At 49.0% G+C, this 115,343-nt stretch carries 108 protein-coding genes, 3 pseudogenes and 2 riboswitches; of the genes and pseudogenes, 73 read left to right on the top strand and 38 right to left on the bottom strand.

Translation table 11 applies throughout. The features are described 5' to 3' along the window. Positions 1-19: 19 nt before the first annotated feature. The gene (locus ACQ76X_RS12060; protein ID WP_438494051.1) at positions 20-553 is read left to right on the top strand and encodes a sigma-70 family RNA polymerase sigma factor; all 534 of its coding nucleotides are present in this window, start codon (positions 20-22) and stop codon (positions 551-553) included. Next, entirely contained in the window at positions 550-1,695 is a 1,146-nt protein-coding gene (locus ACQ76X_RS12055) for a DUF4179 domain-containing protein (RefSeq protein WP_438494049.1), read from the top strand. Before ACQ76X_RS12060 ends, ACQ76X_RS12055 begins: the two co-directional genes overlap by 4 nt. 124 nt (positions 1,696-1,819) lie before the next feature. Here ACQ76X_RS12055 and ACQ76X_RS12050 read toward each other — a convergent pair whose 3' ends face one another. Then, entirely contained in the window at positions 1,820-2,491 is a 672-nt protein-coding gene (locus ACQ76X_RS12050) for a tetratricopeptide repeat protein (protein ID WP_438494048.1), read from the bottom strand. Positions 2,492-2,667: 176 nt separating this feature from the next. Between ACQ76X_RS12050 and ACQ76X_RS12045 the strand changes: the two genes are divergently transcribed. Further along, a complete protein-coding gene (locus tag ACQ76X_RS12045; RefSeq protein WP_438494046.1) occupies positions 2,668-3,663 on the top strand; it encodes an aldo/keto reductase in 996 nt (331 codons plus the stop codon). Positions 3,664-3,839: 176 nt separating this feature from the next. Beyond that, on the top strand, positions 3,840-4,001 hold the full coding sequence (locus ACQ76X_RS12040) for a hypothetical protein (protein WP_179091770.1): 162 nt from the start codon (positions 3,840-3,842) through the stop codon (positions 3,999-4,001). Between the two features lie 85 nt (positions 4,002-4,086). On the opposite strand, the pseudogene ACQ76X_RS12035 reads toward ACQ76X_RS12040, so the two are convergent. Together ACQ76X_RS12035 and ACQ76X_RS12030 are read right to left on the bottom strand one after the other, a co-directional pair. Next, a pseudogene (locus ACQ76X_RS12035) lies at positions 4,087-4,837 on the bottom strand (manganese catalase family protein). Positions 4,838-5,019: 182 nt separating this feature from the next. Then, entirely contained in the window at positions 5,020-5,232 is a 213-nt protein-coding gene (locus ACQ76X_RS12030; RefSeq protein ID WP_076111351.1) for a hypothetical protein, read from the bottom strand. A 169-nt stretch (positions 5,233-5,401) separates the two neighbouring features. On the opposite strand from ACQ76X_RS12030, the gene psiE reads away from it, so the two are divergent. From psiE to ACQ76X_RS11930, 20 genes are all read left to right on the top strand, one after another. Beyond that, positions 5,402-5,800 (top strand): phosphate-starvation-inducible protein PsiE, encoded by a 399-nt coding sequence (gene psiE / locus ACQ76X_RS12025; protein WP_438494179.1) that lies wholly within the window; start codon positions 5,402-5,404, stop codon positions 5,798-5,800. 194 nt (positions 5,801-5,994) lie between these two features. Beyond that, positions 5,995-7,356, top strand: coding sequence for an ABC transporter substrate-binding protein (locus tag ACQ76X_RS12020; protein ID WP_438494043.1), 1,362 nt, complete (start codon positions 5,995-5,997; stop codon positions 7,354-7,356). A gap of 145 nt (positions 7,357-7,501) precedes the next feature. Next, positions 7,502-8,455: a carbohydrate ABC transporter permease gene (locus ACQ76X_RS12015; RefSeq protein ID WP_438494041.1), complete on the top strand. Its 954-nt coding sequence runs from the start codon at positions 7,502-7,504 to the stop codon at positions 8,453-8,455. Beyond that, entirely contained in the window at positions 8,452-9,315 is an 864-nt protein-coding gene (locus ACQ76X_RS12010; protein ID WP_438494039.1) for a carbohydrate ABC transporter permease, read from the top strand. The genes ACQ76X_RS12015 and ACQ76X_RS12010 overlap by 4 nt, the downstream gene beginning before the upstream one ends. A gap of 85 nt (positions 9,316-9,400) precedes the next feature. Then, positions 9,401-11,125, top strand: coding sequence for a cache domain-containing sensor histidine kinase (locus ACQ76X_RS12005; protein WP_438494038.1), 1,725 nt, complete (start codon positions 9,401-9,403; stop codon positions 11,123-11,125). Positions 11,126-11,163: 38 nt separating this feature from the next. Then, complete coding sequence (locus tag ACQ76X_RS12000) at positions 11,164-12,510, top strand: ABC transporter substrate-binding protein (protein WP_438494036.1); 1,347 nt, start codon at positions 11,164-11,166, stop codon at positions 12,508-12,510. Positions 12,511-12,527: 17 nt separating this feature from the next. Beyond that, positions 12,528-14,123 carry a response regulator gene (locus ACQ76X_RS11995; RefSeq protein WP_438494034.1) on the top strand — a complete coding sequence of 532 codons (1,596 nt, stop codon included), beginning with the start codon at positions 12,528-12,530 and terminating at the stop codon, positions 14,121-14,123. 227 nt (positions 14,124-14,350) lie between these two features. Further along, complete coding sequence (locus ACQ76X_RS11990; RefSeq protein WP_438494033.1) at positions 14,351-15,538, top strand: MFS transporter; 1,188 nt, start codon at positions 14,351-14,353, stop codon at positions 15,536-15,538. Positions 15,539-15,671: 133 nt separating this feature from the next. Next, the gene (locus tag ACQ76X_RS11985) at positions 15,672-16,736 is read left to right on the top strand and encodes a fatty acid desaturase (RefSeq protein WP_438494031.1); all 1,065 of its coding nucleotides are present in this window, start codon (positions 15,672-15,674) and stop codon (positions 16,734-16,736) included. A gap of 162 nt (positions 16,737-16,898) precedes the next feature. Then, complete coding sequence (locus ACQ76X_RS11980) at positions 16,899-18,038, top strand: sensor histidine kinase (RefSeq protein ID WP_438494177.1); 1,140 nt, start codon at positions 16,899-16,901, stop codon at positions 18,036-18,038. Beyond that, the gene (locus ACQ76X_RS11975; RefSeq protein WP_076111358.1) at positions 18,035-18,637 is read left to right on the top strand and encodes a response regulator transcription factor; all 603 of its coding nucleotides are present in this window, start codon (positions 18,035-18,037) and stop codon (positions 18,635-18,637) included. The genes ACQ76X_RS11980 and ACQ76X_RS11975 overlap by 4 nt, the downstream gene beginning before the upstream one ends. A gap of 251 nt (positions 18,638-18,888) precedes the next feature. Further along, on the top strand, positions 18,889-20,328 hold the full coding sequence (locus ACQ76X_RS11970) for an SWIM zinc finger family protein (RefSeq protein WP_438494030.1): 1,440 nt from the start codon (positions 18,889-18,891) through the stop codon (positions 20,326-20,328). Positions 20,329-20,379: 51 nt separating this feature from the next. Further along, entirely contained in the window at positions 20,380-22,218 is a 1,839-nt protein-coding gene (locus ACQ76X_RS11965; protein WP_438494028.1) for a HEAT repeat domain-containing protein, read from the top strand. A 23-nt stretch (positions 22,219-22,241) separates the two neighbouring features. Further along, complete coding sequence (locus tag ACQ76X_RS11960; protein WP_438494026.1) at positions 22,242-23,345, top strand: AAA family ATPase; 1,104 nt, start codon at positions 22,242-22,244, stop codon at positions 23,343-23,345. A 62-nt stretch (positions 23,346-23,407) separates the two neighbouring features. Next, positions 23,408-25,687: a DUF5682 family protein gene (locus ACQ76X_RS11955; protein WP_438494175.1), complete on the top strand. Its 2,280-nt coding sequence runs from the start codon at positions 23,408-23,410 to the stop codon at positions 25,685-25,687. Next, entirely contained in the window at positions 25,688-26,899 is a 1,212-nt protein-coding gene (locus ACQ76X_RS11950) for a VWA domain-containing protein (RefSeq protein WP_438494024.1), read from the top strand. A gap of 67 nt (positions 26,900-26,966) precedes the next feature. Beyond that, the gene (locus tag ACQ76X_RS11945) at positions 26,967-27,734 is read left to right on the top strand and encodes an alpha/beta hydrolase (RefSeq protein ID WP_438494023.1); all 768 of its coding nucleotides are present in this window, start codon (positions 26,967-26,969) and stop codon (positions 27,732-27,734) included. A gap of 143 nt (positions 27,735-27,877) precedes the next feature. Then, on the top strand, positions 27,878-28,963 hold the full coding sequence (asd, locus tag ACQ76X_RS11940) for an aspartate-semialdehyde dehydrogenase (protein ID WP_438494022.1): 1,086 nt from the start codon (positions 27,878-27,880) through the stop codon (positions 28,961-28,963). A gap of 147 nt (positions 28,964-29,110) precedes the next feature. Next, positions 29,111-29,290 carry a DUF3934 family protein gene (locus ACQ76X_RS11935; protein WP_076111364.1) on the top strand — a complete coding sequence of 60 codons (180 nt, stop codon included), beginning with the start codon at positions 29,111-29,113 and terminating at the stop codon, positions 29,288-29,290. A 96-nt stretch (positions 29,291-29,386) separates the two neighbouring features. Continuing rightward, positions 29,387-30,082, top strand: a complete 696-nt coding sequence (locus ACQ76X_RS11930) for a pseudouridine synthase (RefSeq protein WP_438494020.1) — start codon at positions 29,387-29,389, stop codon at positions 30,080-30,082. 179 nt (positions 30,083-30,261) lie between these two features. Here the strand turns inward: ACQ76X_RS11930 and ACQ76X_RS11925 are convergent, their stop codons facing one another. Together ACQ76X_RS11925 and ACQ76X_RS11920 are read right to left on the bottom strand one after the other, a co-directional pair. Next, on the bottom strand, positions 30,262-32,094 hold the full coding sequence (locus ACQ76X_RS11925; RefSeq protein ID WP_438494018.1) for an ABC transporter ATP-binding protein: 1,833 nt from the start codon (positions 32,092-32,094) through the stop codon (positions 30,262-30,264). A 33-nt stretch (positions 32,095-32,127) separates the two neighbouring features. After that, positions 32,128-32,583 (bottom strand): MarR family winged helix-turn-helix transcriptional regulator, encoded by a 456-nt coding sequence (locus ACQ76X_RS11920; protein ID WP_076111367.1) that lies wholly within the window; start codon positions 32,581-32,583, stop codon positions 32,128-32,130. Between the two features lie 127 nt (positions 32,584-32,710). Here ACQ76X_RS11920 and ACQ76X_RS11915 point away from each other — a divergent pair, with 127 nt between their 5' ends. Then, entirely contained in the window at positions 32,711-33,256 is a 546-nt protein-coding gene (locus tag ACQ76X_RS11915) for a GNAT family N-acetyltransferase (protein WP_438494017.1), read from the top strand. Between the two features lie 107 nt (positions 33,257-33,363). On the opposite strand, the gene thiE is transcribed toward ACQ76X_RS11915, so the two are convergent. The 6 genes from thiE to ACQ76X_RS11885 form a co-directional block, all read right to left on the bottom strand. Beyond that, complete coding sequence (gene thiE / locus ACQ76X_RS11910) at positions 33,364-34,023, bottom strand: thiamine phosphate synthase (RefSeq protein WP_438494015.1); 660 nt, start codon at positions 34,021-34,023, stop codon at positions 33,364-33,366. Then, complete coding sequence (gene thiD, locus ACQ76X_RS11905; protein ID WP_438494013.1) at positions 34,020-34,838, bottom strand: bifunctional hydroxymethylpyrimidine kinase/phosphomethylpyrimidine kinase; 819 nt, start codon at positions 34,836-34,838, stop codon at positions 34,020-34,022. Before thiD ends, thiE begins: the two co-directional genes overlap by 4 nt. Before the next feature lie 25 nt (positions 34,839-34,863). Further along, positions 34,864-35,661 (bottom strand): hydroxyethylthiazole kinase, encoded by a 798-nt coding sequence (gene thiM, locus ACQ76X_RS11900; protein WP_438494012.1) that lies wholly within the window; start codon positions 35,659-35,661, stop codon positions 34,864-34,866. Positions 35,662-36,288: 627 nt separating this feature from the next. Beyond that, entirely contained in the window at positions 36,289-37,347 is a 1,059-nt protein-coding gene (locus tag ACQ76X_RS11895; protein WP_438494010.1) for an ABC transporter substrate-binding protein, read from the bottom strand. Continuing rightward, positions 37,344-38,120: an ABC transporter permease gene (locus tag ACQ76X_RS11890; protein ID WP_438494008.1), complete on the bottom strand. Its 777-nt coding sequence runs from the start codon at positions 38,118-38,120 to the stop codon at positions 37,344-37,346. The genes ACQ76X_RS11895 and ACQ76X_RS11890 overlap by 4 nt, the downstream gene beginning before the upstream one ends. After that, positions 38,101-38,865 (bottom strand): ABC transporter ATP-binding protein, encoded by a 765-nt coding sequence (locus tag ACQ76X_RS11885; protein WP_438494006.1) that lies wholly within the window; start codon positions 38,863-38,865, stop codon positions 38,101-38,103. Before ACQ76X_RS11885 ends, ACQ76X_RS11890 begins: the two co-directional genes overlap by 20 nt. A 151-nt stretch (positions 38,866-39,016) precedes the next feature. Then, positions 39,017-39,120, bottom strand: a riboswitch (TPP riboswitch). A 276-nt stretch (positions 39,121-39,396) separates the two neighbouring features. Between ACQ76X_RS11885 and ACQ76X_RS11880 the strand changes: the two genes are divergently transcribed. The 3 genes from ACQ76X_RS11880 to ACQ76X_RS11870 are packed head-to-tail and all read left to right on the top strand — an operon-like array spanning position 39,397 to position 41,718. Then, a complete protein-coding gene (locus tag ACQ76X_RS11880; RefSeq protein WP_438494004.1) occupies positions 39,397-40,230 on the top strand; it encodes an amino acid ABC transporter substrate-binding protein in 834 nt (277 codons plus the stop codon). Positions 40,231-40,284: 54 nt separating this feature from the next. Then, entirely contained in the window at positions 40,285-40,953 is a 669-nt protein-coding gene (locus ACQ76X_RS11875) for an amino acid ABC transporter permease (RefSeq protein ID WP_038590815.1), read from the top strand. A 12-nt stretch (positions 40,954-40,965) separates the two neighbouring features. Continuing rightward, complete coding sequence (locus ACQ76X_RS11870; RefSeq protein WP_438494002.1) at positions 40,966-41,718, top strand: amino acid ABC transporter ATP-binding protein; 753 nt, start codon at positions 40,966-40,968, stop codon at positions 41,716-41,718. Between the two features lie 126 nt (positions 41,719-41,844). On the opposite strand, the gene ACQ76X_RS11865 is transcribed toward ACQ76X_RS11870, so the two are convergent. From ACQ76X_RS11865 to ACQ76X_RS11855, 3 genes are all read right to left on the bottom strand, one after another. Further along, the gene (locus tag ACQ76X_RS11865; protein WP_438494000.1) at positions 41,845-42,519 is read right to left on the bottom strand and encodes an S-layer homology domain-containing protein; all 675 of its coding nucleotides are present in this window, start codon (positions 42,517-42,519) and stop codon (positions 41,845-41,847) included. A 114-nt stretch (positions 42,520-42,633) separates the two neighbouring features. Continuing rightward, positions 42,634-43,209: a hypothetical protein gene (locus tag ACQ76X_RS11860; protein ID WP_438493998.1), complete on the bottom strand. Its 576-nt coding sequence runs from the start codon at positions 43,207-43,209 to the stop codon at positions 42,634-42,636. Positions 43,210-43,288: 79 nt separating this feature from the next. Beyond that, positions 43,289-43,429 carry an effector binding domain-containing protein gene (locus tag ACQ76X_RS11855; protein WP_438493997.1) on the bottom strand — a complete coding sequence of 47 codons (141 nt, stop codon included), beginning with the start codon at positions 43,427-43,429 and terminating at the stop codon, positions 43,289-43,291. Positions 43,430-43,570: 141 nt separating this feature from the next. On the opposite strand from ACQ76X_RS11855, the gene ACQ76X_RS11850 reads away from it, so the two are divergent. Then, entirely contained in the window at positions 43,571-44,041 is a 471-nt protein-coding gene (locus tag ACQ76X_RS11850; RefSeq protein ID WP_038590839.1) for a Fur family transcriptional regulator, read from the top strand. 99 nt (positions 44,042-44,140) lie between these two features. Here the strand turns inward: ACQ76X_RS11850 and ACQ76X_RS11845 are convergent, their stop codons facing one another. Continuing rightward, a complete protein-coding gene (locus tag ACQ76X_RS11845) occupies positions 44,141-44,686 on the bottom strand; it encodes a hypothetical protein (RefSeq protein ID WP_038590853.1) in 546 nt (181 codons plus the stop codon). Between the two features lie 98 nt (positions 44,687-44,784). Between ACQ76X_RS11845 and ACQ76X_RS11840 the strand changes: the two genes are divergently transcribed. Further along, positions 44,785-45,375 carry a TetR/AcrR family transcriptional regulator gene (locus tag ACQ76X_RS11840; protein ID WP_438493994.1) on the top strand — a complete coding sequence of 197 codons (591 nt, stop codon included), beginning with the start codon at positions 44,785-44,787 and terminating at the stop codon, positions 45,373-45,375. 56 nt (positions 45,376-45,431) lie between these two features. On the opposite strand, the gene ACQ76X_RS11835 is transcribed toward ACQ76X_RS11840, so the two are convergent. Then, positions 45,432-46,112, bottom strand: coding sequence for a TIGR00266 family protein (locus ACQ76X_RS11835; protein ID WP_076112698.1), 681 nt, complete (start codon positions 46,110-46,112; stop codon positions 45,432-45,434). A 217-nt stretch (positions 46,113-46,329) separates the two neighbouring features. On the opposite strand from ACQ76X_RS11835, the gene ACQ76X_RS11830 reads away from it, so the two are divergent. Continuing rightward, positions 46,330-46,542, top strand: a complete 213-nt coding sequence (locus ACQ76X_RS11830) for a hypothetical protein (protein ID WP_438493992.1) — start codon at positions 46,330-46,332, stop codon at positions 46,540-46,542. Position 46,543: 1 nt separating this feature from the next. Here ACQ76X_RS11830 and ACQ76X_RS11825 read toward each other — a convergent pair whose 3' ends face one another. Beyond that, entirely contained in the window at positions 46,544-47,362 is an 819-nt protein-coding gene (locus tag ACQ76X_RS11825; RefSeq protein ID WP_438493990.1) for a helix-turn-helix domain-containing protein, read from the bottom strand. A gap of 308 nt (positions 47,363-47,670) precedes the next feature. On the opposite strand from ACQ76X_RS11825, the gene ACQ76X_RS11820 reads away from it, so the two are divergent. The 8 genes from ACQ76X_RS11820 to ACQ76X_RS11785 all read left to right on the top strand — a co-directional run bounded on the left by ACQ76X_RS11820 (position 47,671) and on the right by ACQ76X_RS11785 (position 56,098). Next, positions 47,671-48,438: a sugar phosphate isomerase/epimerase family protein gene (locus ACQ76X_RS11820; protein WP_438493988.1), complete on the top strand. Its 768-nt coding sequence runs from the start codon at positions 47,671-47,673 to the stop codon at positions 48,436-48,438. Then, positions 48,431-49,528 carry a Gfo/Idh/MocA family protein gene (locus ACQ76X_RS11815; protein WP_438493986.1) on the top strand — a complete coding sequence of 366 codons (1,098 nt, stop codon included), beginning with the start codon at positions 48,431-48,433 and terminating at the stop codon, positions 49,526-49,528. Before ACQ76X_RS11820 ends, ACQ76X_RS11815 begins: the two co-directional genes overlap by 8 nt. 44 nt (positions 49,529-49,572) lie before the next feature. Next, positions 49,573-50,643, top strand: coding sequence for a Gfo/Idh/MocA family protein (locus ACQ76X_RS11810; protein ID WP_438493984.1), 1,071 nt, complete (start codon positions 49,573-49,575; stop codon positions 50,641-50,643). A gap of 39 nt (positions 50,644-50,682) precedes the next feature. Beyond that, entirely contained in the window at positions 50,683-51,651 is a 969-nt protein-coding gene (locus tag ACQ76X_RS11805; RefSeq protein ID WP_341118661.1) for a sugar phosphate isomerase/epimerase family protein, read from the top strand. Positions 51,652-51,656: 5 nt separating this feature from the next. Then, entirely contained in the window at positions 51,657-52,637 is a 981-nt protein-coding gene (locus ACQ76X_RS11800) for a phosphotransferase family protein (RefSeq protein WP_438493982.1), read from the top strand. A 91-nt stretch (positions 52,638-52,728) separates the two neighbouring features. Continuing rightward, positions 52,729-53,268: an HXXEE domain-containing protein gene (locus ACQ76X_RS11795; RefSeq protein WP_438493980.1), complete on the top strand. Its 540-nt coding sequence runs from the start codon at positions 52,729-52,731 to the stop codon at positions 53,266-53,268. 138 nt (positions 53,269-53,406) lie between these two features. After that, positions 53,407-54,477 (top strand): ABC transporter ATP-binding protein, encoded by a 1,071-nt coding sequence (locus ACQ76X_RS11790; protein ID WP_038590915.1) that lies wholly within the window; start codon positions 53,407-53,409, stop codon positions 54,475-54,477. Between the two features lie 187 nt (positions 54,478-54,664). After that, positions 54,665-56,098 carry a glycoside hydrolase family 43 protein gene (locus ACQ76X_RS11785; protein ID WP_438493978.1) on the top strand — a complete coding sequence of 478 codons (1,434 nt, stop codon included), beginning with the start codon at positions 54,665-54,667 and terminating at the stop codon, positions 56,096-56,098. Positions 56,099-56,272: 174 nt separating this feature from the next. On the opposite strand, the gene ACQ76X_RS11780 is transcribed toward ACQ76X_RS11785, so the two are convergent. Next, positions 56,273-56,560, bottom strand: coding sequence for a helix-turn-helix transcriptional regulator (locus tag ACQ76X_RS11780; RefSeq protein WP_438493976.1), 288 nt, complete (start codon positions 56,558-56,560; stop codon positions 56,273-56,275). 167 nt (positions 56,561-56,727) lie between these two features. On the opposite strand from ACQ76X_RS11780, the gene ACQ76X_RS11775 reads away from it, so the two are divergent. Both ACQ76X_RS11775 and ACQ76X_RS11770 read left to right on the top strand, forming a co-directional pair. Continuing rightward, positions 56,728-57,651, top strand: coding sequence for a beta-galactosidase (locus ACQ76X_RS11775; RefSeq protein ID WP_438493974.1), 924 nt, complete (start codon positions 56,728-56,730; stop codon positions 57,649-57,651). Then, a complete protein-coding gene (locus ACQ76X_RS11770) occupies positions 57,623-58,768 on the top strand; it encodes a hypothetical protein (RefSeq protein WP_438493972.1) in 1,146 nt (381 codons plus the stop codon). The genes ACQ76X_RS11775 and ACQ76X_RS11770 overlap by 29 nt, the downstream gene beginning before the upstream one ends. A gap of 330 nt (positions 58,769-59,098) precedes the next feature. On the opposite strand, the gene fabF is transcribed toward ACQ76X_RS11770, so the two are convergent. Further along, positions 59,099-60,340, bottom strand: coding sequence for a beta-ketoacyl-ACP synthase II (gene fabF / locus ACQ76X_RS11765; RefSeq protein WP_438493970.1), 1,242 nt, complete (start codon positions 60,338-60,340; stop codon positions 59,099-59,101). A gap of 136 nt (positions 60,341-60,476) precedes the next feature. Between fabF and ACQ76X_RS11760 the strand changes: the two genes are divergently transcribed. Further along, complete coding sequence (locus tag ACQ76X_RS11760; protein ID WP_438493968.1) at positions 60,477-61,328, top strand: helix-turn-helix transcriptional regulator; 852 nt, start codon at positions 60,477-60,479, stop codon at positions 61,326-61,328. 118 nt (positions 61,329-61,446) lie between these two features. After that, entirely contained in the window at positions 61,447-62,550 is a 1,104-nt protein-coding gene (locus ACQ76X_RS11755; RefSeq protein ID WP_438493966.1) for a citrate synthase, read from the top strand. A 307-nt stretch (positions 62,551-62,857) separates the two neighbouring features. Here ACQ76X_RS11755 and ACQ76X_RS11750 read toward each other — a convergent pair whose 3' ends face one another. Next, positions 62,858-64,027, bottom strand: coding sequence for an MFS transporter (locus tag ACQ76X_RS11750; protein ID WP_438493964.1), 1,170 nt, complete (start codon positions 64,025-64,027; stop codon positions 62,858-62,860). Between the two features lie 137 nt (positions 64,028-64,164). Between ACQ76X_RS11750 and ACQ76X_RS11745 the strand changes: the two genes are divergently transcribed. Continuing rightward, complete coding sequence (locus ACQ76X_RS11745; RefSeq protein ID WP_438494173.1) at positions 64,165-64,929, top strand: exodeoxyribonuclease III; 765 nt, start codon at positions 64,165-64,167, stop codon at positions 64,927-64,929. 87 nt (positions 64,930-65,016) lie between these two features. On the opposite strand, the gene ACQ76X_RS11740 is transcribed toward ACQ76X_RS11745, so the two are convergent. Next, a complete protein-coding gene (locus tag ACQ76X_RS11740; RefSeq protein WP_438493962.1) occupies positions 65,017-66,153 on the bottom strand; it encodes a VanZ family protein in 1,137 nt (378 codons plus the stop codon). A 186-nt stretch (positions 66,154-66,339) separates the two neighbouring features. Here ACQ76X_RS11740 and ACQ76X_RS11735 point away from each other — a divergent pair, with 186 nt between their 5' ends. From ACQ76X_RS11735 to ACQ76X_RS11710, 6 genes are all read left to right on the top strand, one after another. Further along, positions 66,340-66,690, top strand: a complete 351-nt coding sequence (locus tag ACQ76X_RS11735; RefSeq protein ID WP_438493960.1) for a hypothetical protein — start codon at positions 66,340-66,342, stop codon at positions 66,688-66,690. Between the two features lie 146 nt (positions 66,691-66,836). After that, complete coding sequence (locus ACQ76X_RS11730) at positions 66,837-67,328, top strand: sigma-70 family RNA polymerase sigma factor (protein WP_438493958.1); 492 nt, start codon at positions 66,837-66,839, stop codon at positions 67,326-67,328. Beyond that, positions 67,321-67,971, top strand: a complete 651-nt coding sequence (locus tag ACQ76X_RS11725; protein WP_438493956.1) for a hypothetical protein — start codon at positions 67,321-67,323, stop codon at positions 67,969-67,971. Before ACQ76X_RS11730 ends, ACQ76X_RS11725 begins: the two co-directional genes overlap by 8 nt. A 111-nt stretch (positions 67,972-68,082) precedes the next feature. Continuing rightward, complete coding sequence (locus tag ACQ76X_RS11720) at positions 68,083-69,315, top strand: aminopeptidase (protein ID WP_438493954.1); 1,233 nt, start codon at positions 68,083-68,085, stop codon at positions 69,313-69,315. Positions 69,316-69,482: 167 nt separating this feature from the next. Next, complete coding sequence (locus tag ACQ76X_RS11715; protein ID WP_438493952.1) at positions 69,483-70,019, top strand: sigma-70 family RNA polymerase sigma factor; 537 nt, start codon at positions 69,483-69,485, stop codon at positions 70,017-70,019. Beyond that, complete coding sequence (locus ACQ76X_RS11710; RefSeq protein WP_438493950.1) at positions 70,009-71,157, top strand: DUF4179 domain-containing protein; 1,149 nt, start codon at positions 70,009-70,011, stop codon at positions 71,155-71,157. Before ACQ76X_RS11715 ends, ACQ76X_RS11710 begins: the two co-directional genes overlap by 11 nt. A gap of 68 nt (positions 71,158-71,225) precedes the next feature. On the opposite strand, the gene ACQ76X_RS11705 is transcribed toward ACQ76X_RS11710, so the two are convergent. The 4 genes from ACQ76X_RS11705 to ACQ76X_RS11690 form a co-directional block, all read right to left on the bottom strand. Continuing rightward, a complete protein-coding gene (locus ACQ76X_RS11705; protein WP_438493948.1) occupies positions 71,226-71,846 on the bottom strand; it encodes a histidine phosphatase family protein in 621 nt (206 codons plus the stop codon). Positions 71,847-71,880: 34 nt separating this feature from the next. Continuing rightward, positions 71,881-72,543 carry a dienelactone hydrolase family protein gene (locus ACQ76X_RS11700; protein ID WP_438493946.1) on the bottom strand — a complete coding sequence of 221 codons (663 nt, stop codon included), beginning with the start codon at positions 72,541-72,543 and terminating at the stop codon, positions 71,881-71,883. 183 nt (positions 72,544-72,726) lie between these two features. Further along, the gene (locus ACQ76X_RS11695; protein ID WP_438493944.1) at positions 72,727-73,272 is read right to left on the bottom strand and encodes a GNAT family N-acetyltransferase; all 546 of its coding nucleotides are present in this window, start codon (positions 73,270-73,272) and stop codon (positions 72,727-72,729) included. Positions 73,273-73,275: 3 nt separating this feature from the next. Beyond that, the gene (locus ACQ76X_RS11690; protein ID WP_438493942.1) at positions 73,276-73,836 is read right to left on the bottom strand and encodes a GNAT family N-acetyltransferase; all 561 of its coding nucleotides are present in this window, start codon (positions 73,834-73,836) and stop codon (positions 73,276-73,278) included. 253 nt (positions 73,837-74,089) lie between these two features. On the opposite strand from ACQ76X_RS11690, the gene ACQ76X_RS11685 reads away from it, so the two are divergent. The 10 genes from ACQ76X_RS11685 (at position 74,090) to ACQ76X_RS11640 (ending at position 89,932) form a co-directional block, all read left to right on the top strand. Further along, positions 74,090-74,425, top strand: coding sequence for an antibiotic biosynthesis monooxygenase (locus tag ACQ76X_RS11685; RefSeq protein WP_438493940.1), 336 nt, complete (start codon positions 74,090-74,092; stop codon positions 74,423-74,425). A 159-nt stretch (positions 74,426-74,584) separates the two neighbouring features. Then, entirely contained in the window at positions 74,585-75,727 is a 1,143-nt protein-coding gene (locus tag ACQ76X_RS11680) for an amidohydrolase family protein (protein WP_438493938.1), read from the top strand. A 13-nt stretch (positions 75,728-75,740) separates the two neighbouring features. After that, positions 75,741-76,757, top strand: coding sequence for a LacI family DNA-binding transcriptional regulator (locus ACQ76X_RS11675; protein ID WP_438494171.1), 1,017 nt, complete (start codon positions 75,741-75,743; stop codon positions 76,755-76,757). 252 nt (positions 76,758-77,009) lie between these two features. Beyond that, positions 77,010-79,094 (top strand): serine hydrolase domain-containing protein, encoded by a 2,085-nt coding sequence (locus ACQ76X_RS11670; protein WP_438494169.1) that lies wholly within the window; start codon positions 77,010-77,012, stop codon positions 79,092-79,094. A gap of 812 nt (positions 79,095-79,906) precedes the next feature. Continuing rightward, positions 79,907-81,151: an extracellular solute-binding protein gene (locus ACQ76X_RS11665; protein ID WP_438493936.1), complete on the top strand. Its 1,245-nt coding sequence runs from the start codon at positions 79,907-79,909 to the stop codon at positions 81,149-81,151. A 119-nt stretch (positions 81,152-81,270) separates the two neighbouring features. Further along, positions 81,271-82,170 (top strand): carbohydrate ABC transporter permease, encoded by a 900-nt coding sequence (locus ACQ76X_RS11660; RefSeq protein WP_038590956.1) that lies wholly within the window; start codon positions 81,271-81,273, stop codon positions 82,168-82,170. A 42-nt stretch (positions 82,171-82,212) separates the two neighbouring features. Continuing rightward, positions 82,213-83,037: a carbohydrate ABC transporter permease gene (locus ACQ76X_RS11655; protein ID WP_038590959.1), complete on the top strand. Its 825-nt coding sequence runs from the start codon at positions 82,213-82,215 to the stop codon at positions 83,035-83,037. A gap of 42 nt (positions 83,038-83,079) precedes the next feature. Then, positions 83,080-84,072, top strand: coding sequence for a LacI family DNA-binding transcriptional regulator (locus tag ACQ76X_RS11650; protein WP_438493933.1), 993 nt, complete (start codon positions 83,080-83,082; stop codon positions 84,070-84,072). A 231-nt stretch (positions 84,073-84,303) separates the two neighbouring features. Next, positions 84,304-86,472, top strand: coding sequence for a glycoside hydrolase family 3 N-terminal domain-containing protein (locus tag ACQ76X_RS11645; protein WP_438493931.1), 2,169 nt, complete (start codon positions 84,304-84,306; stop codon positions 86,470-86,472). A gap of 70 nt (positions 86,473-86,542) precedes the next feature. Beyond that, complete coding sequence (locus ACQ76X_RS11640) at positions 86,543-89,932, top strand: GH36-type glycosyl hydrolase domain-containing protein (RefSeq protein ID WP_438493929.1); 3,390 nt, start codon at positions 86,543-86,545, stop codon at positions 89,930-89,932. Between the two features lie 99 nt (positions 89,933-90,031). Here ACQ76X_RS11640 and trpS read toward each other — a convergent pair whose 3' ends face one another. Together trpS and ACQ76X_RS11630 are read right to left on the bottom strand one after the other, a co-directional pair. Beyond that, on the bottom strand, positions 90,032-91,021 hold the full coding sequence (gene trpS, locus ACQ76X_RS11635) for a tryptophan--tRNA ligase (protein ID WP_438493927.1): 990 nt from the start codon (positions 91,019-91,021) through the stop codon (positions 90,032-90,034). A gap of 158 nt (positions 91,022-91,179) precedes the next feature. Next, positions 91,180-91,335 carry a hypothetical protein gene (locus tag ACQ76X_RS11630; RefSeq protein ID WP_438493925.1) on the bottom strand — a complete coding sequence of 52 codons (156 nt, stop codon included), beginning with the start codon at positions 91,333-91,335 and terminating at the stop codon, positions 91,180-91,182. A 302-nt stretch (positions 91,336-91,637) separates the two neighbouring features. Here ACQ76X_RS11630 and tnpB point away from each other — a divergent pair. After that, positions 91,638-92,727: pseudogene (tnpB, locus tag ACQ76X_RS11625) on the top strand (IS200/IS605 family element RNA-guided endonuclease TnpB). A gap of 171 nt (positions 92,728-92,898) precedes the next feature. Further along, positions 92,899-93,215, top strand: a pseudogene (locus ACQ76X_RS11620) (GNAT family N-acetyltransferase); the annotation flags it as partial. Between the two features lie 13 nt (positions 93,216-93,228). On the opposite strand, the gene ACQ76X_RS11615 reads toward ACQ76X_RS11620, so the two are convergent. Both ACQ76X_RS11615 and ACQ76X_RS11610 read right to left on the bottom strand, forming a co-directional pair. Continuing rightward, a complete protein-coding gene (locus tag ACQ76X_RS11615; RefSeq protein WP_438493923.1) occupies positions 93,229-94,830 on the bottom strand; it encodes a DUF4179 domain-containing protein in 1,602 nt (533 codons plus the stop codon). Further along, positions 94,799-95,380, bottom strand: coding sequence for an RNA polymerase sigma factor (locus tag ACQ76X_RS11610; protein ID WP_438493921.1), 582 nt, complete (start codon positions 95,378-95,380; stop codon positions 94,799-94,801). The genes ACQ76X_RS11615 and ACQ76X_RS11610 overlap by 32 nt, the downstream gene beginning before the upstream one ends. Before the next feature lie 121 nt (positions 95,381-95,501). Between ACQ76X_RS11610 and ACQ76X_RS11605 the strand changes: the two genes are divergently transcribed. The 4 genes from ACQ76X_RS11605 to ACQ76X_RS11590 all read left to right on the top strand — a co-directional run bounded on the left by ACQ76X_RS11605 (position 95,502) and on the right by ACQ76X_RS11590 (position 99,121). Next, a complete protein-coding gene (locus ACQ76X_RS11605; RefSeq protein ID WP_438493919.1) occupies positions 95,502-96,269 on the top strand; it encodes a hypothetical protein in 768 nt (255 codons plus the stop codon). Between the two features lie 126 nt (positions 96,270-96,395). Further along, a riboswitch (cyclic di-GMP riboswitch) is annotated at positions 96,396-96,487 on the top strand. Positions 96,488-96,537: 50 nt separating this feature from the next. Continuing rightward, the gene (locus tag ACQ76X_RS11600) at positions 96,538-97,593 is read left to right on the top strand and encodes a hypothetical protein (RefSeq protein ID WP_438493917.1); all 1,056 of its coding nucleotides are present in this window, start codon (positions 96,538-96,540) and stop codon (positions 97,591-97,593) included. 138 nt (positions 97,594-97,731) lie between these two features. After that, the gene (locus tag ACQ76X_RS11595; protein WP_038590982.1) at positions 97,732-98,091 is read left to right on the top strand and encodes a hypothetical protein; all 360 of its coding nucleotides are present in this window, start codon (positions 97,732-97,734) and stop codon (positions 98,089-98,091) included. Between the two features lie 31 nt (positions 98,092-98,122). Then, complete coding sequence (locus ACQ76X_RS11590) at positions 98,123-99,121, top strand: ketoacyl-ACP synthase III (RefSeq protein WP_438493914.1); 999 nt, start codon at positions 98,123-98,125, stop codon at positions 99,119-99,121. Positions 99,122-99,460: 339 nt separating this feature from the next. Here ACQ76X_RS11590 and ACQ76X_RS11585 read toward each other — a convergent pair whose 3' ends face one another. The 7 genes from ACQ76X_RS11585 to ACQ76X_RS11555 form a co-directional block, all read right to left on the bottom strand. After that, complete coding sequence (locus ACQ76X_RS11585) at positions 99,461-100,267, bottom strand: alpha/beta fold hydrolase (protein WP_438493912.1); 807 nt, start codon at positions 100,265-100,267, stop codon at positions 99,461-99,463. Positions 100,268-100,283: 16 nt separating this feature from the next. Beyond that, positions 100,284-100,829, bottom strand: a complete 546-nt coding sequence (locus tag ACQ76X_RS11580) for a PadR family transcriptional regulator (RefSeq protein WP_438493910.1) — start codon at positions 100,827-100,829, stop codon at positions 100,284-100,286. Positions 100,830-101,065: 236 nt separating this feature from the next. Continuing rightward, entirely contained in the window at positions 101,066-101,989 is a 924-nt protein-coding gene (locus ACQ76X_RS11575) for a sensor histidine kinase (RefSeq protein ID WP_438493908.1), read from the bottom strand. A gap of 14 nt (positions 101,990-102,003) precedes the next feature. Next, complete coding sequence (locus ACQ76X_RS11570) at positions 102,004-102,801, bottom strand: ABC transporter permease subunit (protein ID WP_438493906.1); 798 nt, start codon at positions 102,799-102,801, stop codon at positions 102,004-102,006. Continuing rightward, entirely contained in the window at positions 102,794-103,720 is a 927-nt protein-coding gene (locus ACQ76X_RS11565) for an ABC transporter ATP-binding protein (RefSeq protein WP_438493904.1), read from the bottom strand. The genes ACQ76X_RS11570 and ACQ76X_RS11565 overlap by 8 nt, the downstream gene beginning before the upstream one ends. A gap of 103 nt (positions 103,721-103,823) precedes the next feature. Continuing rightward, positions 103,824-104,498: a response regulator transcription factor gene (locus ACQ76X_RS11560; protein ID WP_438493902.1), complete on the bottom strand. Its 675-nt coding sequence runs from the start codon at positions 104,496-104,498 to the stop codon at positions 103,824-103,826. Between the two features lie 36 nt (positions 104,499-104,534). After that, a complete protein-coding gene (locus ACQ76X_RS11555; protein ID WP_438493900.1) occupies positions 104,535-105,422 on the bottom strand; it encodes an alpha/beta fold hydrolase in 888 nt (295 codons plus the stop codon). Positions 105,423-105,659: 237 nt separating this feature from the next. On the opposite strand from ACQ76X_RS11555, the gene ACQ76X_RS11550 reads away from it, so the two are divergent. Continuing rightward, positions 105,660-106,508 carry an alpha/beta fold hydrolase gene (locus tag ACQ76X_RS11550; RefSeq protein WP_438493898.1) on the top strand — a complete coding sequence of 283 codons (849 nt, stop codon included), beginning with the start codon at positions 105,660-105,662 and terminating at the stop codon, positions 106,506-106,508. Between the two features lie 314 nt (positions 106,509-106,822). Here ACQ76X_RS11550 and ACQ76X_RS11545 read toward each other — a convergent pair whose 3' ends face one another. Together ACQ76X_RS11545 and ACQ76X_RS11540 are read right to left on the bottom strand one after the other, a co-directional pair. After that, the gene (locus ACQ76X_RS11545) at positions 106,823-107,683 is read right to left on the bottom strand and encodes an alpha/beta fold hydrolase (protein ID WP_438493896.1); all 861 of its coding nucleotides are present in this window, start codon (positions 107,681-107,683) and stop codon (positions 106,823-106,825) included. Between the two features lie 89 nt (positions 107,684-107,772). Beyond that, positions 107,773-108,741: a phosphotransferase gene (locus ACQ76X_RS11540; RefSeq protein ID WP_438494168.1), complete on the bottom strand. Its 969-nt coding sequence runs from the start codon at positions 108,739-108,741 to the stop codon at positions 107,773-107,775. 213 nt (positions 108,742-108,954) lie between these two features. On the opposite strand from ACQ76X_RS11540, the gene ACQ76X_RS11535 reads away from it, so the two are divergent. The 6 genes from ACQ76X_RS11535 to ACQ76X_RS11510 all read left to right on the top strand — a co-directional run bounded on the left by ACQ76X_RS11535 (position 108,955) and on the right by ACQ76X_RS11510 (position 115,202). After that, complete coding sequence (locus ACQ76X_RS11535) at positions 108,955-109,317, top strand: BlaI/MecI/CopY family transcriptional regulator (RefSeq protein ID WP_438493894.1); 363 nt, start codon at positions 108,955-108,957, stop codon at positions 109,315-109,317. Between the two features lie 2 nt (positions 109,318-109,319). Then, positions 109,320-111,383, top strand: coding sequence for a M56 family metallopeptidase (locus ACQ76X_RS11530; protein WP_438493892.1), 2,064 nt, complete (start codon positions 109,320-109,322; stop codon positions 111,381-111,383). A gap of 182 nt (positions 111,384-111,565) precedes the next feature. Continuing rightward, positions 111,566-112,369: a MerR family transcriptional regulator gene (locus tag ACQ76X_RS11525; RefSeq protein WP_438493891.1), complete on the top strand. Its 804-nt coding sequence runs from the start codon at positions 111,566-111,568 to the stop codon at positions 112,367-112,369. Next, positions 112,344-112,988, top strand: a complete 645-nt coding sequence (locus tag ACQ76X_RS11520; RefSeq protein ID WP_438493889.1) for a GNAT family N-acetyltransferase — start codon at positions 112,344-112,346, stop codon at positions 112,986-112,988. The genes ACQ76X_RS11525 and ACQ76X_RS11520 overlap by 26 nt, the downstream gene beginning before the upstream one ends. A gap of 7 nt (positions 112,989-112,995) precedes the next feature. Continuing rightward, on the top strand, positions 112,996-114,009 hold the full coding sequence (locus ACQ76X_RS11515) for an alpha/beta hydrolase family protein (protein ID WP_438493887.1): 1,014 nt from the start codon (positions 112,996-112,998) through the stop codon (positions 114,007-114,009). A gap of 125 nt (positions 114,010-114,134) precedes the next feature. After that, positions 114,135-115,202, top strand: a complete 1,068-nt coding sequence (locus tag ACQ76X_RS11510; protein WP_438493885.1) for a GNAT family N-acetyltransferase — start codon at positions 114,135-114,137, stop codon at positions 115,200-115,202. Positions 115,203-115,343: the final 141 nt, after the last annotated feature.

Here is a 115,343-nt window from a genome sequence, read left to right as displayed (position 1 = left end):
AACGAAAGGAGGGGATCGATTGAATAACGGACAAGAGGATCAGATTAGACGTGCGCAAGCAGGGGACAGTGAAGCTTTTATTCAACTGGTTAAGGGGCTGGAACGGCAAATGTACAGTATGGCCAAATCCATTGTAAGGAATGACGAAGACAGTGCGGATGTTATGCAGGAGACGGTCATGAAAGCATACAAAGCATTATCAGGGTTGAAAGAGCCTGCTTTCTTCAACACTTGGCTATTTCGTATTCTGATTAATGAATGCAATATGATTCTGCGCAGACGGGATCGGGTAGTCGTCATGTCCGAACCTCCAGAGCACCTGCTGGTATCGTCTTCGTTTGGGGAGGATATGGATCTCCGTAATGCCGTCAGCAGTCTTGAGGAGATTTCACGGACCATTGTCATTCTTCATTATTATCAGGGGGTGACGCTGCAGGAAATCGCCGGGCTGCTGGAGCTGTCGGAGAGTGCGGTTAAAACCAGATTGCACAGGGCCAGGAAAACCTTATATGAATCTCTGGCGGAGCCCGCGGAAAGGAAGATGAACGGATGAATCAGCAGCAATTTGAGAGCAGGCTGGCAGGATTGAGGGAAGAGCCTCTTCCAGAGCTGCCGGAGCTCGTACAAGCCCGTATGAACGATACCTACCGGGTAATCGGTGAAATGGAAGAAACAGATCCCAAGGTTCCAGAAACAGCGAAGACCTCAAGGATCCGGAGAAAACGCACTTGGCTTACCCGGGTTATGATCAGTGCTGCCTCTGTGGCTGCAGGGATGGTGTTGATTATCAGCCTGGGGTTCGTGTCACCGGCAATGGCTGAGACCTTGAAGCAACTGCCGTTCCTGGAAAGTGTGTTCAAACTGGCAGGCGACGCCGGGCTTAAGAAAGCAAATGAGACTGGTGTAACGGGGGACATTCAGCAGAGCGTTACGCACGGCGGCTTGACATTCAGCGTGTCGGAACAGATGTATGATGGAAGCCGGTTGTCCCTGGTGCTTACCAGAAAGCAAGCGGGTAAGGTTGGAGAGGAAGGTCCCTTGTCTGATTTGTGGACTGTTCCCGATCCTGAGACCGGCATGTTGAATAGGATCGATTCTTATGTCAATGGAGCTGAGGTCATCACCGGAGGGGGGATCGCTCCAGGAGGGCCGGATGCGCCTGACTCCGTTATCGTTACAGCCTTTAATAATACAGAGAATCAGCGGCTACCGGATGAGTTTGATTTCAAAATGTCATTTACCGTTCCGGGAATCGGGCAGCCTTTCGAGTTTGAATTTCCGGTCAGCAAGAATACAGTGGGAGGCTACATTCTGACTCCTGAGGAAACAAAAATCCATGATCATATTCATTTGCGGTTCAAGCGGCTGGAAGTTAGCGAAACCACGACCCTGCTGCTGGCAGAGTTTAAGGGAGAACCGGGAGAGGATGTAAGGGCCTTTCAAGAAGCGATACCGGAAAAATATAAGAATCATGGGGTGTTGTCAATCTTCTTTGATTTACTGGATGAACAAGGACGGGAGGTTGCGATGCTAAGTGTCAGCGGTGGCTCCGGTGAAGATGATACTTTATTTTCCAGCAATGTGTATGAGCCGTTTGCAACCATCCCGGAGAGTACTGTAATCAAGTCCTACGTCTGGAAGGATGGACAGAAGTTTTACATTCCTGAGCTTGAAATGACCGTTCCTGTAAAATAGCATAAAAAAACCTCCTGCATGCACAGGGAGTGCAGAAGCCGGAGGTTTTTGCGTTTTGCGTTAATGATTGCAGGAAGGAATAGGCGTATAATGGAGCCATCCCGGTTATTTATGTACCGCTGAGTCAGCGCAGCTTTGCGAAATAACTGCGCAGCGCCCAGCCGCGTTCCTGCCGCTTCTTGTACTTTGGCAGTGAGCGGTAAATGGCCGTAGATTCGGCAAAAGCGCGTTTGGCGTCTTCATTTCTGCCCAGCGCCTTGTACATAGAGCCGGCCAAATAGTAGGCTTCACTGGAAGAGGACTGAATTTCCTGAAATTGTCCTACATAATAAAGAGCTTTGTCATGGTCGATATTGCGGAAAGTCTCGGCGAGACGGAGATAAGGCTGGCCATATTGCGCTCTGCGGTTGATTTCCAGTCCTTGAAGCATCTGCGCTTCCCCTTCAGGAAGCTGTCCCAGCTTGAGATTCACATAACCAAGCTCCACCCAATATTCGGCGGATTGCTCGTACCGGTCAGCGATCTGCACAAGCAGCTCTTTGGATTCGCTGAAACGCTTGCGTTCGGTCAGCAGCCGGGCCAGTTCGAACTTGGCGGAGACATCATTGGGATTCAGCGAGATGGTTGTACGCAGCTTGGAAATTTGCCGGCTCCGGCGGAACGGCTTCGTGATGCTTGGAAAGATGCCGACATATCGGCGGTCGAGGAAATACAGAATGACCAGCAGGATGATTAGGGCAAGAAAAGGATTGCCGACTAGATTTAGCAGCATGAAAAAACCGAAGATTTTTAACATGAATTCCCTCCATTAATGATTGTGTTTCCATTCTGCAACACGGTTTGTTTGTAGTATGGCGTTGCAGAGCAGGGTAATTATACCATATTTGCTGGTGGATCTGAGCTCTATTTTGGAGTAGTTTTGATTCTGGAAAGATTTTTATTATCTTGGTTCTGAAAGAAGGATGAAACTTGGTGACAGAGACAACAGCAGTAACTTTACGCCCCTTAGGCCAATCATCGTTATCCGTTTCACCGCTCGGGCTGGGCTGCTGGCAGTTCAGCCGGGGAAGCGGAATCGTAGGAAGGTACTGGAGTAATCTTAAGGATGCAGATATCCTGGATATCGTGCGTGTTAGTCTGGAAGGCGGCATGAACTGGGTCGATACCGCAGAGATCTACGGCGGCGGCAAATCAGAAGAGGCGCTTGCCCATGCGCTGGATCAATTACAGCAGGACGGCAGTCTCCATGCCAAGCCGCTGATCGCCACCAAATGGTGGCCGATGCTCCGCACAGCGAAATCTATTTCATCAACAATTGATGAACGGCTCACCTGTCTGGGCGGGCGAAGCATCGATCTGTACCAGATTCACCAGCCGTTTTCCCTGTCCTCAATTGCCAGTGAAATGAAAGCGATGGCCGGTCTGGTCAAGGATGGCAAAATCCGTTATGCAGGGGTCAGCAACTATTCGGCCCAACAGATGGTGGAGGCGCACAGGATATTGCAGCAGTATGGTCTGACTCTGGTCTCGAACCAGGTGAAATATAATTTGCTGCACCGGAAGATTGACGAGAATGGAACAATGGAAGCGGCGAAGGAGCTGGGCATCTCCATCATTGCATACTCTCCGCTGCAGCAAGGGATTCTGACCGGACGTTTCCATAAGGATCCTTCACAGATCCGTGCAGTTTCGAGGATGCGGCGGATGCAATCCGGACTGGATGAGAAAAGCCTGGCCCGCAGCAAGCCGCTGATTGATCTATTATCTGTTTTGGCCGAGAAATACGGAGTGACACCGGGCCAGATTGCCCTGAACTGGCTTATACATGTTCACGGGGATACAGTGGTAGCCATTCCGGGCGCTTCCAAGGTCCGGCATGCAGAAGAGAACATCGGGGCCATGAGTTTCCAGCTTGTTAGAGATGAGCTGGAGCAGCTGAATGAAGCTTCATGGGCAGCCTTGAAATAAACATTCGATACGAAAAAGATTATAGCCTCCGGCCGGATTATCGGCGCGGAGGTTATTTTTTTCCTGAAAGTGCAAAAAAAAATGTTTAGGGATGGAAATGATGGGTTAAATAAGAGATAAGAAAATGCGCAACCACGCAAATTTAGGTGCAGATTACGGAAGGAGGTTGAACATTAATGAATATGACAGTACATAATCTTATGGCTTTCAATCATCAGTATTTTAGACCTCAACCCGTGGTCGAAGCCAAATCTTCCAACTCCGATGACAAGACTCGCAGCTTTCAGGATATTCTGAACGAGAAGCTGAAGACATCAACGAATGAGATGAAGAGATAATTAGGAAGTTTAAGACACAGTGATGACAATGAGAGAAGCCGGACAAAGATCCCCCTGCGGGGGTCTTTGTCCGGCTTCTTTGAATTTAGCGGATATTGGCCGCCTGCTGCAGGCGTGCTGCAATGGCGAGGAAATCCTCCTCTGAAAAGCCCGGAGCGAATTCTTCCGGCACTTCCGGAGCTTCGGCAATCGGAAATCCTTTAGGGGAGCCTTCAATGACCTCTAAGGGTTGGCCGTCTTCAGGGTGCGGCCCCTTCCAGATTTGTTTGATCTCTGCGAAATCTCCCTCGCTGTTCGTGTACAGCTTCGTATGAATCCCTTTGGACTCATATTTACGCGTTTCATTAAATGCTTTATTGCTGAGGGAAGGGATTGGAATGAGCTTGCTGACATCTACACCTGTAGTCATTTCCAGCGCTTTGGCGTAAGCCACCACATGCACTCCGCCGCGTACCAGCAAATACCCGACCACCTCACGGGCAGCCGGATGGTCTGTCATTTCATAAACCTTCATCTTATGGGTACGGGCGCCGCATTCCAGAAAGAAGTTATGCAGCAAGTCTAGAATCAGATTACCGCTGTTAAAGACATATTCTCCGCTCCATGGGCGTCCCATGGAATGGCCCAGCTCTTCTGCGGTGATGCTCATGAGCAGATCATAGAACGGCTTGAGCTTTTTTTGCTGCGGAAATTGAAAGACTGGAACAGTAATTGTTCAGTGTGGACATCTCCCCGTATTTCCCGCCAAGCAGTTCCTGAACAGCAGCAGCAGCATTGGGGTCGGGGCGTTCAACCTCGGGAATCTCAATAGCAATCTCGTCAAATCTTTTGAACATGGGGGCACCTCACTATGGATTGTTGTTGGCTGACAGCCATTCCTCGCTCTATAGTGTCTCCCTGCCTGTCAATCTATACTCAATACTATTGTTAATTTCCGTCGTAATGTTGGTTGCCCCAAAGCTGTCGCCTGATGTGTCTCTACGAGATACAGTTCCTCTCCATTCTCAAAATATTTGAGCTAGGGTCTGACCTCAAAAAATTGGCAGCTCCGCCGGGAATAGTAGGTTAAATCGCTGACCCGCGACTGGATGACAACATCCGAATCTGTAAAGCGGACAACCGTCGCTCCGGAATTCACCAGATGATCGTCTTGAAAGACGCGCACAGGCAGCTTGCGGTCAACGGCTTCCTGTAAATCACTATCTGTCAGTAAAGGGCGGTTGATGGGCATGAAAGGTACTCTCCTTTGATGGGTGAATAATTGCTTGAAATAAAACCAGTATACCTGTGCAGAGGATAGAAATCCAATGGTTCCAATCGGAAGAGAATGCCGCTTGCAGTGAAAACGCAGTCACACCTATACTGTGGAAAACCAAGAGGACGGAGTGGATTCCAACAAAATGAACAATAAGTTCAGTTATGCAGCTGTGATTCTGCAATGGGTACTAAATCTGTCCTTGATTGTGCTGGCCCTGATTCTAGTCATATTTCTCGGCAAGGAAACGATCTACATTTTCAGCTTTATTAATGATGGAGGGGAATTGTCAAAGCTGGAGCTGCTGGAGGGAATCCTCGTGTACTTCTTATATTTTGAGTTTATTGCGCTGATTATCAAGTATTTCGAAGCCAATTATCATTTTCCGCTTCGCTATTTCATCTATATTGGCATAACGGCAATTATCCGGCTGATTATTATCGATCATGAGAGCCCGGCGGATACCTTAATCTATTCCGGTGCCATACTTGTGCTCGTTATCACTTTGTACATTGCCAACACCAAGCAACTGAAAAGAGAATGAGCCGGATCTCTGTAGCCGAGTACCTTCGTGCTTGAAAACCACGGAGGCGGCTGTGGAAATGGGTGTATTAGAACCGGAATTTACCATATCGTAAATATTTCCACCTCAAATCGGAAGTTTGCCTCCTCAAAAAAAGATTTCTCCTACTGTACACTAAGACTTGTAAGAGAAACCTTTGAGAGGGGTACAGAGGAATGAAAAAAGCAAAGAATCTGGCGTTAACGCTTGCTTCAATCATGCTCGTTGGTTCACTGGCAGCATGCGGAGGTAACAACAACGCTGAAAACAACACTGCGAAAAATAATGCAGGTAACAACGTTAAAAGTACAAATGCGCCGGCAACTGAAGGAGATAAAACGGAACCGGCTGAGAAGGTTGAGCTGTCATTCTGGACACTTGGCAGTGTTAACTATGAAGAGCTGGCGAAAGAATACACCAAGGAACATCCGAACGTTACAATCAAAATTCAGAACACCGGTGACCAGACTGCCCATCACAACAATCTGACAACTGCGTTGTCGGCGAATTCGGGAGCCCCTGATATTTTCCAACTTGAAATCGGTTTCATGGAACGTTTCCTGGGTGCTCAGGATAAATTCTACAACCTGAATGATCTGGGAGCAAAAGATATTCAAGCCAATTATCTCGACTGGAAATGGAAGCAAGCCTCCTCTGTTGACGGCAGCTTCCAGCTCGGACTTCCAACGGATATCGGTCCTACAGTTGTCTACTACCGCACGGATTTGGCTGAAGCAGCGGGATTGCCAAGCGATCCGGAAGGTTTCGGTGCTGCTATTGACTCATGGGATAAGCTCGCTACTGTGGCGAAAACCTTCAAGGACAAAACCGGTAAATACTTCTCTGACTTAACAGATCTGACGTATAACGCACTCCGCGACCAATCTCCTGATGAAATCTACTTCAGCAAAGCTGACGGCAAATTCATCGGAGATACCAATCCGCAAGTGAAAAAAGCTTACGATTTCACCGTTAAAGGCATTCAGGAAGGCTGGGTCAGCAATATGCTGCTGTGGTCTCCTGAGTGGGGCCAAGGCATGACCGACGGATCGTTCGCCGTAGTTATGGGTCCTGCATGGATGGCCGGCTATATTAAGACCAACGCTCCTGATTCTGCCGGTAAATGGAAAATTGCTCAGCTGCCCGAAGGTGCCGGAAACTGGGGCGGTTCGTTCATCACCCTTCCTAAGGAAGGCAAGCATCCGAAGGAAGCTTATGATTTCATTCAATGGCTCGTCAACAAGGATAATCAGCTCGAATCGTTCAAAGCTAAGGGCCTGATGCCTTCCATTCCTGCACTGTATGAAGATCCGGCATTCGTAGATTTCAAAGATGACTTCTTCGGCGGCCAACAAATCGCAGTTGAATTTGGTAAGGCGGCTAACCGTGTTAAACCGGTATACTACGGACCGCTGCATGACCAAACCGATACCTTCTTCAAGAACGCGCTGAAGAACGTAATTGAGAAAAAAGCCGACCCTGCCAAAGAGTGGGATGAAGCAGTTAAACAAGCGAAAACCCTGGAGGAACGCAGTTAAGCATTTCAATAAGGAAATGATGCCTGTAATGCCGGATTCATGGAGAGCCGCACTCTCTGTGAGTCCGGTTTTAGTGAAATAGGAAGACTTAATCATCGATCAAGACTCCTATCGGAGTTTTTGCTATATTCCCTGGAGGTGTGACATGGCTGAACCCGTAATTGCGAGTCCACATGCCGAGAGCAAACGCCCTTTTTTAACTGAACAAAGACGGAGCCGCATCACTGCTTATACATTTATTTCTCCGTTCTTTATTCTGTTCTCGATATTTGGACTGTACCCGATCTTCTTTACGTTTTATTTATCTTTCTTTAAGTGGGATGCGCTCAATCCGATGAAATTCGTCGGGATGAAGAACTACGATCTGGTCACAAGTGACCCGACCTTTTGGATTTCCTTCACCAATACGCTGATTATGGGCCTGATGGGCACGCTGCCGCAGGTGTTTCTAGCGCTGCTGCTCGCAGTGCTGCTGCATTCAGGAATGACGCGGTTTAAGAAAACCTTCCGTATTCTGTATTTCATGCCCAATATTACGTCGATTGTGGCTGTTACGCTTGTATTCAGCACCTTGTTCGGCAACAACGGGATGATCAACTGGATGCTGAACGGGCTTGGACTGGACAGCATGGCATTCAACTCCGGCTGGTGGGGCGTAAAGATTGCCATCTCCACCATGGTTATGTGGCGCTGGACGGGCTATAACGCGATCATCTTCCTGTCTGGCCTGCAGAGCATACCGATGGATCTGTACGAGTCCGCGCGGATTGACGGTGCGAACAGAAGACAGCAGCTATTTTCCATCACGCTGCCGCTCCTCAAGCCGTTTATTATTTTCGTATCCCTTCAATCCACGATTGGTGCACTGCAGCTCTTCACAGAGCCATATGTATTCTTGGGCCAATCCGGTACCGGATCAACCCGCCAGGAAGGGATTACAATGGTTACTTATTTATACAGCGAAGCATTCCGCAACGGATTCTTCGGTACGGCGGCGGCTACGGCGGTTATGCTGTTCCTCGTCACAATTCTATTCTCCATCCTTAATATGCTGATTTCCAGAGGCACAGGCGGAGAGTCTAGGAGGAGAAAAGCGTGAGCACATTGCGAATTTTCAGAAAAAAACCGGATGACCTCGGTTTCTTCGGCAAGTTGGGGTTTTATTTCCTGCTCATTCTCGGAGCATTAATCTCTGTCTTTCCGTTCTATTGGATGTTTGTTGTAGGAACCAATGACAAGGGTGCCGTGTTCCATAAGCCACCTTTGTTAACCATTGGTGACCAGTTCTTCGACAACTTCAGCAGAGTGCTGGAACGGTCGGATATCTTCCTGGCACTCGGGAACTCGCTGTTCGTCTCGTCCATGGTCACGATTTCGGTTGTGTTCTTCTGTACCCTGGCCGGCTATGCATTTGCCAAATATGAGTTTCCGCTCAAGAACATGCTGTTTGTGTTCGTCATCGCCACGCTGATTGTTCCACAGCAGCTGGGTGTGATTCCGACTTATGTTATTATGGCCAAACTGCACTGGATCGACAGCTTTAAGGCGCTTATTGTGCCTGCGATGGTCAATGCCTTCGGGATCTTCTGGATGCGCCAGTATATCTCCTCGGCGGTGCCTACCGAACTGATCGAAGCGGGACGGATTGACGGAGGCGGACATTTCCGGATCTTCTGGAAGATTGCTATTCCCGTCATTACTCCGGCAATGGCTACACTTGGCATACTTAACTTTATGACGGTATGGAACGACTTCTTCTGGCCGCTCGTCGTCCTGAAGAATAAAGAGCATTTTACCATTCAGATCGCGCTGCAGCAGTTGTTCAGTGCACGTGATGGTCTTGACTATGGGATGATTATGTCAGCCACCTTTACGGCCACGCTTCCGCTGCTCGTAGTCTTCCTGTTCTTCAGCCGTTGGGTAATTGCCGGTCTGACCTCAGGCGCAATCAAAAGCTAAACTGGTTTTTAATGTTAAACAAGGAAATAGGGAGTACCGTGAAGAATAATAATGGGCAGAGACAGCAGGAGGAAGGGAAAGGCATATGAAGCTCCGCCGCAAAATCTTGTTCGCTATTATTCTTCTCGTGTTCATTCCCGTGATCGTGATGGGGATTGTTACGTATGCGAATTTTTCCAGTGCCATGGAGAAGAAATCAAGCAATTTTTACTGGATCTCACTTCTGGAGACAGACCGCAAGCTTAAGTTTGCACTCAGTGAAATCTCATACATTACAAATTCGGCTATTATTTCGCCAAAAATTCAGGAAACGCTCAAACAGCCGAATTTTGTACTGACCTACGACATTAAGCAGGACATTAACAACCTGCTGATCAATCATCCGATGATCACTTCTTTCAGTCTTTACGGCAAGGATCGCCTGATCTATCAGTACAACGCCCCGATGTCCTTCAATGAGATGCGCCATCAGAACTGGTACCGCGCGATGGAGGAAGCGGAGGGCCGACCGGTATGGTCGGGACCCGGAGAGAATGGTTCGGAAGCTACCGGCAATCCGGTACTGGTGCAGTCCAGAATTATCAAGGATTCTTATTCTCTGGAGGATATCGGTTATCTGGTCGTTTACGTTAAGCCGGATTTGCTTGACCAAATTTTCTGGGAAGCTGCAACACTGAAGAAAGGGGATATTCTGCTGGTCAACAAGCAGGGGAATATCGTCTTTAACAAATCCGGTGAGCATATCGGGCAACAAACCCATTTTCCTTTTCTGCAGGAAGGTTACGCCCAGGCTCAGGATTATTACATTGACAATTATCAAGGAGAGAAATCACTGATTACTTTCCTTCCTTCTCATAATTTGGACTGGAATTTGGTGGCCATCACTCCCATGAATCTGATATCCTCGGAATCGGACTCTATTCGCAATCTTGCCATCATTCTATCCACAGTATCGCTGCTGTCCGCCTTTTTGTTTGACCGCTATTTCATCCGAAGGCTTGTGCGCAGCATTAACAGCGCGGTCAACGGTATGAAGCGGGTCAAGCAAGGAATCTTTACTCCGATTACGACACCTTTGCGCTCAGATGATGAAAGCGATCTCTTGATTGACGGCTTTAACCGGATGAGCTCGCAGATCAGCGAACTCATTGAGCAGGTGCAAACCGAGCAGGGCCGCAAAAAGGAAGCGGAAATGCAGGCATTGATGGCGCAGATTAACCCGCATTTTATTTATAATTCACTGGAATCCATCAACTCTATGGCGGTGCTGGCGGGGAACAGGGATATCAGCAAAATGGTCATCTCTCTCGGCAGGCTGCTGCGGATCAGCATCAGCCAGAATCAGGAGCTGATTCCGCTGCAAATGGAGTTTGAGCATGTCCGCCACTATCTGGATATTCAGAAATTCCGTTTTGAAGACAAATTCTCTTACGCCATTGACTTGCCCGATACCCTCAGAAATGTGATGACCCAGAAGCTGATTGTTCAGCCGATAGTGGAAAACGCGCTATATCATGCCATTGAGCAGATGGAAGAGCATGGGGTGATCACCATCGGTGCACAAGAGACAGGTAAAGATATTATTATCATCGTCAAGGATAATGGTCCGGGCTTCGATCTGGCCACACTGATGAGCCTATGGAATACAGAACACAGCAATCCGAAGAAGTACAGCGACAGCGGCGTAGGCCTGAAGAATGTGCATGAGCGCCTGAACATCCGTTTCGGCAATCCTTATGGTATCCTCGTTTGTTCGTCCCCTGGATTCGGTTCGACAATCTGTATCCGTATTCCCAAAATCCAGCCATGAAAATAAGCGAAAACGGGATGAAAGAGGGGCGAGGAGCTGTGAGATGGGTGATGAAATGGGGCTGGATACTGCTCTATATCCTGCTTATGGCCGGAGCGGTATTATTTATAAATTTTGGCAACAGGGAGCCGATTGAAGATAACTCTCCAGAGAAGATTACGCTGACCTTCCGCCATTTCTGGATAAAGGAGCATGACAAGCCGTTGCTCGCGATATATGAAGAGGTTGTTCAGGAATATCAGAAGGAACATCCCAACGTCAAAGTGAATTTCGAGGGACTCGACCAGACGATTCACCGTGAGCAAAAGCTGAAAAACGAGATGGTCACGGGTACACCGCCGGATATGTTCGTGCTGTTCGGCGGTGCGGAGATTGAGCCGTATGTCCGCTCCAACCGGTTGATGGATCTGACTGATTTTGTGCAGGAGAACGGGCTGAAGGACCAATTCAGTGATCTGCATCTATGGACCTTCAACCAGCATATCTACGGATTGCCGATTGAGGGAAATGCCGAGCCGCTTTATTTCAACAAAACGCTGTTCAGCAAGCTGGGCATCAAAATTCCCGGGACGGTTGCTGAACTGGATGTTGCGATTAAGACGCTGAAGAAAGCAGGGTACATCCCGTTTGCCCTCGGCAATGAAGACCGCTGGCCTGCCGGGATATTCGCCCATTATTTAATGGAACGGTATGCCGGACCGGAGCTGATTCAGAAGCTGGTTATCGGGGAGGACGGGAGTACCTTTCAGAATAATTCGTATTCCCAGGCTTTTCAGCATCTGGAGCAGTGGATTGAGGAGGAGGCATTCAGCGCCAAATCCAATGATTTATCCACGGAGAATGCGGTTCGTTTATTTACAAGCGGCAAGGCAGCGATGTATTTGAACGGTAACTGGGATATTAATCTCTTCTCGGGAGACACGGCTCCGGCAGATTTTCAGAATCAGGTAGGAGTGATTCCTTTTCCCGCTCTGAACCAAGGGACAGAACCGTCCATCGCGGGAGGTTATACGATAGGAATTGGTCTCTCCTCCAGCCTGAGCGGAAGTAAGCGGGAAGCAGCGCTGGAGCTGATGAAAGCATTCTATACAAAAGAGATTCAGACACAGATTGTGTATGAGGGATTAAGAATACCTTCGATGCGGATCACCATTGATCCGGATAAGACAGGACCGGTATTCGCTCAGGTAATGGCTATGATGGAGGATAATCACCAGAGCTTTGTTCCGTACGACAACCTGCTGTCTCCTGAAGTGAAGAAGACCTTCCTCAGTGTCATCGAGGAGATGATCGGCGGAGGAATGCAGGCAGACGAGGCGCTCGCGCAGCTGCAATCCGCTTCGGAACAATACTGGAATCTGATACAAAGTTCTACAGTTCAATAAACCTGGGGGTGCCGGTAATGACTGCACGGCAAGAGAAATACAAAGTGCTGCTAGTGGATGATGAGCCGATTATTCTGCGAAGCTTGAAGGTGGCGATTCCCTGGGATGAGCTGGGACTTGAGATTGCGGGAGAGGCCAGGAATGGTGAAGTGGCACTGCGGCTGATTGAAGAGAAAGCGCCGCAGATCATCATCAGTGATATACGCATGCCTGTCATCGATGGTATTGCCCTGATGAAAGAGGTGCTGCCCCGCAGCTCCAAGCTGATCTTTATTTTTATCAGCGGCTATGGGGAGTTCGAATATGCGCGTGATGCGCTGCGGCTCGGGGCATTTGATTATTTGCTGAAGCCGATTGACCATGACGAATTGACGGAGATGCTGACCCGGGCGAAGGTGAAACTGGATAAGCAGAAGGAAAACGAGCAGTTGATGCTCTCTGTACAAATGCTGTCGACGCTCGCAAGGGAGCGGATGTTTGCGGAGTTCACACTCGGCAATCCGCGGCCTTTGCAGCATTTAAAATGGCTGGAGAACAGCGAGTTGGAGGGCGAGTATTTCATGGCTGTCGTCAGGCTTGACGACTATGCGGCCCTTGCTGCAAGATGGAGCGCGGAGGAGAAGCATCTCTGGCTGTTCGCAATCCGCAATATCCTTGAAGAGTGGTCAATGGACAATGGCGCGCTTTCTGTGTTCCCGTTCTACAATGGAGAATGGGTGCTGCTCTTTCCGGGAAGGCTCGGGGAAGGCAAAAGAGAGCTTGGCGAGAAGTTGGTTGCTGATATTAAAAGGTACTCTAAGCTGGCCTGCTCGGTAGGGATTAGCCGCAGCACGCAGGGGATTGATCAATTGAGCACTGTGTATCCGCTTGCGGCCAAAGCGCTGTTCCAGCGCTTCTATTCCGGCCAGGCAGGCGTGTTTATTGAAGAGGAGACACCGGACACAAGCGGCAGGGATGTGAAATATCCGAAGGAGCTTGAGGTTTCACTGATCGAAAGCATCCGTACGCTGAACATGGAGCGGATGCTGGTGCTGTTCGATGAAATGGCCATCTTTATTGAAGCCCAAGCGCTGTCCAAGGAGCTGGCCGAACGGATCATCATCGAGATGGTTGTTGTGCTGTACAGGCAATTTGAGAACCTGAACATGCAGCCGGACTGGTCGCTGGAGGGGTTGCTTGGCAAGCTGCACGGCCTGGGTACCCTGACGGCAATGATTAACGTGCTGAAGCAGGAATTCCGTGAGTGGATGCTGGAGAGCAACAAAGTGATGGCCCGTGAAGATGGACGCAGCGTTGTTGAGAAAGCCAAACGTTATATTGAAGACAATTATCATAAAGATCTCAGTATTGAAGAGCTGTCGGAGGTAGCCGGTTTGAGCATTAGCCATTTCTGCACGTTATTTAAGCAAATATCCGGTTACACCTTTCTTGAATTCGTTACCAACTGCCGGATGGAAAAGGCCAAATATATTTTGCAGAACAGCAATGTGAAGGTCTACCAGGTAGCTCCGCTCGTCGGTTATCAGGACCCCCGTTATTTTACGCAGGTGTTCAAGAAAGCGACCGGCAAGACGCCGACAGAGTACCGCGAGGAATATACGAAGCAGGCATAGTAGCTTGGGGTCAATTTCCGGAACACTTGGTAAAGCGCAGCAACGATTTGAATTCTATTTGATGAAGTGCACAGATCTCTCTGTGCGCTTTTTTTTTGCGCTTACAATAGATAGATTAGATAAATATCTAATTATATATAGACAAAATAATAAAACGTCTATATATTAATAAACGAGAGCTCTCGATGTTTATAATTTGATGTTTATTTTTTATGGAGGGGAACCTAGTGTTAGGTAATAAGGTTGTACGAACAATTATTGCATCCAGAGTGCTGCTTCAGCTTGGAGTATGGGTGCGCAATTTCGCGATACTCTTGTATGTGACGGAGATAACGGGCAATGATCCGTTTTACGTATCGCTGATTTCTGTAGCTGAATTTGCACCGATTTTTTTATTTGCTTTGATCGGTGGCACGTTTGCGGACCGGTGGCGTCCGAAGAAAACGATGATTCTAAGCGACGGGTTATCCGCATTATCGGTGTTTGCAGTGCTTCTTGTAGTCTTAACGGGATCATGGAGAGCCTTGCTGCTGGCTACCTTTGTCTCGGCGGTGCTGTCGCAATTCTCACAGCCTTCCGCAATGAAGCTGTTTAAGCAGCATGTTCCCGAAGATCAGCTACAGGGTGTTATGGCCGTTTCCCAGTCGCTGACCGCTTTTTTTATGGTGATTGGCCCGATGATCGGTGCTTTTATATATGAACACTATGGTATCGAAACTTCACTTGCGATCATGGGGGGCATGTTTATCGGTTCGGCGCTGATTCTGGGGCTACTGCCTAAGGATGTGCCGGATGAGACAGCCGGGGAGCGTAAGGGGATTGCCACGGAAATAAAAGCAGGACTGCTTTATGTGCACTCCAGCGCGATTTTGAGAAATATGGGAATTTCGTTTGCATTTGCCGGGTTGGGAGCAGGGCTTATTCAGCCTCTGGGAGTATTTGTGATGATTGAGAATCTGGGCAAGGACAGCAGCTTCCTGCAATGGATGATGGTGGTTAACGGAGCCGCAATGATGCTGGGCGGGACGCTTGTTATAGGAATCGGTAAAAAGGTGAAGCCGCAAATACTGCTGGCCGCAGGGCTGCTCATGAGTGCCGCAGGGACCATCGGTATGGGATCGGCGCATAATGTGCTGCTCGCGATTTTGCTTCAAGCGTTGACTGGCTTCTTTTATCCTTGTGTGCATATCGGCATCAACACACTGATTCTGCAAAATACGGAGACTGCCTATATGGGCCGGGTGGGCGGAATTATGGGACCGATGTTTATGGGATTTATGGTGATCGGCATGTCCATGGCCGGATATCTGAAGGGAGTATTCTCGCTGTTCGCTGTTTTCACAGGGAGCGGTGTGCTGTTATTGATGGGTACGCTGATTTTGCTCCCGCTGCTACGGAGTAGAAAGTTAGCTTAATTTGTGAGGAGTATGACATTTGTCATACTCCCTCCTTGATATTTATGACTTACGGGTATGACACTTCCTTCTCTATAATGAAGTTAGATGAATGTGACCGGAACCGGACACATCCGAGGAGGAAACAAACACGATGAATACGAAACAGACATCCCAGCTTTCCAGTTTGAAAAAAAGTGTGGCTCCCTATGAGAAAACAGACCGTAAAACAAGCGTAAGGCAGCTTATTAATACACTTGGACCGCTTGTCCTGTTATGGGCGGCTGCTTATTTCAGCCTGTCTGTCTCCTACTGGCTTACCCTCCTGTTTGCGATTCCGGCAGCGGGGTTTGTGATCCGGACCTTTATTATTTTTCATGACTGCTGCCACGGTTCGTTCTTCAAAAGCCGTAAAGCCAACGATATCATAGGCACGATCACGGGAGTATTAACCTTGGTGCCTTATCGCCAGTGGAAACACAGTCATTCCATCCACCACGCCGGAAGCAGCAATCTTGAGAAAAGAGGCATCGGCGATATCTGGATTATGACAGTTGAAGAATATGAGGCTGCCAAGCCTTTGAAACGTTTATATTACCGGATTTACCGCAACCCGTTGGTGATGTTTGTAGCTGGACCTATCGTCGTTTTCCTGATCCAATACCGTTTTAATGCCAAAGGGGCAAGACGCAAGGAACGGATGAATACTTATCTGACTAACATTTTAATCGCAGCGCTTTATAGTGGTTTGATTTTGGCTATCGGCTGGCAGGCATTTCTGCTGGTACAGCTGCCGATCGTATTTGTCTCCGGCTTTCTCGGCATCTGGTTGTTTTATGTACAGCATCAGTTCGAGGATTCGTACTTTGAGCATGAAGACGAATGGAGTTATGTGAGTGCCGCTGTAGAAGGCAGCTCTTATTACAAACTGCCGAGACTTTTACAGTGGATCACCGGGAATATCGGGTTTCACCATGTCCATCATTTAAGTCCGAAGGTACCGAATTATAATCTGGAGCTGGCCCATAATGCCACTCCGCCGCTGCAAAAGGCGACAACGATCACGATTGGCAGCAGCTTGAAGGCCCTTCATTTCCGCCTGTGGGATGAAGAGAATAGAAGATTTGTAGGCTTTAAGGAGATCAAAGCAAGACTGCGGCAGCCAAAGCCGGCAGTGGAAGCGTTAAAGGTACGCAAACACGGACTTCAAGGCGAATAGAGCCATGCATATCTTTAAAATGACACTGTAACAGGAGAGGAAGCCAGAACCGCTGAACGCTGACCGGTGCTGAGCTTTCTCTTTTTTGTTGTGGGTTGCCGGTTGCTGCAAGGTTTATGCTAAAATGGAGGTACAATATTGCTGGCAAAAAGGATGGCTAACATGCAGAAGTGGCACCATATATTCCATAAAAGTACAGGTCTGAGCCCTTATGTATGGGTCATTTTTTACATTCTTCCCTTCTATTTTATCTTCCGTTCGTCCTCGATGGACCGGTGGGTATACGGAATTCTCATGATCATTGTATTTTTTGCCTGTTATGTCCTAGCCTTCAAATCAACGGGCTGGGTGGTCTACTTCTGGACAAGTGTGCAGATTATTGTTTCTATAACGATGACCTTGCTGTTCGGGTATATGTATTTTGCGTTGTTCCTGGCTTTTTTTATCGGGAATATCCAGAAGCGGGCCGGATTCTTTACGCTGTATTCAATTCACCTGCTGACCACGATTACCGCCATCAACTACGAACTGATTACAGGCAATCCGGTATTCCTCTCCCAGCTCCCTTTTGTGCTTGTGAGTATGATTGCGGTGGTCCTGCTGCCTGCTACAACGTATAACCGCAACAATCAGGATAAGCTGGAGGTCCAACTGGAGGATGCCAATAAACGGATCTCAGAACTCGTCATCATGGAGGAACGCCAGCGGATCTCCCGTGATCTGCATGATACACTGGGACAAAAGCTGTCGCTTATCGGACTCAAGAGCGATCTGGCCGGTAAGCTGATCAACAAAAATCCGGCGCAGGCTATCCTCGAAATCAACGATGTACGTCAGACAGCGCGAACAGCGCTCAAAGAAGTCCGTGAGATGATTACACAGATGAGGGGCATCCGGCTTGAAGACGAGCTGGTGCGGATCAGGCAGCTCCTGCAGGCTGCGGAAATCGAGTTCGAGCTGGAAGGCAGTCCCAAGCTGAAGAATACTTCGCTAATTACAGAAAATGTGCTGAGCATGTGTATTAAGGAAGCGGTGACGAATGTGGTAAAGCACAGCGGTGCCACGGTCTGTAAAATTCTCATTGAACCCTCGCGCGTAGATTTGGTTATTAAGATACAGGATAACGGTAAGGGAATTGAGGGGACTTCTCTATTTTATAAGGGCCATGGAATGCAGGGGATGCAGGAGAGGCTGGAATTTGTAAACGGTTTGTTGGACGTTGTGAAGGACGGGGGGACAACAATTGTCATTAAAGTGCCCACAGTCACCCAGCAGACGGAACGGGAGGCGAATCATTCATGATCAAAATTGTAATTGCTGAAGATCAGCGTATGCTGCTTGGCGCCCTGGCTTCATTGCTCGACCTGGAAGAGGATATGAAAGTGGTAGGCCGGGCAGCTAATGGCGAAGAGGCTGTAAAGCTGGTCCAGCAGCTCAAACCGGATATCTGCATCATGGATATCGAAATGCCGGCAATGACCGGACTTGAGGCGGCGGAGGCGCTGAAGCAATCCGGCTGCAAAATCATGATCCTGACCACTTTTGCACGGGCCGGATATTTCGAGCGCGCCGTTAAATCTGGCGTAAATGCCTATTTGCTGAAAGACAGCCCCAGTGAAGAGCTGGCTCTCTCGATCCGCAGCGTTATGGCTGGCAAACGGATGTATGCACCGGAGCTTATGGACGAAGCTTACAGCAACGAGGCCAATCCGCTGACCCAACGGGAGAAGGAAGTGCTGGGGCTGATTGCCGACGGCAAAAATACGAAGGAAATCGCGAGCCAGCTGTACATTACGACCGGTACGGTCCGCAATTATATTTCGGTTATTCTCGACAAGCTCGATGTGGGCAACCGGATTGAAGCGATTACTAGGTTCAAGGAAAAAGGCTGGTTCAAATGAAGATCACTGGGGGACTTTCGGAGTCACCCTATTTTTTTGCTCATTTTCCGGGATTTCATCTGCAGAGGTGGGACGATTTTACTATTTTTGCCACGGAAGAGGGATTGCCATTGGAACAGCAAACCATTTTTGTTAAGATAAATGCAAACATGTGATCTTATCCGTGTTAATTGGTTAATAGAAGATACATCCAATTGTTTGCTTGATATCTTTCGATTTATTACGCTATCTCATTTGGGGAGGAAACTGATTTGCCTGAACTGACATCATCGTATGTAGATTCGCTCGCACCCAACGCCGCTGCCATGAAGAATGGTCAGGGGCTGGTGAAGAAGAAAAGCTTCGTGCAGTTGAACCGTTCGGAGAACGGGGAATTGCTGTTCGGGCAGTGCTCGGGAAGCGGCAAAACGCCTTATGAGTGCTCTGCGGACTTCGTTGTGCCGGATAAGCCGGTGTTTCGCTGCACCTGCCCCAGCCGGCAGTTCCCCTGCAAGCATGCGCTGGGCCTGCTGTATGCCTATGCCGAGGGTCAGCCTTTCACAATAGCTGATGTACCCGAGGACATCTCTGCCAAACGCGAGAAGGCCGAGAAACGTGAAGAGAACAAGGTGAAGCAAGCTGCCGAAGGCGGGGAAGCTAAGCCTAAGAAAGTTAATAAATCTGCGCTGAAGAAAAAGATCAACGCTCAGCTTGAAGGGCTTGATCTGCTGGAGAAGCTGGTCCTGTCGCTTATCCGCAGCGGATTGTCGACCATTGACAGCAAAACGCTGAAGACGATTAAAGAACATGTGAAGCAGCTTGGCAATTATTATTTGTCAGGAGCACAGATTGAGCTGCGCCGGTTCGCGTTGCTGCTGGATGAAGGCCGTGACCGTGAAGAGAGTTATACATATGCGATGGAGCAGTTGACACGGCTTCATGCTTTTATTAAGAAAGGCCGGGCTTATCTGACCGCAAGGAGTGAGGATCCCGAGCTTGCCCTGGATCATGAATCCACTATTGATGAATGGCTCGGACATGCCTGGCAGTTGTCTGAACTAAAGGATTACGGGCTGGTGAAGGAAGAGGTCGAGCTTCTGCAATTAGCCTTCTACAGCTACGATGATCTTGCCCGTCAGGAATATGTCGATCTCGGCTACTGGCTGGAAACGAACAGCGGAGAGATTCACCGGACGGTATATTATCGTCCTTACAAGGCAGCCAAACTGATGCGGGAAGAAGACAGCTTCTTTGAAGTTGGCCGGATTCCCTTGCTCTACAAATACCCCGGAGAGATGAATGCCCGGGTCCGATATGAAGAAATAACAGCGAGACCTGTTACTGAGGCTGATTTGAAGCAAGTTTACAGCAAGGCTCACCGCTCTTACGCGGAGGTGCTCAAGCAAGTAAAGAATCAGCTCAAGAATCCGCTGAGTGATAAATCGCCTGTGCTGCTTCTGCATGCAGCAAGTCTTGGGGTAACCGAAAGCGGCCAGTATGTCATCACAGATGAATCCGGCAGCAGACTAGTGCTGGAGGATATCCCTTCGCTTCCTCAGGGGACGGTGGATTTACTGCCGTTTCTGCCAGCTTCCTTGCTGACGGACTGTGCCATACTTGTGATGTTCGAGCATCATTTGGATTCAGGACGGCTGACTGCCCAACCGCTGACGATAATCAAGGATGAGGCGGTAACCCGGCTCTTGTACTGACCAATCATTGAGATCATAAACATGATTTATATACCTATAGGGGGACAGCCCATGAGTACAGCATTATTGCAAGAGCTTCACCAAGAGGTGAGAAGACTTTATATCGCCGGAAGTGATCTGGCAGCCGGAGATTTCCGGCTGAAGCGTCTGCTTCCGCAGTTTCAGCAACTCGGTGAGCGTGCTCCAGTCTTCAAGAGGCTGGGTGAGGGTATAACGGCTCTGATAGAGCCCGGCAGTACAGCGGAACCAGTATCCGCTGCAAAGCTGCAGGAGCTGACGCTGCTGCTGGAATCGGTGCTCTACACCCAGGGGGTTACGGCACCCGACGGAACTCCGGGTCCTTTGCGGGTGTTTTATTTCCCGGCGGAGACCCGGCTGCCTTACCGCAAGCTGGCCGCTGTGAGACAGGCATTGACCACGACTGGAAGCGGCAGATATGAGATCGTAATCGAAGCTTTTAAGGAAGGCGTATTTCAGGATATGCGCCTGCTTCCGCTGGCTATTGCCGCTTTGAAAGATCCTTATGCGGAGCTTGCGGAGTTTGCGGCGGCAGAGATACTTCCGTCTTACGGCCCGGCTATCGCCGAATATTTGATGGAGCACTTTAATCCGGCCGGCGGCAGAGGCGAGGTCCGTAAGCTGCAGGTGATTGGCAAAGTGGGGGGAGCCGGCGTGCTCGAGCAGATCTACGCAGCCGCTGAGAGCGGCAGCGACGATGTCCGGGTGGCGGCGATCGGATGTCTTGCCGGGCATGAGGCCTATATCCCGGCACTGCTGGAATGGACGGCGGACAAGAAGAAGACCATCCGGGAAGCTGCGTTTGCCGCTTTGGCCGCAGGCGGTTCCCTGCAGGGCGGGGAACGTCTGCTGGAAGCATTTTCGCTGAAGAAGGACCGGGCGCTGGTGGCGGAGGCGCTCTCCAAGTGGCCTTCTGCACGGGTTGCAGACCAGCTGTCGGTTCGATTTATGGAGGAGCTGCGTGAAGCTCCCCGGGACAACGAAGATAAGAAGAAGACGGAAACATACTGGAATGGAATAGAACCCTATCTAACCGCTCTCCATAGCGAGCGGAATCCGCAGCTCGATGAAGCATACAGCTATGTGATCGGAGAATATCCCCGGTTTATCTCATTTGGCTGGCTGCCGCTTATCGATCAGGCGGCCTGGTACACAGAAAAGTCGGATACTGCGGAATCGCTGGAGCTGCTGAAGGGGCTGGCGAAACAAAACATGCGCTATCTGCCGAATGTTTTCCGTGCGGCTCAGCAGCAGTTGAACCCCAAGGAACTGTATAACCAGTTCGGCGGCACAATGGTGAACAAGTTGAAATCAATCGTCTCGAAGGAGGCGGCGCAGCGTGACCAGCAGCTTCTGGAAACGCTGGAGCGGCAGATTATGAATGTGGAACGGGTGGCTTACGAAACACCTTGGAGTTCTTCCAGAGACAGGCTCCAATACTCGAGAGAGATGATGCCTGCAGAGAGAATTGCCGCAGAGTGGGACCCGCGCTGGCTGGACTGGTTCATTGACCGTGACGCACTGGAGCTGGTATGTGCCTTTGCCCAGCCGGGGCATGAGCGTGCCCGCAGCTACCTCCTGGAGAAGCTCCAGGGGCAGAAGAAACGCAGAATGCAAGAATTTATCACGAATATCTTTATTGGTCTGGAGCGTACGGATATGCAAGAGGAGGAGCGCCAGGAGCTCCTAATGTCTGTGCTGGAGAACGATCGGCTTTATAATCCTTATATCTTTGATTATTACGTGTTCCAAGTGATGCTTCGTTTTCCGGTCAGCTATATCAGCCGTATTGAAGCTATTGTTCCGGTATACAGATACGAATGCGCACAGCAGCTTGAGTATTTGCTTAACCATTTGCGGAGCCAAGAGTAAAGTCATTAGAGGGAGATGAGTATATGTCAACGGAACAAGAGCAGCTTCAGGATTACATGCGGCTGCCTGCGGAGGTATTATATCGTGAGGAGCTGGAAGCGCTGCGCAAGGAGGACAAAGGGAAGATTCCTGCCGGCTGGCAGATGTCTCCCCGGGCGGTGCTGACCTTCATAACTGGCGGCAAAGCCGGGAAAACGATCATTACACCGAAATATATCGGCAACTCAAGGTTGATTGAAATGGCGGTTGCCACCCTGGTCACTGACCGGGCATTGCTTCTGATCGGTGAGCCGGGAACAGCCAAATCCTGGCTGTCTGAGAATCTGGCGGCGGCGATCTACGGCAACTCGGGGCTTGTTGTGCAAGGGACCGCCGGAACCAGTGAAGAGCATGTGCGTTATTCCTGGAATTATGCGATGCTCCTGGCGAACGGTCCTACTCCGGAAGCGCTGGTCAAGAGTCCGATCATGCGCGCCATGGAGGACGGCGGAATCGCCCGCTTCGAGGAAATCTCCCGCTGTGCTTCCGAGGTGCAGGATGCGCTGATCTCCATTCTGTCGGAGAAGACGATCTCTGTGCCGGAACTGGGCAAGGAGGCGGGCGCCCGCAAGGGCTTCTCCATTATTGCCACAGCCAACACGCGGGACCGCGGAGTCAACGAAATGTCCGCCGCACTCAAACGGCGGTTCAATATTATTGTGCTGCCGGCGCCTTCCGATCTTGAGACGGAGCTGGCCATCGTGAAGAAGCGGGTTGCGGAAATTGCTTCTTCGTATGAGCTGCAAGCTTCCGTTCCGGCGGATGAGGCGCTTCTGAAGGTGGTTACCATCTTCCGGGAGCTGCGCAGCGGCATGACGTTAGACAAGAAGGAGAAGGTGAAGTCACCGGCTGGGGTTATCTCTACGGCAGAAGCCATTTCTCTGCTGACCAACAGTATGGCGCTGGCCGCAAGCTTCGGCAGCGGTGAGCTGACTGACGATGATCTGGCCGCCGGACTACAAGGAGCGATTGTCAAGGATGATGACAAGGATAAACTGGTCTGGAAGGAATACCTGGACAATGTGATGAAGAAAAAAGGAGCAGAGTGGCGCGGCCTGTACCAGGCTTGTAAGGAGATGAACGAGTGATTAAGGCTGCTGAAGCTGGAGTGCATATTTTCGGGGTGCGGCATCTGTCACCGGGCGGCGCAATGCATCTGCTGGAATACCTGGATCAGCTTCAGCCGACAGCGGTGCTGATCGAAGGGCCCAGCGATGCTTCCGGTGAAATCCGCCATCTGACACATAAAGTTACGAAACCCCCGGTGGCGATTTTAGCCTTTACCGATGAGCTGCCGGTGCGTACCGTTCTCTGGCCTTTTGCCGTCTATTCTCCGGAATATCAGGGCATGAAGTGGGCTAAGGAGAATGGAGCGGAGGCGTTATTTATTGATTTGCCTTCTTCGGTAACGCTGGGCTTGCAGGATATGAAGAGACAGCAGCAGGGCAGCGGGCAGGAAACTAAGCCCGCTGCTGTTGAAGCCGAAGAACCTTCTGCAGCAGAAATGCAGGACGAAGAATCGCTCTACAGCCGGATTGCCCGGCTGGCAGGTGAGTATGATTATGACATGTACTGGGAGCGGAATTACGAGCATAATGCGAATGCCGGGGCATACCGTGCAGCGGTCCTATCCTTCTCCGCGCAAATGCGTGAACTGGCGGAAGATAAGGAGCTGCGGGAGCAGCCGTCCGAATATGCCTACAATGCGCTGCGTGAGTCTTATATGAGGCGGCAGATCAAGAAGATGATTGCCGCCGGGCATGAGCCGCAGAAGATCGTCGTCATCTGTGGTGCCTACCATGCTTCAGCTCTGGCCGATCTTACGGAGAGCATGAGTGATGAAGAACTGGCTGCGCTGCCTTCCCGCAGCACGAAGCTGACGCTGATGCCATATTCGTATTACAAGCTGTCCACGATGTCCGGTTATGGCGCGGGGAACGGGGCTCCCCATTATTTCCAAATGATGTGGGAAGCCATGGCGGCCGGGCGGCCGGAGGAGCTGCCGCATCTGTACCTGTCTTCGGTGGCACGCCGTGTGCGCGGCTCTGGCACACACCGCTCAACCGCAGAGGTTATTGAAGCGGTCCGGCTGGCGGAGTCGCTGGCGTCGCTGCACGGCGGCAGTGCACCCACGCTGCGGGATCTGCGCGATGCCGCACAGACGCTTCTCGGCCACGGCGAGCTGTCGGTTGTGGCCGAAGCTCTGGCCAGAGTAGATGTTGGCACAGCCATTGGCAGCCTTGCCGAAGGGGTCAGTCAGACTCCGATTCAGGATGATCTGAACAGGCTGCTCAAACGTTATAAACTGGAGAAATATAAATCGACGGTAGCCAGTGAACTGTCGCTTGATCTCAGGGAGAACCGCAGGGTGTCAAGCGTTGAGGCAGCCTATCTGGACCTGCACCGTTCTGTGCTGTTCCACCGGCTCACTCTGCTCGGCATTTCATTTGCCAAGAACCGGCCAAGCGGTCAGGAGGGAGCTACCTGGGCTGAGCACTGGGTGATCCAGTGGTCGCCGGAGGTGGAGATACAGGTTGTAGAATCCACCTTGCTGGGAGAGACGGTGGAAGTGGCCGGAGCCTATGTGCTGCGTGAACGGCTGCAGGAATGCCGCTCCATCGCCGAAGCTTCGGCACTCATCAGGATTGCCTGCCAATGCGGCATGACTGCCCAGATGGAGGAGGCCAGCAGAGTGCTGCAGAATCTGGCTGCCCTCAGCCGGGATGTGGTCGGCATCGCAGCCGCCTCCAGCGAGCTGTCGACGATTATCAGCTTTGGCGACATCCGCAAGGTGGATACCGCGCCGCTGGTACCGCTGATGGAGGAGTTGTTCCGGCGCGGCTGCCTGTTCCTGCTGGATGCCAGCGGCTGCAACGACGAAGCGGCCGGCAGTATGCTGACTGCCATCAATGAGCTGAACGGGATTTCACTTGAGCATGGCGAAACGCTGGATGAAGGTTTATGGCTGCAGGAGCTGCAGCAGCTAGCAGAGCGGGATGACCGCAATCCTCGGCTGTCCGGCTTCGCCTGCGCCATTCTGATGGAGCGGGCTGCAATTTCTGCGGAGGAAGTTGCAGCGGAAGTATCGCGCAGATTATCTCCGGGGATACCGGCCGATCTTGGAGCCGGCTGGTTTGAAGGGCTCTCCATGCGCAACCGGTACGGACTGCTGTCGCGCATGAGCCTGTGGGAACAGCTGAACAACTATATCAATGCTCTTGCGGATGATGAATTCAAGCGTGCACTCGTCTTTCTGCGCCGGGCATTCAGCACCTTCTCTCCACGGGAGAAGACGATGATCTCCGAGCTGCTAGGCGAGCTGTGGGGTGTGAATGTGGAGCAGGCCGCAGAGATTCTCACCGGGGAGCTGAAGGAGGAAGAGGCCAAAATGCTGGATGAGCTGAATGATTTTGACTTCGGTGACTTTTAGATGACGGCGGAGAACAGGCAGGAGAATACGGTATCCCGCTGGCGGCTGATTCTGGGTCAGGAAGCGGAAGAAGCGTTGTCAGGCTATGGCGAAGGCGGCCGGCTTGCGCTGACAGAAGAGGAATTGATTATGGATGCAGCGCTTGCCGCCATCTATGATGAGACCGGTGCCGGCAGCAGCTCCGGGAATGCCGGCACCGCCAAGGGCAAAGGTGCCGGAACGGGGCGGAGCGCAGTCCACCTCTCGAAATGGCTCGGGGATGTGCGCAATTTTTTCCCGGAAGATGTAGTTTCGATTATCCAGAGCGATGCGATGGAGCGTAAGGGCTGGAAGCAGCTGCTATTCGAGCCGGAGCTGCTGGCTGCCGTGAAGCCGGATATCAAGCTTATTGGTACCCTTCTATCGCTAAAGGGCAAGATCCCGGAGAAGACCAAAGACACAGCAAGAATGCTGGTTCAGGCACTTGTCGACGAACTGGTCAAGCTGCTGGAGACGGATATCCGCCGGGCAGTGACCGGAGCTTTGAACAAGCGTCAGCACTCTCCTCTGCCATCGCTCAGCGGACTGGACTGGAAGCTGACAATACAGCGGAACCTGAAACATTATGATACAGAACGACGGATAATTATCCCCGAGCGGTTTTATTATTTTGACCGGGCGCGCCGCAGCAAAGAGTGGACGGTAATTGTTGACATTGACCAGAGCGGTTCCATGGCCGACTCCATTATCTGGGCTTCGGTCATCGGCTCGATCTTCGCCAGCATCCCGGTGCTTAACACCCGTGTAGTAGCTTTTGATACAGAGGTTGTCGATCTTACCGAACAATGCGCCAATGATCCCGTAGACATGCTGTTCGGCATTCAGCTGGGCGGCGGCACGGATATCCATAAATCGGTGAAGTACTGTGAGCAGTTCATTGAAGAGCCTAAGAAGACACTCTTTATCATCGTCTCGGATCTGTATGAGAACGGCAATCAGGCCGGGCTGGTGCGGCGGATGCGCGAGCTGCGCGAGGCGGGAGTCCGGACGATGACCCTGCTGGCTCTGTCGGATGAAGGGAAACCTTCCTATGATGAACGTCTGGCGGCTCAACTGTCACGGGATGGAACTCCGTGTTTTGCCTGCACGCCTGCGCTGCTGCCGGCACTGGTCGAAGGCGCACTGAAAGGACAGGATTTGGGCGAGCTGGCCAAACGTCTGGGAGCTTCATAGGCTTACAGCGGTTTGTGGGGCAATTGTTAGTTGAAACATGAGTTAATATCAGCGTACCCAGAGGGTGATGAAACTGTTCAAATTCCCGATTAAAGAACTGGTGTATACAAGTAGTGCGGAGTATGGAGAGCTGAAAATGTATGTGTTTGAACCTCCGGCATGTGATGAACTGTGTCCAGCCATTTTGTTTTTTCATGGCGCAGGGTTTTCAGCGGGTAAAGCAAGGCTGGAACAGTTTCAGCATCACGCACATTATTTTTCCGCACTGGGTTTTGTTTCGATCTGCGTGGAATATCGTCCAAGGCACGTTGATGGTTTGTTCTCACCTGTTACGAGTATTAAGCATGCCAAAACAGCGGTAAGGCAGGTTAGAGCACAATCTGATCTTCTCGGGATCGATCCATGCCGTATTATCGTTGCAGGCGCTTCTGCCGGAGGTTACCTGGCCCTTTGCACGGCGATGATTGAAACAGTTACTGATCTTCCCGATGATCTGTCCGGTGATCTGTCAGTCAGTAGTGTTCCAGATGTGCTCATTATCTTCAACGGTGGGGTGGACACAGCAGTACTCATTGAAATGTTTCCGGAACTTTCGGTTGACCTCACAGGCGCGTCCCCTAAAGATCATGTGAGAGGGTTTTTGCCTCCAAGTCTTTTCTTTCATGGAACACAGGACGAGAATATTCCTTATGCAACCGTGGAGGAATTCGTAGATGCCATGAGAAAAGCCGGCAATGATTCGCGTCTGGTTCGGTTTGAAGGGCTAGGTCATGGATTTTTTAATTATGGTAATTATGATAATATTCCGTATTGCGGACTCTACAGGAGATCGTGAAATTCCTGAATGAATTGGGCTATATTTATTAAAGGAAATACTTACTTTTCGTTCACATATTGTGTAAGCTGCGTATATCATTTATAATCGGTTATTAAAAAGCACCTATCAATAGGAGCTGCTTGAAAGGAAATGAATTTCTTATGTCAAGTAAGTTAAGAGCAGGTATCGTCGGCGGTACCGGTATGGTGGGTCAACGGTTTATTGCACTCCTTGAGAATCATCCCTGGTTTCAGGTAACAGCTATTGCTGCCAGTGCTAATTCGGCAGGCAAAACGTATGAACAATCAGTCAAAGGCAGATGGAAGCTGTCTACACCTATGCCTGAAGCCGTGAAGAGCATCATGGTACAGGATGCTTCCAAGGTAGAGGAAGTGGCTGCGGATGTGGATTTGATCTTCTGCGCCGTGGATATGAAGAAGGAAGAGATCAAGGCGCTGGAAGAAGCTTATGCGCGTACCGGCACGCCGGTAATCTCCAACAACTCTGCACACCGCTGGACTCCTGATGTTCCAATGGTGATTCCGGAAATCAATCCGGAGCATCTTGAGGTCATTGCACAGCAGCGCAAACGTCTGGGTACGGAAACCGGGTTCATTGCCGTGAAACCGAACTGTTCGATTCAGAGCTACATGCCCATTCTGCATGCACTGAACGAGTTCAAGCCTTCGAAGGTTGTCGTGACAACTTATCAGGCGATTTCCGGAGCCGGCAAAACGTTTGTTGATTGGCCGGAGATGTTGGATAACGTGATTCCGTTCATCGGCGGCGAAGAAGAGAAGAGCGAGCAGGAGCCGCTGCGGATCTGGGGAACGGTTACTGACGGAGGGATTGTCAAGAGCGAACAGCCGGTGATCACTTCACAATGTATCCGTGTGCCTGTCGCTGACGGCCATATGGCTGCAGTATTTGCCTCCTTTGAGCAGAAGCCGTCCAAGGAAGAAATTCTTGAACGCTGGAACAGCTTTAAAGGACGTCCGCAGGAACTGGAACTGCCAAGTGCGCCAAAACAATTCATCACCTACTTCGAAGAAGAAAACCGTCCTCAGACTCAGCTCGACAGAGATATCGAGAACGGCATGGGCATTTCTGCCGGCAGACTCCGCGAGGATTCGCTGTACGACTATAAATTCGTCGGCCTGTCTCACAACACTGTGAGAGGCGCTGCCGGAGGAGCCGTACTGATTGCCGAACTGCTGAAGGCTGAAGGTTATATTCAGCCGAAATAAATCGCCTGAAGTACTGAATTTCATCCGCTGAATAACAACCCGCCGGACTTGTACCGGCGGGTTGTTTGTGTATTTTCCTGACACATTGCCTATAGTAATGGTAAGATAGAGAAATGCAAGGCGAAAACTGAATACTGACGGAGTGATATTGTGGCAAAAAGCAAAGGCGGCGGCACAGGCAGAGGAACAGGCAGCAAGGGCTGGACGCGCTGGAACAAAACGGCAAAGCCGGTGAAACCGAAAGGCGTAGCTCCCGGTAGCCAAGGAAGCAAAGGAAATGCTGCTGCCAAGAGCAGCGGGGGAACTTCATCCGGTCGCAGCAAATAACAGAGCGTAGTGCTCATAGATTATGTGAACTGAAGCATCTGATTTTGTACGCTGAAATCAGATGTTTTTCATTTCCGGGACGGAAGCGGGATCAGCATGAGAATTAATAAGTATATCAGTGAAACGGGTCTTTATTCGCGCAGAGAAACGAACCGGATGATCACCGCCGGGCGGATTTCTATCAATGGAGAGGTTTGTGAACCGGGTGCCAGCGTAGAGCCGGGGGATGTTGTAGCCATTGACGGACAGACCGTAACCCCCAGCAAGGAGGAACCCGTATATCTGGCGCTCAATAAGCCTGTTGGGATCACTTGTACCGCTGCGCGGCAGGTGGAGGGCAATATTATAGATTTTGTCAGTTATCCCTCACGGATCTTTGCTGTTGGCCGTCTGGACAAACATTCTGAAGGTCTGATCCTGATGACCAATGACGGAGAAATCGTGAACACCATGATGCGTTCGGAGAATGGACACGAGAAGGAATACAGGGTAACTGTGGATAAACCGGTGAGCGAAACCTTCCTGCAGGACATGTCCTCCGGTGTCGCGATTCTGGGAACGGTGACCAAACCCTGTGTGACCTATGCGGTTAGTGAATATGAGTTCGGAATCATTTTGACCCAAGGGCTGAACCTGCAAATTCGCCGCATGTGCAAAGAGCTGGGCTACAGAGTGCTTAGACTGGAGCGGATACGGATTATGAATATTAGTCTGAACGGACTGGAACGGGGACATTGGAGATATTTGGGCGAGGAGGAGCGGGAGGAGCTTTTTTCCCGGTTGAATGGATAAGCAACAGCTGAATGCAGGCAAAAAAATTCGCATCAGAACGCTACTCTCAGCGGACTGTGCGGATTTTTGAAAATATAAGCATTTATACGCTTCACGCTATAAATTATCCTTCAATTTCTCGCTGAAACGGATACCGTCCTTTTGAGGACGGTATCCGTTTCCACTTGTATCAGGGATCCTCACGACAGTATCTTCGGTTCAAATTGCTTGTTATACAAATCCCTGTAGACCCCGTCATTTTTCAGCAGCGAGTTATGTGTGCCTTCTTCGACGATCGCACCGGCCTTAACCACCAGAATCGTATCAGCAGCCATAATCGTGGACAGCCGATGGGCGATGACGAGGCTGGTCTTGTTCAGGAGCAGCACATGCATGGCCTGTTGGATATAGTATTCCGACACCGTATCGAGCGAGGAAGTGGCCTCATCCATGATGATAATCGGCGGATTTTTGAGCAGCACCCGGGCAATGGAGATTCGCTGCTTTTCACCGCCAGACAGTTTGATGCCCCGGTTACCCACAACCGTATCATAACCCTCAGGCAATTCCATAATAAAATCATGAATATAAGCGGATCTGCAGGCACCCATGATCTCTGCTTCGCTGGCCTCTGGATTTGCGTACAGCAAATTTTCCTTGATCGTTCCGTTGAATAGATAGGTATCCTGCGTCACCAGACCAATCTGGGAGCGAAGCGAGTCCAGTGTGAAATCGCGGATATCCTTGCCGCCGATGGTGATCGCACCGGAATCAAGCTCATAGAGGCGCGGGATGAGGTTCGTGATCGTTGTTTTGCCGGCACCGCTGGGCCCGACGAGGGCGGTTAGGGTTCCGGCAGCAGCAGTGAAGGATATATGGCGGAGCGCCGGTTTATCCTGCTGATAAGCGAAGTTTACGTCACGGAATTCGATGTCCTTCCCTGAAGCGTTGATGTGCAGGGCAAGCGGAGAATCAACAATCTGTGGATCCATGTCAAAATAATCAAAGATTCGCTCAAAAAGCGCTGCGGAGCGTTTAATATCGACATACAAATTCGTCATTTGCAAGACCGGCCCGTACAGTCTGCCGAGTAAGGCGACAAAAGTGATGATCGTACCGACTGTTAGCTCACCTTGGATGAACAGATATCCGCCATACAAGTAGATCAACAGCGGTCCAATGCTGGTAAAGGTGGAGAGGACCATCATGAACCAGCGTCCGGCCATTGATTGGCGGATTTGCAGGTGTGTAGCTTCTGCATTAATCGTTTTGAAATTTGTATATTCCGCTTCTTCTTTGGTGAACAGCTTCATTAACAAATAGCCGCTGATACTTAACGTTTCCTCAATAACTTCATTCTGTTCGGAGAATTTCTCTTGTGTTTTTTTAGCCAGCTTCCAGCTCAAATTGCCCATTTTGCGGGTAGGCAGTATGAATAGAGGAATAACAAAAATTCCAAGCAGCGTCAGCTTCCAGTTCATAATAAAGAGCGTCACCGCAGTGGAGACAAGGATAAATAAATTGCTGGCAAAATTAACAATCGTGTTGCTGAACACACCTTGAATTCCCGAGATATCGCTAGTCATCCTGGTGATGACTTCCCCCTGTTTAACACTGGAGTAGAACTGCAGCGGCATCCGCTGGAGATGACTGTACATCTGGTTTTTCATATCATGGACGATATTTTGCGATATAAAAGAATTCAAATAATTTTGCAGCACTCCCAGCAGTCCCGAGACAACGGTTGCGCCTAGTGAAGCCAGGACCAGCAACAGCAGCAGATGCAGATTTTTGTCCGGCAGCGCCTGGTCGATAATATGCTGGATCAGGATGGGCGGCAAAAGCCCCAGAACTGCAGAAACACATAAAACGATCATAACCAGCAGCGTCTGCTTCCAGTAGGGAATAAAATACTTAGAAATCCGCAGCAGAAGCTGCTTGGAAATCTTCGGATGCAACTCATCATCATCAAATTTTAGCTTGCCATGCCCAGGTCCGCCACCAAATCCTGCTGCACCAAAACCTCTTGACATTACACATCACCAGCTTTGTGTGGAATTTTTTTGTTAAGTCTCTTGCTCCTGTGCCTGCGCCAGCTTGTCGAGCAGTTGTCTGTTCATCCGCAGGAGGGTGTCAATCTCTTCCCCGGAAAACTGCTCCAGTGCCGATCCCAGTACTTTATAGGAAAAAGCCTCCTCGTTGTACCGCTTGCACAGCTCTTCTCCGGCAGGAGTAATATACAGTTTGGTTTCTCTGCGGTCCTGTTCCGAAATGACCCGGGTGACCAAATTTTTCTCTGCCAGAGCATCAATGTGAGTACTTACCCGGCTCTTGGCAAAAACCAGCCGTTCGGTAACTTCTTTCTGTGATTGGCCCGGGTTGTCTTGAATGGAGTTCAGGATGCCGATCTGATGCACCGTCAGCCCCAGCTTTGCTGCACTTTGGTGTGCAAGCTTCTTGAGCTGGCGGGACACCGCGAAAAAGGAATGATAAACCTCACTCGTCTGCTGTGGATCAATCATGTGAGCGGACCCCCTTTGCTGAATATAGTTACGTTTGTGAACAGTTTACAAAGTAAACTAATAATACACCTGAAACAGCGGGATGTAAATGCTATAATTTACCTACCACTGTATAAAGGAGTAAAGCATGAACATTGACCAAAAAGGTTTTGAGGTAAAAGGCTTAAGCTACATCATCAGATCCGCCGACCCAGCAGATGCCGCGAAATTATCGCAATTAAGGCTGCAGATTGACGGCGAAACCGAGAACATGGACAGAGTTCAGGGTGAGGGGGTTATCGACACTTCCAGCTTTGAACAATTGATCGCCCGGGATACGGAAGATAACAGAAACTTATTTTTAGTGGCGGAAGCTGAAGGCAAAATTGTGGCATTTTCGAGATGTGAGGGGAATCATCTTACAAGATTCTCACATAAAGTGGAATTCGGAATCTGTGCAGCGCGGGAGTATTGGGGGTTTGGCATCGGGAAACATCTTTTGGAACAGTCGCTTGCTTGGGCGGACGCGAACGGAATCACTAAGATCATATTGTATGTATTGGAAACAAACGAAAAAGCGGTGCAGCTGTATAAAAAGTTCGGATTTGAAATCGAAGGGGTCATCACGAAGGACCGGATTCTTTCTGACGGCAACTACTATAACACGATAGTTATGGGAAGGTTTAAGTTATAAATTTCACCAATAAAAAAACGCAGAACCGTCTGTTACGGTCTCTGCGTTTTTTGTAATGGGCAGCTCTTTAAGTTAGCTTTACTCTATTCGAAAAAAATCGGGTGCAATCATGTATACCGGAGAATCTGCAACAATTTTTTTGCTGCAGCGCTAATGTCATCCGCCCGGGCAATAGCTGAGATGACGGATACTCCATCGGCTCCGGCTCCGATAACCGGCTGGGCATTACCCGGCGTAATTCCGCCAATGCCGACCAGCGGGATGGTAAGACCGCAGCGCCGCAGCTCTTCAATGACCCGGGTGCCTTGCACCGACTCGGCATCGTCTTTGGAGGAAGTCGGGTAGACCGGGCCAACTCCGAGGTAGTCTGCACCATCGGCGATGGCCTGCCGGGCTTCATGCTGTGTATGGGCAGAGACGCCGATGATCTTGTGATCACCGAGCCGCTGACGGATGGAGCGGGCCGGCTCATCCTCTTGTCCCACATGGACACCGTCGGCGTCAAGCGCGATTGCCAGCTCAATATCATCGTTCACGATGAAGGGGATACGATGGTCGCGGCATATCTGCTGAAGTTGTTTGGCCAGATTGAATGCTGCTGTTCCGGTCAGCGCCCCGGGGCCTTTTTCCCGGAACTGGAACAGCGTAATTCCGCCTTCAATGGCCTGTGTCAATGTGCCTGCTGGTGAGATCCGGCAGTTGACACTGCCCATTATAAAGTACAACTTCAGGAGTCTGCGCATGTCTTCGCTGTCGATTCTCTTCATCTCACGTTTCCCCGCATTCTGTTGCCATAGGCAAAATGATTTGTCGGCCCATGCCCTGCACCGATGCCAAGACTGTCTTCGATGGCCGCCTGGATAAAAGCTTTCGCGGTATGGATTGCTTCCTTAACGGTGTTGCCCTGTGCTAATCCGGCCGCCGCTGCCGCAGAGAAGGTGCAGCCCGTTCCATGGGTATGCCGCGTGGAAATGCGCGGGCTTTCCAGATAGATAAACTTGTTCCCTTCATACAACAGATCGAGGACTCCTGTCGTTCCGTCATCATGGCCGCCCTTTAGAACAACAACGCGGGCGCCCATGGAATGGATGAGCACCGCTGCCCGTTCACGGTCTGCCAAGCCGGAAATCTTCATTCCGGTCAAACTTTCCGCTTCCGGTATATTAGGTGTTACCACCAGGGAGAGCGGCAGCAGCTCGGTAATCAGCGCCTGCACGGCTTCCTGCTGCAGCAGCGGTGAGCCGCCTTTGGCAATCATAACCGGGTCAACCACCAGCTTATCCCAGCCATACTGGCGTACCTTCCCGGCAACGATGCGGATGATTTCACCGCTAAAAAGCATGCCGGTCTTGACCGCATCCGGCTGCAGATCGCTTCCGACGGAATCAAGCTGAGCGGTGACAGCTTCTGCTCCGAGCGGGTATACGCCTTGTACTCCGAGAGTATTCTGTGCAGTCACAGCGGTAAGTGCCGACATGCCGTACACACCAAGCTCCTGGAATGTTTTCAGATCGGCCTGGATGCCTGCGCCGCCGCCACTGTCGGAGCCGGCGATTGTCAGCGCTTTGAATACTTTTGTCATGTAGTCCACTCCTTTACCGCAAGCATTATAGTGTGAGCAGCTGTACCCGTGATCTCTCCTTGTAGATGTCCGGAGTGACCAGGGCCAGCTGGTTGAGGAATTCAATTTGGAAGGCGCCGGGGCCTTTAAGAGCTGTCCGTTCGGCTGCGATCTCGGCCGCGACACCATAGAAGGAGAGCGCCTCGGCAGCCGCTTCCAGCCATAACCCGCCGCTGACCGCCAGAAAAGCTCCGACTACGGCGCTGAGCAAGCAGCCTGTACCGGTAACTTTGGTCAGGATGGGATCACCGTTGCTGACGACGTAGGTGCTGATGCCGTCGGTAATTACGTCATCTTTCCCGGTAATGATGACCACACATTCCAGCTTTCGTGCCGCTTTATTCGCCAAAGCGATGACATCGCCATCGCCGGCACCGGCGTCTACGCCCTTGATGGCCCAGCTTTCCCCGGCAACATGGGCCACCTCAGCAACATTGCCGCGCAGGGCGGTAATGTGCAGCTCCTGGACCAGCTTATGCGTGACATCGGTGCGGTAGGCGGTAGCACCGGCTCCAACCGGGTCCAGCACCAGCGGTACCTTATGGCGCCCAGCCGCTTGTCCGGCCAGTACCATTGAGGTGATGGTATGCTCGTTCAGCGTGCCGATGTTAAGCACGACAGCTCCCGACATCGCGGCGATGTCCGCCACCTCCTCATGGGCATCGGCCATGAAGGGCGAAGCGCCCAGAGCCAACAGCCCGTTGGCGGTAAAGTTGGCCACCACAATGTTGGTGATGTTGTGCACAAGCGGATTGGCTTCACGTACTTTAGCTAAATAACTCATTATTAGTCCTCCTCGAAGTTTTGTTTGAATCAGCTTGCTGAAACTGTAAGCAAAACTGCAAATATATCAAATGAACTTGAAATTAGGTATAGTCAGAGCTCCAAAGCTTGGGGTGCTTTACAGCGTATTGCAGCGGATGTCCGTTCTAATCTCTATCATCCCTCTAAGCGGCAGTCCAAGGCACATTCTATTGCACTTTCTACAGCAGACGGCCCCTAAATTAGCCGCAAAACAGCTTCTATTGCACTCTGTACAGCAGAATCTAGCAGAAAGGGGCTTTTGCTCGGAAATGAAGAAATCTACTGCATGAAATACAGCAGAATGCGATTCACCGCACAATAATGAGCAATCTGCTGCAGAAAATACTATCATAAAACAAAAATGCTCTTTAGAAATTAACTAAAACGCTGTGGATTCTAGATTCAGCCTACATACACCTAATAGAACCGCATTCACAGTATCCAGATAACGCTGTTGCGTAAGCTTTTAAACGAAAATACTGCACAAAATCCTGTTCCCGCTAACACTGGATTAGTCCTCATAAAGATGGTCCACGATATAAGTCCCCATACATAAGTCCAGTCCCCATCCATGAATCTCTAAACTTCGGCCCTTAGAACTTAGCTCCTACAGATTAACAAAAGCTTCCTTGCTGACCGTTTCTCCGCTCAACAGTCCGTTCTCGGACAGCCACGTGTGCACGTTCTCCCAAGATTTCTCCTCCTGCTGTCCAAAAGGCAGTTTTCCTGCATCCATCAGCGGCAGAAGGATTTCCAGACTTTTTGTCTCGATTGCTTGGTCGAGCGGGGCGGTAGAGTCTTCGTGTGCAAACAATATTTTAAGTGCCTGCTGAGGCTGCTCCTGTACGAATTGCTGTCCTTTGTGTGCCGCATTCATGAACTTCCGGTAGTCATCCTCCGAATCCAACAATCCCTGTTCACTGGCAACAAGCACAAGCTCATAATAATCCGGCACTCCGTAGTCCGTCGGATCGAATGAAGTGACGGGGTGTCCTTCTTTTTCCAATATCAATGCCTCATGATTAATAAATCCGCCGATAATGCCGTCTACGCGTCCGGTAGAAAGAGCAGGAATAAGATCGAATCCAACATCAATCAGGTTCAGTGAATCTGGATCGCCTCCGTCGTATTTGACCATTGTCCGGAGCATCGCTTCATACAGGGGAATGGAGGAGTATCCGGCATTTTTGCCTGTGAGTTCTTTCGGGCCGGTTATCCCGCTCTCTGCGGGGACCAGAAGATGATTGAGCGGATGCCTTACGAGCGCTGCGACTGATTTTACAGGTATTCCTTCACCCCGAGCCATTAGTACCTGCGGTTGGTAACTGAGAGCCAGATCGACTTTGCCTGCGGCTACAAGCTTCAAAGCATCATTGCTGTCCGCCGGCATTTGAATGTCCACCTCCAGCCCTTCTTCGGCAAAATAGCCATTCTGCTGAGCGGCATACAGGAAGGAATGAACTGCGTTCGGATACCAGTCGAGCATTATAGTCAGCTTGTGCGGTTTGTCGCTGGAAGTCTCTGAAGAAGCGGCGGAGGTATCCGGGTCTTTTGCGCTGGTGCAGCCGCTTAAGAGGGTAAGCAGGCATAACAACAATAAGTATGGAATAAGGCGGTGTGTTTTCTTATGTGTGGAATGATTGCGATACAGCTCAGAATGGGTCATCGGTAAAATCCTCTTTTCTGCAAAATGAGTTTTTCGAGCACAGCGATACTGAGAAACAAGGCTACACCCAAAACGGACAGCAGCAATACGGCGGCGAACATTTCTGCACTTTGCAGATTGCCGGCCATCCGGCGGCTGAAATAACCAAGCCCCCGGCTGCCGCCCAGCCATTCCCCGATCGTAGCTCCGATCACACAGTAAACGATGGACAGCTTAAGTCCGGAGAAAAAGGAGGGCAGTGCCAGCGGAATTTGTGTCTTGCGCAGAATCTGCCAGCGGTTAGCCCCAAGCGTCAGCAGCAGGTCTCTGTACAGGCTGCCGCTTTGCCGCAGACCGTCATAGACGGCTACCACAACCGGAAAAAAGGCAGTCAGAAAGACGACAGCAACCTTGCCCCACAGGGTATAGCCGAACCACATAATAAAAATAGGTGAGAGCGCGATCAGCGGAATGGTCTGGCTGATAATCAGCATGGGATAAAGTGCTTTGGCGAGCGGAGCGAACATATGCATGCCGGTACCCAGCAGTGTTCCGCAAACAACCGAGAGGGCAAACCCGATCAGTGTCTCCTGCAACGTGGCGGGCAAATGCTCTCCGAACAGCAGCCCCCGCTTTTCAATCAGCGCTGTCCAAATTGCACTTGGCCCCGGGAGAATAAATGAAGGGATCATGTTCAGCTGTGCTGTGATCTCCCATGCCGCAATAAGCAGCACCACAAGCAGTAGAAAGGGGCCATAAGTCCGCAGCTGTTTCTTATACCATAGAGCTCTCATGCAATCTACGCTCCAAATCCTCCCGCAGGGCAACAAACTGCGGTTCATAATTCATTTTGTAATGTCTGGGTCTCGGCAAAGTGACGATCAGCTCCTGCAGCCCGCCGCCAGAGCCGCCGGTCATCAAATAAATCCGGTCGCTGAGCAGCAGTGCTTCTTCAAGATCATGGGTGATGAACAGAACGGACTTTTCCAGCCCGCCCCACAGCTCCAGCAGCCAGCGGTGCATCTCCCGTTTGGTGATCGCGTCCAGCGCTCCAAACGGCTCGTCAAGCAGCAGCAGTTCGTTGCCAGCAGCAAGTGTGCGGAGCAGAGCGACCCGCTGGCGCATCCCGCCGGACAGCTCCTGCGGATAAGCTGTTTCCTTGCCGGAGAGGCCAAAGCGGTCCAGCATTCCGCGGATCCGGGCGAGTGCCTCGTGCCTGCTAGAGTCCTGCTTCAGCTCCCAGGGAAGCAGGCAATTGTCCAGCACGGTCCTCCAAGGCAGCAGCAGGTCCTGCTGCGGCATATAAGCGATCTGTCCAAGCCTTGTGCGTGTCGAAGGAGAGCAGCGTCCATGTACGGTTATTTCACCGCCGGACGGCTCGAGCAGGCCGGCAATGATTTTGAACAGTGTGCTTTTCCCGCAGCCGCTGGCTCCAACAACGGAAATGAATTCGCCTTGGCGGACGGTCATTGAAAGACCGGAGAATACCGGATTCCTAGCCGCTGCAAAAGAATAAGTCAGGTTGGTTATAGTGAGCATAGTGGAATGTGGAAACCTCCTGCGGGCGTAGTTTGTTTGACGATACTTGCCGGATCGGCGGCAACAGCAAACACAAGAAAGACCCATTCATTTCCGGAGGAAATAAATGGGTCTGAACGTCACAGTCAGTTAGCTTAGTGCGGCTCCGCTGAACAATTCTGCTCCACTTCCCTCCGCTGGTATGATCCAGATCAGGTTCCAAGGGTCCGGAGCTTAAAGCTCCGTCTCAGTCGGCCGACTCCCCTAGTGAAATAACAGGTCAATATTGAATTTGCAATTGCTAATTAATATACCATATCCCGGCAGTTTGTAAAGAGAAGCAGTCGCTCACTTTCGCTGCAGTCCGGTTATGAACAGCGTGATCATACCGGCGGAAATCGCCTCTTTGCCGGAGCCGTGCCGTTTCGGCTGGTATAAGTAGAGATTCGGACTGAAGATGTAAAAAACTTGATGAGGCAGCGGTACTTTTGGGCAAGATAAGCAAGTGTCCATGCAGTGAAAAATAGAGGGATTTTGAAAGGGGTTCATGTGATGAAGAAGCTTAGTCTGACTATCCTGCTGCTGCTAACTCTGCTGCCGGCAGGGGCATGTGGCAATAATAACAATACAGCGCCTGCGGCTACTGCCGCGCCCACTGAAGGAGCGGCGGCTCCGGCCGGGCAGAACTCACTGGAAGCTGTTAAAGCGAGTGGCAAGCTGCGTATTGGTACGGAAGGGACATATGCTCCGTTTACTTTTCATGATGCAGAGGGCAAGCTTACCGGTTTTGATGTGGAGATTGCGAAGGAGATTACGAAACGGCTGGGGGTGGAACCCGAATTTGTAGAAACCCAATGGGATGGCCTGTTTGCCGGCATGGATGCCAAACGATTTGATACGATATTCAACGAGGTTTCGATCACGGATGAACGCAAGGTGAAATACGATTTCTCTGAGCCGTATATTGTCTCTAAGGGAGTGCTGATCGTGCGCGGGGATAACCAGGATATTACAACCTTCGCGGATCTTAAAGGCAAGAAGGCAGGTCAATCGCTGACCAGCAACCTGTCCGATATCGCCCGGGACAACGGTGCGGAGATCGTCGCTGTGGATGGCTTCAACCAGGCCATAGACCTGCTGACCTCGGGCCGGATTGATGCGACCGTAAATGATGGCTTGTCCTATCTCGACTTAAAGAAGCAAAAACCAGATGCAAAGATCAAACAGGTGGATGAAACGGCTGAGGGATCGCAGAGTGCGGCAGTTTTCCTCAAAGGAAACGAAGAGCTGGTTAATGTCGTCAGCGATGCGCTGGCTGAAATGAAGAGCGATGGAACCTATCTGAAAATATCCGAGAAGTACTTTGGGGCGGATGTGTCCAAATAACAAATGGAGCTGGCGCGAAGATGCAGCCGAGTGTCCAAAAAGGATGTCTGAACGATGGATGACCGGAAAATTGGGATTTTCATGGATTCACTGCTGCCCCTGTTTAAAGCGGGGGTGGCTTATACCCTTCCGCTGGCGCTTGTTTCCTTCGCGCTTGGATTGCTGCTGGCTGTTCTTACCGCGCTGTTCCGTCTCTCCTCATGGAGAATCCCGAAGCTGATCGCCCGGTTCTACGTCTGGGTAATCCGCGGGACACCGCTGCTGGTACAGCTCTTTATTATCTTTTATGGACTTCCGGCGGCAGGGATTGTGCTGGATCCTTTTATTGCCGCTGTAATCGGTTTTACACTCAGTGTTGGAGCCTATTCTTCGGAAATTGTCCGGGCAGCCATCCTGTCCATACATAAAGGCCAATGGGAAGCTGCCTTTTCCGTCGGAATGAGCCGGGGGCAGGCACTGCGGCGGATTATTCTGCCTCAAGCGGCGCGTGTATCGGTTCCGCCCTTGTCGAACTCTTTTATCAGTCTCGTAAAGGATACCTCCTTAGCGGCAAGCATTACGTACGTAGAGATGTTCAAAACAGCGCAGCAGATCACGGCGACCACCTACGAACCGCTGCTGCTCTATAGTGAGGCTGCATTATTCTACCTGCTGTTCTGCTCCGTACTGTCCGCGCTGCAAAATGTCCTGGAACAGCGGTTTGACCGTTATTCGGCGAGATAAGGAGGAAATCACTTGATTGAAATTCGCGGCCTGTATAAATCCTTCGGTTCGTTACAGGTGTTAAAAGGTATCGCCCTCAGCATGGAGCATGGCAAGGTTCTGGTGATTATCGGGCCCTCCGGCTCCGGCAAAACAACGCTGCTTCGCTGTTTTAATCTGCTGGAAATACCGGATCAGGGCAGCCTGTCGCTGGGGGAATTAAGCCTTGAATTTACGCAAAACAGGAAAATTCCGCATAAGACACTGATGGCCCTGCGCCAAAAAACGGGGATGGTCTTTCAGTCCTATAACCTGTTTCCGCATATGACTGCGCTTGGCAATGTAATGGAGGGGCAGGTTACTGTACAGAAACGCAGCAAGGAGGAAGCCAGGAAGCGGGGGATAGAGCTGCTGGCCAAGGTAGGCCTCAGTGATAAAGCGGAGTCTTACCCCCATCAGCTGTCCGGCGGACAGCAGCAGCGTGTGGCCATTGCCCGGGCGATGGCGGTCGATCCCGAAGTGCTGCTGTTCGATGAGCCGACTTCGGCGCTCGATCCTGAGCTGGTGGGCGAGGTGCTGAAGGTCATCAAGCAGCTTGCGGCTGAAGGCATGACAATGGTGATCGTCACCCATGAGATGAAGTTTGCTGCCGATGTAGCCGATCGGATCATCCTGATGGACAACGGTGTGATCCTGGAACAAGGAACTCCGCAGCAGGTGCTGGAGCAGACGGAGAATCCGCGGGCCCTGCAGTTTCTGAACCGGCTGAGCGGCGATGATTTATGAGTCGCAGTGCATCCAAGCTGCGTGGAACAAGTAAAGGCAGTCCAGGGAGAGACCTGGACTGCCTTTGCTTGTATTTAGTTCATCTCATGATGCGCGGGGGAGCGCCTGAGATGCAGTCAATAGTAGTTAGTTCTGCGTGGATGCATCATTGACTGAATTCAGATATTCCAGTGCATTGTACAGCATAACAGCCGCTTCGGCGCGGGTGAGCTCGCTTTTCGGATTAAACTTGCCATTTGCATCAAGCGTGTTGATCTTGTATTTCAGCGAACGCTGTATGCTGCCTTGGTAGGAAGGCTCCAGTGCAGCTTCGTCAGCGATATCTACAGGAACAATATTGATCAGTGGCAGATTGCCAACCTTCTCCACGCCCTGAACGAGCAGGTTGGTGAACATCTCCTTAGTAATTAGCTTGGAAGGATCGATATCTGCAGGAATATCAACGTCGTTGTAATGGGCGTTGACGAAAGCTTCCGCATACCAGGCTTTGTCTTTTACCTTGGAGAATATAGCGCTGGCCAGAGGTGCCTTGTTGAAATCAATGGCAGCCAGACTGAGTTGAAGTCCACCAGTGATAAACTGCACGCCTTGTGCTGTGGTCACTTTAGCACCGGGCAGAAACTGGGTATCGGAGATGCCTTTTATGAGACCTTGTTCCTTCAGGGAGTTGATCTTGGACTTTCCGGATACGTTGTCAATATCTTTAAAGCTGCTGCCAGCAGCAAACATCTGTCCTCCCAGCGAGAAGGAGAGAAGTGATACGGTTGTTATCACTGCAAAAGCACTTTTTTTCAGTTTCATGGAGATTCCACCTCTATAGTAGGGTAGGCCGCTTGGCCATTATCAACTCCTTTGACGTTATTGTTGGGGAGAAAGTTGCAGACAATTTAATTATAAATGGCTGTGTCTGCGTTTTTACATCACTTCCTGAAACATCAGGTTGCGGTAAGGATACTTGCTGAGGCTGCTTTTGAACAATAGAGCGGCACCATACTCCTCTATCGTGACGGATTTCAGTGAACTTGCCTTAACGAATCTGCGAACCAGCTTGTTAACGGCGGTCCTGTCGTTGCGCCGGATTGCGGCGGCAAAGCTTTCGGCATAACTGCGGTTTCTGGCCAGCTTCCGGTAAAAAGGGAGTATAGCTGCGGCAATCCTGCGGTGCATCCCTGCATTAAAAGTAAATTGTACGGTACCCGGCGGGATCGTCGTCCCGTTTGTATAGAAGGATACCGGCAGCGGAAAGGGGAAGGAGATAAAGTAGCCGATGCCGTTTGTGCCGTAATTCTCTACAGAAGCCAGAGTAGGAATCTTTGCGAGCAGTTTGCCCATAAGACTAAGGTCTGCGTTAACGATGGCGCTTGACCATTGCGCGGCAAAGCTGCCGCTTCCGGCTATCTTCCGGTAGAACGGCAGCATGGCCGCAGCAACTTTGCGCAGAATGGAGCCAGTCACAAGGGGTCTTGCTGTAGGTGCGATTGCATTTGCCATCCGGACCCTCCTCATATCAATAAAATAATCCCTCAATATAAGGTATGGAAGCCGGGCCTATTTCGGATTGGGCAGACGTTTAGTCTACAGGAATATAAATAGTTATTCGCATATTATCGGGATACGATGAGTTCAACACATCCGTAATTTCAAAGTCCGGCCCCTCCCGCCGTTCATAATTGGTTTTATGCGTAATCTGCTGAAATGTTTTTTGATTCATTGTGCGGAAATTCGGCGGGTGATGTTATAATCATGTCATAGACTTTTCATTTATGGTCAATTTTGTTATGCTTATATCGTAACGATTACTAATTATAAGTACAAGATATAAGGAAATTCTTGCGGAAAGGCGGGAGAAGCCATGAACCCAATTGCGAATATCAGCCAACAGTTTGCTGCGCAAAACTATAAATTGACGCCCCAGCGTGAGGCTATCGTGAAGGTGCTGCTTGATAATGAGGAAGAGCATTTAAGTGTGGAAGAGGTATACATGCGTGTGAAAACCAGTTATCCTCATTTGGGGCTGGCAACGGTATACCGGACTTTGGAACTGCTATGTGAGCTGCATATTGTAGAAAAGATGAATTTCGGCGATGGCGTGGCCCGTTATGATCTGCGGGATGATCATGCCCACATGCATCATCATCTGATCTGCAACGTGTGCGGAAGGCTGGAAGAAATCAAGGAAGACTGGCTGCTGGAGCTGGAAAGACGGCTGGAAGTGGAGTACGGATTTAAAGTCACCGATCACAGGCTCGATTTCAAAGGCACTTACAAGACATGTAAGCAGAACGGCTGTAAGGCGGACAAGCAAAAACAGGCGGTTTCTTAAGGCTCCTGGAGATTTAATATTGGGCATAAAAAAGACGCAGAGCTCTGGTAGCCTGCGTCTTTAGGTGTATCATACGTTGGAAAGAAAGGCATATAATGTTTATTTCTCTACAGTGCCTTTGGCCTGCTTGGGCCAGAAAGTGTAGCTAAAACTTATAAGTGCATCAATCCCTACAATAATTGCCCAGACTTTTAACGTTTCGAACAGATTCTCTGTTCGAGAAGAATCACCAGTCACAACAATCATACCGTACATCACAAGTGCGCCAATGGCAAAAGCGAGCAGATGAAGCAACCAGCCGATTCTTTCATTGCGTGCATGTGCTGTGCCGTGTTTTGGCTTGGGAGCAGGTTTTGGACCTCCGGCAAAACGGTAAGCAAACCGTTCATCCGCCCATTTGATCATCCGGTGGCCCCATGCGATGGATACGCCGATATAGATGGCGGAAAGGCTATGCATGAATGTGGCTTCCGCGCCATTTCTCAGGTCAATTACCGCAACGGCGATAAGCACCAGATCAATCAATGGAGTGCAGAATAGCAATATGGCTCCTATCTGCTTCTTGCGGAGGATATAACGGAAGGTCAGCCCCGCCAGGACAAACACCCAAAAGGCGATCTCACAGCCAATAATAAATAACGCCATCTTCGTATTTTCCTCCTAAATAGTACAAGTGTATTAAATCAATTGCTGTAAGTTTAGCATGGATGACCTTATAAATTCAACTGTGATATAATTGCCTTATGCCAAAAATAGTGAATCATGAGGAACGGCGCCAACAGTTAGCCGAGGCCGCCTGGCGAATTATCCGCCGGGAAGGGATGGAAGCAGTCTCCGTCAGGAGTGTAGCGAGTGAGGCCGACATGTCTCTGGGATCGCTGCGCCATTATTTTGCCACCCAATCAGAATTGCTTGCTTTCTCCATGAAGATGGTGTCGGATCGGGTCAACGCGCGCATGGAAGCTATGGAATTTACGGATCATCCACTGCAGGACATCGAGCGGTTTATCCGTGAGCTGATGCCGCTGGATGAAGAACGGAGTGTGGAGGCCGAAGTCTGGCTGGCATTTTCCGTAAAGGCTGTTACAGACCCTGAGTTGCAGGTGCTGAAACAGGAGGTACATAACGCTATGTATGATGGCTTTAGCCAAGCCATTGAATATCTCGCGGCCCGGGGATTGCTTAAGGAGGGATTGGACCTGAGGGCCGAAGCCATGGCGCTGCATGCCTTGGTGGACGGGCTGGTGCTGCATCATATCAGCCAGCCGGAGCAAGTAACCCAGAGAGACCTCAGCACGCTTGTAACCTACCATTTGCGGGGGCTGCTTCAATAACACAAACAAGCTGCCTTGGAATTATGGCAGCTTGTTTGTGTTATTATTTCTCAGGCTTAAGGCCGGTTTGGCACGAACGATTTGATCCATGTTCCGAAGCTTCCCGGATTGCGGGTCTGCACCAGCACCACGCCCTCACCGCGGAATCTGCAGACGAGAGCTTCACCGCTGGTCAAGCTGTTCAGCCAGCCGGAGGCGGCTTTTTCCACCTTGTAGTCCATATAATCCGGCCAAGCCACCAGGTGCCCGTTGTCGATAATTACTTCCTCTCCAGGTGCGAGGTTAATCGCATGAATCGCCCCGAAGGAGGAGAGGAACACCGTTCCGCTGCCGCTGATTTCTATGATGAAGAATCCTTCGCCGGAGAACAGGCCGCGGGTCAGGTTCTGCATTTTGGTGTTGACCTGAATACCATGGGTTCCCGCGAGAAAGCCGTCCTTCTGAACATACAGCTTGTACGACCCGTCAAGCTCAATCGCCTGGATATCGCCGATTGCCCCGGGGGAGAGCAGCACTTCGCTTTGACCCCGTGTGGCTGTAAGCTCCTGGAAGAAGAATTTCTCCCCGCTCAGCATCCGGCCAAGTCCGCGCATCAAACCGCCGTCTACCGTACCTCTGATCTCAACATTCGGCGACATGGCGACCATCGCGCCCATTTCCGCCTTGACACTTTCACCCGGGTTCAAATGCACCTTGAGCATGGCAAAAGCGCCATCATACAAAACATCGTATTTCATTGATTTCTCCTCCGATTCTGCCTAGCTTTTATAACGGAATTCCTGTAAAACAAGGATACTGTATTATACCATTTTCTGGTCTGCTAGCTTCTAGATTTAAGCGGGTACCAGATTTTTATAATTAACTGTACCGGGTAATCAGGTTGTGAATATGTTAAAATTAAAGTATCGGCAGACAGCTTGCCGGTCATAACGATACAAAAGGAGTGTTGCTGCAATGGCACGCACGAAAACACAAAAAGCTCTGCTCAAAGCAGAACGCGCCGGAACATGGTGCGCCGCAAGAAACCGGAGATCAAATGATGACTACAGCGCAATCTCCCAGCATGTACGTCTTACACCCAGCAAACAACAGCAATTGAATAAGATTAAACACAAGGAGCAGATCTTTCGGGATGGTGCTCCTTTGCATTTATACGAGGCCTCATAATTTAAGTCTGTGCCCTGCTGTGTATGCGGTACTGTTTTGGCGACATGCCAAACCGGCTGCGGAACACGCGGTGAAAGTAAGTATAGTTGGCAAAACCGCAGGTTTCAGAGACATGCTCCAGCGGCATCGGACTGAAGGTGATCCGTTCCCGCGCCATCTCCAGCCGGACGTCATTTACATATTTCACTATGCTGGTGCCAAAAGCTTCTTTAAAGAGATGCACCGCGCGGGAGACAGAAATGTCGACGTGGCTGGCCACATCCTCGAGCCGAAAAGAAATAGCGGCATGTTCCTCCACATATTGCTTCATCCGGTAGGCAAGATAACCTTTAGGTGAGATCACCGGCTGTTCGGTCATCAGTCTATCAATCTCCATACATAAAATCTGCAGATAACACGCTGAAATCTCTGGTGAGGAGTCGGAGAGCCTGCGCTGCTCCAGCACAAGCTGGCGGAATAAGCCGAGAAAATAATCGCTGCGCGGCAAGCGGAGAAGGGCAGGACGCCGTTTGCGTGTCCACCATTCCTCGATCCAGGGGCCGCCGCAGAAAATATGGTAATCCCCGCTTTCAATCCGCGGTTTGCCAACAGGGTAGTTCTCTTTGTCGATGCTTAAATAGTAAGGATCATCCGGGGCGAAGAGCATGAGGTCGCCGGTCTCCACTGTGGAGATGACACCGTCAATCCGGGTCCGGCTGCGCCCCTCCGTCTGCAATCGCAGGAGATAATTCTGGAGGCCTTCATTGAGTGACGAATGGAAAGGCTTGCGGTGAAAAGAGAATCCCGCGGAAAATACGTGGCAGGCAGCAGCAGATGTCATGAGTCCTCCTGGGTTGTTGAAATGATAAGCAGATTGTTCATGTTTTAATCATATTATTCATTTTATTATATACGCTTTCATATTACCATGTAGCTAAGCAAAAACATATAAATGATGCGAAGGAGGCTGTATGGCGGCTCTGGAAGCTACATATGCAGGCGTGGGGTTCAGAAGGCGCAGGAAATAGATATAAAGGACATTTTTGTATAACAGCCCTTTTGTTCAGGTGATTTCCATAGTGTGGCCGAAGCGGCACGCCGTTTTGAATAACGTAAGTTAACTCTACATCGACTAGGAGTGAGGAAAGAATGCTGAAGATTGGATTACAGTTGTATACGCTGAGAGCAGAGCTGGAGCAGGATTTCGAAGGAACGCTGCGTAAGGTGGCTGAGCTGGGATATGCGGGAGTGGAATTTTACGACTTTTTCGGCCGGACAGCAGAGGAAGTAAAGGGATTGCTTCAGGAAACAGGATTGGTTGCTCTCGGAGCACATCGTCCATATGATGCCATGCTGAACGATACGGAGCAGGAAATCAGCTTTAATCTTGAGATCGGCAACCGGAACCTGATTGTGCCTTATTTGACTGAGGAACAGCGTAACTGGGAAGAGGTTGTTGCTAATTTCCGCATTATCGGAGAGAAGTGCAAAGCAAAAGGAGCGGTTTTTGCTTATCATAATCATGATTTTGAATTCACAGAGCATTTTGGAGAGCGCACCGCATTTGACGGTATCTTCGAAGAGGTACCTGCTGAGCTGCTTCAGGTGGAAATGGATACGTGCTGGGTGTACTACGGCGGTTATGACCCTGTAGAGTATGTCCACAAATATGCCGGCCGTTTGCCGCTTATCCACTTAAAGGATATGAAGAAGCTCGAAGATGGCTCGGCAGAGACTGTTGTATTGGGTGAAGGTGAAGTGAATCTTACCGCGATTCTGGAGGCTGCTGATGCGGCTGGAGTGGAATGGGCGGTAGTGGAACAGGATTATTGCAGCCGTCCGGCGCTGGAAAGTGTTGCGGATAGTATGAAATGGGTTAGGGCCTATGCCAATCAAGGGGGAAAAGTTCATGTCTAACAAACTTAAAATTGCTATTATCGGTTGCGGTGGTATCGCAAACGGCAAACATATGCCAAGCCTATCCCGTCAAGAGAATGCTGAAATGGTAGCATTCTGCGATATCGTGGAAGAACGTGCCCAGGAGGCTGCCAAAATCTATGGTGCCAAAGGTGCAGTTGTCTATACGGATTTCCGAGAGTTGCTCGCAGCGGGCGGATTTGATATCGTGCATGTATGTACACCTAATGACAGCCACTCCGAAATTACGGTTGCGGCGCTTGAAGCCGGTAACCATGTCATGTGCGAAAAGCCGATGGCCAAGACAACGGCGCAGGCGCAGGACATGCTGGATGCTGCCCGCCGCACCGGCAAGAAGCTGTCAATCGCGTATCAGAACCGCTTCCGTGCAGATAGTGAATACCTGAAGGGAATGTGCGAAAGCGGGGAGCTGGGCGATATTTATTATGGCCGTGCCATTGCGCTGCGCCGCCGCGCCGTTCCGACCTGGGGGGTATTTCTGGATGAAGAGAAGCAGGGCGGAGGCCCGCTGATCGATATCGGAACGCATGCTCTGGATCTGACTCTCTGGCTGATGGACAATTATAAACCTCGTGTAGTGGTCGGTTCTACCTTCCACAAGCTGGGTCAGCGTAAAAATGCCGCAAATGCGTTCGGTCCATGGGATCCTGAACAATTTAAGGTTGAAGACTCCGCCTTCGGCTTTATTACAATGGAGAACGGGGCAACCATCGTGCTGGAATCAAGCTGGGCACTGAATGTCGCTGAATTCGGTGAAGCGAAGACGCTGCTTGCAGGCACCGAAGGCGGTGCGGATATGAAAGACGGCCTGCGCATTAACGGAGAGCGCGCCGGACGCCTCTATGAAACGAAGGTGGACCTGTCTTCCGGCGGCGTTGCTTTCTACAGCGGGTCCGCAGAGACCGAGGCTGACCGCGAAGCCCGCCTGTGGCTTGAGGCGGTTATTAAAGACAAAGACCCGGTCGTCAAGCCTGAACAAGCGTTTGTCGTGACGCAGATTCTGGAAGCTGTTTATGAATCCGCACGCACTGGCCGTGCAGTCTATTTTGACGGAAGTTCTGACAACTAAGAGGATTTAGCACGGATACAATAAGAAAAGCAGGAGTGGAATCCATGAGTTCAAACAAACATTCTGTGGTCATTGTCGGATATGGTGGAATGGGAAGTTATCATGCGCAATTGATCGGTGAGAATGAGCGCCTGAAAGTCGCAGGTACGTTCGACTTACTGGAAGTACGGCGCGAAGCGTCAGTAGAAGCAGGTTACAAAGCTTATGCCAGCTATGAGGAAGTGCTTGCTGACCCGGTTGTCGAGGTGGTTCTGATTGCAACCCCGAACGATGTCCATAAAGAAATAGCCATCCGTGCGCTCCAAGCCGGCAAGCATGTCGTCTGTGAGAAGCCGGTAGCCATGTCCTCTGCTGAGTTTAAGGAGATGATTGCAGCGGCCGATGGAGCCGGACGCGTGCTGATGGTTCATCAGAACAGACGCTGGGATGAGGATTTTCGCGTGATCAAGCAAATGTACGAGACGGAAACGATTGGAGCACTGTTCCAGATTGAGTCCCGCGTACATGGAGCCAATGGCATTCCCGGCGACTGGCGCCATGTGAAGGAGCAGGGTGGTGGTATGTTGCTCGACTGGGGCGTACATCTGCTGGACCAGTTGCTGTTTATGATCGACAGTAAAGTGATCAGCGTGACCAGCACGCTGAGCTATATTCTCGGCAATGATGTCGATGACGGATTTGAAGCGGTGCTGCAATTCGCAAATGGCATCAAGGCGATCGTTGAGGTCGGCACGACCAACTTCATCACATTGCCAAGATGGTATGTGAAAGGGATTGAAGGTTCAGCAGTAATCGAAGACTGGTCGCTGACCGGAAGAATTGTTACCCGCAACAGTGAAAGTGAACACCGGGAGCCCACGCCGATCCGTGCCGGTGTCGGCTTGACCAAGACGATGGCACCGCCTTCGGAAGGCTCGACCATTACCGAAGCGCTGCCGCCGGCAGCAGAGCTTGCGGACGGTTTCTACAACAATTTTGTCGCTGTAATTGAAGGTACGGCTGAGCCTATCGTCAAGAATGCGGAAGTGCTGCGTGTGCAGAATCTGATTGAAGCGATTTTTGAGGCTGCGGAGAGCAATCAAGTCATTAAGGATTTTGATACTTACGGAGCTTAAAGAGTAGCGGAATATTACAATGTGAGAGGCGGCAGGGCAATGAAACTTGGTGTATTTATGGTGCTTTTCGGCGGTCGCAAGCTTGAGGATGCGCTGGATTATGTAGTTTCCAAAGGACTTAAGGCAGTGGAGATCGGGACCGGCGGCAACCCGGGCAACAGCCATTGTGATCCGAAGCTGCTGCTTGAGAATGAAACGGCGCTGAAGGAATTTAAGCATGCGGTGGAGTCTCGCGGCCTGATGATCAGTGCGTTAAGCTGCCACGGCAATCCGCTGCATCCGCAGAAAGAGCTGGCCCGCAAGGACCACGAAGATTTCGTGAACTCTGTTAAACTGGCGCAAAAACTCGGGGTTCAGGTGGTAAACACCTTCTCGGGCTGCCCGGGTGACCATGAGGATGCCAAATACCCCAACTGGCCGGTTGCTCCATGGCCGAACGATTATCAGGAAATTCTGGCTTGGCAGTGGGAGAATAAAGTTATTCCTTACTGGAAGGAAATGGGCGCGTTCGCAACACAGCATGACGTCAAGATTGGCTTGGAGCTGCACGGAGGGTTTTCCGTGCATACGCCAGCGACATTGCTGCGCCTGAGAGAAGCTGCCGGTGAAGCTATCGGGGCCAACCTTGATCCCAGCCATATGTGGTGGCAAGGCATTGATCCGGTGCAGGCCATTCATATTCTCGGCCGCCAGGGCGCGATTCATCACTTCCACGCCAAGGATACCGTGATTGATCCGGTTAACGTGAATATGTACGGATTGACCGATATGCAGTCATATACCAATATGCTTGACCGTGCTTGGCAATTCCGTTCAGTCGGTTATGGACATGACGTGAAGGTCTGGGCAGATATCATCAGTGCCCTTCGTTTGGTTGGTTATGATTATGTAGTCAGTATCGAACACGAAGATGGACTGATGTCCATCGAAGAAGGGTTCTCCAAAGCGGTAGACAATCTTCGCCAAGTGCTGATTGAAGAGCCGCTTGCTGATATGTGGTGGGTGTAAATACTATGGATAGCTTCACTAAAGTCAAATTGGATGACGGGCAGCTGGCACTGCTGGTAGAGACGGCTTTCGGCAAAGATGCGGGGATTGTCTCTTGTTCGGAGCTGACCGGAGGTTTTTTTAATACAGCTTATGATCTTGAATTAAGCGATGGCCAGACTGTGATTCTGAAGATAGCTCCTGCAGATGAGACGGAAACGTTAAGCTATGAGAAGGATATTATGCGGGCAGAAGTAGAAGCCCTGCAGCTGGTCAAGGCAGCCGGTGGTATTCCTGTGCCAGCCGTATTCAGTTATGACGAAAGCCTGCAGCTAATCCCATCTCCCTATTTTTTCATGGAGAAGATTGAAGGGCAGCCCTACAGTGAAGTGAAAGATACTTTGTCCATCGAACAAAGAGCCTCCATCGAGCAGGAGCTGGGACGGTATCAGCGGTTGATTAACGAGATTAAGGGACCGCGGTTTGGACTGTTCGGACAGATACCGGAAGGAGCGGGTGCATCATGGCGGGAGAGCTTCACCTCGCTGATGAATAACCTGCTTGCTGATGCCGCTAGACTGGAAGCCAAATTACCGGCGTCCCACGATGAAATTAAACTGGCGCTGGAGCAATATTATCCCGCCCTTGATGAGGTGACGGAACCCCGGCTTGTGCATTGGGATTTGTGGAATGGCAATCTGTTTGTGAAGGATGGAGTCATCGTCTCCATTATTGATTGGGAGAGAGCGCTGTGGGGCGATGTGCTGCAGGAGTATTATTTCCGGCACTTCGAGGACTCAGCAGCCTTCCACAAAGGGTATGGTCTCACCTTCGACAGCCCGAACGAGATGCGGCGCAAGAAACTCTATGACCTGTATCTCGACCTCATCCTTGTGATTGAGTGTTATTCACGGCAGTATAAGGATGAGAATCATGTAAGCTGGACCTTGGATAACCTGGCGGAGAGCTGGAGATCATTCACCGGCAGCGGTGAAGCCATAAAATAGAACGCGGAAGGCCGGTCCTCTGAAGGGAGACCGGTCTTCTTGCTGCTCTGATTAACCAAAAACACTTGTTTTGTGGGAGGCTGGTTTACAAATGCTGAGTTGGCTGAATCTTCATATCGATACGATAAGCTTGTTGTGGTTGCTGCCTGTATGCTTCATGTTTCATGATTTTGAAGAAATACTTACTGTTGAGTCTTGGGCAGGCAAATACGGCAGCCGCGTGGAAGCGGCTCTTCCTAAGTACATGAGCACAATGTATAGGAGTACCATGCGCATGACGACGCGGGCTTTTGCTATGGATGTACTGTTCGTGTATATTCTGATAGTAACAGTGACCTTACTTGCAGTATTCTTTTCTTTTTACTGGTTATATCTGGCGGTTCTTGCCGTTTTCCTGCTGCATGTTTTTACACATCTGGGGCAAAGTATCTATCTGAAACTGTATACTCCCGGCGTAGTAACCGCGGTGTTAGTAGCATTGCCTTATTCACTGTATGCCTTTTACAGGTTGCTGGAGGCAGAGACCGTTAGCTTTGCGGATATAGGCTGGTCGCTATTGCTGTTGCTGTGCCTGGCTCCACCGGCTGTCTGGGGCCTGATGAAGAGCAGAATGCGCCGCAAACAAGGGTGAAACCGCTTGAATCTCTAAAGACACATTTTCAGAAAGCACTTGACGTAAGACTATAAAGATAGATAAAATAATACTTATTGCCTTTCTATATACTGAGAATCATTATCATATCTTGAAAAGAGCAGAGAGGGTGACAGGATGGAGCGCCTTTTAGAGGTAAAGGACCTAGCAATATCTTTCAAAACACGCGGCGGAGAAGTGCAAGCAATCCGTGGCGTCAACTTCCATGTAAATAAAGGGGAAACACTGGCGATTGTAGGCGAATCCGGTTCCGGTAAAAGCGTAACTTCCCAAGCGGTCATGAAGCTTGTTCCTGAGCCGCAGGGCATTTATAAACGTGGACAGATTTTGTTCGATGGTCAAGACCTGATTAAGAAGAGTGAGAAGCAAATGCAGAAGATTCGCGGTAAGGAAATCGGTATGATCTTTCAAGATCCGATGACCTCGCTGAATCCGATGATGAAGGTCGGTAAGCAAATTACCGAGGTTCTGTTCAAACATGAGAAAATGTCCAAAGACGCTGCATACAAACGGGGTGTCGAATTGCTCAATTTGGTGGGAATTCCTTCACCTGAGCGTCGTTTCCAGCAGTACCCGCATGAGTTCAGCGGTGGTATGCGCCAGCGTGTCGTTATTGCCATGGCACTTGCAGCCAACCCTAAGCTGCTGATTGCCGATGAGCCGACAACAGCGCTCGACGTAACGATTCAGGCGCAAATTCTTGACCTGATGAAGGATATCCAGAAGAAAATTGATACAGCAATCATCTTTATCACCCATGATCTCGGTGTCGTAGCCCGAATGGCCGACCGTGTAGCCGTTATGTATGCCGGACAAATTGTCGAGATGGGCACAGCGGAAGAAATTTTCTATGACCCAAGACATCCATATACCTGGGGATTGCTCGCTTCCATGCCGAGTCTGGAAAGCAAAGGCACCAAGCTTACAGCCATTCCAGGAACCCCTCCCGATCTGATCAAACCGCCTAAGGGCGACGCCTTTGCCTTGCGCAGCACCTATGCGATGCAAATCGATATGGAGAAAGAGCCGCCAATGTATAAGGTTTCAGACTCCCATTTGGTGAAATCCTGGCTGATGCATCCGATGGCTCCGGCTGTAGAGCCGCCTGAAGTTGTGAAGAAGAGACAACGCGTGCTGAAAAATGCTTATCCGGAGCCGGTTCTGGTGGAAAGCTTCAGCGTGAATTAATTAGATCAAGTAATGGCATACTATTGAGATTAGCGTCAGGCCTTCGTAAGGCTTGGCGCTTTTTTGCGTGGGTGTAGAATTTTATATTTTATATATATTTAAAACGAAACTAATATGTGTAAATAAAAGTATTGACTAATTGTTATTTTCGCAGCAAAATGTAAGGGTATACATAGGAGGTAAGATAATGAAAAAATACACATTGACCACATTGATTTCGTTAACATTATTGGCAGGCTGCAGCGGTGACGGCGGTACGCCGCAGTTCGATAATGTTTCAGTACATGATCCTTCTGTTATTAAGGTGAACAATACATATTATGTATTCGGTTCCCATTTGGCTTCGGCCAAATCCAAGGACCTGATATCATGGAAACAAATTTCCTCCGGCGTAGCGGACGGCAACGTGCTGATTCCCAACGTGACCGAGGAATTGAGCCAGACCCTGAGTTGGGCCCAGTCGGACACACTGTGGGCACCGGATGTGATTCAGCTGGCGGACGGGAAGTTCTATATGTACTATAACGCCTGCCGTGGGGATTCTCCGTTGTCTGCAATGGGTATTGCTGTAGCCGACAAGATTGAAGGACCATATAAGGATCAGGGGATTATCCTGAAATCCGGCATGGCTGGTGTAGGCAATGACGGTGAAATTTATGATGCTACCGTCAAACCGAATGTGGTTGACCCTGATGTGTTTTTTGATAAAGACGGAAAGCTGTGGATGGTGTATGGCTCTTATTCCGGCGGGATCTTTAGTATGGAGCTGGATGCCGCTACCGGCTTCCCGTTGCCGGATCAAGGCTATGGCAAAAAGCTGCTGGGAGCAAATCACGCCCGGATTGAAGGCCCTTATATGCTGTACAGTCCTGAAACCGATTACTATTATCTGTTTCTCTCCTACGGGGGACTGGACACCAAAGGCGGCTATAATATCCGCGTAGCGCGTTCCAAGAATCCTGATGGTCCCTTTGAAGACTCTGAAGGCAAAGCAATGATTGACGCCAAGGGCACGGCCGACAAGCTGTTCGATGATCCGGCCTATTCACCTTACGGGGTGAAGCTGATGGGCAACTTTAAGTTCATCAATAGTCCAACTGAGAACGCTGTAAGCGAGGTTGGCTACTTGTCACCGGGACATAATTCGGCTTATTATGATGCGAAGAAAGAGGAATATTATCTGATCTTCCATACGCGTTTCCCTAACCGGGGAGAAGAACACGAAGTTCGAGTACATCAGATGTTCATGAACAAGGACGGCTGGCCGGTTGTCGCTCCCCATCGTTACAGCGGTGAGAAGATTGGTACTTATACCGCAGCGGAAGTCGCCGGAGCGTACAAATATGTGAATCATGGCAAGGACATTACTGCGAATACAGTGCAGTCGGAATTGATTCAACTGGGCGGCGACGGTAAGATATCAGGAGCGGTAACGGGAACATGGACGATAAGCGGAGAACACAACACTGAGCTGACAATAGATGGGACCGTGTACAGTGGTGTCTTCCTGCAAGAATGGAATGAAGCCGTTGAGGGCCAAGTCATGACCTTCAGCGCTCTTTCTGCCGAGGGGATTGCTATCTGGGGAAGTCATGTCTCGTCAGCAGCAGAGAGCAAATAGATATATTACTATGTATTTGACCAAAAGCTCCAGCCCACTGTGAAGAACGGTGAGCTGGAGCTTTTTTTAAAATTATAAGAATTTATATGCTTCACGCTATAAATTATCCTTCTATTTCTCGCTGAAACGGATACCGTCCTTTTGAGGGCGGCGAAGCCGTTTCCACTTGTCAGGCTAATCAAGTGAGGAAAGACGCTGTAAATATTGATTAGGATTAAGTCCGTATATTTCTTTGAATTTCCGCTGGAAATGCTGTTTCGAATAACCGACGGTGTGCGCGATATTAGCCAGCCTTAAATCTTTCATATAATGCTGTTTCATATATTGAATAGAGCCGCGAAGCATCTCCATAGCGCCAGCGTTGCTCCGGTAGATGGTGGGCTGGGGATGCAGGCCGCAGTTGTATAGTAAATCGGGTAATTCAATATCACTTTTATTATGAAAAAGCCTGAATGGCAGCATGCCAATCCTCCTGTGTAGTTCAGTATTGTTACATTCCTGCTTTCATAGAATGTTCTTTTTGTGCTAAATTTTCAGATTAAAAATACTAACGGCCCTGTTACCCCATACGTTACAATGACTTCAGTATAAATACAAATTTTACATTCAGAAAAGAGGGTGTCTATAAGATGTACAAATTCAAGTATTATAAGCAGCCTGAAATTATGAAGAATCATTTGAATCTTGGAGGGGAAAATCCGGCAGGTGAAAAACTTGACGTAACAAGTTTGTATTTTACACGCAACGGAAAGCCGGTTCTTCCGGTGATGGGTGAATTCCACTTTTCAAGATATGACCGCAATTACTGGTATGAAGAGCTGTGCAAAATGAAAGCCGGCGGGATTACTCTGGTATCCACCTATGTGTTCTGGATTTATCATGAGGAAATAGAAGGTGAGTTCGATTTTACCGGAGATAATGATCTGCGGGCTTTTATCCTGGAGTGCAAAAAGGCCGGCCTGGAAGCCGTAATCCGGATCGGACCTTGGGCGCATGGCGAATGCAGAAACGGAGGATATCCGGACTGGCTGCTCAAGAAACCTTTCAAGCTGCGTGAGAATAATCCGGAGTATCTTGAAAAAGTACATATTTATTATGAGAAGATTTCTGAACAAGTGCAGGGGCTTTTCTATAAGGACGGGGGAAACATCATTGCCGTCCAGTTAGATAATGAGCTGACGAACGATGCACTTCATCTGTCAAAATTAAAAAAACTGGCCATAGAATGCGGGATGATTGCGCCAATCTACACAGTAACAGGATGGAATGCTGTTGCAGGTGCCCAAATTCCTGTTGATGAGGTGGTTCCTGTATTTGGAGGATATTGTGATGCACCATGGGATGAACATACTAATCCGCTTCCGCCGTCGCCTCATTATTTCTTCACCGGGATGAGAAATGACACAGGGATAGGAGCGGACCTCCTTCCCAGACGAACTGAAGAAAACGGGGAATGGCAGATGCCCTATGAACGTTATCCATTTGCAACCTGTGAATTAGGCGGCGGTCTGCATTGTAAAAGGCATGGATATCTATGCCGTATCGCTTGTTAAGCTCGGTGACGGTAACAACCTGATCGGGTATTATGTGTATCATGGCGGCACCAATCAGATCGGCAAACTTTCGACGTTCCAGGAGTCCAAGGCGACAGGCTATCCAAATGATTATCCGATTCTTTCCTATGATTATCAGACTGCCTTATCGGAGTATGGCGAAGTAGGAGAGCAGTACCGGCTGCTGAACCTCCTTCATTTATTCGTACAGGATTTCCAGGAAACCTTTGCACCGATGGTCAGAGTGGAAGCCGAGCAAGTCGTGAGAAGGGATGATACTTCCTCTCTGCGGTATGTTATGCGTACAGACGGTAAAAGCGGATACGTATTTGTGAACCATTACCAAAGACTCTCGAAGCTTGAAGATATTCAAGGTGCTGTCATAAATACGGGTATTGTCACCTTCCCGCCTATTGATGTGCGCGGAGATATCAGCTTTTTCTTGCCGTTCCAGATAGACCTGTCGGGGAGTGTCCTGACCTATGCAACGGCGCAGCCTTTATGCAGACAGGCAAACGCCTATTTCTTCGTACAGATCCCCGGTATCGCCGCGGAGTATCAATTCGGAGATGGACAGAAATTCACACCAGTCGCAGGGAAGAGATCGGCACTCCGGGTGAATGGCATTGCCATTGTTACACTTACATGGGATCAGGCCAGATATTTGCGCAGACTGGATGGAGAGCTGTACATCGGTGACGAATGTGACTTGTTCAAAGCGAATGGTGAAATCCGCTCCGTTGAAGAAGGAGATTTCGACTATTGGTACTGGAATGGCGAAGGCTTTGAATTCAGATCAGTCCGGCAGCCCTATACCGAGCCTGTCATCACATTTACGAATGTGGGACAGCCTCTATTTGAACCGAAGCATACGGAAGAACTTCATATCGGTGGTGCGCGAAAGGTCACCTGGCAGAAAGTTACGGTTACAGGATCTCAAGGCTTCGTAAATATTGATTATTATGGAGATGCAGCACAGATTTATGCGGATGGAGAACTGGTTGCCGACAGCTTCTATTACGGAAAGGCATGGAGAGTGCCGGCAAGGCTTCTGGACGGTAAAGAATGCTACCTTGCGGTTTCGGAAATACGGGATGATTTTTATAGAGAGTTTTGAGGTGTTACAAGCATCAGATCCGGTGAACAGTGGTTGGATACGGACGGCTATCGAAGAGTGCTCCGCTGACTGTAACCGTAACAGGTGCTTCTCCCGGACAAGCGGTATTGTCTAGCGACAACTGGGAAATAGACTGAAGCTTCAAGGTCAGTAGAAGACTGTAATGTAACGCTAACGAAACGATAGATTACGAAAAGAAGTGCCATAGATCAAGACCCCTCGGCCAAAGGGAGAGCAAGCGCCTTTAGGCGCAGTCGGTGTCACAAGGCTTACAGCCGCAGAGCAAACCACCCGTTTGACGGGTGGTTTTGATTGCAGGTTAGACTATGGTTATCCATTCTCGTACTTGCTTAGGGCGATAACGGCATTATGACCGCCAAAACCAAAAGAATTGGAGATTCCAATCTTGAGCTCGCCTTTGCAGGCAATATTAGGCACATAATCCAGGTCGCATACTTCATCAGGGGTTTCCTGATTAATGGTAGGCGGAATGATGCCGTTACTCAGGCTTTGGATCAGAGCGATGGCTTCCAGCCCGCCAGCAGCTCCGAGCGTGTGGCCGGTCATCGATTTGTTGGCGGTAACCGGAATGCGGTAAGCCGCTTCCCCGAACAGCTTCTTAATCGCCAGTGTTTCCGAGCGGTCCCCGATAATGGTGCTGGTTGCATGGGCGCTGATCACATCCACTTCCTCCGGCTTGATTCCTGCTTCGCGGAGTGCGAGCTTCATCGCCTGATAAGCACCGATGCCTTCCGGATGGGTGGCTACCATGTGATAAGCATCAGAGCTGGCGCCATAACCGATGACTTCTCCATGAATTACGGCATTCCTGCGCAAGGCGTGGGAGAGTGATTCCAGAATGACAATCGCGCCGCCTTCGCCGATAACGAACCCGTCACGCATGCCGTCAAACGGGCGGCTGGCTCTCTCTGGCTCATCGTTGCAGGTGGATAAGGAAGTAGCGTTTCCGAAGCTGGCTAACGAAATCTCGCTGACCGCCGCCTCGGAGCCTCCGGCAATTACACAATCAGCCCCGCCGTAACGGATTAACCGGAACGCTTCTCCGATCGCCGTATTGCCGATTGAACAGGCGGTGACCGGGGAGAGAGTAGGACCCAATGCTCCCAGCTTAATACTGATCGTCGCAGCCGCCATGTTAGAGATCAGCATGGGTATCAAGGTGGGACTGACTCGTTCCGGCCCTCGTGTCCGCAGTACATCTCCTTGCTCCATCAAGGTATGAATGCCGCCTACCCCCGAACCTACATATACAGCAAGCCGTTCTCTGTCAATCTGTTCACGCTGAATACCGGAATGCGCCCACGCATCTTCGGCGGCAGCCAGTGCGAATTGGGTGAACCGGTCCATCCGGCGGGCTTCCTTGCGGCCGAATCTGCCCTCAGGATCGAAGTCCCGCACTTCAGCGGCAATTTTGGATTTGAAATGTGTGGTGTCAAATGAAGTTATTGGGGATATCCCCGATTCGCCTGCAGTCAGACGGCTCCAGAATTGCTCTACAGTGTTGCCGAGCGGCGAGATCAAGCCCATCCCGGTAATTACAACGCGTTCCATAATTGTCTTCCTCCATCCTTGTATATAGGGGTTATACAAGTATTTTTCCACTTTATTTATCCTATTACAAGTTGTAGTTTATACTAGTATAATTACTACTATTTATAGGACGGTTTCAGAAAGGCAGGAACAGACATTGTCCAATCAGACGAGGCTTCAGGCATTATCGGATTTCTTAAAATCACGCCGGGCGGCGATCTCTCCCGCTGCCGCAGGCTTGCCGGAAGGGACGCGCAGACGAACGCCCGGGCTCCGCAGAGAAGAGGTAGCGCAGCTTGCCGGAGTCAGCAGCACATGGTATACCTGGCTGGAACAGGGACGTGATATTAAAGTATCGGCATCTGTGCTGGATTGCATTGCCTCAGCACTGCAGCTGACCAAGGATGAGCGTAGCTATTTATTCGCTTTGGCCCTTGAGAATGGTCCCGGGAATATGCCATTTGAGCAGGTGGAGGTTTCCGTCATCAGCCCGCCACTGCAGAAAATTCTGCAGGAGCTTACCACCTGCCCGACCCTTATTTCGGACCGGCGCTGCGGCATCGTCGGCTGGAATGAAGCGGCGGCACATGTTTTTCTGGATTTTGCCTCGTTGCCGCAAGAAGAACGGAACATGATCCGCCTCTTGTTCGAACGCAAGGAATTTCAGCGGCTTGCCGTGAACTGGGAACAATTCGTCAGGGGTTATCTGGCTATTTTTCGGGCGTACTACGGGCAATATGTTGAGGATCACTGGTATGATGATTTTATAGCGGAGATGAAGGGCAAACATCCTGCTTTTCAAGCACTTTGGGAGGAGAGCCAGGTTAGCTCAGCTCCCGATGTGGTGCTCGAATTCCGCCATGCCAAAGCCGGTAAGATGCTGTTTCATCTAACTTCACTTCAGGTTCACGGAAGCACGGATCTGCGCTGCAGCATCTATACCCCCGCAGGAGCTTCAAATACAGAAGCCAAGCTGAAGCAGCTTATCGGGCAGCCCTCGATACATTAACCTGATAGATTATTTTTATGTATTCATAAAAAACTATAAATATGCAATATGGGATTTACAGCATATACTCCTAATATAGTGTTCAATTCCTATTGGATCGGAAAAGGGGTTAAGTGCAATGGCAACAGTAAGCGGGTTGGAAGGCGTAGTGGCTGGAGAAACAGAAATTGGTTTGGTAGACGGAGAGAAGGGTTATCTGGTTTACCGCGGATATTGGGCGAAAGAACTTGCAATAAGCCGAAGTTACGAAGAAGTAGCTTATTTGCTGTGGAATGGCCATCTGCCAAGTTCGGAGGAACTGGAGATGTTGAAGCTGGAAATGGCGGCGGCCAGAGCGATGCCGGAGTATCTCTGCAGAATTGTTGATCTGCTCCCGGCTTCGGTTCCGATGATGCTGGTTCTGCAAAGCACAGTAGCTGCGTTAGGGGTGCAGGGGAATGCAACATGGCCGCCGACGCTCCGGCAAGCCGTGCGCTTGACCGCGCTTTTGCCAACGATTATTGCTTACAGATACCGCAGCTTAAAAGGACTGCCTATTGTGAACCCGCTTCCAGAGCTTGGGCATGCCGCTAATTATTTGTATATGCTGAATGGACAAATTCCGGAGGAAGCCCATGTGCAGGCACTTAGTGCGTATTTGATTCTTTGCATGGAGCATGGAATGAATGCCTCGACTTTTGCCGGACGCGTGGTTCTCTCCACAGAGTCTGATATGTGCGCAGCCGTATGTGGTGCCATTGGGGCGATGAAAGGTCCGCTGCATGGCGGAGCGCCCTCCGAAGTCATCTCGATGCTGGCGGATATTGGAACAAAGGAGCGGGCTGAGCCATGGATCCGTGAGGTTCTGGATAAAGGTGGCAAGATTATGGGCTTCGGTCATCGCATTTACAAGACCAAAGATCCCCGCGCTGAAGCACTCAAGATTGCTACCGAGGAAATGATCGGCAAGGATCCATCCTTTGATGTGGCGATTCATGTCGAGCAAACGGCGATCCGCCTGCTTGAGGAATACAAACCGGGACGCCGGTTGTTCACTAACGTTGAGTTCTATGCCGCCGCGATCCTGCAGGCACTGGAACTGGACCCGGAGATCTTCACGCCTACGTTTACGTCCGGCAGAATCGTGGGTTGGACCTCGCATATTCTGGAGCAAGCCGCCAACAACCGTATTTTTCGTCCACAATCCATATACACGGGACCTATGCCTGAAGGGGAGTTCTAAGAACAAGCTGTATGTAATCTGTTTATCTTATAGCGCGCAAAACATCCCTGGCCGTTGAACGTCCAGGGATGTTGGCAGGGGGAGTGAAATGAGAGAGTATGGGCGGGATACTCTGGCATTACATTAGAAATCAGAGGCAGCTCTGCTTTCCAATGATAGAACATTATATTCGCCGTTTCTATTAATGCAGCAGCGAATGACTTAAGAGATTAGCACAATTTAGAACGTTCCGCGAACGGAGCGTTGTTCCAATCGCCGTGCTCTCCAGATTATAATGACTCTCTTAGCGCTGACACGGCTTCCGGTCCTATAGAGTTGCTGCATGTTCTCCCTTATGGCTATGTCTACCATAAATTCGGTAAAGAATGAGGCCAAAGATCATGCCGATAAAGGACATTGCCGATACACATAAAAAGAACGTTTTGCCCCCGAACCTGTCATAAATGGCACCTCCCGCATATGAGGCCAGGATGCCCGACACCCCAAAGAACAGAAGCGCCAGCACTGTCTGGCCCGTAGCCCGCCATTCCTCCGGTACAATGCTGTACAGGTACTGGATAGCCGCCGAGTAGAAGACGGGAAATGTGAGCAATTGCAGAACCTGCAGGTAAGTGAGCAACTGCGGATCGGTAATCCAGGCAGAAATAAAGAAACGAAGGAAATAGAAGGCTCCCGCGAAAGCGATGATAATCAGCTCCTTGCCTTTGCGCAGCCACCAGAAGCTTAAGGCAAACACAAGGATTTCGCTTATTGCCGCAAGGAAAAATGACTGTCCCACCAACGCCGAGCCTCCGCCCAGATCAATAATATATACCCCCAGAAAGGTATCGTTCATTCTTGCCGGTACGGAGCTGACAAAGACCAGCAGCAGAAATAACAGCGTTTCTTTATTGGAGAGGAAATGCTTGAGACTGTCCAGGGTGACCGGTTTCCCGGTAACCGGGGCATCCGGCATGTTCCAGCTGACCAGGAAGCCTAGCAGACTGCTGCCGGCAAACAGCAGCCCTAGACCTTGTGCGCCAAAATAATACATCACATATCCGGTCAGCAGCGCCATGATACCATAACCGAGCGCACCATAGGTGCGGATCGAGCCGTAGCTGATCCCGGAAGACTCGGCGATACGGAAATTGAGGCTTTCTGTCAACGGATCAATCGGCATTAGGAAAAAGTAGAGCAGCATAGCGAACAGGATCAGCTGGCTGTAACTGTTTGAGACATACAGCAGGTAGCCGACAATGGCTGAGCACAGCAGCAGGAACAGCAGTACTTTGCGGATGGTTTTTGTCCGGTCGCTGATCATTCCCCATAGCGGCTGGGCGACTATCGTTATGAAACCGCCGGTGCCGACAACAAATCCGATTTGCGCCGGACTCAGACCCTGATTATCCAGGTAGACCGGAAGAAAGGGAATGAACATGGCGAGCAGGGCAAAATATAAAAAGTTAAAGCTGCGTAGCAGTTTTGGTATATTCATAGCCTTAGGAACCCCCGCGTATTTTAGTAGATTGGAAGAAGCAAGCCCAGTTATTGTATCACGCATAGCAACTCTAAACAGCTTATAATATGTTACACTGGGGATAATTCTAGTGAAATGTAAGGAGAATGACGATGATAAAGCTGGTGTCCTGGAATGTAAACGGTCTGAGAGCTTGTGTGAACAAAGGCTTTAACGATTTCTTTAAGGAAAGCGGCGCAGACATCTTCTGTGTGCAGGAAACAAAGCTGCAGGAGGGACAAATTGTCCTGGAGCAGGGTGAGGAATATATGCAATTTTGGAATTATGCCCTTAAGAAGGGGTATTCGGGAACGGCGGTCTTTACCAGAATCAAACCGCTCTCCGTACGATATGGAATAGAGGATGATACAGAGCCGGAAGGCCGGATTATTACTTTGGAATTTGCCGGTTTCTACCTCGTAAATGTATATACACCGAATGCCAAACGGGATTTGACCCGTCTGGAATATAGAATGGAATGGGAGGACCGATTCCGCAATTATCTGCTGGCGCTGGATCAGCATAAACCGGTTGTAGTCTGCGGTGACCTCAACGTAGCCCATCAGGATATTGATTTGAAAAATGCGAAATCCAACCGGGGGAATTCTGGATTTACCGATGAAGAGCGCGGTAAAATGACGACATTGCTAGAATCAGGTTTTGTAGATACCTTTAGATATTTTTACCCTGACACAGAAGGGGCTTATAGCTGGTGGTCCTATATGCCGAAGATCAGAGAGCGCAATGTCGGCTGGCGGATTGATTATTTCCTGGCTTCATCACGGATGGCTCCGCAGCTGGTGGAGGCCGGCATCGAGTGTAATGTCCTCGGCAGCGACCATTGTCCAGTGGTGCTGACGATTAAGGAACTGGATTCCTAGTTTTAAATTACTTTCAAAATGCAAAGAGGCCGTGCGTCCCCGGTAAGTGGGGAACATGGCCTCTTTTGCTATCCATAAAAAACTCTCTTAATTGACTACTGAATTTGTAACATCCTTAGCGGAGTCCTGCGGTTTCTCCGGCCATGTAATTACGTTGCAGGTCTGGCTTATTTTCTCATAGAACAACACTCGTTTTTTCTTAAAGATTCCGATAAACAGATGAATAATGAAGGCCATGTCCCCCAGAAATACAGCAATACGAACAACTGTTGCTAGGGCAGGAGTCAGACCGTCCAGCTGAGAAGAGACAAGAATTAGGCGGTTCATTCCAATGAGAAGCCCGTACAGCAGCAAGTATCTGGTGATCAGCATCCACAGCCGGAGCCGTTCCCCTTGAGAGCTTATGCGGATGCGCACGATCCATTTGCCAAGTGTTCTTCCTCCGGCCAGACAGGGCACGAGGAGACAGAAGACACTGGTTGATATCCAGAATGAGCCTTCTACAGACAAGGCATTCAGCAGGGTGAGCCCAGTCAGCCATACGAAGGCATCCAGCATAAAGGCGATGCTGCGGCGGGTGTAGGTGACTCTTTTTGCCTCTAGATCCTCGTGGTTGTCAAGCTGTTCGATCCGTGGGAGCAGTCCTGAAATCCACAAGGCAATTCTGAATCCGAACATCCCGCCAAGCGTATTGGTGATCAGGTCGTCGACATCAAAGATACGGTAAGGATAATCAAATATACCGTAGATGCCGGTGATTTGGGTGACCTCGAACAGCAACGAGAGCGAGAAGGACAGCAGAATGCACACCACCCACCGGGTGCGGAAATAGTAGCCCAGGAACAAGCCGAAGGGAATCGTCAAGACGATATTGAACACGGTCTGAAGAAATGCAGGCTCGCGCAGCAATGCCAGATAGCTTGAGGGTTGCTGAACGGAAAAATTGCCTTCTTTCAGAATCTCCTGAATAAATTGCAGTGGTATATGCTGAATTGTATTGCCCGAAGGGGGCAGGTTGTGCCGGGATGCCGGCATCGGCAGCATGATGAGATAAAAGGCGTTCAGCAGATAGAGCAGCAGCAAATAAAGAACAACTGCCCTGATCTTGTTGATATATCCATGCTTCCGGTATTGAACAATGAGAAAAGGCAGCGTGAAGAACAGCGCCGCTACAGGAAAGGTCATAAAGGCGTAAGAGATCGGAAATAGATACGATTGAAACATGGTTCACCTGCCATTTTGTTAGTTTACTGAGCTTACCCACACTTGAACATACCCTTGCGGTTAGACGTTGCTTACTGGCGGAATCACTGCAGCAGAATCTATTTTATTATAGAAGTTTATGGAAGAGGGCTCAACTTATTTATTGGCCTCATCCGGCATACATATGTTTGGAGAGGAGCGTGAGCAATGATGGAGAAGAAGGTTCAGCAGTATTATAAACTCAAAACAAAACAAAAGGAGCTTGAGAAGGAATTGGCAGAGCTGCGGCAGGACATTTTGTCCTACTGCGGTGAACGCGGGGAGACGGAGGCAGTGATTGGCAGCTACAAGGTTAAGCTTGTCACGCAGAACCGCAAGGAATATGATGATGAAAAGCTGTACAACACATTGTCCGACCCGGAGGTTTGGCGTCTGCTCTCAAAGACCGATCCGGCAAAGGTAGCCAGTCTGACCAAACTGAATATCATCGCAGAAGAAAAGATTCAGCATACTTACGCTGTGAAGACCGTGACCTTGTTGCAGGTGGATAAACAATAGACACTGATGCTACCATGGGTTAATAGAACCCTTTGGCCTATCTATGAGAAGCAGACAGCGGCTCCTGCACGGGGCCGTGTTTTTTTGTGAAGAAGTGAAACATATTCGCTGGTTCCGGCGTGTTATCAGTGAAGGGGGGAGACGGATTGGAAAAACAGTTGCCCTGCACTGAAAAATACATAACTGAAATGGTCCGGAAACATTCGGACATGGTACTGCGGTTGGCTTTAGCTTATGTCAGGAATATGGCTGACGCGCAGGATATTTGCCAGGATGTCTTTATCAGACTGTTTCAGCATCATCCTGAGTTTGTAGATCAGGATCATGAACGCGCATGGCTGATAAGAGTCACCATTAACCGGTGTAAAGACATGCTGCGAAGCCCATGGAAAAGGTACATCTCTGCTCTGGAAAGACCGGAATTGCCCATACCTGAAGCGGAGGAGAGGGAAGTGGTATCAGCAGTGCTGAAGCTTCCCGTCAAATACCGGATAGTCATTCATCTCTATTATTTTGAAAATTACAGCACGGCAGAGATCGCCGCAATGCTGCAGTATAAAGAAGGTACAGTCCGCACACAGCTGAAGCGTGCAAGAGAGCGGCTGAAAGCCGTAATGGGAGGGATGGAGGATGAATAAATATGTGAATGGGATGAGGGAAATTACTGCTTCAACAGAGCTTACAGAAGGGATAGTGAAGAAAGCCGTTCAGGAAAAAACTGAATCGGATACAGGTAAGCCTGCACTAACCCGCCGTTATAGACTACAACCTGCCGTATCCATCATCGCCGCAGCGCTGGTTCTTCTTTCACTGCTAAGTTTGTTTCTGATCCAGAGTAACGTCCAGCGCCAGCCGGGTCAACGCCCCTTCCTGTCAGACATCTTCGCGGTAACGGTGTACGCAGCAAACGGAGAGCCGCAACAGGTACAGCCGGAAATTAAGTTCCCCATCGGGGACTATCGTGTGACCAATAGCAGGTCGCCGGGGTTTCCGATACAGATCACGGCTGACGGCGCGGATGAAATCAGGCTGCAGACAACAGAGGGCAGTTTTCTTCGCTGGACTCCGCCGGATTATGTGGTGCATGAGCTCGGAACGGCGACGGCCATTGCATCCGGAGATACGATTTATTGGTCGCCATTACCCAGCAAGAATAGGGAGAGTGAACTGACCCTTACTGCCTACAGCAATCAAACTGAAATTGGCAGGGCGCTTATTAGGATACAGTCTGACGAATCCGGTACTTACTCTGGTAAACTGGTGGGGAATGAGCAACAGTAGAGGTCAAATCATAAAGAATCGCAACGAGGATCATTTTGCGTTAAAATAACAAGAGCAGTTCGTTTGGATTTGTAGAACTACAGCAATCTTAGATATGGAGGAAAAGAAGTCATGAGGGATTTTGAAGTGATGCTGGAGAAATATGCGGACCTCGTTGTGAAGGTCGGAGTAAATGTACAGCCTGGACAAGTTCTGATGATCCATTCTCCCCTGGAGACAGCCGAGCTTACGCGCTTGATCGTTGGCAAAGCCTATGAGGCCGGTGCTAAATACGTCATGGTTGACTGGGATGATGAGGCGGTTACGCGCATCCGTTACGAAAAGGCTCCCGAAGACTCTTTTGGTTATTACCCGCAATGGCATGCGGATATGCTGGAGGGTTTTGCCGAAGAGGGTGGAGCTATCCTACATATTAAAGTACCCGATCCGGAGCTTTTCCGCGGCATTGATTCCTCGAAGGTGTCAACAGCCGTCAAGGCTGCTGCAGTAGCGCGGAAGAAATATCAGAACTATACCCGGAACAATAAAATCAGCTGGTCCCTCATCAAAGCGCCGACGCGTGCATGGGCGGATAAGGTATTTGCCGATCTTCCAGCAGAAAAACGAGTGGAAGCGATGTGGGAAGCAGTGTTCCAGATGAACCGCGTAGGCAGTGAGGACCCTGTTGCAGCCTGGCGGGAGCATATTGCCCAGCTGAAGCAAAGCCAGGACCGGATGAATGCCAAGCGCTACAAAAGCCTGCATTACCGCGCCCCCGGCACGGACCTGCATGTGGAACTGCCTGAAGGCCATTTGTGGCGCGGCGGCGGCGGGGAGAACGGCAGCGGTGTATACTTCGTAGCGAACATGCCTACGGAAGAAATCTATACGATGCCGCATCGCACAGGCGTCAACGGCACAGTGGCCAGTACCCTTCCGTTGAATTTGAACGGGCGTCTAGTGGATGGCATCACCGTTACTTTTACAAACGGCAAGGTTACCGCATACGATGCCGAGTCCGGGCGTGAGCATCTGACTTCACTTCTGGAAACGGATGAAGGTGCTTCCTACCTGGGCGAGGTGGCCCTGGTGCAGCACGACTCGCCAATCTCCCGTATGAGCCGGGTATTCTATAATACCGGCATTGATGAGAATGCTTCTTGCCATTTTGCGCTGGGCAGTGCCTACCCTGTCAATATTGAAGGCGGCGTTGGGCTAAGCAGCGAAGAATTGCTGGCGAAAGGCGCCAATGTAAGTTTGACGCATGTTGATTTCATGGTCGGCTCAGCTGAGCTTGATATCGACGGCGAACTGGCGGATGGTACCATTGAACCCGTGTTCCGCAAAGGAAACTGGGTGTTGTAACATACAATTATCTTAAAGTCGTAGTCCCGCTGAAAAGCGGGGGTACGGCTTTTTTTTGTCAATTTTCACTTTGCGGACTGAAGAAAAGGATAAATTACAATTTAAGAAAACTGTTTGCGTGCTCTCCCCGTCTTAACTATGTAAGGTAAGGGGGAGTAGGAGGAAAGATGACAATGTCCAGGGTAGAGATGAAGAGGGTTAGCAGTACAGTGTCGCGGGAAGAATCTGTGTTCTATGACACTGTGATGGAGCATAGCGAGCAGCTGTATCGTATAGCTTACAGTTATTTGGGCAACCGGAACGATGCGCTGGAAGCGGTACAGGAAATGACCTGCCGGGCCTGGATCAAGCGGAAAACGCTGAAAGATCCCAAGGCATTTAAATCTTGGATCATCCGGATTCTGATATATGTCTGCATAGATGAGCAGAGAAGACGCAAGCGCAGTGTTCCGACAGCGGACGAACAAATGCAGGAGCCCGTTGCAATCCATAATACCAGCAGGATGGAAATGCTCTGGGCGCTTGAACAGGTGAAACCCAAGTGCCGTCATGTGCTGCTGCTTAAATACTACAATGACATGACGTTGACCGAGATCGCGGAATTGTTGAACAAGCCGGAAGGGACAATCAAAACCTGGCAGCATAAAGGGCTTAAGCAGCTTAGGATGATTATCAGGAATCGGGGTGACTGGAATGATCAGTAACAAGGAAGAAGAGGAATTGCTGTCAAACGCGGTTCAGATGCACCAGCAGGTAGAAGTGGAATTGGAGCTGCAGAGCAGCGCGATAAGATTTGCGGTTCAAAAGGGGCTTGAGAGGGGTAAGCGAAAAAGCAAGATGGCTTTATTCTCCAAAAGCACATTCATAGGATTTGCCGCAGCTGCTGCGGTCGCCATTCTGCTGTTTGTCCTTCCTTATATCCAGTCAGAGCCGCAAACGGCCCGGCCGTTGCAAAGAATCGACTGGACAGGGCTGGAGGATTTCAAAGATCTTTCTTCATTTGACGTCGACGACGAAACCGTCTATTCCGCACTTAGAAACGGATATATTCAAAAGATCAACAAATCGGTCAGCAGCGAAGGTTTTACGGTGACCTTGAACGCCGTTACTGCGGACGAGAATAAGCTTATTATGCTATATACGGCTACCGCAGATAACGCTCAGGAGATTCACAGTATAAATAGTGCAAAGCTTGAAGACAAGGCAACGAACAGTTATTTGAAAGATACGATGCGGGTGGCCAGCCATTTTAGGGGACCGGGTGTGAAGAGTTACAGTAAATTCATTGGGCGGAGCACGTTCGACCTCGACCGGAGCAAGCCATTCCCTGAACAGCTGGAAGCGGATTTTAAAATTGCTTTGGTAGACCCTGGCATGATGGAGGACCCCAATTCGGAAATTGCTTATGAAGATGTACAATATTCTCCCAGTCTTAAAATCAGTTTTACTTTAGCTTCCAAGTTTAAGGAGCATCCAACCCAAACCGTATATCCGGACAAGACTTTTACACTGGAAGGGCATGAGATAACGCTGACCCAGGTTGAATTCTCCCCCTTAATGACCCGGGTGAATTTGGCGTTGCAGGAGAACGAGCGTGATCAATGGCAGATAAGAGACAAATTGTTTGTGACGATCAGGGGAATAGAAATTGCCTCTGAGACGAAAAAAGGTGTAGATCAGCTTCTCTCGTACTCCGGGGGCGGGACGGATGAGGGTTTTAGTTATCTGCTCAGCAGCAATCTTTTGGATAAACCAAGGTCTATGGAGCTGTTAATTAAGACTGGATCAGAGGAAGAGGGCCTATCGGAGATCAAGCTTAAGATTCCTGTAGTTAATCAATAACCTTTGCCTTGTACACATTGGCACTAGAAAGAAACAGGGTCAGCATTGTCATGCTAACCCTGTTTCTTTTATCCCTGTAGATGAGAGGTATCATTGAATACTTGTAGGGAGTGCTGCTGATAGCTGTTTTGTCCCAGCCGTGAGATACTGCCCACAGAACCGGGGAAATAGGCTTGATTTAACATAACGGGTTCAAATCCCAGCCACCAGGCGACGATATAGCCCAGTGTACCCCCATGAGTCACAATAATGAGGTGCTTCTGTTCCTCAGTACAGATTCTCGCCATAACATTGCATACCCGGTTATAAACTTCTCTCCAGGTCTCGCCTTCAGGAAACTCCCGATGATCTATATCAAAGTGATCGCTGATACGCGGGTTTCGATGTTCTCTGGCCCATTCTTTAGTCTGACCGGTAGCCACACCGCTGTTGATCTCCCGTAGACCGTTGTCTTCTTGTAACGAAAGTCCAAGGTGGCTGCCGATAATCTCTGCCGTTTGCTTCGCTCTGAGCAAGTCGGACGAGTAGAGTACGTATTCGTTGGGGGTAAGTACTTCAGTCAATCTGATACCAACCCGTGCTGCCTGCTGTCTTCCTAAGACGGTTAACGGAGTGTCTGTCCACCCACCGGACATATGATTTACATGATGCTCAGATTGGGTGTGTTGAATAAGGATAATTTCTTTCAAATCAAACCCTCATTTCCTATAGATTAAGATGGAGTCAGTCAAGTTTGTGGGCTAAAAACCAGGCATACAGCTCCGGGTTGTTGTAGGTTTCGGACCAGGCATCATGATCACCTTCAGGATAAAGGGTTAATTTGGCTATTCCGCCAGCTGCAATTAGGGCTTGCACAGTTTCCGCAGCATCTGTCGCAGGAACAACATCATCGTGTGCTCCATGAAATGCCCAGACAGGTACATCACGCAGCAGATGCACCTGCTCTTGCGAACCCGATCCGCATACAGGGGCGATAGCTGCAAACCGCGCAGGATTTTCCATCGCAAGATCCCAGACGGCATAACCTCCCATACTTAGGCCTGTAAGATAAATACGGCTTAAATCTACCGGCTGTGTACGGGTGATCTCATCAAGAATAGCCATGACTTCTTTAAATATGTCAGGCCAGATAAAATGGTCAGGACATTGCGGGGATATGACAATGAAAGGGAAATCATCTCGTTGCTCAATGAGCTGGGGAATTCCTCTGATCTTAAGCAGCTCCAGATCGTCACCTCGTTGATCACGTCCATGCAAAAAAAGAATAACGGGTAGCGGTTCTCCATTTTGCTTTAGTAAATGAGGGAGATACAAAAGATAAGGCAGCTTTAAGTGCTGATTGGAACCTGGTACCTCTTGTTCGAATAAAAAAGACTTTTGTGGCATGCTTTCACTCCTTATATGCTGTTATCTATAATCTAAAGCAAAAAGGAGGAAGGGGGAAACTCTGGTATAGGGATCAGGAATTGGATAAACATCCTTCACATGAAGCAGCACAGGGGCGGATGAATCTTTTCTTATCGAAGCACAATATTTCTTGACATTATGAGGTTTCGGGATTATGATATTCTACCCCTTAAGCCCCCTAACCCAGTCTTTTTCAAGCATCGAATAGACCAGCTCATCACACCAGGTTTGATTGCAATATCTTGTCTCCCGGAGTACGCCATCTTTGATCATGCCTACACGGATCATCAGGTTCTCAGAGCGGATGTTATCGGCATTGGCATACGCAACAATTCGATGGGCTTGGAGATATTCAAAGGCATAGCCGGTCATCAGCCTGACCGCTTCCGCAGCATAACCCTGCCGCCAAAAATCCGGATGCAGCGCCCAGCCGATTTCCCATTCCCTGATTTCTGACCAGTTCAGCTTAAGGCTGACGCCACCTAAGGGTATGTTATCTGCAGCTCTGCAAATGATCAAATTGAAATGCTCACGGGGTTTGCACTGTGCATGTGATAAGGCTGCTTCAAAATCCTTTTGAATTTGTGCGGCATCCGGTCTGTGGTTCTCGAATCGGGTGGTCAGCTCATGGCCCTCCAATTCCCCGAAAAAAGTGCGGTCGCTGTCGGTAAAATCCCTTAGCTGTATTCGCTCGCCAATAATTTCCATTCTCTATAGCTCCTGTCTGTCTCCATTATTAAATCTAAATACCATCTTAGGGCCGTCTACGGTCGTTTCAAGCTTCTCCTCATACTTGCCATTTGCATAGCCCGATACGGTCTTTCTCCAGAACTTTTGTCCGGTGATGTTCTTTTCCAAGGGATTGGTGTACAGCTCCCAGTTGCCTTTGAATGACTCGAATACTTGCACCGCTGCCTGCTGGGCGTAACCTTGCCCTCTGAATGGCTGAAGGATAAAGAATTCATTTACGAAGTAGTTTACACCTTTGGCGCAATAAGGCGGGGTAGCGATGAATGCAAAGCCGGCAGGCACAGCACCTAGTTTGATTAAAAAAGGATACAGGCATCCCGGTTTCTCCCACCAAACATTCTGCACCTCGTATTGATCGGTCAAAGTTCTGATTTCCTGGCTGTCTTCAAAGATGCCGTGCCTGTTAAGGATGGGGCCGCCCGTTAGTCCATAGTGACCGGATAAATCATGCAAGTATAAAGGATAGAGATTTTTGATTATATAAGCTTCGTTTGTATCCGCAAGTTTGATCTGAACATTCATAACAGGCCAACTTTCTCCAGTAAAGGATGGATGTAATTTATATCGAGTATATATTTGCCTGAAACCTCGTACAAGAGAGAGTTCAGTTAAAAAAGAAGTATGCACCTATTCAATAGAGAAAGACTGTTTTTCTATCCGACTGGAAATGATAACGATTATCAATTAGAATAAAACAGAGAGTTGAAACAAGAGAATATGCCAAGCAAAAGCAGCAGAGCTAGAGGCGCTTATGGCATCATAGGAGGAATCATTGATGTTTATTCAGACCAGATCCATCGTCATTGAGAAGGGGAACAGCGATAAAGTGATTGAAAAGTTCAGTGCACTGGGGGCGCTGGAGGAAATGGAAGGGCTCATTGATATCAGCGTTACGCTGAACAAGAAGAGCAAGGATAACGAGGAAGTCTTGCTCCTGATCCGCTGGGAATCAGAGGAAGCGTGGAAGAATTGGGAGAAAAGTGATGCGCATATCCAGGGCCACCGCAACAGCAGGGGCCAAGAGAAGCCGGCTTTTATCATCAGCACAACGGTAAATATGTATGAAGTACAGAAGATAAAAGAAGGCAAGGCCTGCGGAAAACAAGTGTAGGATACAGACGGCCACGGTGGTTTACAAAAGAACCGCCGACGGCTGGTTTGACAGCTATATCGGAAACGTTCCCGAAATAACAATTTACATATTATAGATATACGATTATAATTATCGTAAATATCGGGAACGTTTCCGAAAATAAGGAGGTATCTGATCATGATGCGCAGAAATGTGGTGTGGCTGCTCGGCACTATTATTGTACTCGGAGCACTGGCTGGTTTGTATCTGCGGAATGAGCAAGCCAAAGATATAGCAGACCCTGTGTTGGAACAGACAATACAGTCCTCTATGCCCAATACAGCGGAACCTGCCGCTGCAGAAGCCAGCATTGCTCACGATCAGGCAGACAATCCGCTGACAGATTTAGTTGCCAAGTATAAGGACCTGGGTCTTATCGACGCCCATAATCATGATGCCAGTCTAATGAAGTATATGATTATGCTAAAGACTTGGAAGGTTCATGGGGTGCAGCAAGTAGTCCTGTTTGGTGATGTGTCTGAGCCGAGTGCCGTTATTTCCGATAAGTTTGCATGGATGGCTTATCAGGAGCACCCGGAGACTATTATTCCGTATTTCTGCGGATTTGACCTGCATCGCGTAGAGAGCCTGACGGTAGTGAGAAATAATCTGGAGCAGGGATATATGGGCATTGGCGAAATTGTTGCTGCCTCCACGATGTCACCGGTTGTATCCCGGGTGGCCTGGAAGGCCAATCATCCTCTCGATGGCTATCTTCCGCAAATCTATGATTTGGCCGCAGAATACAAGGTGCCGGTGCTGCTGCACATTGATCCGCCTAGCGGTATGCCGGTTGAGAAGCTGGAGCAGGCACTGGAAGAGCATCCGGACACGATGATGATTTTTGCGCATATGAATGCCTACAATACACCGGAAGAGATTGAGCGACTGCTTTCCGTACACCCCAATTTATATGCTGACTTTTTTGCCGGATTCTCTGTTTATAATCCAACTGGGGGAGGTGCGCCTGAACAATTCATTCCTGTCATGAAAAAGTTCCCCGACCGCTTTATGCTGAGCACAGACTCCGGGTATGGAATAGCGGGTGAAGAACAGGCGATAGCAGCGATGTACCAAATGCTTGAGCTGATGGAGGATCCTGTCCTTGCGCGGAAAATCGCTCATGACAATCTGGCCGCGCTCATAGAGCATCAACCCGCAACCAACACTCAGCGCGAAGCTCTGCGCAAGCTTGAGCAGGAAACCGGAAAGGACTATCATGTGGAAACGCTCTTGAAGGTGGAGGCGGGTAAAATTTTGGCGGAAGCCGCAAAAGGATGAGATCAGCTTGGAAGTGACGATACAGCATATTGCGGAAAAGCTAGGCTTATCGGTCAGTACCGTATCCAGAGCGTTGAACGGCAGTTACGGTGTACATCCGAGAACCATAGCCCGCGTGCAAGAAGCGGCCCAGTCCCTTGGATACGTCCCCAATTTGGGTGCCAAGCAACTGGTCACCCGTAAAAGCAACCTGGTTGGTGTATTCATGCCGGAGATGGAAAAGGAGTCGATTCGTGAGTTCGACGATATTTTTGCCACCTTAAGAAAGGCCTTACGGCTCTACCAGAAGGAGATTCTAATTTTCTCAGTGCCCTTTACGGAGTATATGCCCAACAGCTTAACCGAATGGGTGCGGATGAGAAATCTGGAAGGCTGTGTATTCATGCCACCCTTTGCCAAGAATCACCCGCTCATCAAGGAAGCGGTAAAGCTGCAGGTTCCCTCTGTAAATCTTGGCTCAGCTGTAGGGCCACGCTGCTCGCTGGTTGCCTCTGACGACCGGGAAGGCGGGAAAATGGCAGCCGCCTATTTGATTGGGCAAGGACATCGAAGAATCGGCTATATTACTGGCCCCCCGGATGTAAGCATATGCGAGGAACGCTACAAGGGCTTCAGCGAGATATTTTTATCCGAAACAGGGACTCTCCATGATTCCGCCCAACTGGAATATGGAGATTTTGGCGGGGAGAGCGGAGCGGTGGCAGTCCTGAAACTGCTGGCAAGGGCACCTGAGCTGACGGCGATTTGCTGCGCAAATGACTTAATGGCAATGGGTGCGGTCATGGAGCTTGCCCGCAAAGGCATCTCCGTGCCTCAGGATATCTCGGTAATGGGCTATGATGGAGCATTTTTTACCGCATATAATAACCCGCCACTGACTACAGTGCGGCATCAGTACGAACGCATGGGGACACTCGCTGCTGAAATGCTGCTTGAAGTGATGAACGGCGGAGCTGGAAGAACATTGAAATTAGTCCCGGAATTGATCTGCCGGGAATCGGTTAATGCTAACCAAATTTCAACGAATTAATGAATGAAATAGAAGGGCAGTTAGGTCATTTCAAGTCTGCTGCAATTGTTCAGAGAAAATAATGTATTAGACTGGCAAGCGTTTCATAAGCTAACGGACAATTTTGCATAAATACTAATTTTGTACATCTCTACCAAAACTTCGGAACGGAGAGTTTAAATGATGAAAAGTCGATGGATAACTGTAGCTGTGCTATTTTTGTGTCTGCTTTTGCTGTTAACCGCCTGCAGCGACAACACACCAGTAGCTGAGATGCAGAACACAGCAGGGGCACTAAATACATCTGAGGTGATTGAGTCAAGTGCTGCTCCGATAACTGTGTCAACGGCGGAAGTGGACTCGCCTTCTAACGAAGCTGGACTCACCTACGACTTAACCATGAAAGCTGCCAAGGAGAAAGCCGAACTCCTCACGAAAACTTACGATACTAACAGCGTGCAATACACCCTTATCGATCATGGCAACATCGTCGTATCCGGCCAATCCGGCAAGAATGATGAGCAGGGACAGAGGCCGCTCACGAAAGACACGATGTATGGGATCGGTTCGACGAGTAAAATGTTTACCACGGTTGCCGTCATGCAGTTGGTCGATCAAGGGAAAATCGATCTGGATACGCCGATCGTCCAGTATATCCCAGAGTTTACGATGAAGGATGAACGCTACAAACAGATTACTCCGCGCATGCTGCTCAATCATTCTTCCGGGCTGAAGGGATCCTCGTTTACGAACGCCGGTTTATTCGAAGATAACGACACCTATGCCCACGACACACTGCTGAAGCAACTGGCCGGTCAGACCTTAAAGGCGGCGCCGGGCGCTTTTTCGGTTTATTGCAATGACGGATTTACGCTGGCCCAGATTCTGATCGAGCGGGTCAGCGGCATGGACTTTACCCCTTATATCCATCGATATATTACGGAACCTCTGAGTATGGCCAATACGAAGACGCCGCTCGATTCTCCGGACGAAGCGAAGATGGCGGGACTCTATTATCCTACATATGCAGGACAACTTCCGGGCGAGACGATCAACGTGATCGGAGCTGGAGGTATCTATTCCACGGCGGAAGATTTGGCTCGATTCTCGCAAGTTTTCACGGGGGAAGCGGAAGAAGTCTTGTCCGGTAAATCGGCTGCGGCCATGGCGCAAGACGAGTACAAGATGCCATTGTGGCCTGACGATGCGGACAACTCATTCGAATACGGTCTCGGCTGGGACAGCGTCAATCTGTATCCCTTCAGCGAATACGGGATGAAGGCGCTGACCAAAGGCGGGGATACGTCTTTCTATCACGCGTCGCTCGTTGTGCTTCCCGAACAGGACATGGCGGTAGCTGTTATCACTTCCAGCGGGAACAGCACGTACGATCAGCTTCTGGCGAACGAAATTCTGCTTCAGGCGCTAAAGGAGAAAGGGACAATTGCCGAATTCAAACCTGAGAAGTCTTACGGCATGCCGGTAAAGGCTGATATGCCGGAGTCCGTGCTGCAGTATTCGGGAATCTATGGCGCAACCGGTACAACGATGAACATCAAAATATCCGAAGACGGCGTAATGTCCATCACTTCGGAGCTGTCGCCTGATAATCCGGTCCAAACCTTCGAATATTCGGCGGACGGCATGTTCCATAGTTCGGATGGAAATTCGCTGATCAGCTTCGTGACGGAGGAGAACGGCCGTATCTACTTATGGCTTCGTCAATACACTTTAGTGCCGGGTCTTGGGCAGATTGCTATGTCTGTATATAATGCCGAGAAGCTCCAGCCCCAAGATATTCCGGCTGAGACCAAGGAAGCATGGATGCAGCGCGACGGGAAGAAGTATTATCTGCTGACTGAGAAGTATACGTCGATTTCTTATTTGAAAAAGGTAATCACCAACTTGAATTTGTCGAAACAATTGCCGGGATACGTGTTGGATAAGCGAATAACCGGCCCGAACACGGCCGTCTCCGAATTGCAAATTCCGGGAATGAGCGGGCGGGATCTCTCAGGTCTTACTTTCTTTACACAAGACGGCGTTGAGTACCTGAATATGGGTGGAATCATCTTAGTGAGCGAGGATGCCGTGAAGCCCCTTAACTTCGCTAAGAAGTCAATCGTTACGATTCCGCCCAGCGGGTACGCCAGGTGGTATACGATAAGCGACAAAGATGGGGGCAAGATCGTTAAGGTGAGCATGTCCCAGAACGCTTCCTTCGCTGTTTATGATGCCAAGGGAACATGCATCTATTTCAGTGTCATCGGAGGCAAGGATCCGGTCGTACTGCCCTTGGGAGGATCCATAGTTTTCGCCGGTGATGCCGGCACGAAGTTCGAGATTTCCGCTCAGTAACTTCGCAATAAGCATTTCATAACTGGCCAAGATATAGTCCTGCGTATAAGAAAGAAGATTCCTCAAGAAAAGTTGATGAAATTCAGCTAAAAACCTACATAAAAAGTGCCTTGGTTCATCCCAATAGGTGAACATTCAACTCCCATGGATATTAATTCTTAGCTGTTGCAAGGAAGACCGAAATACGGCGTACTTTCATCATCTGTGGTGCTGCGCTTGCGCTGCATGTGTGGCTAACGGGAAACGTTAGTTTAATAACAGCGGCAGTCTAAAACTTATTTTTCAAAAGCTGAGTAATCTTCAATTCAAAAACCCCGTTAAATCAACGACTCCAGTCTAATACTTTATTTTCACCGAACAGCAATACAATTAGGACGCGCTGAGTTTTGTACAGCGCGTCCTTTTTTGTAAACATTTATACAGCGGATTCCATTATTTACTTTTTATAAACTAAGGATAATCCATATATTAACACTGCGCCCTTGAGTTGCCTGCGAAAAGTTGTTTTTTTTAGTAAGCCACTTGAAATCGCTAACACATGGATTTATAATAGGGCTATCGAAACGATTCGAATCAACCATCGAATGAATTAGCAATATGTTCACGGAAATGCTCATTCAACTCGAAAAATGTCTAAAAATTCGTTTCATCCTACATTTTTTGGTTAATATTACCTGGAAACACCTCGGGGAATAAGAAAAAGAATGATAATATACGAATTTTTTTTTGATAATAATCGAAACGTTTCGATGTAAGGGCTTTTATCATAGTTTTTTAAGTTTTACACATACTAAAACAGGGGTGAAAAAGAAATGAAGAAAAAAACTGGAGTTACGATGATGGCAATGTTGATGAGTTTCTCATTAGTTGCGGCGGGTTGCGGCAACAATTCCAACAATGCAGCATCGGGAGACAACAAGACGCTTAAAGTATGGTTCATGGGTACATCTGATACCGTAGAACCTATTGCTAAAATGTATGAAGAAAAAAATCCTGGCATTAAAGTGGATGTGCAAGCAATCCCATGGGATACCGCACATGATAAGCTGCTGACCGCAGTCGCTTCCAAAAACGGCCCGGACGTTATTCAGATGGGTACCACATGGATTCCTGAATTCGCCGCTGCCGGAGCGTTGAAAGATATGACTCCATACATCGAAAAGTATCCAAGCATGAAACCGGAGAACTTCTTTGACGGAGCCGTTGAAACGACCAAATATCAAGACCAGACGGTCGGTATCCCATTCTATGTTGAGACACGGGCGCTGTTCTACCGCACCGATATGCTTGGTGATGTTGGATACCCTGAAGGTCCAAAAACTTGGGACGAGCTGAAGGATGCTAGCAAGAAGCTGGTGAAAAAAGGCGGAGCCGGACATTATGCCTTGCCGATTGAAGGTAAAGACTCCATCTACCCTGTGATTTTTGCTTGGCAGAATGGCAGCGAAATTATTGATAGCAACCGTAAGCCGCAGTTCAATCAACCGGCCTATGTGGAGACTGTTAATTTTCTGAAAAGCTTCTATGATGAAGGATTGTCGCCTAAAGGCACTGACCTTGATACTGTAGCAGCATTCAAAGACGGAACAATGGCTATGTTCATCAGCGGTCCTTGGATGATCCAGACTGTAAAAGAGAAAAATCCTGAAATTGACGGAAAATGGGCTGTAACGACATTGCCTGCTAAAGTAACCAACACCTCTTCCATTGGCGGTGCCGATCTGTCCATCTTCAGCCACAGCAAAAATCCTGATGAAGCCGCAAAATTCATTGCTTTCATGGCTGAACAGGATGCACAGCTGAAATATTTCGAAACTTCTAACTCCATGCCGGCACTCAAAGCAGCTTGGGAAAACAAAGCGCTTCAGGATCCAATGATTGCAGCGTTCGGTAAACAGCTTGAAAATTCCCGTCCTGCTCCAACGGTCAGAGAATATGAAGAAATCGCTAAGGCTGCAATGGCTGCTTTCGAGCAGATTACCATGGGCGGAGCGGATACACAAACCGAGCTGGACAAGCTGAACGACAAAGCGAATGAATTGCTGGGCAACAAATAATTATTGATGTATTGTGTCAGGCTGACTGCCGGGATCTCTTTTTTACGGAGGTTCCGGCATTATGCCTGTATATCCTTCCACACGGAAGAAAGTGAAAGAATGCGAAGGGGTGTGATGTTGTGAGTTCATTTGTCAAGCAGTGGAACAAGCATAAGTATCCATATTTGTTTATCGCGCCTGCGGTAATCCTGCTGACCCTTTTTTCGATTATCCCGATAATTATCGCACTGGTCATCAGTTTTACGGATATGGATTTGGTGGGGCTTGCGGATTATTCGAATATTAGTGCAATTGGTTTTGATAACTATTTTAATATTTTCAAAGATCCTATTTTCTTAAAGTCGATGTACAACACACTTATTTATGTTGTGGTCGGGGTTCCCTGCGTGGTTATTGCTTCCATGGGGGTTGCATTGCTGCTGAATTACGGAACAGGCTGGCTGTTTAAAAGCTTCCGGGTGATTTATTATATGCCTTCCATTACCAACATTGTGGCCGTAGCCGTAGTATGGGGTTATTTGTACAACGGGACGTACGGTTTGTTTAACTATGTTCTGTCCTGGTTTGACCTGCCTGCGCAGCAATGGCTTCAAGATCCTGTGCTGGCGAAATTTTCACTTATCCTGCTGGCGTTCTGGAAATCAATTGGTCTCAATATGATCATCTTCCTGGCGGCCCTTCAGGGAATTCCACGTTCGTATTATGAAGCTGCGGAAATCGACGGTGCAACCGGCTGGAAGAAGCTGCGCTATATCACCGTTCCTTTGCTTGGATTCGCTACTTTCTTTGTGACCATTACGACCCTGATCGGCTGGATTCAGTTCTTCGAAGAGCCGCTCGTGATGACAAAAGGTGGACCGCTGAATGCAACGATGTCAATGGCGCTCTTTATTTACAATAACGGGTTCCAGCTGAGCAAATTCGGTTATGCGGCTTCGGGTTCATTCATACTGTTCATCATCATTATTATTGCGACACTTATCCAATTCGCGGTCAAAAAGAAAGAAGTGGAATACTAAGCTTCAGCGTGATGCTGCAGGCTTAAGAAGGAGGGAACTAGCATGGCACTGAAGATGAAGAAGATGGAAAAAGGAATTATGATTACCCTGCTCGTTGTCGGAGGACTTCTGATGATGGTGCCGTTTATTTGGATGATCGGTTCATCCTTTAAACCAGAGAATGAATTTACGGTGATTCCACCGTCGCTTTTCCCGGCACACCCAACGTTTAACAACTACCGGGATTTATTCGTGAAGATGGATTTTTTAATTTATTTGAAAAATACGCTGATTATCGTGTTATGTTCTTTTGCAGGACTGTTTTTGAATGCGATGGCCGGCTATGCTTTTGCGAAATTTGATTTTCCGGGCAAAAATAAGTTCTTCTTTATTATCCTGGGTACGATGATGATTCCATCACAAGTAACCATGATCCCGACGTATCTGATTATTAATCAAATGCATCTCGTAAATACGATGGCGGGTATCGTTCTGCCCGGCTTGGTAGGGGCGTTTGCGATATTCTTGTTCCGTCAGTTTATGACTACCATTCCGATGGATCTGCTGGAAGCGGCAAGGCTGGATGGAGCGGGCGAACTGCGGATCTTTTTCCAGCTGATGGTGCCGATCGTGAAGCCGGTGTTTGCGGTGCAAGGGATTTTGACGTTTATCGGGGCCTGGAACAGCTTCCTGTGGCCGCTGATTATCGCCAATGACGAGAAACTGTATACACTCTCAGTAGGTTTGTCCTTGCTGAAAGGCCAATATGGTACAGCGTTTGGACTGCAGATGGCCGGTGCGGCATTTATGGTCATTCCAATTATTATCATATTTATCTTCTTCCAGAAGCATATCATAGAAGGATATACGATCTCTGGCATAAAATAGTATAGAGAGAAATAATGCAGGGCTCAGGAAGGGTTGAAATGGATGGCAACAATCAAGGATGTGGCCAAGCTGGCGGGGGTAGCGCTGTCCACGGCTTCGTATGCGATGAGCGGGGACAGCAAGGTTAGCGCAAAAACGAGAGAAAAAGTTCTGGCAGCAGCAAGACAGCTGAATTATCAAAAAAACGGCTTTGCCATGGATTTGAAGCGGAGCCGGACCAATACGATTGCACTCATATTAACGGATTTGTCCGGTCCTTATTATTCGGAGCTCATCCGCAGCATTCAGGATGTTGCGCTATCCAACTCCTATGACCTGATTGCCTGCAGTTCGATGGGTGGAAAAGATTCCACGGCTGTGCGTTATTTACTCGAAAAAAGAGTAGATGGCGCTATTGTGCTGGCTCATAATATTACAGTAGATCTTCTTCACGCTGCTGCGGGTGCGCGTTTTCCAATCGTCGTGATGGATCGTCTGATTTCCGGTGAAGGCCTTATTAATGTAGTGGTAGACAGCGAACACGGTGGGTATAGTGCGACCCGTCATTTGATTGAAAAAGGGCATCATTCCATTGCTTATATTAGCGGACCTGCGAACTCTTATGACAATGCACTGCGTTATCAGGGGTATTTGCGTGCCATGCGTGAGGCGGGACTAAATGAAAAAACGAAGTGGAAGCTGAGCGGCAACTTTGTCCGTGAGGGCGGTTATAAAGCAACGAAGATGATGCTGGTGCAGGGTGAGCTGCCTTCGGCGGTGTTTTATGCCAATGACGAAATGGCAGTCGGGGGAATGAAGGCATTGGAGGAAGCCGGAGTTTCCGTGCCGGATGATCTTTCGGTCATTGGATTTGACGATATCCAGTTAGCCGAATACCTTCAGCCAAGGCTGACCACCATCCGTCAACCGATGTACGAATCCGGTTCGCTGGCCGGACATCTGCTGTTCCAAAGGTTGAACGGAGATGAGGTCAACGATTTCTACAAGCTCAAGATCGAACTGATTGAACGGAACTCGGTTAAAATCAACAGTTAATCGGAGCTGGATGCGATAATCCCGCCGAACGCTTTGTTCTTGGACTAGCGCGGCGGCAAGCTTCCGGTTATTTATCAGGCAAGAGAAGATTCTGGCACTCTTACTGCTCCGTATTGCTGTCGAAATTAATAGAAACGTTTATGAAATATAGATAACACATACTAGAAAAGACCATATAAATAAAGAGATAATAGAATAGAAACGTTTCGTTTCGGTGGAGGGAACACAACCATGACTGAACATCTCTATCACAAATATGTTAAGCACATGACACTTGAAGAAAAGATCGCCCAGCTGCTGCAGCTCGCAGCCCCCTTTTATGATGAGCCGGGCGATCATTCGGAAATCACCGGACCTATGGAGGAGCTCGGTATCGGCAGCGAGACCAAACTTGCGGCTGGTTCCGTACTTGGAATAGCCGGTGCAGAGAAAATGATGGCTGTGCAGAAAGAACATCTGAAGAATAACAGACTTGGCATTCCATTGCTGTTTATGGCGGACATTGTACATGGATTCAAGACGATATTTCCGATTCCGCTGGCGATCGGCTGCTCCTGGAACCCGGAACTCGCTGAACAGAGCGCAGAAATCGCCGCGCGTGAAGCCGCAGTATCAGGACTTCATGTAACTTTTGCGCCGATGGTGGATTTGGTCCGAGATGCCCGCTGGGGCCGTGTGATGGAATCAACTGGTGAAGATCCCTATTTGAACTCTGTATTTGCCAAGGCATTTGTACAGGGATTCCAAGGGGATGACCTGAGAAATGATGTTTCCCGTGTTGCAGCCTGCGTGAAGCATTTTGCAGCTTATGGACTGGCTGAAGGCGGACGTGATTACAATTCAGTCGACTTGTCGGAACGCCAGCTGCGCGAATACTACTTGCCGGCCTATAAAGCAGCGGTAGACGCAGGAGTCGAGATGGTGATGACTTCCTTTAATATTGTGGACGGGATTCCGGCAACCGGAAACAGCAAGCTGCTGCGCAGCCTTTTGCGTGAAGAATGGGGTTTTGAGGGAATCGTCATTTCAGACTGGGCGGCTATTAAGGAAATCATTGCCCATGGTGCTGCCGAAGACGAAAAAGAAGCCGCCTTTAAGGCAATCTGGAGTGGCGTCGACATCGATATGATGACCACAAGCTATGTGAATCATCTGCCGGAACTGGTAGCAGAAGGCCTTGTGGATGAAGCGCTGATTGATGAAGCTGTGCTGCGGATACTGAAGCTGAAGGAAAAGCTGGGCTTGTTCGAGAATCCAATGCGTGGTGCGGATCCGGTTCTTGAACGCGAGATTGTGTTCTCCGCCGAGCATCGCCAGGTTTCCCGCAAGCTCGCCGAGAAATCCAGCGTACTGCTTAAGAACGAAGGTGTACTGCCGCTGGCGCCTGAGCAACGGGTTGCATTGATCGGTCCGTTTGCGAATAGCGGAGATATTCTGGGCTGGTGGTCGTGGACGGGTTCTAAAGAGACGGCGGTCAAGCTTGATGAATCCATGCGTATACTCAGCGAAAATCCGGGCAATGTGATTATTGCAGAGGGAAGCGGCATCGACACGATCAGTGAGTCTCAGCGTAATGAGGCCTTGAAAGCAGCTGCAGATGCCGATGTAATCGTGCTTGCGGTCGGTGAATCTTCAGAGATGAGCGGTGAAGGCGGCAGCCGCAGCAATATCAAATTGCCGCAGGCGCAGCTGGAACTGATTGAGCTGATGAAAGGGCTGGGCAAACCTTTAGCTGTTGTCCTGTTTAACGGCCGCCCGCTCGATCTGCATGGTGTGTATGATCTTGCCGATGCTGTACTTGAAGCGTGGTTCCCGGGAAGTGAAGGCGGTGCTGCGCTGGCAGATCTGTTATACGGAAAGGTTAATCCATCCGGAAAGCTTAGTATGTCCGTTCCTTATTCCGTTGGCCAGATTCCGGTTTATTATAACTCCTTCAGCACCGGCCGTCCCAAACCGGAAGAAGAGACAGGCAACCGTTATATTTCCCAGTACCTTGATATTCCTAACGAACCGCTGCTGCCATTTGGCTTCGGTCTAAGTTATACGGATTTCTCCTATGAGGGACTTACACTTTCAGCGGAGACAATGAAGGGTGATCAGCCGATTGAGGCGAAGGTGACTGTCACAAATACCGGGAAGATGGCTGGAACAGAAACGGTTCAACTTTATATCCGTGATGTATCCGCAGAGGTAGTCCGCCCGGTTAAAGAGCTGAAAGGCTTCAAGCAGGTCGAACTGGCTCCGGGAGAAAGCAGCGAGGTCGTCTTCCAGATTGACGAAAGTATGCTCCGCTATCATCACAGTGACTTGTCCGTAAGCAGTGATCGCGGCCAATTCAGCCTGTTCATCGGCGCTAGCAGCAAGGATGTTCAGGCAGCGTCTTTCCGTTTGCTTAAATAATGCGAAATGTTAAACACAAATACCGACGAATAGCGGCAATCTGCCGCAGCAGATAAGGAAGTGAGTAGAAATGACAACTATAACAGGAACTGGCTCCAAGCTGTCGCTTCACGAGGATGGATTAACTTTTACTTTCCTGGAAAGCGGCGACCTGTACCAGGCTGTCGGCGGGACGATGATGATTAATCAGCTGCTGTCTAATAGCGTAGATGGTGCGCCCGGGAATCTTTATGCGCGTTTGCACCTGCAAGATGGCATTCAGGTCTTTCCGCTACTTGGTGTGAAATCGAGCAGCCGTTTCCGTCAGGATGGCAAACGCCTGGTGTGGCAAGGTGAAATTACTGCGGGTCCGGATGTCCCAGGGCTATTGACGGATATCCGTTATCAGGTGGTATTTACTTTGTCCAGCCGTGGGGTGTGGTTCTGGGATGTGAAAGTTGAAGGCAGCAATGTGCTGCTGGACGTCATCTACAGTCAAGACGTGGGGATTGCTTCTCCCGCAGCTGTCACCAGTAATGAAGCCTATTTATCGCAATATATTGATCATGCGGTATTTGAGGATGAGAAGTATGGATATGTGGTCTGCTCCCGGCAAAATCAGCCGCAAGGCGGCAAGTTCCCGTACCTGCAGCAAGGTGCTCTCACTGGAGCTACCGGGTATTCCACTGATGGATTCCAGTTCTTCGGATTATCCTACAAGGAAACCGACAAACCGGAAGCATTGTACCAGGAACAGCTGGCCAATGAGATTTATCAATATGAATTTGCCTATACGGCGCTGAAATCCGAGAAAGTTCAACTGGATGGAGCCGCAAGTTTTACTTTTTACGGACTGTTCCGTGAAGACCATCCCGCAGCCATTACAGAGCTGGAATTTAATTCGGCACTGCGTCAAGCGTGGGATGAGGCTGAAGCCCTGGGAGATGTTCAGGAAACAGGTCATTGGCTGAATCAGACCTCCTTATCTTCACGTTTTGGAACTCCGCTGCAAACTGTAGACATGCTTGAAGAAGAGCTGAACTCATTGTTCCCGCAGAGATTTGAGGAAGAACGTGATGGCGGCCAGCTGCTGGCCTTCTTTACCGGCACCTATGAGCATATTGTGCTCAAGCGTAAGGAATTGCTGGTCGAACGTCCGCATGGGCATATTCTGATGAGCGGGGACAATGCTCATCTGGGTGCTGAGGTCATGACCACAACCTCGTATATGTATGGGGTTTTCAATTCCCAGGTGGTAGTCGGTAATACGAATTTCAATAAAATGATGTCCAACCCCCGTAACGCGCTGAATGTGTACAAGACTTCAGGACAGCGTATTTATGTGGAAATGGATGGACAATACCGTATGCTTACGATGCCGTCGCTATTTGAAATCGGCTTTAACTACGTGCGCTGGTACTATAAAACTCTTTCCGACACGCTTGTAATTACCAACTATACAACAGTTGATTCACCGGAAGTAAAGCTGCATGTGCGATCTGTAAGCGGCCAAGCCTACCGTTTCCTCGTCAGCAACCAGATTACGATGAATGTGGCCGAGTATGAGGTGCCTTACCAAATGGCTCAGGATCCGAACGGAGTGATCAGCTTCCGCGGCGAGAAGTCCGGAACGAGTGCTGAGGTATATCCGGAGCTCACTTACAAGATGTCCATGGATGGGGCTTCTTACCGTCTGGGAGATGAAAGTCTGCTGGCAGACGGACCGGTTCAGGGCAGTGCTTCGCTAGCGGTGCTTGAACTGGAGGAGAGCGCAGAGTGGACGCTGACATTACAGGGCTTGTTGGATGGCAAGGAACGTCCGCTCTCCAGTAAACCCGTCACAGAAGAAATCACCTGTTACCGTGAGTTTTTCTCCGGTGTCATGAACGGTTTCAAACTGACACAGGAAAGCGGAGTCGAAGGCGGACTGTTCAAAGTGAATGCGTTGGCCTGGTGGTACACTCACAATATGCTGGTTCATTACTCGGTGCCTCATGGTCTTGAGCAGTATGGGGGCGCAGCATGGGGGACGCGTGATGTGTGCCAGGGACCGGTGGAATATTTCCTCGCCACACACAAATATGAGCAGGTGCGCGAGATTCTGCTGACCGTGTTTGCCCATCAGTATGAAGATGACGGCAGCTGGCCACAGTGGTTCATGTTCGACAAATACACATCCATTCAGCAGGAAGAAAGCCACGGCGATATTATTGTCTGGCCGCTTAAAGTGCTGGGGGATTACTTGCGGGCAACCCTTGATTTTGCTGTACTGGATGAACAGATTCCATATACACGCAAGCACAGCTTTGACTTTACGGAAACTACAGCTTCGCTGCGGGAACATGCCAACAAAGAACTGGATTACATTAAATCTCACTTCCTGCATGATACGTTCCTGTCTTCTTACGGCGACGGGGATTGGGATGATACGCTCCAGCCGGCGAACGCACAGCTGAAGCAGTATATGGTCAGCAGCTGGACAGTTGCGCTTACCTATCAGACAGTGCTCGGTTTATCCGGAGTGCTGCAGAGCAATGATGAAGCTTGGTCAAATGAGCTGAAGCAGCTGGCGGAAGGGATCAAAAGTGATTTCAACCGTTACATGCTGGGAACAGAAGTGATTCCAGGCTTCCTGTATTTCGAAGATCCGCAGGATGCCAAGCCTATGCTTCATCCAGAAGATCAGGAGACAGGTATTCAATACCGGCTGCTGCCGATGACCCGCAGCATGATCGGCGAGCTGCTCACACCAGAGCAAATGGAGTCGCATTACAAGCTGATCATGGAGCAATTCCTCTGCCCGGATGGTGTGCGGCTGATGAACCATCCGGCTCAATATGCCGGCGGAGTCAGCACGCATTTTAAACGGGCGGAGCAGGCGGCTAATTTCGGACGCGAAATCGGACTTCAATATGTGCATGCGCATATCCGGTTCGTAGAAGCTATGGCAAAGATCGGCAAGCGGGATCAGGTATGGAACGGACTGGCGGTCATTAATCCGATTGGGATCCGCGATGCCGTGCCGAATGCTGAACTGCGTCAGAGCAATGCCTACTTCAGCAGCTCGGACGGGAAATTTGCTAACCGTTACGAAGCGCAGGAGCGGTTCAATGAGCTGCGGAATGGTTCGGTAGCCGTTAAAGGCGGCTGGAGAATTTATTCCAGCGGTCCCGGAATCTACATGAATCAGCTGATCTCCAACGTGCTCGGCATCCGTGAGGACGGCGGTGACCTCATCATTGATCCTGTACTGCCGGATGAACTGGATGGAACCCGCTTTGACTTCGAATATGGCGGTTCTCCGGTATCGTTCATCTACCACTGTGCAGAAGGCAATCTCCGCTCTGTAACCGTGGGCGGCAAGGAGGTTCAGGCCGAACGGCTTGCCAATCCTTATCGTCTTGGAGGATTGCGGATCAAACAGGCAGACTTTGAAAATCTGCGCACAGCAGAAGGTACTGTAGTCGATATTTATATGTAACAACAAGAAGAGGCCGCTGCTGAAGCGGCCTCTTTGCTATTCACAATTATTCAGCTGTAAGTCATCTATTCCAGATCCTTCGTTGATAGCATCTCGAGTTCATTTAAAGTAATCAAGTTTCATCGCCTCGCGGACTTCGTTCATCGTTTCCTGGGCCAGAGACCGGGTATGGCGGGTGCCGGCCATTAATATATCATCGACAAGCTTTGGTCTGGCCGCATAATAGGCCCGGCGTTCCCGCATCGGTGCCAGAAGCATTTCCAGCGTGGAGGTGATCCGTTCTTTGCAGGCCGAACATCCGATGGTCCCGCGTTCGCAGCCTTCGCGGATTTCAGCGGCGTCTTGCGGAAGAAAGGCCCGGTGATAAGCATAAATTGGACAGATATCCGGATGCCCGGGATCATTTTTATGAACGCGGGCAGGATCTGTCACTGCTCTTTTTATTTTGTGGGCAAGGTCTTCCGTTGAAGCATCGAGCGTTATGGCGTTGCCGAGGCTTTTGCTCATTTTCGCGTTGCCATCTGTGCCAATCAGCCGGGGTGTTTCACTGATCAACGCCTGAGGTTCCACAAATATAGGCTTATACAGCTCGTTAAACCGGCGCACAATTTTACGGGTCAGCTCCAGATGCGGCAGCTGATCCTCACCAACGGGAATGATGGTGGCTTTGCAAAAGGCAATATCGGCCGCTTGGCTTACCGGATAACCGAGGAAACCATAATACATTTCATCCAGACTGCTGTTTTTCGATTCTGCTTTTACTGTTGGATTGTGCCGCAGGTTATTCACCGTAACAAACATAGAGAAGAAGATCGTCAGCTCGGCGATTTCCGGAATCATGGACTGTACATAAAGGGTTGTCTTGCCGGGGTCAATGCCTACAGACAAATAATCGAGCATAATCTCGCGGATATGGCTGCGGATCAATTCGGGTCTATCGAAATGGGTTGTCAGTGCCTGAACATCCGCCAGAAACACATAGGATTCATATTGATCTTGCAAAATAACCCGGTTCTGCAGGCTGCCGGCGTAATGGCCAAGGTGAAGTTTGCCGGTAACCCGATCTCCTGTGAGTACACGTTCTTTCATCGTTAAAAAACCTCCTGGTATAATGTTGTTGTGTAGAAATTATAAATCGCCACCACCAGCCATCCTCCATGGCCATCACCCCCTTATCAATGCAAAAAAACTCCGTCCCATAAGGACGAAGTTGTCGTTGTACCACCTTAAATGACCGTCTCGCAGCATCAATTGCAAGCGTTCCAGTCTTCGTTATACGGTGCGGAGATCGCTGAATACATGATCTCGAGACCGCTCCCTTGATAACGGCGGGATGCCCGGCATTTCCCTACAACATCGTAGCCGACGGTTCGGGAAAGCAACTCCAAAGTCCATTCGATCATATGCCGGACACCGGTTCGCAGCTACCACCGGCTCTCTGCAAGTCCTCTCACATATGTCTACTTACTCTTCTTCTGCGTTGTTGATGATATATATGTATATTATTACCTGATCCCTGGAGATCGGTCAATCCTTTATTAGATTGGGGCCGGAAAAAGCAACAAGTGTGATAAGTTATTTATCAAAGAAAGCCGAGAACACCCCACCTTCTATAGGTTGGGGATGAATCGGTGTTTTTTGCAAAGAAAACGAACGCATGTGCTATAATATCCCTATATACTTCATCGAAAGAGGTTGTGTTGGCATGCTCATTCATAAAGCCTATAAGTATCGTATCTTTCCTACAAATGAACAACAGCAACTCATTCATCAGATGTTCGGGTGTTGCCGTTTTGTGTTCAATCATTTTTTAGGCTTATGGAATGATACCTATAAGGCGAAAGGCAAAGGCTTATCCTACAATCGTTGTGCCACACAACTTCCTGCACTCAAACAACAGTTCGAATGGTTGAAAACCGTGGATAGTATTGCTTTGCAATCATCGGTTCGTAACGTAGCAGATAGTTTTGATCGGTTCTTCAAAAAACAGAATCAAGCTCCACGTTTCAAAAGCCGTAAACATCCTGTTCAAAGCTACACAACGAAGTATACCAACGGCAACATTGCTGTGGAAGAACGTCAACTCAAGCTTCCCAAGCTGGGATGGATGCCCTTTGCCAATTCCAGAGCCTTAGAGGGACGCATCCTGTCTGCAACCGTTCGCCGTAATGCGTCTGGGAAATATTTCGTATCCATCGTCTGTGAAGTTGACGTTAAGCCCCTGCCTCAAGCCAGCAAAGAGATTGGTGTTGACCTTGGGCTTAAAGAGTTTGCCGTCTGCTCCGATGGATTTCGGGTTCAAAATCCCAAGTGGTATCGCCATTTCGAAAAGAAGTTAGCCTTATTGGCAACGCCGTATGGCTCGCCGTAGCAAAGTCGGCTCTAATTGGCACAAAGCCAAGCAAAAGGTCGCTTCCATTCATGAGAAGATCGCCAATTGCCGCCATGATTTTCTGCATCAGCTCACAATCAAACTGATTCGCGAAAACCAAACGATCAGTATAGAAAACCTTCGCGTGGCGAATATGCTCAAAAATCACAAACTGGCAAAGTCTATCGCCGATGCGTCCTGGAGTGAGTTCGAACGTCAAATCTCCTACAAGGCGAAATGGTACGGACGCACGGTTAAGATCGCGGATACCTTTGCCCCCACCAGCCAAACCTGTTCTGTATGTGGCTTCATCAACCCCGAAGTGAAGAACCTTTCAGTGCGGCAATGGGTCTGCCCAGGTTGTGATACAACGCATGATCGTGATGAAAATGCCGCACAGAATATCATAATGATGGCGGTTTAACCGTCTTGCAAAGAACTGTGGGAACCACAGGGATCGCTTGGTGTACGATTTTTCACATTTGAGAAAATCGATACATTTTGCTTCAAGGAAGCAATGACCCAAGAATCCCCCACCTCTACAGGTGGCGGGAGTGTTCAAAGACAATAAATGAAGAGGGATGCAATTACATAAATATTCAGCTGTAATGATAATGACAAATTGCTTGGTATTATCGAGGCATTTGATTTTAATCAGAAAGTAAATATGGTATCGGTCGGCTATTTTTTGGAGCAAGCCCATTGGGGTGGGGTGGAATTCAAGCTGAAGTAATACCCCCCAATAGGGCTTCCAAAAAGGTGCTGCTGAAAAACGGCTTCATGAAAGAAGGGACTTTGAGACAAGCCAGTGTATGGTCAGGCAAAGGAATCGTCGATCTTGAAGTGTACAGCATCCTGAAAGATGACTACATCAAATGGCATATCGGATCAGAAGTTCCAGATCCACAATAGAATAGAAGCAAACTCAAGGTTTTTTCACTTCGATTTTTGGCAGATCAAAGCTCCAGTTCACATCGGTAAATCTTTTATCCGTTATGACCCGGCGGAGCGTCAGCTCCTCGGGCAGTTCAGTCATGCCTTTGGCAATGAGAAAGGCTTCATTCGCATGATTGTCCGTCTCTCCAAATGTGATTGTCTCACCGTCGCTATAAGAACCTCTAAAAATAACCTTGTATTCCTTTCCTAGTCCATCGCGGGCGACCCATTTGTTATAGGCAAATCTGTTGATAAATTCGCCGCTGACCGACATCCAGCCGGATATTCCCGGTTCATCTGTGATTTCCTTGATCTCCATCTTGTTCACCTTCAGCACATCACCTTGAGCACTAAATACTGCGGGTTTCTCATTAAGCTCATGAGGATGGAACGTCATTGAATCGTTAGATTTGACGGGACTATTGTAACCATCCAGGATGAACCGTACTTGCCGGCTGTCATATGGAAGGCTCTTGAAATAGTAGGTCCAGTGCTGCTTGCCGGCTTGTTCTGTTGATCTGACAGTGTAGCCGAAGGAAGTGTCGATAATACCTCCGGAGATGTAACTGTTGATTCTTGAAAGTTCTTCACCTTTCTCATCCTCAAAATGGAACATGACCCCAAAATCGTGGCTAAAATTAGTGGAATTGGCAGAAATAAGGCTGGCTGCCTCTCCAGTAAGCGAGGTGTTGAATTTCAGTGTGGCACCTGCAGGTGTATGCATCACTTGATCCATCTCCAGCTTCATCCCATCCGGAGTAGTATAGACATGGTCCTTCAAATCTGTGGTTACTGTTAATGCCTGCGCTGCGGTCATATCCGCTTCATAGCTGAAGCTCCAGTCTCCGGCGACTACCTTTTCTGTTTTGCTGTTTGAAGCCAGTTCATGAATATTGCCTTGAATAACTACGGTGCTTCCTGGGCCTTCATCAGGGAATACGTAAGTCAACAGCAGAGAGGCTTGACCAGAGTTTCCATAAATGTCACTGGCCAAGGGCATGATCTCTTTCAGTTCTCCGATGTTGTGTCCTTGTTCATCATGGATTTCCAATTGGCTGGTATTAAATTTGGACATTGCGTCGTTGGCAGCATGTCCGGTTTTATCCGTAATGCTAATGTTAAGCACCAAACGGGTAGGATCAGCCACTACGTCCTGCAGGACAAAGGTATAGCCTTTATCGGTTTTCTCTATGCCAGGGTGCTGCACCACTCCGAGTATTTTGGCGTCCAGCAGACCAAGCTCTGCCCACTGGTTGGCAAGGAGGAACGGTTTCTGTGGAGGGTTGGACAGCGTCTCTGACACTGTACCTGATTTGCCTATAAAGAACAGTAATGAAGCAATTCCTATCACTGCAGCAACAGTGCTGCCCCACTTTAAGCCTCTTTTTATGGTGCGGCCCTTTTGCATTCCGGATATCTCGGATAATTTTTGCCCGGAGGCGGGCAGTATCTCAGTATTGCGAACTTGTTCCATAACGCGCTCTGTGAAATCATCAGCCAGATTAGAACTTGTATACAATTGTGAATCCGTCAGTAGATCGTTATCAGTGCCGGACAAGTCATTGTGATTGGTGTAAGCCCATTTTTTCATTGGAACCCTCCCTGGATTTCGACCATTGTTTCTTCAGCTTTTGACGGGCGCGGTGGAGACAATTTTTGACCTGGTGCATAGGCATTCCCGTTATCGCTGAGATTTCCTCATAGGATAATTCTTTGGTATAGCGAAGCAGCAGTACAATCCGGTATCGCTCTGGAAGCTTGGACAATTTCCGGTGCATTTCAAGCTCGTCTTCCTTACGCATATACTGCTCTTCAGGGGTTGGCCCGCGGTCCTTCTCCTCCAGTAAGTTACTGCTTGTTAGGCCTGGGGATTTCCGCCTTTTCAGTGACCTGAAGTGGTTGATCGCAATGGCGTACAGCCAAGCGGCAAAGCTTGATTGGCCATGATGCTCGCGGAGTTTCTGGTATGCTTTAATAAATGTTTCCTGGGCCAAATCCTGTGCATCCTGGTGACTGGCGCCTATACCGAGCAGCAGACCATACAAGCTCGACTTGTATCTGTCTACGAGTACCGCAAAGGCCTCACGGTTGCCCTGCAGCACTTCGGCAATGATTTGTTCATCGTTTTCCTGTGCCTTCATCCAGTGCCTCCAATTGATTTATTTGTATATAAGACGCACCAGCGCCACAATATTTCTCACTTTTAATAAAAAAAGAAAGATTATGTTCAGATCATACTACACATTGCAGGGGGAAGAGAGAATGAAACAAGACGAAGCAATCCGTCTGGTAGGCTTGGCCGTAAAGGGTGATCCGGCAGTCAGGGCGGTATTTCTGAAAGGTGCACATGCCGGAGGAGAGCAGGATGCTTACTCGGATGTTGATTTGTACTGTTTGGTACACAGCGAGAGCTTGACGGATTTTTTAGCGTGCAGAATATCCTATATGGAGAGCTATAAACCGCTGATATTCTGGTCGGAAGCTAACTTCGTAGGCCCGCAAATTGTTGGCGTGTTTGAAGACGGACTGCATTTCGATCTTTATACGGTGACTGAGGAGAGTCTGAAACAAACCGAGCAAATCCTTGTCCTGCATGATCCCGAGGGATGTCTTGCCAACTACAAGGCAGAGAACTTCCCCATGTCGGATGCGGAGATTACGAGGATCCTTTCCGGTTTCACTTTCAGCCTTCTGGAATTTGAAACTGCGTATCTTCGCGGCGATTTGCTCTGGGCACATCGGCTCGGCAGTCATCTGGCGGCAGATCTAATGGCGGTTCTGCGGCATGTATTAGATCCTTCTACAGCGCAGCTCGGCATTAAGAGACTGCATCGCAAACTCAGTCCACAGCAACTGGATGAGTTAACAGGAGCGTTAAATGGTCTTGGATCGGACGCATTACCTTCAGGTGTCAAGAAGCTGGTGGACCTCGCTGCAGCGTTAATTGCAGACTTGGCCGAACGGCTGTCAGAGAACTGGAATCAGCGTTTTTTCGATTTTATGGTCAAACGGATCTACGCACTATCGTAACAAAACAGATACAGCGAACAATATTTGAATGTGAGAAAAAAGGAGGATAATGACTGCTATTGTCGAATTATAAATTTAGATAGATAATAAACACCAAAATATGTTTGTGATTCGGAAGCGCCAGCTGATGAACAAAGGCAACTCCGCCGAAAGGCGGAAGACGCAAAGCCACCGGTCTAAACCGCTCACGAAAGCGGCATGACAGCGGGGACGCTCATGTAGTTTGGTTTTTTGTTGTCTAAATACAACAAAAGGAGAATAAAAAAACATGTTTTTGAAGATTCGCCACAAAATAAGGCCAGGTTTAGCGTTTATTCTGGCTGCGGCCTTGGCTGCAGGACCCCTGATTGCTACTCCGGTCCACGCAGCTGCGAAGTACACTTTTACAGATGTCAAAACTGCATATAACATGCCGCTTGACTACAACTACAAGTTCACGGGTGACACGATCGCTTCACTGGAGAAGGATAGCAAAGGGGCTTATCAGCTGTACTTACATAACTGGAAGAAGAAGACGACGGAGAAAGTCACTTCTACTAACACGTTCAAAACGAACTTGCAGCTCCTGGGAGACAGTGTTTATTATTATGAGTCCACAATTGAAGTGACTAAACAAATTAATATCTATCCGAAGAAGCTGGTACAGTACAATTTGAAAACCAAAAAAACAAGCGAGCTTCCGCTGGAAGTGAAAAATCCGGAATTACTCGGTGTGGGTGATAAATATTATGCACACAGCAGTGGCTCATATTTTTACTTCACTAACAAAACGACGCTGGAAACTCAGACCATCAATGATCTCGGTTTTGATCAGGTCTACCAGTTTGTAGATGACAAGTTCATCTATAGCAAATGGAACACCGGCACGTTGTATCTGTATGATCTGCCAAGTTCAAAAACAATTGAGATTTACAAGCTGAAAGAAAATGAATCCTTCAACCTTGTAGCTTCGAATGGTAAAGATATTGTCTGGATGATTGACTCCAAAGAAGTGGATGCTGCCGGCAAGACCAAAAATTACTTCATCTATATGACGATGGACCGCAGTAAAGCCGGAGCCCCGGTTAAAGTATTGCTCAAACGTGAATGGGTAATTGGCGACCGGAACGATCTATTAATCGTGGGTGACAATTATGCGGTGTTCTCGGAAATGATGAACAATAAACTAGTAGCCCGCGGAGTGAACCTCCGAAACGGGGAACTCTTTTTGCTTGGGGAACGAAACCGCAGTGCGGACAATTTTGTGTATTTTAATAAAGATACTTTGATCTCACGCGACGCGAATGACTATATTGTGCTTCGTACAATAGTCAGAACACCATAAATGAATTTTCCGAAACTATCAAAAAAACAGTGCAATTTGACGATAGTAGTAAAGCGGTAAATCTTGGGTATGAACCTATTTCCAATGAATCCCGCAATCGTAAATTGAAAAAAACAACTAGAGGAGTGTCATTAAAAAATGATCGCAGAAACTAAAATGTACCCGGAATTCAACACCATCTTCATCAGCTTGCATGGATTTGCCGAATTGGCTGAAACAGTAAAAGAAGTGGAAATATTCGAAGCATCCATGCCAACTTTGCCGATCCACGAGATGTCTCTGATTATTGACTGCAATGATATGGCGCCATTCAAGCCGGAGATACTGCCGGTTCTGGAACGCTGCTATGTGCTGTATAACGGATTTAAACATGCGGTTCTGGTGAATCCGAAGAAAGTGGTAGCCAAATCTCAATTACAGAGAGTAGCTCCAAGCGCCGGATTTAAAGGACATTTTGTGGATACGGTGGAAGAGGCTTGGGCAATCGTTAAATCCTAAATCCTAAATCTAAAGCAGAGGGTGGTCAACCATGGCTAATGTCAAAATAGTAAGCACCGAAGTGCACCATCCTGCCTATAAGATCAGCAATGAAGAATTGGCTCAGCAGGCCGGATCCTCAGCAGACAAGCTTATCGGCATTTGGGAGTTCTTTGGCCGTAAGGATCGTTATTACGCGGCGGACTATGAAGAGAGCACGCTTTATATGGCTATTGAAGCATCCAAAAAGCTATTGAAAAACTGTGGTCTCAGCGGAAGCGATTTGGATATGATCGTATTCTCCTCAGGAACACATGATTTCAGCGCTCCGACAGATGCTGCATTTGTGCATCAGGCGCTGGAGGGTAAAGATTCCTGCATTATCTATGACAGCAATGCCAACTGTGTAGGTATGGTTGTCGCTGCTGACCAAGCAGCCCGATCCATGATATCCACTCCCAGAGTGAGATACGCACTCATTGTAGGGTCGGAGCAGATTGCCCGTTTCTACAAAGAAGGGGACCTGGCGTCCAAGGGACTTTGCGGAGATGCGGCCTGTGCGGTTCTGTTGGAGAGAGTGGAGGACACGGATTCCGGCCTGATAGATTCGGCTTACTACACCAATACGCAGAAGGCGGAGGATATGCAGTTCCCTGCCGGAGGCATGACACAAATGTACGGAGAACATCTGTCGCTTGAAGAGAAGAAAATCTATCTTCATCCGGAGTATAACGTCAATGTAGCTTTTCCGACAGCAGTATCCAATATTGAACAGCTGCTTCAGGAACATGGCTATACTAAAAGTGATGTGAAGCACTATATCCTTAGTCAGTTAAACTTGAGCGTCATTAAAGATATCGCGGGCAAGCTGGACGAGGAACTCGTTAAATTCCCTTACATTGGGGATATTTATGGCTACACAGGCACAAGCAGTCCGTTTATCACCCTTCACCATGCGATTAAGGATGGGACGCTGGTACCCGGCGACTTGTTCTTTATGTGGTCGGTAGGCGCGGGTATTACGAGTTGTGCTACCTTGTGGAGACTCTAGCATCACTACTGCGCAGTAATGGAACGCGATAGAAAAACAACGAAAGCCTGCGCCTTGCCGCAGGCTTTTTTGTGTGTTTTCGCCGGGGCGAGCCATCTATATAGATTGAACTTGAGAATTATGTTTAGGGTAAAGTGGCGGAGGGGAATTTTGGAACTGGAGGAGCGATAGCGTCCGCCTGAAAGCTTTCCGCAGGAAAGCTCTCTTCGGAAGCGTGGGCAAGGTTTGGATTTCTACCGCGATTCGCGGTTAAATTCAGGAAATCCAAACCTAACAGCGGCCGGAAGTCCAAATATTCTCTGTAGTCACGGCCAACCCCAAAATAGAAGAATTATAAGTTCAATTTATATGGTCTTTATTTAAGAATTCAATAATCAACTCTATAAATTCAGCAGGCTGTTCAAGATGTGGATAATGGCCGCATTGACGCAGCTGGACGAATTCTGAAGCTGGAATATTCTTATGTACGTATCTGCAGATCTGCTTGTTGAAGGGTAAATCCAGCCCGGCTTCCATAACAAGTGTTGGATGACTGATTTCATTTAAGCGACTGTAGGCCTTAGGCATTAAAGGACGATGAAAATTAGGCTTGCCTTGATAAAAGACTTCATTACTGACATAAAGCTCTTTGAACTGGGCACGAAGCGTCTGATCTTGTGGAACTATGTAGTGCCAGAAGCGGTTCTTCATAAAATGCTCCGCAGCCTTACCGATTCCAACCCGGCGGACTCTCAGAAAATCCTTCATGCCTTCCCAGGACAGCCGCAAGGGATACTTGGCACCGTTAACGGAAGGGGCAACAAGGATTAGCTTGCTGACACGATCCGGATAGGCCAGAGCGAAGTCAATCGCAGCACTCCCTCCAAAAGAAGAGGCGACAAGACTGGCACGGGTAATCCCAAGATGATCCAGAACGGATTTCAGATCCTGATAATAGGAGAAGGGAGTGGTGATAGCATCGCTTTGTCCATATCCTCTCTGATCATACCGGATCACCTGATAAGCTTGAGCCAATCTTTCCACATGGAGATCCCACACCTTGAGGTTGGAGTAGCCGCCATGCAGCAGCACAAGCGGTTCGCCTGCTCCTTGTACTTTGATGTTAAAGTTTACACCCTGGATGTTATGCAGTTCACTCTGATTCACTTTTTTCACTCCCTCGTTAACGCTGTTGATTTAACCATTCAATTGATTCTTTGCACCACTGCAGTCTAGCTTCAGTTGACAGGATCCCATAGTTCAAGGTTAACATCCACATCGGTAAATCTTCCGGCGATTGCTTCTGTGTAATTAATGCACGCTGTTGTTCGCGGTAAACCTCCATGGCATTTGTGAGCTCACCCAGCTCATATTCGAACAAATCTTTAATGACTTCTCTATCCTGAGGGGTTGCAAAAAAAACCTTCAGCAGCAATTCATCCCGGTAGTTAAGGGCGCCAATGGGGGCGGACAGCCATTCCCGGAAATGATCCATGCCTTCAGACGTAATCTGATACTTTTTCTGGCCGCGTGTTTGATTGGGTGTGCTGGCTTCCACCGCATATCCTTGGGCAACAAGCTCCTTCAAAGCAGGATAAATCTGCCCGTAACTTTCACTCCAGAAATGATGAAGCGAGCCGCTGAAATGCTTCTTGATGTCATATCCGGAATAGACTCCTTTCGTTAAGACACCCAGAACTGCGAACATTGTATTTCCCGATTTGGCCATAACCTTGTCTCCTGACTATAATGTATCTATTAGATATGTAACTATTAGATATATCATACAGCGTTGATCTTATAATTTCAACCCTTGCAAATCATCTCATCGGCACAAAAAAACAGAGCAGCGGAGGTTGTGCCTGCCGTGCTCTGTTGTGCTATTTAATGAATTTAGCTTCTAAGACCTGCCGCTGCATTTGTTATTCCGTCAATTGGGCGGCGATGATTTTACCCAGAGCTTACTCAGCGGCTATCATTTCCAATGGAGGTGGATTCATATAGAGGCAGCTCGACTCTTATCTCTAACACCCCATCCTGAATGGAGGCACTGGTGCTGCCGCCCGATTGTTCCGCGAGCAGCCGGACAATGGACAAGCCCAGTCCTGTAGTTGCGCCTCTTGCTTGATCTGCGGTATAGAAACGTTCAAATATACGCTGTATATCAATAGCAGTAGCATCCTTCACTGGATTTCTGAAGACGATAGCCGCTTGTTGACCAGTGAGTATCTGCACTTCCACTGCTCCGTCCGAGTGGGTGACACAGTTGCGGATCAGGTTCTGGACCATCCGAACGACCATTTTCTTATCAGCAAAAGCAAACACTGGCGCAGCATCTACAAGATGCACCGCCAGATGTCTTTGCTCAAATTCAGTGATGGATTCCGCCAGGCATTCTGTCACGAGGTTTCTCAGATGGATGCGCTCCTTGTCAGGCACCGGCTCTGCATTTTCCAAATAGGCATATTCGAAAAACTGTTCAATTAACGCTCCCAGCTTGTCGGCATGTTTCTGAGCTGTTTGAAGTTTGCGCTGCTGATCCTCAGACAATTTGCCCGTTTCCAATAGCTGCTGATAGCCTTTAATCGCGGTAAGCGGTGTGCGCAGATCATGCGAGAGATTCGCAATCAGCTCCTTGAATCTTTTTTCTTCCAGGATGCTGTCCAGACGCAGGTTCTCTTCAACCTTTAAGGATTTGTTGATATTAGCCGTTAAGCGGTTCAACTCGGGGTTGATGAGCTCCAGACTGAGCGGCTGACGTGATTGTATGCCCAGCCGCTTGTCCAGCTGCCGGTTGATGCTGCGCAATTGCAGCTGAAGAACAACAATATACAGGATGAGCATAACTACACAACACCCCAGGAAACCTGCTGCAATTGCCAACATCATCACCAGCCTTTCTGCTATTTCATTTCCGATCTTCTGAATACGCTATAGGAGACAGCTAGCATCAGGGCGATAAATGCCAGGCTGACTGCTGTGGCCTTGAACAGTTCCCCGGCACTTGCATCCAGAGTCACCACCGTATAACCAGAGGCGAAAGGAGTATAGGAGAACAATTTTGCCACAGACGGAAGATTGTTCCCCAGACCCAGGGACTGATCCAGAAGCATAGTACCGCCAAACCCGATGCCTACAACAAGTGAAGACTTCTTCAGTACAAAGGAAGACAGGATGCAAATACTCAGCCGCGCAGCATAAACCGTCAACAGGGTCAGCATGACCGCGATCAGCTTCAGCAGGGACTCAGCATCAAAGGGGATGCCGGACTTGTTATCCAATATTTGCAAAAACACCGAAGCGGCATAAGGTGTACTAAACTTTTCACCTGTACTGAAAGCAATGCTGGTGATCACAATGTAGGGAAGCAGCAGAACGGCAGTAGCTATGAAATACACAATTGCCTTGCTGAGCATAACCTTAAACCGGCTATGGCCGCATGAAATGGCATCTTGTATGGTTCTATGCTCGAAATCTCCGCAGATGAAGCTGCCTGCAAGGAACGAGCCTAGAAGGGTCAGAATGAACAGATCGGATAAGCTGAAGGTGAGTGAACCCAGCTCCGCAGCCATCTGGCCTTGCCCAATCCAATAGGAAATCAGATTCATTCCTAAAGCGCTTATAAATGACAACAAGCATGAAAGGACAAACGCCTTGGATTTGCGCACCTTGTACCAATCGGCGCGGATCAGATTAGGCATTCCGGTCACCCCCAATAACCGAAATGAAATAATCCTCAAGGGTATCTCCCTCGATACTCAGGCTAGTAACCACGATCCTATTGTCAAAGAGAGTGCGTGCCACCCGTTCCTTTTCATTTAAATAATCGTACAGCTTGACCGTCTGATCCGGCATAACCTTGTAGTTACCGGTGTGCAGCTGCATTTCCAGAATACTGACCAGCTTCTCCGGCTGATCACAGCTGATCCGCAGATGATGCTTACAACTTTCCTCAAGCTCTGCGAGGGTGATGGATTGTTTGAGTTCACCTTGATGGATAATAAAATAGTCGGTCGCCACTTGATACAGCTCCGGCAGATTATGGCTGGAGATGAGGATAGTCATTTGCCGTTCCTCGCACAGCTTGATCAGCAGCTTGCGTACCTCAACCACTCCCAAAGGATCAAGCCCGTTAATCGGCTCATCGAGGATCAGCAGCTCGGGGTCGCCGAGCAGAGCGATGGCAATCCCGAGCCGCTGCTTCATGCCGAGCGAGAAGTTTTTGGACTTTTTCTTTCCTGTACCGCTAAGGCCAACCAATGCCAGCAGCTCATCTTCCAGGGTCTCACTGGGGATACCGCGCATGATCCTATGAAAGGTGAGGTTTTGCTTTGCCGTCATATGCGGGGTTAGCGCAGGATGCTCAATCATACAGCCCAGTCTTTTCCGTTCCGCCTGCAGCGCCGTTTCGCCGTTTTGACCAAATAGCTCAATACTTCCGGAGGAAGGGAAAGCGAGTCCGGCCACAATACGCATTAATGTAGATTTGCCGGCACCGTTTTGCCCGATTAAACCGTAAATCCGGCCGGCTTCCATTGTTAGGGACAGATCCTTAAGCGCATTTGCACCTTTGTAGTTTTTTGTCAAACCTTTTGTTCGCAGCACATATTTGTTCATCATGCCCACCAATCCTTTCTGGCTATAGTGTAAAGGCGGTAGGTTCAGAAAAGGTTAAGCGGATAAAAACAGTCGAAAAACTGCCGGAAACTACCGGGAACAGCTTTTACTCCTTGTACAGGCGGTAGCCGAGGCCCCATACCGTTTCTATGTATTCTATAGCCGGATTTGCTTTTTTTAGCTTGCTGCGCAGATTGCTGACATGAGTTTTGACCGTCTGCTCATCCCCTGCATCATCATCCGGCCAGAGCGTTTCGTACAGATTCGCCTTGGTGAACACCTTGCCGTGATGCTTCAGCAGCAGCTCCAGGATCATATATTCTTTGGCAGTCAGATCTATTTCGCTGTCATTTACCGTTACGCGTTTAGTCTGGTCGTCCAGCGACAGATCTTTATACCGGAACTGATTTTTTTGCTGTTGCTGTGAACGCCGCAGATTCGATTCTACCCGTGCCACAACTTCGCCTAAGTCAAAGGGTTTAGTAATATAGTCATCCGCCCCCAGCTTTAGCAGGTCGATCTTCGTACCCACCTTATCCTTGGCGGAAATTATGATCACGGGTGTTTCCGAAATACCACGGATTTCTTTAAGGAGCTCATCCCCACTTAGGAATGGAAGCATAATGTCCAGCAAAATCAAATCATAACGAGTATTCCTGATTTCTGTTAATCCGTCAGCGCCGGTAAAAAGTGATTTCACTTGATATCCCGCACCCTTTAATGCTTCGGCCAGCATTAGATTGATATCCTCATGATCTTCAATAATCAGAATAGTCCCCACAGCCCTGAGTTCCTTTCTTGGTATGAATAGAATGTTTTATTGATGTTCGTGTACTTCTTTAAATAACTGATCAATTTCCTTACATACATTACACATGATTTCTGCTGTGGGCAAATGTTTCCCCTTGATGATCATCTCCTTGATATCGCAGCCTCCAAGGACTGTCCGGGCTTTTGGGAAGACCTTGTGGGGAGGGAAAAAAATATCATCTGCTGCACAAATAATTAGTAATGGCGAAGAGTAACCATTCAGTTCTTTTCGTTTGAACTCTCTCGGAGCACGCATTTCCATCTTGTAGCAGGCCAAGAGCAGATTAAAGAATTGGTACCATAGCACATCCTTTTCCGTCAGCATCGGATCGAAGATCTTAACCAGCCGCTCTTGCGAAGGATGAAGCATATACGTCATCATAGGAATCATCATTTTTGTAAAGATGGGCAGGAGTGAACCATGAGCAATACCGGAAGGAGCGAGCAGCACAGCCTTGGTTATTTTACCAGGATCAACTTTGGCCAGTGATAACATCATAGCCGAGCTGTATGAACTGACAACGAACATCATACTGTTAAATCTTAAGGCTTCCAGCAGCTCACTGATCCACCAACCGTAATCATCTTTCGAGGGGGATAGGTTTCGATAAGGGGTGCTTTTTCCGGGCATGCCAATTACATCCGGTGCATAAATGCAATAGTTATCAAGCAGTGGCAAAAAAAGCTTTAGATTCAACGGGTTAATACCGTTTCCACCGTGCAGGGTAAATAAAGGCGGCTTTAACTTATCTCCAACGATAAGCAAATGTGTGCTTCCATAACTGGTGTTAATGATCTGCTCTTCGTACATCACATCTAGAGCAGCAAGTGCTTTATCGTAAAAATCATGCATTTTGGCTTCACTTTCTTTGTTCTTATAGATGTACTTTACCATCACTTTCCCCCCTGTGATCAATCCGCATCCTCATTCATTTCATCTTAATCCGGAAAGTTCTCAGCTTCCATAATATTAAACACTTAATTCCTCCCATCTGTAAACAACAGGAGAATGATATAATCGTTTGGAAAAGGGGGGAGCAGAGTGCTGGAACGCTCAATGGAAAATATCATGGGTTCAGGAAGGGAAAGGAGGGATGCGCAAAAAAACAAATGAAATGAGGATGATTTTGAGATGAACAGAGGACAAGTGATAAGCAATGACGGTGTTAAACTGAATTATATTGTACAAGGAACCGGGCAAAAAATATTGGTTATAGGCAGCAGCGTCTATTATCCGCAACTCTTCTCGGCAGATTTATTTACGCAATTTCAGTTTATATTCCTTGATCATAGAGGTTTTGCCAGTCCGTCTGCAGCCTTGAAGCCGGAGCAGTACCGGCTGGACCGGGTGCTGGATGACCTCGAGCTCGCAAGGCAGCAGCTTGGCCTGAGTGATATGGTCATAATGGGGCATTCGGGGCATGCTTTTATGGCGCTGGCGTATGCCAGGAAATATCCGGAGCAGGTTCACAAAGTAATTCTGCTGAATTCAGCCCCAAGCAACAGCCGGGAAAGGCAAAGTCAGAGCGCTGCATTTTTCAATGAGACTGCAAGTCTGGAGAGAAAGACGGGATTCGAACAGGATATGGCTCTGCTAGAAGGCGACATCAGGCTGGACCCGGAACGCCGCTTCGTTCACATGTGTATTCGAATGGGTGCACAGAGCTTCTACGACTATTCCTTCGATGCAGCCTATATGTGGGAACAGGTACAAACAAATATGCCGGTTATGGATTATTTGTGGGGCGAGGTATTTGCCGGGATGAATCTGCTGCAGATGCTGAAGGATGTCAGTATGCCGGTTTTTATCGGGCTGGGAAGATATGATTATCTGGTTGGGCCTGTCTCCTTGTGGGAGGCTATCGACGAGACATACCCCCATGTGAAGAAGGTAATCTTCGAGCACAGCGGACATAATCCGATGTTTGAACAACCGGAGCTGTTTAATCAAACATTAATAGAGTGGATGACACAGGAGTAAGGTTTGTTTAGCTACGCTATATGAGTTGAACTAAAGAACTACCAAGAGGCTAAAGCAACGGAGGGGAATTTTGGAACTGTAGGAGCGATAGCGACCGCCTTTGTATCCGGATTTCAACCGCAAATGGCGGTATAAATCAAGAAATCTGGGGACAACAGCGGCCGGAAGTCCAAATATTCACCGCAGTTGCGTTCTATGCCGACTCGGTAAAACTAAAGTTTAACTTATATAATCGTTTATAACTACTGAAAAAAGAGGATCAGAGAAGATCGCCGACGGCGAATTTTCCTGATCCTCCTTGCGTTTCCAGCTACTTAAAGTTGACCTAAAAATCCATCCATATAGGCATAAAACTCTTCCTTGTTGCTGAGATGCACATTATGGTCGGAATGGGACATTTCATAGGCATGACCATTCGCTAGCAGGGACTGCATTTTGTTATAATCCTCGTCCGGTAGGCCCTCACTGTTCTTAGCTCTAATCAGTAGAACGGGACACTTGATCTCCGGCAGCAGGTGATACCAATCTACATTGTAATGAATGTTGGCAGCCATCGCCTGGGGACTGAACATCATCTGGTATCCATCGACGGTTTCGATCAGACTGTTCATGAAATATTGATAGCTAAGCTCCGATTCCATGGCCTGCCGGATATAATCCATCGCTTCGTTTAGGCTGGAGAAGGGCAGCGGCCAATCCTTGGTTACAGGTTCAACACCTGGTAGCTGATCCAGTGGCAGCAGGCTTGGCGTGGCAGGCCCGGATGGGGATTTATCCAATATCGCTAAGGCTTGTATGTAATTTGGGTACATGGCTGTCAGATATCCGGCTACCCTCCCGCCCATAGAATGGCCTACCAGAATGATCGAATCGATTTTCAGATGATCCAATAGTTCAACAATGTCCCCGGCCATTTCTTCACCCGTATACTTGGATACAGGTTTGCTGCTTAGTCCGTGCCCTCTTTGATCGGGGGCGATAATTCTGTATTGTTTGCCGTAATGCTGCATGAAATCAACCCACGTTTCTGCTCTGCCCCATCTGCCGTGGAGACAAAGAATGACCGGACCTTCCGTACGTGTATCCAGATAAAACATTTCCAGACTGTTCAGCTTAGCCAGGTTTCTGTAGATTTTTGGATGCTCCAGCTTTTCCTCTAAGATTGAATCCCGCATAATTAACCTCCAAGCGAATCTAATGTATTTGGATGAATTATACCATATGAACTAAATAAAGGGAACGTATGTTTCTTTTTTTTATGCGTTTACTCCCAATAGGGTGTGCATGTGAACAGGAATTGTTCTTTGTTAACATAATGCTTAAACTCTTTGGAGGCCAGTCTTTGAATATGCTCCGGCAGCCAATCCTTGGCATCAGGCAGCCCTATCCAGAAATTCATGGTTTCAAGCTGTGCGGCTACAAAAAAACCCTCCAACAGCTCAATGTAATTAGGCGGCAGCATAAAATAACCGGAGTAGGATTTCAATAATTGTTCCCTGAATGCCGGATGAATATAGGAGAAGGTCCACCCCAGATCAAACAGGAAATACCCGAACCCACAGGCGCCAAAATCAATAGGGCGGCATTCTTGGTTATAAAAAATAAAATTGCTGGGGATCAGGTCAGCATGAATGATTCCCCAATAATTTGGCGTGGTATCGAGGGTATTCATCATGTTCATCACACGTTGGCCTGCTACTGTAAGCAGCTCAGCATTTTCTCTTTCGATTTGCCCTGCCTTGCCCCAATGGTGAAGCTTATCAAGCGCTTGCCCGATCCGCTTTCCATCATAGACCGGTCTTGCGAACTGTTCAGGTACAGTCCATGAGAAAGCCCGCTGATGCAACTTTCCTATCATTTGACCTATCCGTCCAGCGTCTTCCACAGTAGTAATGAATTGTTGTTGTTCCCCTTCCAGCCATTTAATAAGTGTACACTTCATTCCGTCTACATCCGTCACCAATTCGCCATGATGATTCCGGCAGGGTACAGGTGCAGTTAAGTCTGTCCCCGCCGACAGGGCCTCTAGCCATATCATTTCCGAGCGGAGCGTTTCCGGTGAGGTCCAATCACTGTCCATGGTTTCACTTTTTGCTGCATGAATTCGCAGGCTATAGCTGTTGTTGCGGGTATCCACAATTTTAAAAACCTGGCTTGCACTTTGTCCGATAAAATGAATAGATGCCACTTCTATGCGATACTGCTGTAAAGCTGCTTCAGCCAATGCGAGCATAGTGTTCAAAAGCTTCCCTCCAATAAAAGGTATGATAATTCCTTATTTTAACAGGGTTCTTTGCTTATTTTCCGGGAATTAACACTTATAAATAAACTGTCCCAAATATAGCGTGTGTTAAAAAGTGGAACTTCTGGTAGACAAAACGGTCTACAAGTTGTAAACTGTGACTACATTAGTCTACAGCTTGTAGACCCAAAGGAGTTCTGCAGAATGGACAAAATCAGACTGACGGAGATGGAAACTAAATTTGCGGATCTCATCTGGAGCCATGAGCCAGTCCCGTCGGGCGACCTCGTGAAGTTGTGCGAATCTGAACTGAACTGGAAAAAATCGACGACCTATACGATGCTGAAACGTCTGGAGAGCAAAGGGATTTTTAAAAACAAAGAGGGTATGGTGGCAGCGCTCATCTCCAAAGATGATTTCTATGCCCAGCAGAGCAAGCAGTTTGTAGAGGAGACCTTTCAGGGATCGTTGCCGAAGTTTCTGGCCGCATTCACAAGAAGCCGTAAACTGAGCGACACAGAGATTGACGAGTTTCTTAAAGTGATTCAGGATCATAAGGAGGAATAGCGGTGACGCTGTTTTTGCAACTTTTGAGTATGAGTCTTACCGGCAGCTATGTCATCGTGTTTGTGATTGTGGCCCGGCTGCTGCTTAGAAAAGTTCCCAAGATTTTCTCTTATGCCCTGTGGTCAGTGGTGTTGTTCCGGCTCATATGCCCGTTCTCCTTCGAAAGTGTATTCAGCCTGATTCCTGCCAAAGCGCAGGAGATTCCGCTTCAGCGGATCGCCACACAGCCGCCCGGGATTCCAAGCGGATTAGCCGGAGGCGGGCAAGCATTAAATAACCTGCTGGCTGAACCTGCCGCTACCGCTGCATCTGTGGTGGATACAAGTACTGCTGCAGATACGAATATCTGGCTGCTTGTGGGCCAATATGTATGGCTGTTTGGGATTGCGGTCCTGCTCCTCTACAGCATTAGGGCAACGGTGCGGTTAGTTCGGAGCTTGAAACCTGCACAGCAGATCAGCGGAAATATTTATGAGATGAAAGGACTTGCAACCCCATTTGTGTTCGGGGCAATCAGGCCCAAGATTTATCTTCCGGCAGAGCTTGGAGAACATGAGCGGGGGTATATTCTGAAACATGAACAGGTGCATATCAAAAGACTTGACCATCTGATCAAACCTTTAGCATTTGCTGTATTATGCATACATTGGTTTAATCCGCTGGTCTGGATAGCTTTTGTTCTGATGAGCGAGGATATGGAGCTGTCTTGTGATGAAAGTGTCATCCGGCAGTTAGGCAGCGGCATCAAAAAGGATTATTCCACTTCACTTTTAGCACTTTCGGCGGGCAGACGGTTCATAGGCGGTTCACCGCTTGCCTTTGGTGAGAATAACACGAAAGGACGCATTCTCAATATCTTGAACTACAGGAAACCCGCGTTCTGGGTAGTGATCCTTGTTATTATTGCCATTGCTGCTGTCAGTGTGGGTCTTATGAGTAATCCGAGACAAACCACATTAACTGAACGGGATTATGCCGAGCAGTTCATTAAAGAGGAAATTGCGGGTTATGCCAGCAATGAGGCGAATAAGTTCAAAATTGTGGACAGCAGCATCACGAAGTTTGAAAAGCTGGCAGAGTTTGATAATCTGATGCCTGCTTCTTTGCAAATCTGGCACCTGGAGTATCGCCTGAAGCCTGATGATCCGGCTAAAGTAAGTGGGGCATTTGATCTGAAAGACGGAATGCTTATCGAAGAGGGCAGCATGGGCGATCCGATAATGGTCTTTTCCTATGAAGAGGGGTCTCCAAATTACCTAGGCTCATTCCGGAGCGCAGAATATGATTTAAGTACAATTGCCGGCCAGGAGACCGCACTTCGCATGTTCCTCGAAGGCAAACAGATTTTGCCTCATGAGACCTATAGCGGGAAGCATATTCTGATCAAATTTCCACTGACCCTGGGGGAGACCAGCCAGCTGCTGTTATCACAGCCCTCGCAAGCAGGGGATAAAGGAATTTGGGCCGTTGAACGCTGGAAGGATACCCGTGGCAATGAGTACTACCATACTCCGCAAAGTGATCTCCCGCCCGCAGAATATTATGACCGTTTGCAGGCACAAGCTGATCAGGGGGAAGAGACCTGGCTCCTTGATCCTCAGCAGGTGGCCATTCGGTATATCAAAACGTTTATCGGGCCAACGGTTGCCAAGGATAAGCTTGAGGTGGATTATAATGCAACAGCAGCAGACTTTGCCGTCACTCCGGAAAGCACGACTTTAGGATATGTTCAGAACTTCAGCTTGGACAGTGAATCCTTTGATTTTGACAATATTGAGTGGCTGACTGAGGCAGATTCTGCACGGTTTAAGGATTTGAACATTACGGAGGAAGATTTACCGGGCGGCTTCTATATTCTTAACAAATATACGTTTACAGACCCCATGAAAGTAACTGGTGAAACGAAGTATAGCCTCCTTGACCAGGAGAACTGGGGCTCTTATAAAGACGTAACCAAGCAGGAATTTATTGAATTTCTCAATCAATACTCTGACTATTCGCCCTTATGCAAAGTTATGTACAAGGATGATTTTGTTACCGGCATTTCTGAGGTGTATCTGCCATAATCTAAACCTTTGAATATTAGATTCAAAAACAGGCCGTCTTCCAGTTTTGGGAGGGGGTCTGTTTGCTGTTGAATGTGCGTTATGCGCAGAGTTGGGTGATATCTTTGTATGTTTCGGTTGACCTTAGGTCAGACCTAAGGTTTATAGTGGAGATATCCAAAACGAGACTAAGGAGTTCGCACATGAGAGATACCCTTACGATTAGCCAATTATCACAATTAATGAATGTTTCGGTTCATCAGCTGCGTTATTTTGAAGAAAAGGGCGTGCTATACCCGGCATTTACGGAAGACAATCAATACCGGATGTATGGGATCGATGAGATTTATCAGCTATCCCATGTTTTGCTGCTGCGCAAACTGAATATTCCGGTTAGTCAGATCGAGCAATGTCTCACTTCATACTCCAGCAGTCAGTACAAGCAGGTTTTTGAACAGTCACTGACCAAAGTTCAGGAAGAAATCCACAGATTGGTTAAGCTGGAACAATTCATTCATAAGGTATTGAGTGAACAGGCGGACATGGAGGGACGTGATCAGGAAGTTGTGATGGTTTCTTTGGGTCCCCGGTATTTGAGACACTGGCTGTCTCTTGATGAGCATCAAGTGCTTACTGCCGGAACATTGTATGAACACCGCCCCGCTCCTTCGGATTTGTATGAACAGGATCTGCATTACTTAACAGGTGGCGGAGTGATCAGGATATGTTATCAGACCATGGAACCTGCCGATTACGTGCTTGAAGAAGGTGACTATCTGCTGAAGAACTTTTCTGTGCATCGAGAGGAAGAGATCGAACAAGAGGTTTTGCAGCTGGAACAATATATACAAGAACATGGGTATACTCGACAAGGTCAAATGGTGGTGATTGAAAAGTCCTATTTGTCCATGTTCAGCAACGAGCAGCTGCATTATCAAATCCAAGCCAAAGTGGGCTTATTGGAAAGGGTGACTGAAAACTATGCATCCACCCCAGTTTCAGATTGAGCCTTTTCATGAGGATGATCATGAGCAGGTGTGCGAGCTGTTGGTTGACTCTTTCCGGAGCAAATTTCAAGCCCTTGTTCATTTGAGCGATCGAGAGATGACGGAATTATTAATGAAGCTTTGGACTTTTGACAGCAGAGATGTATCCGTTAAACAATTTGTTGCCCGAAAAGACGGCAAGATCGCCGGTGTGCTCTGTTTAAAATGGAAGCCTTCAGAACCCCGGAGTAATCCGCAGAGCCAAGTGAATATAGTCCAGTTGATCAGACAGTATGGCCCCGTAAAGGTTCTGAAGCTGCTGACAGGACTGGGTGCGCTGGGCTATGCTCCGCATGAAACCGAATGCTACATTGAACATCTTGCTGTCAGTTCCAAGGAGCGGAATCAGGGGGCCGGACAACAGCTGTTGAATTATGCCAAGAACATGGCTGTACATTCCCGGTGCAAAGTGCTTTCTCTGCATGTTTCATGCAGCAATTCCCAAGCCATCCAGCTCTATCGCAAGCTGTCATTCGACATCAGGAGGACCCGTTACAATGTGCTCAGGCATCTAATCTTCCGGGAACCAGCCTGGCATCTAATGATCTGGGAAACGAGTGTAACAACATGCAGGGAGTGAACATCACGTGAAGAAAGCGATGAAAATGACATTATGGATCATGGGCAGCCTGATCGCTGCCGCTGTTCTGTTTATACTTTATCAGAATGACTACGAAATGACTGAAAAGAGCGTGCGGATTGAAACGCCGCAAGGCATCTTAACGGGAACTTTGGTGCTGCCGGAGAAGTACTCCGGAAAGGTCGGGCTTGTTGTTTTTGTCCATGGAGACGGCCCGGTTAAAGCCGATCATGAAGAAGGTTACAGGCCTTTATGGGAGGTGTTGGCAACTAACGGATATGCTTCCTTGTCTCTGAACAAGCCTGGAATCGGGGGTGCTCCGGGCAATTGGCTGGATCAGAGTATGGAGGACCGGGCACAGGAGATTCAATATGCAATAGAATGGGCACAAACGTTGTCTATGATTGATGCCGATAACATCGGTTTATGGGGGGCCAGTCAAGCTGGATGGGTCATACCCAAGGTAGTGAGAGAGAACCGCCATATTGCTTTCAGCATTCTCGTCTCACCGGCTATAAACTGGATCACTCAAGGTCAATTCAATACTAAGGAGGAAATGAAGCAGGCCGGCATAAGTGCTCAGGAAATCATTCAAAAAGAAAAATACAATCAGCAAGTGTTGAACCTGCTTAAGGCCGGGGCTTCTTACAAGGAGTATTTGAGCATAGCCGATCCTGAACATCTCATCACGGAAGAGAGATGGACCTTTATCAGCAAAAACGTCCAGTCTGACGCTACCGCAGAATTAACCTATTTTAATTCACCGGTACTGCTTGTTCTGGGGGGCAAGGATATCAACGTGGATGTGGAAGAAACAGAGCAAGTCTACCGGAAAGAGATTTCAGCCGGACTGCTGACAGTAGTCAAAATCCCGGAAGCCGACCACTCCATGATGAATGAACCGCTTGCGGATTCACAGCTGCTGACCGTGATGACAGCTCTTTTTGCACCCGGGAAATTGACCAATTCCGAGTATTTAAACTCGATCTCCGGGTTTGTCACTCAGCAGAAAGCAGATTGATAGCCTTCACCGGGGGCTGGATTAATTGGTTATAACCAAACAATCCCTTGTAAAATATGGATGGGGGTCTGAAAATGAATATTATGTAATCATTGCAGTTGACAGCAGATCTGGAGGATTAACCTATGATTGTTTTGAACAAAGAGGAATATGGTAAGGTAAGGCATCTTGTGGAAAGTCAGAACGAGTTGTCCATATTTTCGGTGCTGAACGGAGAAATGCCGGGCGAGGTAAAAGTGAATTCAGCGGAACATCCGGATGCCGTGCTTATTGAGACGAGTGAGACTATTTTGCTTGCCGGCAATGCAGGCGACACCGATTTTAATAAAGAAATTACTGAAGAGCTGGATTTTTGGGATAACGTAACCCCTGATTCGGGCGAGTGGCGAGACAAAATTCCAGCCATTCACCCCAATAGATTCATTAGAGAGTATACAAGATATAAATACAGCCTCAACAGCGGGGAGTTCATACAACCGGAGTTGTCGCTTCCTGAAGGTTATGTCATGGAGCCCGTTAACCTGAAAGACCTGAAGCAACAAAACTACGGCAATGCAGACCGGATCTTGGAGTGGGCCCAAGCCTGGGGAAGTGAAGAACGATTTGAGGAAGGTGGCTGCGGCTGTTATATCCGTAAGGAGAAACAAATTGTCAGCTGGTCCTTAAGTGACTGCTCCGCAGGAGATACCATCGCTGTAGGAATTCATACAGATGGTCCGTTTAGAAAGCTGGGATTGGCCAAAAAGGTTGTTGCCGGGGTCGTACAGCTTTGTTTTGACAAAGGGTATAGCAGGGTTGAATGGTTGTGCGTCTCATCCAATGCCGGCTCCCGGGCCATCGCGGAGGGACTTGGATTTAAGAAGGAGAACGAATACACCTCCTTTTCCTCCTACCCGCCAATTGAAAACCAGAGAGACTTAAGTGAAGACGGCTGGTATGATTGGGGGACTTATCTGGAGAGGGCGTCCAAGGAGGAGCCTAAGCTGGCTTTGGATTGTCTGTATTGTTATATCAAAGCTAACGAGGTTGAAAAGACAATGGCTTTCATTCGGGAACTCACTGCGAGTGGAGTGGAAATTACCTCACAGCGGTTGGCTGACGATATTTCCTGGTTTCAAAAAGAGGGATTGTGTTCGGCGTTCAACAGTCCGCAGTGGGCCGAGTTTACCGCAGGAATGCTGTTGAAAAAGTAAGTGTAACATACAATTGTATAGGAGGGGCTGTCCCATAAGTAGATATTCCTACTAAAGGGACAGCCCTTCTGCAATCATTGGAACAACGGTCCGTTCGCGGAGCGTCCACACCAAGTGCTCACGTCGATCCTGCTCAACAAA

Source organism: Paenibacillus sp. IHBB 3054, assembly GCF_051594305.1.
Classification (GTDB): Bacteria; Bacillota; Bacilli; order Paenibacillales; family Paenibacillaceae; genus Paenibacillus_AQ.
Note: the sequence above shows the minus strand (reverse complement) of the source record. Positions and strands in the feature narration are given on the sequence as shown.

Coding starts and splice junctions, on each gene's coding strand:
- ACQ76X_RS12055 (WP_438494049.1), top strand. CDS start 550: ATGAATCAGCAGCAATTTGAGAGCAGGCTGGCAGGATTGAGGGAAGAG.
- ACQ76X_RS12050 (WP_438494048.1), bottom strand. CDS start 2,491: ATGTTAAAAATCTTCGGTTTTTTCATGCTGCTAAATCTAGTCGGCAAT.
- ACQ76X_RS12040 (WP_179091770.1), top strand. CDS start 3,840: ATGAATATGACAGTACATAATCTTATGGCTTTCAATCATCAGTATTTT.
- ACQ76X_RS12030 (WP_076111351.1), bottom strand. CDS start 5,232: ATGCCCATCAACCGCCCTTTACTGACAGATAGTGATTTACAGGAAGCC.
- psiE (WP_438494179.1), top strand. CDS start 5,402: ATGAACAATAAGTTCAGTTATGCAGCTGTGATTCTGCAATGGGTACTA.
- ACQ76X_RS12020 (WP_438494043.1), top strand. CDS start 5,995: ATGAAAAAAGCAAAGAATCTGGCGTTAACGCTTGCTTCAATCATGCTC.
- ACQ76X_RS12015 (WP_438494041.1), top strand. CDS start 7,502: ATGGCTGAACCCGTAATTGCGAGTCCACATGCCGAGAGCAAACGCCCT.
- ACQ76X_RS12005 (WP_438494038.1), top strand. CDS start 9,401: ATGAAGCTCCGCCGCAAAATCTTGTTCGCTATTATTCTTCTCGTGTTC.
- ACQ76X_RS11995 (WP_438494034.1), top strand. CDS start 12,528: ATGACTGCACGGCAAGAGAAATACAAAGTGCTGCTAGTGGATGATGAG.
- ACQ76X_RS11985 (WP_438494031.1), top strand. CDS start 15,672: ATGAATACGAAACAGACATCCCAGCTTTCCAGTTTGAAAAAAAGTGTG.
- ACQ76X_RS11980 (WP_438494177.1), top strand. CDS start 16,899: ATGCAGAAGTGGCACCATATATTCCATAAAAGTACAGGTCTGAGCCCT.
- ACQ76X_RS11975 (WP_076111358.1), top strand. CDS start 18,035: ATGATCAAAATTGTAATTGCTGAAGATCAGCGTATGCTGCTTGGCGCC.
- ACQ76X_RS11965 (WP_438494028.1), top strand. CDS start 20,380: ATGAGTACAGCATTATTGCAAGAGCTTCACCAAGAGGTGAGAAGACTT.
- ACQ76X_RS11960 (WP_438494026.1), top strand. CDS start 22,242: ATGTCAACGGAACAAGAGCAGCTTCAGGATTACATGCGGCTGCCTGCG.
- ACQ76X_RS11955 (WP_438494175.1), top strand. CDS start 23,408: ATGCATCTGCTGGAATACCTGGATCAGCTTCAGCCGACAGCGGTGCTG.
- ACQ76X_RS11950 (WP_438494024.1), top strand. CDS start 25,688: ATGACGGCGGAGAACAGGCAGGAGAATACGGTATCCCGCTGGCGGCTG.
- ACQ76X_RS11945 (WP_438494023.1), top strand. CDS start 26,967: ATGAAACTGTTCAAATTCCCGATTAAAGAACTGGTGTATACAAGTAGT.
- asd (WP_438494022.1), top strand. CDS start 27,878: ATGTCAAGTAAGTTAAGAGCAGGTATCGTCGGCGGTACCGGTATGGTG.
- ACQ76X_RS11930 (WP_438494020.1), top strand. CDS start 29,387: ATGAGAATTAATAAGTATATCAGTGAAACGGGTCTTTATTCGCGCAGA.
- ACQ76X_RS11925 (WP_438494018.1), bottom strand. CDS start 32,094: ATGTCAAGAGGTTTTGGTGCAGCAGGATTTGGTGGCGGACCTGGGCAT.
- ACQ76X_RS11920 (WP_076111367.1), bottom strand. CDS start 32,583: ATGATTGATCCACAGCAGACGAGTGAGGTTTATCATTCCTTTTTCGCG.
- ACQ76X_RS11915 (WP_438494017.1), top strand. CDS start 32,711: ATGAACATTGACCAAAAAGGTTTTGAGGTAAAAGGCTTAAGCTACATC.
- thiE (WP_438494015.1), bottom strand. CDS start 34,023: ATGAAGAGAATCGACAGCGAAGACATGCGCAGACTCCTGAAGTTGTAC.
- thiD (WP_438494013.1), bottom strand. CDS start 34,838: ATGACAAAAGTATTCAAAGCGCTGACAATCGCCGGCTCCGACAGTGGC.
- thiM (WP_438494012.1), bottom strand. CDS start 35,661: ATGAGTTATTTAGCTAAAGTACGTGAAGCCAATCCGCTTGTGCACAAC.
- ACQ76X_RS11895 (WP_438494010.1), bottom strand. CDS start 37,347: ATGACCCATTCTGAGCTGTATCGCAATCATTCCACACATAAGAAAACA.
- ACQ76X_RS11890 (WP_438494008.1), bottom strand. CDS start 38,120: ATGAGAGCTCTATGGTATAAGAAACAGCTGCGGACTTATGGCCCCTTT.
- ACQ76X_RS11885 (WP_438494006.1), bottom strand. CDS start 38,865: ATGCTCACTATAACCAACCTGACTTATTCTTTTGCAGCGGCTAGGAAT.
- ACQ76X_RS11880 (WP_438494004.1), top strand. CDS start 39,397: ATGAAGAAGCTTAGTCTGACTATCCTGCTGCTGCTAACTCTGCTGCCG.
- ACQ76X_RS11875 (WP_038590815.1), top strand. CDS start 40,285: ATGGATGACCGGAAAATTGGGATTTTCATGGATTCACTGCTGCCCCTG.
- ACQ76X_RS11865 (WP_438494000.1), bottom strand. CDS start 42,519: ATGAAACTGAAAAAAAGTGCTTTTGCAGTGATAACAACCGTATCACTT.
- ACQ76X_RS11860 (WP_438493998.1), bottom strand. CDS start 43,209: ATGGCAAATGCAATCGCACCTACAGCAAGACCCCTTGTGACTGGCTCC.
- ACQ76X_RS11855 (WP_438493997.1), bottom strand. CDS start 43,429: ATGAATCAAAAAACATTTCAGCAGATTACGCATAAAACCAATTATGAA.
- ACQ76X_RS11850 (WP_038590839.1), top strand. CDS start 43,571: ATGAACCCAATTGCGAATATCAGCCAACAGTTTGCTGCGCAAAACTAT.
- ACQ76X_RS11845 (WP_038590853.1), bottom strand. CDS start 44,686: ATGGCGTTATTTATTATTGGCTGTGAGATCGCCTTTTGGGTGTTTGTC.
- ACQ76X_RS11840 (WP_438493994.1), top strand. CDS start 44,785: ATGCCAAAAATAGTGAATCATGAGGAACGGCGCCAACAGTTAGCCGAG.
- ACQ76X_RS11835 (WP_076112698.1), bottom strand. CDS start 46,112: ATGAAATACGATGTTTTGTATGATGGCGCTTTTGCCATGCTCAAGGTG.
- ACQ76X_RS11830 (WP_438493992.1), top strand. CDS start 46,330: ATGGCACGCACGAAAACACAAAAAGCTCTGCTCAAAGCAGAACGCGCC.
- ACQ76X_RS11825 (WP_438493990.1), bottom strand. CDS start 47,362: ATGACATCTGCTGCTGCCTGCCACGTATTTTCCGCGGGATTCTCTTTT.
- ACQ76X_RS11820 (WP_438493988.1), top strand. CDS start 47,671: ATGCTGAAGATTGGATTACAGTTGTATACGCTGAGAGCAGAGCTGGAG.
- ACQ76X_RS11815 (WP_438493986.1), top strand. CDS start 48,431: ATGTCTAACAAACTTAAAATTGCTATTATCGGTTGCGGTGGTATCGCA.
- ACQ76X_RS11810 (WP_438493984.1), top strand. CDS start 49,573: ATGAGTTCAAACAAACATTCTGTGGTCATTGTCGGATATGGTGGAATG.
- ACQ76X_RS11805 (WP_341118661.1), top strand. CDS start 50,683: ATGAAACTTGGTGTATTTATGGTGCTTTTCGGCGGTCGCAAGCTTGAG.
- ACQ76X_RS11800 (WP_438493982.1), top strand. CDS start 51,657: ATGGATAGCTTCACTAAAGTCAAATTGGATGACGGGCAGCTGGCACTG.
- ACQ76X_RS11795 (WP_438493980.1), top strand. CDS start 52,729: ATGCTGAGTTGGCTGAATCTTCATATCGATACGATAAGCTTGTTGTGG.
- ACQ76X_RS11790 (WP_038590915.1), top strand. CDS start 53,407: ATGGAGCGCCTTTTAGAGGTAAAGGACCTAGCAATATCTTTCAAAACA.
- ACQ76X_RS11785 (WP_438493978.1), top strand. CDS start 54,665: ATGAAAAAATACACATTGACCACATTGATTTCGTTAACATTATTGGCA.
- ACQ76X_RS11780 (WP_438493976.1), bottom strand. CDS start 56,560: ATGCTGCCATTCAGGCTTTTTCATAATAAAAGTGATATTGAATTACCC.
- ACQ76X_RS11775 (WP_438493974.1), top strand. CDS start 56,728: ATGTACAAATTCAAGTATTATAAGCAGCCTGAAATTATGAAGAATCAT.
- ACQ76X_RS11770 (WP_438493972.1), top strand. CDS start 57,623: ATGGATATCTATGCCGTATCGCTTGTTAAGCTCGGTGACGGTAACAAC.
- fabF (WP_438493970.1), bottom strand. CDS start 60,340: ATGGAACGCGTTGTAATTACCGGGATGGGCTTGATCTCGCCGCTCGGC.
- ACQ76X_RS11755 (WP_438493966.1), top strand. CDS start 61,447: ATGGCAACAGTAAGCGGGTTGGAAGGCGTAGTGGCTGGAGAAACAGAA.
- ACQ76X_RS11750 (WP_438493964.1), bottom strand. CDS start 64,027: ATGAATATACCAAAACTGCTACGCAGCTTTAACTTTTTATATTTTGCC.
- ACQ76X_RS11740 (WP_438493962.1), bottom strand. CDS start 66,153: ATGTTTCAATCGTATCTATTTCCGATCTCTTACGCCTTTATGACCTTT.
- ACQ76X_RS11735 (WP_438493960.1), top strand. CDS start 66,340: ATGATGGAGAAGAAGGTTCAGCAGTATTATAAACTCAAAACAAAACAA.
- ACQ76X_RS11725 (WP_438493956.1), top strand. CDS start 67,321: ATGAATAAATATGTGAATGGGATGAGGGAAATTACTGCTTCAACAGAG.
- ACQ76X_RS11720 (WP_438493954.1), top strand. CDS start 68,083: ATGAGGGATTTTGAAGTGATGCTGGAGAAATATGCGGACCTCGTTGTG.
- ACQ76X_RS11715 (WP_438493952.1), top strand. CDS start 69,483: ATGACAATGTCCAGGGTAGAGATGAAGAGGGTTAGCAGTACAGTGTCG.
- ACQ76X_RS11710 (WP_438493950.1), top strand. CDS start 70,009: ATGATCAGTAACAAGGAAGAAGAGGAATTGCTGTCAAACGCGGTTCAG.
- ACQ76X_RS11700 (WP_438493946.1), bottom strand. CDS start 72,543: ATGCCACAAAAGTCTTTTTTATTCGAACAAGAGGTACCAGGTTCCAAT.
- ACQ76X_RS11695 (WP_438493944.1), bottom strand. CDS start 73,272: ATGGAAATTATTGGCGAGCGAATACAGCTAAGGGATTTTACCGACAGC.
- ACQ76X_RS11690 (WP_438493942.1), bottom strand. CDS start 73,836: ATGAATGTTCAGATCAAACTTGCGGATACAAACGAAGCTTATATAATC.
- ACQ76X_RS11685 (WP_438493940.1), top strand. CDS start 74,090: ATGTTTATTCAGACCAGATCCATCGTCATTGAGAAGGGGAACAGCGAT.
- ACQ76X_RS11680 (WP_438493938.1), top strand. CDS start 74,585: ATGATGCGCAGAAATGTGGTGTGGCTGCTCGGCACTATTATTGTACTC.
- ACQ76X_RS11670 (WP_438494169.1), top strand. CDS start 77,010: ATGCAGAACACAGCAGGGGCACTAAATACATCTGAGGTGATTGAGTCA.
- ACQ76X_RS11665 (WP_438493936.1), top strand. CDS start 79,907: ATGAAGAAAAAAACTGGAGTTACGATGATGGCAATGTTGATGAGTTTC.
- ACQ76X_RS11655 (WP_038590959.1), top strand. CDS start 82,213: ATGGCACTGAAGATGAAGAAGATGGAAAAAGGAATTATGATTACCCTG.
- ACQ76X_RS11650 (WP_438493933.1), top strand. CDS start 83,080: ATGGCAACAATCAAGGATGTGGCCAAGCTGGCGGGGGTAGCGCTGTCC.
- ACQ76X_RS11645 (WP_438493931.1), top strand. CDS start 84,304: ATGACTGAACATCTCTATCACAAATATGTTAAGCACATGACACTTGAA.
- ACQ76X_RS11640 (WP_438493929.1), top strand. CDS start 86,543: ATGACAACTATAACAGGAACTGGCTCCAAGCTGTCGCTTCACGAGGAT.
- trpS (WP_438493927.1), bottom strand. CDS start 91,021: ATGAAAGAACGTGTACTCACAGGAGATCGGGTTACCGGCAAACTTCAC.
- ACQ76X_RS11630 (WP_438493925.1), bottom strand. CDS start 91,335: ATGATCGAATGGACTTTGGAGTTGCTTTCCCGAACCGTCGGCTACGAT.
- ACQ76X_RS11615 (WP_438493923.1), bottom strand. CDS start 94,830: ATGAAAAAATGGGCTTACACCAATCACAATGACTTGTCCGGCACTGAT.
- ACQ76X_RS11610 (WP_438493921.1), bottom strand. CDS start 95,380: ATGAAGGCACAGGAAAACGATGAACAAATCATTGCCGAAGTGCTGCAG.
- ACQ76X_RS11605 (WP_438493919.1), top strand. CDS start 95,502: ATGAAACAAGACGAAGCAATCCGTCTGGTAGGCTTGGCCGTAAAGGGT.
- ACQ76X_RS11600 (WP_438493917.1), top strand. CDS start 96,538: ATGTTTTTGAAGATTCGCCACAAAATAAGGCCAGGTTTAGCGTTTATT.
- ACQ76X_RS11595 (WP_038590982.1), top strand. CDS start 97,732: ATGATCGCAGAAACTAAAATGTACCCGGAATTCAACACCATCTTCATC.
- ACQ76X_RS11590 (WP_438493914.1), top strand. CDS start 98,123: ATGGCTAATGTCAAAATAGTAAGCACCGAAGTGCACCATCCTGCCTAT.
- ACQ76X_RS11580 (WP_438493910.1), bottom strand. CDS start 100,829: ATGGCCAAATCGGGAAATACAATGTTCGCAGTTCTGGGTGTCTTAACG.
- ACQ76X_RS11575 (WP_438493908.1), bottom strand. CDS start 101,989: ATGATGTTGGCAATTGCAGCAGGTTTCCTGGGGTGTTGTGTAGTTATG.
- ACQ76X_RS11570 (WP_438493906.1), bottom strand. CDS start 102,801: ATGCCTAATCTGATCCGCGCCGATTGGTACAAGGTGCGCAAATCCAAG.
- ACQ76X_RS11565 (WP_438493904.1), bottom strand. CDS start 103,720: ATGATGAACAAATATGTGCTGCGAACAAAAGGTTTGACAAAAAACTAC.
- ACQ76X_RS11555 (WP_438493900.1), bottom strand. CDS start 105,422: ATGGTAAAGTACATCTATAAGAACAAAGAAAGTGAAGCCAAAATGCAT.
- ACQ76X_RS11550 (WP_438493898.1), top strand. CDS start 105,660: ATGAACAGAGGACAAGTGATAAGCAATGACGGTGTTAAACTGAATTAT.
- ACQ76X_RS11545 (WP_438493896.1), bottom strand. CDS start 107,683: ATGCGGGATTCAATCTTAGAGGAAAAGCTGGAGCATCCAAAAATCTAC.
- ACQ76X_RS11540 (WP_438494168.1), bottom strand. CDS start 108,741: ATGCTCGCATTGGCTGAAGCAGCTTTACAGCAGTATCGCATAGAAGTG.
- ACQ76X_RS11535 (WP_438493894.1), top strand. CDS start 108,955: ATGGACAAAATCAGACTGACGGAGATGGAAACTAAATTTGCGGATCTC.
- ACQ76X_RS11525 (WP_438493891.1), top strand. CDS start 111,566: ATGAGAGATACCCTTACGATTAGCCAATTATCACAATTAATGAATGTT.
- ACQ76X_RS11520 (WP_438493889.1), top strand. CDS start 112,344: ATGCATCCACCCCAGTTTCAGATTGAGCCTTTTCATGAGGATGATCAT.
- ACQ76X_RS11510 (WP_438493885.1), top strand. CDS start 114,135: ATGATTGTTTTGAACAAAGAGGAATATGGTAAGGTAAGGCATCTTGTG.